The organism is Streptomyces violaceoruber (assembly GCF_033406955.1).
Lineage (GTDB): Bacteria > Actinomycetota > Actinomycetes > Streptomycetales > Streptomycetaceae > Streptomyces > Streptomyces violaceoruber.
Genome location: NZ_CP137734.1, coordinates 3757464 through 3869728, shown reverse-complemented (window position 1 = coordinate 3869728; position 112265 = coordinate 3757464). Strand labels below are relative to the sequence as shown.

At 72.9% G+C, this 112265-nt stretch carries 103 protein-coding genes, 3 pseudogenes and 1 riboswitch (2 of these 107 cut by a window edge); of the genes and pseudogenes, 50 read left to right on the top strand and 56 right to left on the bottom strand.

The features are described from left to right. The 10 genes from R2E43_RS17165 to R2E43_RS17120 form a co-directional block, all read right to left on the bottom strand. On the bottom strand, positions 1-450 hold the start of the coding sequence (locus tag R2E43_RS17165; RefSeq protein ID WP_003974731.1) for a putative baseplate assembly protein. It extends 1509 nt beyond the left edge of the window; the window shows 450 of its 1959 coding nt (coding positions 1-450); its start codon is at positions 448-450; the stop codon falls past the left edge of the window. Continuing rightward, positions 450-902 (bottom strand): GPW/gp25 family protein, encoded by a 453-nt coding sequence (locus tag R2E43_RS17160; protein ID WP_003974730.1) that lies wholly within the window; start codon positions 900-902, stop codon positions 450-452. The genes R2E43_RS17165 and R2E43_RS17160 overlap by 1 nt, the downstream gene beginning before the upstream one ends. Before the next feature lie 34 nt (positions 903-936). Further along, positions 937-2871, bottom strand: a complete 1935-nt coding sequence (locus R2E43_RS17155; protein ID WP_016326832.1) for a VgrG-related protein — start codon at positions 2869-2871, stop codon at positions 937-939. Continuing rightward, positions 2871-3593 (bottom strand): CIS tube protein, encoded by a 723-nt coding sequence (locus tag R2E43_RS17150; protein ID WP_003974728.1) that lies wholly within the window; start codon positions 3591-3593, stop codon positions 2871-2873. The genes R2E43_RS17155 and R2E43_RS17150 overlap by 1 nt, the downstream gene beginning before the upstream one ends. Positions 3594-3621: 28 nt before the next feature. Beyond that, positions 3622-4044 carry a phage tail protein gene (locus tag R2E43_RS17145; protein WP_003974727.1) on the bottom strand — a complete coding sequence of 141 codons (423 nt, stop codon included), beginning with the start codon at positions 4042-4044 and terminating at the stop codon, positions 3622-3624. 90 nt (positions 4045-4134) lie between these two features. After that, positions 4135-4983 (bottom strand): flagellar biosynthesis protein FlhF, encoded by an 849-nt coding sequence (locus tag R2E43_RS17140; protein WP_332056333.1) that lies wholly within the window; start codon positions 4981-4983, stop codon positions 4135-4137. A 3291-nt stretch (positions 4984-8274) separates the two neighbouring features. Continuing rightward, complete coding sequence (locus R2E43_RS17135) at positions 8275-8433, bottom strand: DUF6760 family protein (protein ID WP_007450918.1); 159 nt, start codon at positions 8431-8433, stop codon at positions 8275-8277. Then, positions 8430-8963, bottom strand: coding sequence for a hypothetical protein (locus R2E43_RS17130; RefSeq protein ID WP_003974724.1), 534 nt, complete (start codon positions 8961-8963; stop codon positions 8430-8432). The genes R2E43_RS17135 and R2E43_RS17130 overlap by 4 nt, the downstream gene beginning before the upstream one ends. Continuing rightward, a complete protein-coding gene (locus tag R2E43_RS17125; RefSeq protein ID WP_003974723.1) occupies positions 8963-9412 on the bottom strand; it encodes a phage tail protein in 450 nt (149 codons plus the stop codon). Before R2E43_RS17125 ends, R2E43_RS17130 begins: the two co-directional genes overlap by 1 nt. 52 nt (positions 9413-9464) lie before the next feature. Further along, positions 9465-11069, bottom strand: coding sequence for a phage tail sheath subtilisin-like domain-containing protein (locus R2E43_RS17120; RefSeq protein ID WP_003974722.1), 1605 nt, complete (start codon positions 11067-11069; stop codon positions 9465-9467). Positions 11070-11398: 329 nt separating this feature from the next. On the opposite strand from R2E43_RS17120, the gene R2E43_RS17115 reads away from it, so the two are divergent. From R2E43_RS17115 to R2E43_RS17100, 4 genes are all read left to right on the top strand, one after another. Then, the gene (locus R2E43_RS17115; protein WP_332056332.1) at positions 11399-14269 is read left to right on the top strand and encodes a hypothetical protein; all 2871 of its coding nucleotides are present in this window, start codon (positions 11399-11401) and stop codon (positions 14267-14269) included. 134 nt (positions 14270-14403) lie between these two features. Next, on the top strand, positions 14404-15135 hold the full coding sequence (locus R2E43_RS17110) for an eCIS core domain-containing protein (protein WP_016326837.1): 732 nt from the start codon (positions 14404-14406) through the stop codon (positions 15133-15135). 90 nt (positions 15136-15225) lie between these two features. Continuing rightward, on the top strand, positions 15226-16668 hold the full coding sequence (locus tag R2E43_RS17105) for an RICIN domain-containing protein (protein ID WP_011029535.1): 1443 nt from the start codon (positions 15226-15228) through the stop codon (positions 16666-16668). 98 nt (positions 16669-16766) lie between these two features. After that, complete coding sequence (locus R2E43_RS17100) at positions 16767-18224, top strand: RICIN domain-containing protein (protein ID WP_011029536.1); 1458 nt, start codon at positions 16767-16769, stop codon at positions 18222-18224. Positions 18225-18248: 24 nt separating this feature from the next. Here the strand turns inward: R2E43_RS17100 and R2E43_RS17095 are convergent, their stop codons facing one another. From R2E43_RS17095 to R2E43_RS17085, 3 genes are all read right to left on the bottom strand, one after another. Next, complete coding sequence (locus R2E43_RS17095; RefSeq protein ID WP_030867063.1) at positions 18249-20327, bottom strand: ATP-binding protein; 2079 nt, start codon at positions 20325-20327, stop codon at positions 18249-18251. A 5-nt stretch (positions 20328-20332) separates the two neighbouring features. Beyond that, the gene (locus tag R2E43_RS17090; protein WP_003974715.1) at positions 20333-21010 is read right to left on the bottom strand and encodes a DUF4255 domain-containing protein; all 678 of its coding nucleotides are present in this window, start codon (positions 21008-21010) and stop codon (positions 20333-20335) included. 193 nt (positions 21011-21203) lie between these two features. Next, positions 21204-21863, bottom strand: coding sequence for a helix-turn-helix transcriptional regulator (locus tag R2E43_RS17085; protein WP_011029539.1), 660 nt, complete (start codon positions 21861-21863; stop codon positions 21204-21206). A 360-nt stretch (positions 21864-22223) separates the two neighbouring features. Here R2E43_RS17085 and R2E43_RS17080 point away from each other — a divergent pair, with 360 nt between their 5' ends. Then, on the top strand, positions 22224-26123 hold the full coding sequence (locus R2E43_RS17080) for a helix-turn-helix transcriptional regulator (RefSeq protein WP_332056331.1): 3900 nt from the start codon (positions 22224-22226) through the stop codon (positions 26121-26123). Between the two features lie 25 nt (positions 26124-26148). Here R2E43_RS17080 and R2E43_RS17075 read toward each other — a convergent pair whose 3' ends face one another. From R2E43_RS17075 to R2E43_RS17060, 4 genes are all read right to left on the bottom strand, one after another. After that, positions 26149-27030 carry an aminoglycoside phosphotransferase family protein gene (locus tag R2E43_RS17075; RefSeq protein ID WP_332056330.1) on the bottom strand — a complete coding sequence of 294 codons (882 nt, stop codon included), beginning with the start codon at positions 27028-27030 and terminating at the stop codon, positions 26149-26151. Positions 27031-27079: 49 nt separating this feature from the next. Continuing rightward, positions 27080-28591, bottom strand: a complete 1512-nt coding sequence (locus tag R2E43_RS17070) for an MFS transporter (protein ID WP_011029543.1) — start codon at positions 28589-28591, stop codon at positions 27080-27082. A gap of 79 nt (positions 28592-28670) precedes the next feature. Next, positions 28671-29651 (bottom strand): zinc-binding dehydrogenase, encoded by a 981-nt coding sequence (locus R2E43_RS17065; protein ID WP_003974709.1) that lies wholly within the window; start codon positions 29649-29651, stop codon positions 28671-28673. Between the two features lie 51 nt (positions 29652-29702). Beyond that, positions 29703-30863, bottom strand: coding sequence for an NAD(P)-binding protein (locus R2E43_RS17060; protein ID WP_030867080.1), 1161 nt, complete (start codon positions 30861-30863; stop codon positions 29703-29705). Between the two features lie 164 nt (positions 30864-31027). Between R2E43_RS17060 and R2E43_RS17055 the strand changes: the two genes are divergently transcribed. Continuing rightward, positions 31028-31732, top strand: coding sequence for a pentapeptide repeat-containing protein (locus tag R2E43_RS17055; RefSeq protein ID WP_332056329.1), 705 nt, complete (start codon positions 31028-31030; stop codon positions 31730-31732). 11 nt (positions 31733-31743) lie between these two features. Here the strand turns inward: R2E43_RS17055 and R2E43_RS17050 are convergent, their stop codons facing one another. Beyond that, positions 31744-32244 (bottom strand): hypothetical protein, encoded by a 501-nt coding sequence (locus R2E43_RS17050; protein WP_003974706.1) that lies wholly within the window; start codon positions 32242-32244, stop codon positions 31744-31746. A gap of 182 nt (positions 32245-32426) precedes the next feature. Further along, a complete protein-coding gene (locus tag R2E43_RS17045) occupies positions 32427-33026 on the bottom strand; it encodes a TetR family transcriptional regulator (RefSeq protein ID WP_011029545.1) in 600 nt (199 codons plus the stop codon). 115 nt (positions 33027-33141) lie between these two features. Between R2E43_RS17045 and R2E43_RS17040 the strand changes: the two genes are divergently transcribed. Continuing rightward, the gene (locus tag R2E43_RS17040; RefSeq protein ID WP_003974704.1) at positions 33142-34278 is read left to right on the top strand and encodes an NAD(P)-dependent alcohol dehydrogenase; all 1137 of its coding nucleotides are present in this window, start codon (positions 33142-33144) and stop codon (positions 34276-34278) included. Between the two features lie 9 nt (positions 34279-34287). After that, a complete protein-coding gene (locus tag R2E43_RS17035) occupies positions 34288-35259 on the top strand; it encodes a GNAT family N-acetyltransferase (protein ID WP_003974703.1) in 972 nt (323 codons plus the stop codon). Positions 35260-35283: 24 nt separating this feature from the next. On the opposite strand, the gene R2E43_RS17030 is transcribed toward R2E43_RS17035, so the two are convergent. Both R2E43_RS17030 and R2E43_RS17025 read right to left on the bottom strand, forming a co-directional pair. Continuing rightward, positions 35284-36705 carry a M1 family metallopeptidase gene (locus tag R2E43_RS17030; protein WP_191849979.1) on the bottom strand — a complete coding sequence of 474 codons (1422 nt, stop codon included), beginning with the start codon at positions 36703-36705 and terminating at the stop codon, positions 35284-35286. Positions 36706-36786: 81 nt separating this feature from the next. Continuing rightward, complete coding sequence (locus R2E43_RS17025; RefSeq protein ID WP_003974701.1) at positions 36787-37356, bottom strand: GlcG/HbpS family heme-binding protein; 570 nt, start codon at positions 37354-37356, stop codon at positions 36787-36789. A gap of 250 nt (positions 37357-37606) precedes the next feature. On the opposite strand from R2E43_RS17025, the gene R2E43_RS17020 reads away from it, so the two are divergent. Both R2E43_RS17020 and R2E43_RS17015 read left to right on the top strand, forming a co-directional pair. After that, positions 37607-38893 carry a sensor histidine kinase gene (locus R2E43_RS17020; RefSeq protein ID WP_011029547.1) on the top strand — a complete coding sequence of 429 codons (1287 nt, stop codon included), beginning with the start codon at positions 37607-37609 and terminating at the stop codon, positions 38891-38893. Continuing rightward, positions 38890-39561 carry a response regulator gene (locus R2E43_RS17015; protein WP_011029548.1) on the top strand — a complete coding sequence of 224 codons (672 nt, stop codon included), beginning with the start codon at positions 38890-38892 and terminating at the stop codon, positions 39559-39561. Before R2E43_RS17020 ends, R2E43_RS17015 begins: the two co-directional genes overlap by 4 nt. 100 nt (positions 39562-39661) lie before the next feature. Here R2E43_RS17015 and R2E43_RS17010 read toward each other — a convergent pair whose 3' ends face one another. Continuing rightward, positions 39662-40237: a TerD family protein gene (locus tag R2E43_RS17010; RefSeq protein ID WP_003974698.1), complete on the bottom strand. Its 576-nt coding sequence runs from the start codon at positions 40235-40237 to the stop codon at positions 39662-39664. A 157-nt stretch (positions 40238-40394) separates the two neighbouring features. Here R2E43_RS17010 and arfB point away from each other — a divergent pair, with 157 nt between their 5' ends. Beyond that, a complete protein-coding gene (gene arfB / locus R2E43_RS17005; protein ID WP_003974697.1) occupies positions 40395-40832 on the top strand; it encodes an alternative ribosome rescue aminoacyl-tRNA hydrolase ArfB in 438 nt (145 codons plus the stop codon). An 18-nt stretch (positions 40833-40850) separates the two neighbouring features. On the opposite strand, the gene R2E43_RS17000 is transcribed toward arfB, so the two are convergent. Together R2E43_RS17000 and R2E43_RS16995 are read right to left on the bottom strand one after the other, a co-directional pair. Then, entirely contained in the window at positions 40851-41321 is a 471-nt protein-coding gene (locus R2E43_RS17000) for a GNAT family N-acetyltransferase (protein ID WP_011029549.1), read from the bottom strand. Positions 41322-41371: 50 nt separating this feature from the next. Continuing rightward, positions 41372-41980, bottom strand: coding sequence for a flavin reductase family protein (locus R2E43_RS16995; protein ID WP_093456648.1), 609 nt, complete (start codon positions 41978-41980; stop codon positions 41372-41374). A 335-nt stretch (positions 41981-42315) separates the two neighbouring features. Between R2E43_RS16995 and cdgB the strand changes: the two genes are divergently transcribed. Then, positions 42316-43977, top strand: a complete 1662-nt coding sequence (cdgB, locus tag R2E43_RS16990) for a diguanylate cyclase CdgB (protein ID WP_016326851.1) — start codon at positions 42316-42318, stop codon at positions 43975-43977. Positions 43978-44097: 120 nt separating this feature from the next. Next, a complete protein-coding gene (locus tag R2E43_RS16985; protein WP_003974693.1) occupies positions 44098-45072 on the top strand; it encodes a CBM35 domain-containing protein in 975 nt (324 codons plus the stop codon). 50 nt (positions 45073-45122) lie between these two features. Here R2E43_RS16985 and R2E43_RS16980 read toward each other — a convergent pair whose 3' ends face one another. The 3 genes from R2E43_RS16980 to R2E43_RS16970 form a co-directional block, all read right to left on the bottom strand. After that, positions 45123-46055 carry a 1-phosphofructokinase family hexose kinase gene (locus R2E43_RS16980; protein WP_332057121.1) on the bottom strand — a complete coding sequence of 311 codons (933 nt, stop codon included), beginning with the start codon at positions 46053-46055 and terminating at the stop codon, positions 45123-45125. A 122-nt stretch (positions 46056-46177) separates the two neighbouring features. Beyond that, entirely contained in the window at positions 46178-47323 is a 1146-nt protein-coding gene (gene nagA, locus R2E43_RS16975; protein WP_003974690.1) for an N-acetylglucosamine-6-phosphate deacetylase, read from the bottom strand. Further along, complete coding sequence (locus tag R2E43_RS16970; protein ID WP_078653174.1) at positions 47323-48315, bottom strand: ROK family protein; 993 nt, start codon at positions 48313-48315, stop codon at positions 47323-47325. The genes nagA and R2E43_RS16970 overlap by 1 nt, the downstream gene beginning before the upstream one ends. Before the next feature lie 108 nt (positions 48316-48423). Here R2E43_RS16970 and R2E43_RS16965 point away from each other — a divergent pair, with 108 nt between their 5' ends. From R2E43_RS16965 to R2E43_RS16950, 4 genes are all read left to right on the top strand, one after another. Further along, positions 48424-49689 carry an extracellular solute-binding protein gene (locus R2E43_RS16965; protein WP_136207383.1) on the top strand — a complete coding sequence of 422 codons (1266 nt, stop codon included), beginning with the start codon at positions 48424-48426 and terminating at the stop codon, positions 49687-49689. Positions 49690-49725: 36 nt separating this feature from the next. Further along, positions 49726-49959 carry a DUF3263 domain-containing protein gene (locus R2E43_RS16960; protein ID WP_030867104.1) on the top strand — a complete coding sequence of 78 codons (234 nt, stop codon included), beginning with the start codon at positions 49726-49728 and terminating at the stop codon, positions 49957-49959. A gap of 372 nt (positions 49960-50331) precedes the next feature. After that, entirely contained in the window at positions 50332-51204 is an 873-nt protein-coding gene (otsB, locus tag R2E43_RS16955; protein ID WP_011029558.1) for a trehalose-phosphatase, read from the top strand. Between the two features lie 139 nt (positions 51205-51343). Next, on the top strand, positions 51344-51826 hold the full coding sequence (locus R2E43_RS16950) for a hypothetical protein (RefSeq protein ID WP_093456651.1): 483 nt from the start codon (positions 51344-51346) through the stop codon (positions 51824-51826). A gap of 6 nt (positions 51827-51832) precedes the next feature. On the opposite strand, the gene R2E43_RS16945 is transcribed toward R2E43_RS16950, so the two are convergent. Further along, on the bottom strand, positions 51833-53221 hold the full coding sequence (locus R2E43_RS16945; RefSeq protein ID WP_038534557.1) for an alpha,alpha-trehalose-phosphate synthase (UDP-forming): 1389 nt from the start codon (positions 53219-53221) through the stop codon (positions 51833-51835). 146 nt (positions 53222-53367) lie between these two features. Between R2E43_RS16945 and R2E43_RS16940 the strand changes: the two genes are divergently transcribed. Further along, the gene (locus R2E43_RS16940) at positions 53368-54069 is read left to right on the top strand and encodes a hypothetical protein (protein ID WP_332056328.1); all 702 of its coding nucleotides are present in this window, start codon (positions 53368-53370) and stop codon (positions 54067-54069) included. A 23-nt stretch (positions 54070-54092) separates the two neighbouring features. On the opposite strand, the gene R2E43_RS16935 is transcribed toward R2E43_RS16940, so the two are convergent. Continuing rightward, positions 54093-55037 carry a glucosyl-3-phosphoglycerate synthase gene (locus tag R2E43_RS16935; RefSeq protein WP_332056327.1) on the bottom strand — a complete coding sequence of 315 codons (945 nt, stop codon included), beginning with the start codon at positions 55035-55037 and terminating at the stop codon, positions 54093-54095. Between the two features lie 152 nt (positions 55038-55189). Next, positions 55190-55337, top strand: a riboswitch (SAM riboswitch). Between the two features lie 17 nt (positions 55338-55354). Here R2E43_RS16935 and thrC point away from each other — a divergent pair. The 7 genes from thrC (at position 55355) to R2E43_RS16900 (ending at position 62793) form a co-directional block, all read left to right on the top strand. Further along, positions 55355-56647 (top strand): threonine synthase, encoded by a 1293-nt coding sequence (thrC, locus tag R2E43_RS16930; protein WP_161270150.1) that lies wholly within the window; start codon positions 55355-55357, stop codon positions 56645-56647. Then, positions 56644-56919 (top strand): MoaD/ThiS family protein, encoded by a 276-nt coding sequence (locus tag R2E43_RS16925; RefSeq protein WP_003974680.1) that lies wholly within the window; start codon positions 56644-56646, stop codon positions 56917-56919. The genes thrC and R2E43_RS16925 overlap by 4 nt, the downstream gene beginning before the upstream one ends. A gap of 418 nt (positions 56920-57337) precedes the next feature. After that, a complete protein-coding gene (locus R2E43_RS16920; RefSeq protein WP_004929928.1) occupies positions 57338-57541 on the top strand; it encodes a cold-shock protein in 204 nt (67 codons plus the stop codon). A gap of 327 nt (positions 57542-57868) precedes the next feature. After that, entirely contained in the window at positions 57869-59494 is a 1626-nt protein-coding gene (gene groL / locus R2E43_RS16915) for a chaperonin GroEL (RefSeq protein ID WP_003974678.1), read from the top strand. Between the two features lie 249 nt (positions 59495-59743). Beyond that, positions 59744-60874, top strand: a complete 1131-nt coding sequence (locus tag R2E43_RS16910) for an NADH:flavin oxidoreductase (protein WP_030867124.1) — start codon at positions 59744-59746, stop codon at positions 60872-60874. Between the two features lie 33 nt (positions 60875-60907). Beyond that, a complete protein-coding gene (locus R2E43_RS16905; RefSeq protein ID WP_332056326.1) occupies positions 60908-62449 on the top strand; it encodes a carboxylesterase/lipase family protein in 1542 nt (513 codons plus the stop codon). Then, positions 62446-62793 (top strand): hypothetical protein, encoded by a 348-nt coding sequence (locus tag R2E43_RS16900; RefSeq protein WP_003974675.1) that lies wholly within the window; start codon positions 62446-62448, stop codon positions 62791-62793. The genes R2E43_RS16905 and R2E43_RS16900 overlap by 4 nt, the downstream gene beginning before the upstream one ends. Here the strand turns inward: R2E43_RS16900 and R2E43_RS16895 are convergent. Both R2E43_RS16895 and R2E43_RS16890 read right to left on the bottom strand, forming a co-directional pair. Next, the gene (locus R2E43_RS16895; protein WP_191849962.1) at positions 62756-62968 is read right to left on the bottom strand and encodes a DUF397 domain-containing protein; all 213 of its coding nucleotides are present in this window, start codon (positions 62966-62968) and stop codon (positions 62756-62758) included. The two genes, R2E43_RS16900 and R2E43_RS16895, sit on opposite strands and share 38 nt — an antisense overlap. Further along, the gene (locus R2E43_RS16890; RefSeq protein WP_191849960.1) at positions 62949-63791 is read right to left on the bottom strand and encodes a helix-turn-helix domain-containing protein; all 843 of its coding nucleotides are present in this window, start codon (positions 63789-63791) and stop codon (positions 62949-62951) included. The genes R2E43_RS16895 and R2E43_RS16890 overlap by 20 nt, the downstream gene beginning before the upstream one ends. 118 nt (positions 63792-63909) lie before the next feature. Here R2E43_RS16890 and R2E43_RS16885 point away from each other — a divergent pair, with 118 nt between their 5' ends. Beyond that, positions 63910-64299, top strand: a complete 390-nt coding sequence (locus tag R2E43_RS16885) for a hypothetical protein (RefSeq protein WP_003974672.1) — start codon at positions 63910-63912, stop codon at positions 64297-64299. 10 nt (positions 64300-64309) lie between these two features. On the opposite strand, the gene R2E43_RS16880 is transcribed toward R2E43_RS16885, so the two are convergent. Next, on the bottom strand, positions 64310-64918 hold the full coding sequence (locus R2E43_RS16880; protein WP_003974671.1) for a TetR/AcrR family transcriptional regulator: 609 nt from the start codon (positions 64916-64918) through the stop codon (positions 64310-64312). Positions 64919-65012: 94 nt separating this feature from the next. Here R2E43_RS16880 and R2E43_RS16875 point away from each other — a divergent pair, with 94 nt between their 5' ends. Then, a complete protein-coding gene (locus R2E43_RS16875; protein WP_003974670.1) occupies positions 65013-65762 on the top strand; it encodes an SDR family NAD(P)-dependent oxidoreductase in 750 nt (249 codons plus the stop codon). A gap of 13 nt (positions 65763-65775) precedes the next feature. Here R2E43_RS16875 and R2E43_RS16870 read toward each other — a convergent pair whose 3' ends face one another. The 4 genes from R2E43_RS16870 to R2E43_RS16855 all read right to left on the bottom strand — a co-directional run bounded on the left by R2E43_RS16870 (position 65776) and on the right by R2E43_RS16855 (position 69022). Continuing rightward, entirely contained in the window at positions 65776-66369 is a 594-nt protein-coding gene (locus R2E43_RS16870) for a TetR/AcrR family transcriptional regulator (protein ID WP_003974669.1), read from the bottom strand. A 1-nt stretch (position 66370) separates the two neighbouring features. Next, on the bottom strand, positions 66371-66940 hold the full coding sequence (locus R2E43_RS16865; RefSeq protein WP_030867136.1) for a hypothetical protein: 570 nt from the start codon (positions 66938-66940) through the stop codon (positions 66371-66373). 67 nt (positions 66941-67007) lie between these two features. Further along, entirely contained in the window at positions 67008-67943 is a 936-nt protein-coding gene (gene murQ, locus R2E43_RS16860) for an N-acetylmuramic acid 6-phosphate etherase (RefSeq protein ID WP_003974667.1), read from the bottom strand. Between the two features lie 98 nt (positions 67944-68041). Next, positions 68042-69022 (bottom strand): MurR/RpiR family transcriptional regulator, encoded by a 981-nt coding sequence (locus tag R2E43_RS16855; RefSeq protein ID WP_381975055.1) that lies wholly within the window; start codon positions 69020-69022, stop codon positions 68042-68044. Between the two features lie 55 nt (positions 69023-69077). Here R2E43_RS16855 and R2E43_RS16850 point away from each other — a divergent pair, with 55 nt between their 5' ends. Further along, positions 69078-69458, top strand: a complete 381-nt coding sequence (locus tag R2E43_RS16850; protein ID WP_003974665.1) for a hypothetical protein — start codon at positions 69078-69080, stop codon at positions 69456-69458. 10 nt (positions 69459-69468) lie between these two features. Further along, the gene (locus tag R2E43_RS16845; protein WP_003974664.1) at positions 69469-69765 is read left to right on the top strand and encodes a DUF4031 domain-containing protein; all 297 of its coding nucleotides are present in this window, start codon (positions 69469-69471) and stop codon (positions 69763-69765) included. On the opposite strand, the gene R2E43_RS16840 is transcribed toward R2E43_RS16845, so the two are convergent. Then, entirely contained in the window at positions 69747-70844 is a 1098-nt protein-coding gene (locus tag R2E43_RS16840; RefSeq protein ID WP_191849953.1) for a GNAT family N-acetyltransferase, read from the bottom strand. The two genes, R2E43_RS16845 and R2E43_RS16840, sit on opposite strands and share 19 nt — an antisense overlap. Positions 70845-70854: 10 nt before the next feature. Next, a complete protein-coding gene (locus tag R2E43_RS16835; protein ID WP_003974662.1) occupies positions 70855-71541 on the bottom strand; it encodes an HD domain-containing protein in 687 nt (228 codons plus the stop codon). A 100-nt stretch (positions 71542-71641) separates the two neighbouring features. On the opposite strand from R2E43_RS16835, the gene R2E43_RS16830 reads away from it, so the two are divergent. The 3 genes from R2E43_RS16830 to R2E43_RS16820 all read left to right on the top strand — a co-directional run bounded on the left by R2E43_RS16830 (position 71642) and on the right by R2E43_RS16820 (position 73760). Further along, a complete protein-coding gene (locus R2E43_RS16830; RefSeq protein WP_106518233.1) occupies positions 71642-72292 on the top strand; it encodes a TetR/AcrR family transcriptional regulator in 651 nt (216 codons plus the stop codon). Positions 72293-72302: 10 nt separating this feature from the next. Further along, positions 72303-72986 carry a maleylpyruvate isomerase family mycothiol-dependent enzyme gene (locus tag R2E43_RS16825; RefSeq protein ID WP_011029573.1) on the top strand — a complete coding sequence of 228 codons (684 nt, stop codon included), beginning with the start codon at positions 72303-72305 and terminating at the stop codon, positions 72984-72986. A gap of 84 nt (positions 72987-73070) precedes the next feature. Beyond that, positions 73071-73760 (top strand): copper homeostasis protein CutC, encoded by a 690-nt coding sequence (locus R2E43_RS16820; RefSeq protein ID WP_011029574.1) that lies wholly within the window; start codon positions 73071-73073, stop codon positions 73758-73760. Positions 73761-73920: 160 nt separating this feature from the next. Here R2E43_RS16820 and R2E43_RS16815 read toward each other — a convergent pair whose 3' ends face one another. Continuing rightward, on the bottom strand, positions 73921-75966 hold the full coding sequence (locus R2E43_RS16815) for a HelD family protein (protein WP_003974658.1): 2046 nt from the start codon (positions 75964-75966) through the stop codon (positions 73921-73923). 304 nt (positions 75967-76270) lie between these two features. Between R2E43_RS16815 and R2E43_RS16810 the strand changes: the two genes are divergently transcribed. Then, the gene (locus R2E43_RS16810) at positions 76271-76456 is read left to right on the top strand and encodes a hypothetical protein (RefSeq protein ID WP_003974657.1); all 186 of its coding nucleotides are present in this window, start codon (positions 76271-76273) and stop codon (positions 76454-76456) included. A 3-nt stretch (positions 76457-76459) separates the two neighbouring features. Here the strand turns inward: R2E43_RS16810 and R2E43_RS16805 are convergent, their stop codons facing one another. From R2E43_RS16805 to R2E43_RS16795, 3 genes are all read right to left on the bottom strand, one after another. Beyond that, on the bottom strand, positions 76460-78097 hold the full coding sequence (locus tag R2E43_RS16805) for a DNA repair helicase XPB (protein ID WP_016326866.1): 1638 nt from the start codon (positions 78095-78097) through the stop codon (positions 76460-76462). Positions 78098-78175: 78 nt separating this feature from the next. Continuing rightward, positions 78176-78358 (bottom strand): hypothetical protein, encoded by a 183-nt coding sequence (locus R2E43_RS16800; protein ID WP_003974655.1) that lies wholly within the window; start codon positions 78356-78358, stop codon positions 78176-78178. 397 nt (positions 78359-78755) lie between these two features. Further along, on the bottom strand, positions 78756-81359 hold the full coding sequence (locus R2E43_RS16795) for a helicase-associated domain-containing protein (RefSeq protein ID WP_003974654.1): 2604 nt from the start codon (positions 81357-81359) through the stop codon (positions 78756-78758). 49 nt (positions 81360-81408) lie between these two features. On the opposite strand from R2E43_RS16795, the gene R2E43_RS16790 reads away from it, so the two are divergent. After that, positions 81409-82509 carry a ribonuclease H family protein gene (locus R2E43_RS16790; RefSeq protein ID WP_319124718.1) on the top strand — a complete coding sequence of 367 codons (1101 nt, stop codon included), beginning with the start codon at positions 81409-81411 and terminating at the stop codon, positions 82507-82509. An 856-nt stretch (positions 82510-83365) separates the two neighbouring features. Next, positions 83366-84028 (top strand): HAD family hydrolase, encoded by a 663-nt coding sequence (locus tag R2E43_RS16785; RefSeq protein WP_003974652.1) that lies wholly within the window; start codon positions 83366-83368, stop codon positions 84026-84028. Here R2E43_RS16785 and R2E43_RS16780 read toward each other — a convergent pair. Next, positions 83977-84255: a hypothetical protein gene (locus tag R2E43_RS16780; protein ID WP_003974651.1), complete on the bottom strand. Its 279-nt coding sequence runs from the start codon at positions 84253-84255 to the stop codon at positions 83977-83979. The two genes, R2E43_RS16785 and R2E43_RS16780, sit on opposite strands and share 52 nt — an antisense overlap. Before the next feature lie 175 nt (positions 84256-84430). On the opposite strand from R2E43_RS16780, the gene R2E43_RS16775 reads away from it, so the two are divergent. Next, the gene (locus R2E43_RS16775; RefSeq protein ID WP_003974650.1) at positions 84431-84814 is read left to right on the top strand and encodes a cold-shock protein; all 384 of its coding nucleotides are present in this window, start codon (positions 84431-84433) and stop codon (positions 84812-84814) included. A 19-nt stretch (positions 84815-84833) separates the two neighbouring features. On the opposite strand, the gene R2E43_RS16770 is transcribed toward R2E43_RS16775, so the two are convergent. From R2E43_RS16770 to R2E43_RS16755, 4 genes are read right to left on the bottom strand one after another with little or no spacing between them, the layout of a single operon-like run. Further along, complete coding sequence (locus R2E43_RS16770) at positions 84834-85682, bottom strand: 1,4-dihydroxy-6-naphthoate synthase (protein ID WP_003974649.1); 849 nt, start codon at positions 85680-85682, stop codon at positions 84834-84836. Next, positions 85672-86379, bottom strand: a complete 708-nt coding sequence (locus tag R2E43_RS16765) for a futalosine hydrolase (RefSeq protein ID WP_093456661.1) — start codon at positions 86377-86379, stop codon at positions 85672-85674. The genes R2E43_RS16770 and R2E43_RS16765 overlap by 11 nt, the downstream gene beginning before the upstream one ends. Before the next feature lie 15 nt (positions 86380-86394). Further along, a complete protein-coding gene (locus tag R2E43_RS16760; RefSeq protein WP_173668749.1) occupies positions 86395-86904 on the bottom strand; it encodes a DUF2771 domain-containing protein in 510 nt (169 codons plus the stop codon). A gap of 58 nt (positions 86905-86962) precedes the next feature. Further along, the gene (locus R2E43_RS16755) at positions 86963-88354 is read right to left on the bottom strand and encodes an MFS transporter (protein ID WP_332056325.1); all 1392 of its coding nucleotides are present in this window, start codon (positions 88352-88354) and stop codon (positions 86963-86965) included. A gap of 333 nt (positions 88355-88687) precedes the next feature. On the opposite strand from R2E43_RS16755, the gene R2E43_RS16750 reads away from it, so the two are divergent. Both R2E43_RS16750 and R2E43_RS16745 read left to right on the top strand, forming a co-directional pair. Continuing rightward, positions 88688-89614 (top strand): DUF3027 domain-containing protein, encoded by a 927-nt coding sequence (locus tag R2E43_RS16750; RefSeq protein WP_003974645.1) that lies wholly within the window; start codon positions 88688-88690, stop codon positions 89612-89614. A 152-nt stretch (positions 89615-89766) separates the two neighbouring features. Then, the gene (locus R2E43_RS16745; protein WP_332056324.1) at positions 89767-92895 is read left to right on the top strand and encodes a sacsin N-terminal ATP-binding-like domain-containing protein; all 3129 of its coding nucleotides are present in this window, start codon (positions 89767-89769) and stop codon (positions 92893-92895) included. Between the two features lie 122 nt (positions 92896-93017). Here R2E43_RS16745 and R2E43_RS16740 read toward each other — a convergent pair whose 3' ends face one another. Both R2E43_RS16740 and R2E43_RS16735 read right to left on the bottom strand, forming a co-directional pair. Then, complete coding sequence (locus tag R2E43_RS16740) at positions 93018-95426, bottom strand: HAD-IC family P-type ATPase (protein WP_332056323.1); 2409 nt, start codon at positions 95424-95426, stop codon at positions 93018-93020. A gap of 99 nt (positions 95427-95525) precedes the next feature. Next, positions 95526-95786, bottom strand: a complete 261-nt coding sequence (locus R2E43_RS16735; protein ID WP_003974642.1) for a DUF2530 domain-containing protein — start codon at positions 95784-95786, stop codon at positions 95526-95528. A gap of 203 nt (positions 95787-95989) precedes the next feature. Here R2E43_RS16735 and R2E43_RS16730 point away from each other — a divergent pair, with 203 nt between their 5' ends. Next, positions 95990-97447, top strand: a complete 1458-nt coding sequence (locus R2E43_RS16730) for an NCS2 family permease (RefSeq protein WP_003974641.1) — start codon at positions 95990-95992, stop codon at positions 97445-97447. A gap of 31 nt (positions 97448-97478) precedes the next feature. On the opposite strand, the gene R2E43_RS16725 is transcribed toward R2E43_RS16730, so the two are convergent. After that, positions 97479-97667: a hypothetical protein gene (locus tag R2E43_RS16725; RefSeq protein ID WP_003974640.1), complete on the bottom strand. Its 189-nt coding sequence runs from the start codon at positions 97665-97667 to the stop codon at positions 97479-97481. 150 nt (positions 97668-97817) lie between these two features. On the opposite strand from R2E43_RS16725, the gene R2E43_RS16720 reads away from it, so the two are divergent. Genes R2E43_RS16720 through thpR form a run of 3 tightly spaced genes read left to right on the top strand, consistent with a single transcriptional unit; the run spans position 97818 to position 100284 of the window. Beyond that, complete coding sequence (locus R2E43_RS16720) at positions 97818-98255, top strand: MarR family winged helix-turn-helix transcriptional regulator (protein WP_003974639.1); 438 nt, start codon at positions 97818-97820, stop codon at positions 98253-98255. A gap of 27 nt (positions 98256-98282) precedes the next feature. Continuing rightward, entirely contained in the window at positions 98283-99662 is a 1380-nt protein-coding gene (locus R2E43_RS16715) for an MFS transporter (RefSeq protein WP_003974638.1), read from the top strand. Positions 99663-99711: 49 nt separating this feature from the next. After that, positions 99712-100284 (top strand): RNA 2',3'-cyclic phosphodiesterase, encoded by a 573-nt coding sequence (gene thpR / locus R2E43_RS16710; RefSeq protein ID WP_319124707.1) that lies wholly within the window; start codon positions 99712-99714, stop codon positions 100282-100284. A gap of 141 nt (positions 100285-100425) precedes the next feature. Here thpR and R2E43_RS16705 read toward each other — a convergent pair. After that, positions 100426-101277, bottom strand: a pseudogene (locus R2E43_RS16705) (aldo/keto reductase); the annotation flags it as partial. 78 nt (positions 101278-101355) lie between these two features. Here R2E43_RS16705 and R2E43_RS16700 point away from each other — a divergent pair. The 3 genes from R2E43_RS16700 to R2E43_RS16690 all read left to right on the top strand — a co-directional run bounded on the left by R2E43_RS16700 (position 101356) and on the right by R2E43_RS16690 (position 105378). Next, positions 101356-103005: a recombinase family protein gene (locus R2E43_RS16700; protein WP_319124705.1), complete on the top strand. Its 1650-nt coding sequence runs from the start codon at positions 101356-101358 to the stop codon at positions 103003-103005. Between the two features lie 878 nt (positions 103006-103883). Then, positions 103884-104393, top strand: coding sequence for a DinB family protein (locus tag R2E43_RS16695; protein ID WP_003974633.1), 510 nt, complete (start codon positions 103884-103886; stop codon positions 104391-104393). Positions 104394-104446: 53 nt separating this feature from the next. Beyond that, a protein-coding gene (locus R2E43_RS16690; RefSeq protein WP_408649106.1) for an IS5 family transposase occupies positions 104447-105378 on the top strand; the annotation gives its coding sequence in 2 pieces (ribosomal slippage) (positions 104447-104779 and positions 104782-105378; 930 coding nt in all). A gap of 16 nt (positions 105379-105394) precedes the next feature. Here R2E43_RS16690 and R2E43_RS16685 read toward each other — a convergent pair. Both R2E43_RS16685 and R2E43_RS16680 read right to left on the bottom strand, forming a co-directional pair. Next, positions 105395-105658 (bottom strand): hypothetical protein, encoded by a 264-nt coding sequence (locus tag R2E43_RS16685; protein ID WP_332055754.1) that lies wholly within the window; start codon positions 105656-105658, stop codon positions 105395-105397. Between the two features lie 76 nt (positions 105659-105734). Continuing rightward, positions 105735-106856, bottom strand: a pseudogene (locus R2E43_RS16680) (IS630 family transposase). A 484-nt stretch (positions 106857-107340) separates the two neighbouring features. Between R2E43_RS16680 and R2E43_RS16675 the strand changes: the two are divergent. From R2E43_RS16675 to R2E43_RS16665, 3 genes are all read left to right on the top strand, one after another. Further along, positions 107341-107922 (top strand): hypothetical protein, encoded by a 582-nt coding sequence (locus R2E43_RS16675; RefSeq protein ID WP_332056322.1) that lies wholly within the window; start codon positions 107341-107343, stop codon positions 107920-107922. A gap of 109 nt (positions 107923-108031) precedes the next feature. Continuing rightward, a complete protein-coding gene (locus tag R2E43_RS16670; RefSeq protein WP_003974630.1) occupies positions 108032-108616 on the top strand; it encodes a recombinase family protein in 585 nt (194 codons plus the stop codon). Between the two features lie 56 nt (positions 108617-108672). Then, positions 108673-109665 (top strand): aldo/keto reductase, encoded by a 993-nt coding sequence (locus tag R2E43_RS16665; RefSeq protein ID WP_003974629.1) that lies wholly within the window; start codon positions 108673-108675, stop codon positions 109663-109665. Positions 109666-109808: 143 nt separating this feature from the next. Here the strand turns inward: R2E43_RS16665 and R2E43_RS16660 are convergent. Together R2E43_RS16660 and R2E43_RS16655 are read right to left on the bottom strand one after the other, a co-directional pair. Further along, positions 109809-109961 (bottom strand): annotated as a pseudogene (locus tag R2E43_RS16660) (aldo/keto reductase); the annotation flags it as partial. A 47-nt stretch (positions 109962-110008) separates the two neighbouring features. Further along, positions 110009-110602: a Uma2 family endonuclease gene (locus R2E43_RS16655; RefSeq protein ID WP_198653119.1), complete on the bottom strand. Its 594-nt coding sequence runs from the start codon at positions 110600-110602 to the stop codon at positions 110009-110011. A 90-nt stretch (positions 110603-110692) separates the two neighbouring features. On the opposite strand from R2E43_RS16655, the gene R2E43_RS16650 reads away from it, so the two are divergent. Then, a complete protein-coding gene (locus tag R2E43_RS16650) occupies positions 110693-111472 on the top strand; it encodes an aminoglycoside adenylyltransferase family protein (RefSeq protein WP_106518281.1) in 780 nt (259 codons plus the stop codon). Here R2E43_RS16650 and R2E43_RS16645 read toward each other — a convergent pair. After that, complete coding sequence (locus tag R2E43_RS16645) at positions 111445-112134, bottom strand: GDSL-type esterase/lipase family protein (RefSeq protein ID WP_003974625.1); 690 nt, start codon at positions 112132-112134, stop codon at positions 111445-111447. The two genes, R2E43_RS16650 and R2E43_RS16645, sit on opposite strands and share 28 nt — an antisense overlap. 112 nt (positions 112135-112246) lie before the next feature. Between R2E43_RS16645 and R2E43_RS16640 the strand changes: the two genes are divergently transcribed. Next, on the top strand, positions 112247-112265 hold the start of the coding sequence (locus R2E43_RS16640; RefSeq protein WP_332056321.1) for a YncE family protein. Its footprint extends 971 nt past the window's final position; only the first 19 of its 990 coding nucleotides appear in the window; it begins with the start codon at positions 112247-112249; its stop codon lies beyond the right edge, outside the window.

Here is a 112265-nt window from a genome sequence, read left to right as displayed (position 1 = left end):
CGTGGTGCGGTCGCTGACGGCCTCGCCGCTGACCTGCGTCACCAGGCGGCCCATCGTGCACGGGACGATCCGCAGGTCCTGCTCGGTGGCGAACACGACGGCCTCGTCGCGTTCGGTGCGCAGGGTGGCGACCTCGGTGCCGACCGGGACGAGGATCGCGTCCTCCTGCGGCGCGGACAGCCAGAAGGTCACGTCCGTGCGCGCGGCCGACGGCGGGAACAGCGTGATGCCGACCAGGTCCAGGAAGGCGAGGTGGTTCTTGTCCGGGACCCGGTTGAGCCGGTAGACGATCTGGTCGGCCATGTGGGCCACCGTCTCGACGAGCGTGACACCGGGGTCCGAGACGTTGTGGTCGGTCCACTCCGGGGCGCGCTGCTGGATGTAGCGCTTGGCATCGTCGACGAACTGCTGGAAGCGGCGGTCGTCGAGGTTGGGAGAGGGCAGGGGCATCAGCGGTCGCTTTCGGGAGAGCCCGGGAGGCCGGCCGGCGCGTCGGGGAGGTCGGGCTCGTCGTGGGAGGGGATGACGTAGAACGGGAAGACGAGGCTGCGCGGGTTGTTGGTGCCGCGGATCGAGTAACGGACGTCGATGAAGAGGACGTTCTGTTCCTCGCCGGTGGTGACGTCGACGTCGTGGACCTCGATGCGTGGTTCCCAGCGGTCCAGGGTGACATACACCTCGTGCTGGATGCGGCCGGCCGTCTGCTCGTTGACGGGCGCGAAGACGAGGTCGTGGATGGCGCAGCCGAACTCCGGGCGCATCGGCCGCTCCCCGGGCGCGGTGGCGAGGATGAGCCGCATGGCCTCCTCCACCTCCTGCTCGCCGCTGACGAGGGCGATCCCGCCGGTCGGCCCGATGCGCAGGGGGAACGACCAGCCGGAGCCGACGAACTGTTCGGCCATCAGGGAGCAACCTGCCTTCCTCGGAAACGCTTCGTCACAGGCCCGGCACGGGGATCGTCGCGACCTTGAAGATGGGGGTCTTGACCTCGAAGGTCGCGCCGATGACCCGCGTCATGACGGAGTTGATCTGCACGTTGACGGTGCCGGAGATGGTCGTCGCGGCCCCGGCGCTCAGCGTCGCGGCGCCGCCCGCCCCCAGGTTCAGGGCGCCTCCCGCGTTGACTCCGACCAGGCCCCCGCTGCGCATGTTGATCGTGCTGCCGCCCTGGATGCTGAGGGGGCCGCCGCTCTTGATGGTCAGGGAGCGTCTGGCGCTCAGCGACAGGTCGGTGCCCGCGTCCACCGACACCGAGCGGCTGCCGGTGATGCTGACGGAGCCCTTGCTGTCGACGGTGATCTCGGTCTTGGTGCGGTCGAGGTTGATGGTCAGCTTGTCGTTGCCGCTGGCGATCCGCACGCCCTGCTTGCGCCCGCCGGTGCGCTGGCTGAGCAGGTCGACCCGGTTGCCCTGGCGGTCGGACAGGGTGTGCCGCACGGCCTTCTTCTTCAGGCCGTCGTGCAGCGGCACGTCGCTCTTGGTCGGCACGTCCCGGCCGTTGTAGAGGCCGCCGATCACGAACGGGTGGTCCAGCGCCCCCCGGTCGAAGGCGACCAGCACCTCGTCGCCGACGTCCATCGGGAAGATGCCGCCGCCCGCCACGCCGCCCATCTGGACGCTGCGCGCCCAGTCGCTGACGTAGGTGTCGTCCAGCCACGGGAACTGCAGCTTGACCCTGCCCTGCTTGAGGGGGTCCTGCACGTCGGTGACGATGGCGTTGGCGACGCTGGGCAGCCGGGTGGCGCTCGCCGGGTCCGAGCCGCCGCCGCCGCCCGAGGCGAGCCCGTACAGGGAACGCCACTGGCGTCCGCTGACCGTGATCCAGGACTCGTAGGCGACGCCGTCGCCGAAGTGGTGGCGTACGGAGGTGACGGTGTACTTGCCCTCGAAGGGGGTGCCGACGTCCGAGAGCGCGACGGGGACGCCGGGCCGCAGGTCGGGGTGGCCGTTGGCGGCGACCTCCAACTCGGAGAAGGAGGCGGTGACGTCGGAGGCCAGGGCCTTCGCGGCGTTCTGCACCTCGTCCTGCTTGTCGTACGGGTTGGCGGTCTCGACGAGTTTGCCGGGCTTGAACTTGCCGGCGGCCGTGCCGGGCGTCCACTTGATGCTGATGCCGGGGTCGGTGGTGGCCGGCGCTATTTCGGTGATCTTCTTCTTGGTAGTGACGTTCCAGCCGCGCGACTCGACCTTGCCGATCTGGTCGGCGGCGGTGACGGCGGCCCGCAGCCGCAGGATGTCGTGGCCGGCCTGGAGGACGAAGGCGCTCTGGTCGCCGTCCGTGTTCGGCGAGGGAGCCCCGGCCGACGGCTTGGGCGTGACGAACCGGAACTTCCCCTTGGAGTCCAGGTACATGATCATCTTGTTCTCGTCGGCGAGCCGGGCGAGGAAGTCCCAGTCGGTGACGTTGGGCTGGGCGATGAACGCGTAGGTGCCCTTGGTCGGCTGGATGCGGCCGACGGAGACGCCGTCCATCTGGACGAGCTTGCGGGCGATGTCGGAGGCCTTCTGGTTGCGGTACGCGGCCACGCGGCGCTGGCGCATCAGCCGGTGCCCGTAGTCGTAGCCGCGGATGACGGTGAAACTGCCGGTGCCGTCGTAGTCGGTCTCCAGGCCGGTGACCTCACCGGTCAGCAGCGGGTTGTTCTTGCCCTGCCCGTCGGCGATCGGCGTGATGACCACCTTGGTGCCGAACTGCACGTTCAGGTCGCCGAGGAGCCGGTGGTAGGGGTCGCGGAAGGTGAGCCGGAAGGCCGCCGGCACGTTGACGCCCTGGTCGACCCAGCCGTCGGTGAGCATCGGGGCGATGGTGTCGGGCAGCTTGGCGCCACCGATCTTCACCTCGACGATGCTGGAGAAGGAGGGACGCACCATCAGTGAGGCACCTCCTCGGTGGCCGGCAGGATGAGTTCGGTACCGGTCGGCAGGTGGGACGGGTCGTCGATGCCGTTGGCCTCGGCGATCACCCGCCACGCGTTGGCGCTGCCGTACTCGCTCCAGGCCAGCGACTGGAGCGAGTCCCCCGCGACGACCCGGTGCACGCGCTGGGCGGTGAGGGCGCCGGAGGTCGGGTTCTGGTTCGGGGTGGGGCCGGGAATCTCCACCAGGCCCATCTGGCAGGTGGCGCGGATGGGGACGCCGGCGGTGCCGAAGAGCGTGTACTGGGTCTCGATGGAGGCGACGTAGGCGTTGAACCGGGCCGTGGAGAACGAGCCCCACTCGAAGATCACCCAGGGCGGTGACGGCTGCTTGGCGGCCAGGCTCTTGGCGGTGACCTCGCAGCAGATCAGCAGCGACTCGACCTTCTTCATCACGGTGTTGCCGCCGGGCTTCATGGAGGAGTCCAGGAAGATCTCCAGGGTCATCTCCCGCGGCTCGGCGCCCATGAACTGCGGCTTCGCGGCCTTCCGCACGGCCGCCGTCGGGGTCGCCTTCCACTGGGAGCGCTGACTGATCGAGAGCTGCGCCGGGTTGAACTCGAACGGGAACCGCTTGATCAGCCCACCGGGCGAGGTGGACTTGCCGGTGGGCGGCTCGTGGATGGCGAGGTTGGCGCGTACGAGGCTCTTGCCGGCGCCCTTGCTGCTCTTGGCCATGGTTCTTCCTCTCTGCTCCGCGGCGCCGTCAGTCCGTGAACCCGTGGTGGGCTATCTCCAGGACCTCGTTGGCCACGGACGCGCTGCCGGGGTCGAGGCTGGGGCCCTGCCAGCTGACGGGCAGGACGTCGATCAGCCCCCAGCGGGCGACCAGCGACCCGTCCGCGCGCAGGGCGGAGATCTGCGCGGTGGGCCGCTGGATGCCGGTCTGCACGGACGAGATCCACTTGGCGACCTTCGCCGTGTCCGGGGTGAGGGGGCGGGTCAGCCGGATGTTGGAGTAGGTGACGCGGGTGGGCAGCTGCCAGACGAAGCCGTTGTTGCCGCCCTCCTGGCGCTGTTCCACCTCCACCTGGGTCGACAGGCCCTCGCACCCGTTGAAGTAGCCGAGGCTCTCGCCGTCGATGGCGAGGCTGAACCAGATGGAAGAGCCCGGGTCCTTACGGGTCATCGGGGGTCGACCTTTCTTGTCGGGGAGCGGTGGCGGCGGGCTTGGCCCTCGGTGCGGTCCGGCCGTCCGGCGGGGCCGGTGCGGGTCCGGTCAGCGCGGGTCGCGCAGTCTGCCGATCCGTTCGCGGTCCATACGCAGTTCGGTGCGGACGAGACGGGTGACGCGGCCGATGATCCGGTGCACCAGTTCGTCGAGCTGGAAGTCGGTGAGTTGACGCGGGTCGAACCCGCCCTCGGGGACCGCCGTGTACGCGGGCGGGGGACCGTCGGGGGGCGGTGCGCCCGCGCCCGCCTCGTACGGCGGCGGGGGGTCGCTGTACGGGGGCGGCGGTTCGTCCGGGCCGGGCCGGGACGGCGGGGGGTCCAGCCGGGTCAGGTTGTCCACCACGGTGGCGGCCGTGGCGGAGGCCAGGGCGGCGGTGGTGTGTCCGGCGCGGCGGGAACGGCGGAAGGAGAACCGCTGGACCGGCGGCATGTCGCCGGACACGGCGCCGGGCGGTGCCGTGTCCGGCGTGGTGTCCGCGGGCCCCGCCTGCGTGGCGACGGGCATCTCGGGCCGGGCCGCCGACGGCCGGGGCGGTGTCAGCGGGGCCACCGGGAGCGGGGCTCCGGTGGCGGCGCCGGGGGACACGGGCTTGCGCAGGGGTACGGCCTTGGCGGGCGCGCGCTGGACGACGGGAGGCGCCGCCCCGCCGCCACCGGGCAGCGCCGGGGGCGTGAGGTGCGGCGCCGCCGGGGCCGCTTCCGTGGCCGCTGCCGCGAAGGGCGGGACGGCGGACGTGGCCAGGGCGGCGAAGGGCGGTGTGGCGGATGTGGCGGGCGGGGTCAGGGCCGTGAAGGGCGGTGTGGCGGATGTGGCGGCGGCCGTGGTCGTGGCCGTGAAGGGCGGTGTCGTGGGCGCGAAGGCCTGGGCGGTGGCCCGCTGTACGGGCGGGGGCACGTGACCTCCGGTCGTGGAGGGCGCGGGAGCCGGGGACCGCGTGGTGAGCGACGTGGTGTCGGGCGGGGGCGCGGAGAGGGGCGCGCCGAGCGGAGAACGACGCGCGGGCGCCCCGGCCGGGGCGGCCGGGGCGGCCGGGGACGTCGGTGTCGGAGCCGGTGTCGGTGTCGGAGCCGGTGCGTCCGTCGGTGCCGGCGTCACGGCCGGACGGACGGCGCCGACCGGGCCGGACGAGGTGGGCGCGCCGAGCCCCGGACGCCGCCCGGCCGCGCTGCGCTGCACGGGGGTCGCCGGGGCTGTCGTCCTGCCGGTCTCCGGCCGGGACAGCGGTACGGCGGGCGTGGGCGCGGTACGGGTCCCGGGTGCGGTGGGCGAGGCGGGTGCGGTGACCGTGGGGGCGGGGCCCGGGTCGGTCGGTGCCGACGGCTTGGCCGGTGCCGCCGGGGCGGCGGAGGGCGGCGCGATCGGGTCGTCCGTGCGCCGCTCCGACGCCCGCTGGACCGGCGGTAGTGGTGCGCCGCCCGGTTGTGCCGAGGACGGCCGCGCGGGCGGCGACGGCTGGGCGGCCGACGCCCGGCGCTGGACGGGCGGCCGGACGGCCGGGGCGGCGGGAACGCCGGGTGCGGTCGCCGAGGGGCGCCCGCCTCCGGTGGCGTCGCCGGTGCCGGTGGGGCGTGCGCCGGACGGCGCCGCCGTGTCGCCGCCGGACTCGGCGGCCGGGGTGGTCCGGGCCGCGGCCTGCCGGGTCGGCGCCCCGGCCGTGGGCCCGTCGGCCGGTGCCGCGGCTCGCTGGACCGGGGGACCGACGGGGGTGGCTCCGGCCGACGGCGAGGGTGCCGCCGGGCCGCCGGTGGGCGGGGCGCCGCTGCCGGCCGCCGGGGTGGCGGCGGACCGGGAATCCGCCCGGCGCACCGGGGCCTGCCCCTGCGCCGCGTCCGAGGTGGTGCCGGACGCGGGCGGGGCCGTCCGCCCATGGGCGTCGGACCCCGGCTCGGGCTGTGCCGCGGCCCGTTGCACCGGGGCACCGGGCGTGGTCTGCGGCGAACCGGTCCGGCGGTCACCGGCGGACGCGGGGCGGTCCGGCTGCCCGGCGGCTCGCCGGGTGGCGGGTGCGGCGTCGCCCGCCGGGGGAGTCGTGCCGCCGTCGGTGCGGCGTACGGCACGCTGCACCGGCGGCGCCCCGGCCGTGGCTCCGCTGCCCGCCGGTGCGGACGCCGGGCTGTCGCCGGGGCGTACGGCGGGCCGCCGTGCCGGGGCGGCGGACGCGGGGCCGCTGCCCGCGGCGTCGGTCGGCGCGGGGCCGGACGGCCGTGCCGCGGCGCGCTGGACCGGCGGGGTGCCGGGTGCGGAGCCGCTGTTCGCCGGAGCGGGCGTCGACGGGTCGCCGCCGCTGGACGGTCGTGCGGTGGCCCGTTGGGCGGGCGGGGCGGTGGACGTGGAGCTGTCGCCCGGTGCGGTGGCTGCCGGATCGCCGCCGCCGGGCTGTGCCGGGGAGCCGGTCGGGCGTGCGGTGGCGCGCTGGACCGGGGGCGTGCCGGGTGCGGTGGCGCTGTCGGCCGGTGCGGGGGTCGAGGGGGTGCTGTTGCCGGACGGCCGTGCGGTGGCCCGCTGGACGGGCGGTGTGCCGGGCGTGGTGCTGCCGGTCGGTGCGGTGGTCGCCGGGTTGCTGCCGGGCTGTGCGGTGCCGCGTCCGGCCGGGGCGTCGGTTGGCGCGGGGCCGGACGGCCGTACGGCGGTGCGCTGGACCGGCGGCGTACCGGGTGCGGAGCCGCTGTGCGCCGGAGCCGGGCTCGACGGGGCGCCGCTGGACGGTCGTGCGGTGGCCCGTTGGACGGGCGGCGTGCCGGACGCGGAGCCGCTGTTCGCCGGTGCGGGGGTCGAGGGGGTGCTGCTGCCGACCGGGCGTGCGGTGGCGCGCTGGACCGGGGGCGCACCCGGTGCGGTGCCGCTGTCGGCCGGTGCGGGGGTCGAGGGGGTGCTGCTGCCGGACGGCCGTGCGGCAGCCCGCTGGACGGGCGGTGTGCCGGGCGTGGTGCTGCCGGTCGGTGCGGTGGCCGCCGGGTTGCTGTCGCCGCGCTGTGCGGTGCCGCGTCCGGCCGGGGCGTCGGTTGGCGCGGGGCCGGACGGCCGTACGGCGGTGCGCTGGACCGGCGGGGTGCCGGGTGCGGTGCCGCTGTGCGCCGGAGCCGGGCTCGACGGGGCGCCGCCGTCGGGCCGCCGTACCGGGGACGCCGGTGCCGTCGCGTCGCCGGACGCGCCGGGGGCCGGTGCGGTCCCGGGAGCGGACTCCGCCCGCTGGACGGGTGCCCCGGTCGGTGCGGGCGCCGGGGTGACGGAACCGTGGGCCGGGGCGGCGCTCGCCGGTGCCGGGCCGGGGTCCGGGGCGGCGCTCGCCGCCGGTGCCGAGCCGGGGTCCGCTCGGTCGGCGTCCGCCGACGAGGGCGCCGTGCCGGACGACGCCGGGGCGGCTCCCGTGGTCCGGCGGCTCGCCGGCAACGCCCGGCGCTGCACGGCCGGCGATCCGGACGGGGCCCTGGTGAGCGACTGGCGCGGACGCGGGGCTGCGGGCGGCGCGGGTACCGGGGTCACCCGGACCCCGCGGGAGGCCGGGGCCGGTGCGCTCGCGGGCACGGCGGGCGAGGCCGGCGCGGCGGAACGCGCCCGCTGGACCGGCGTGGCCGCGGGCGCGGTCGGCGACGTGTTCGCCGTCGGGGCCGCCGACGGCCTGGGGCCCGCCGCAGACGTACCCGACGCACCACCGCGCGCCCTCGGGGCGGAGCCCGTGGGCGCGGTCGGCGCGGTGGCCGCGGCCGGTGCGTCCGCCGGTATCGCGCGCAGCGGCGCGACCGGCATCCGCTGCACCGGCAGAGGGCCGGCCGGGCGGGCCAGCGGCGTGGACGAGGTCTGCCGGGCCGACGCGTCGAAGGCGCCGGACAGCAGACTGTCGCCGGCCGCCGGGTCGAGTACCCCCGGGGACGGCGCCCGGGTGAACGACGGGTCCTGCCACGTCGGAAGGCGGCCGCCGAAAGCCGCGTCCGCCACCCCCGTGCGGTCCGCTCCCGTGGCGCGCTGGATCGGCGGCAGGCCCGTCCAGGCCGCGACGGCCACGGGCGCGGGTCCGGGCGCGGATGCCGCACGTTCGCCCGCGCCCGGGTCCGGACGCGAGCCGGTGTCCGCGGGCGGACCCGTCTCCGCGGGCGAGTCCGCCGCCGATGCCGCGGTCCCGCCCCCGTTCCCGTTTCCCTCGCCGCCGTCGCGACGGCCCCGCAGCCGGTCCAGGAGTCCCACCGATCAGCCCTCCGCCGTGCCTCGCGTCACGAGGGACGCGATCTGGTCCGTGTACCGGCGGCGGTCCTGGTGTTCCAGGTCCAGGATCGCCTCCAGGCTCCAGTGGAAGTGGTAGGCGACGTACGCGATCTCCTCGTGCAGCCGGTCGGTCGCGTACGTCACGATTCCCCCAGGCGGCTCCCGCCGAGTTCCACCTCGAAGGGCTCCGAGCAGTGCGGGCACTCCACGGCCGCCCGGGTGTGCCCCTCCGCGTTGATCTGGCGGTAGAAGTCCTGGAGGAACGCCAGGTCGGAGGCGAACATGTTCTCCACGACGCCGTCGTGCACCATCGCCAGCGTGCCCAGCCGGGTGATGACCCGGCCGAGCAGCACCACCGACAGGTACGCCGGGTTCTCCTGCACCCGCACGTCGCGCAGCGGGATCAGCTCGTCCCGTGCCGTCGACAGGCGCATCACACCGTCCCGGTGCACCGTGCCCGACTCGTCGACGTACCCGCGCGGCAGCTCGAAGGGGAACTCGGTCTGCATCTGCTGCCTCGGGGCGGTGTCGACGGGGGGCCCGGCGGGAGGGCCGGCCGGAGAACCGGCCGGCGCCTCCGTCGGCGCGGCGGCGGGAGCCGAACGGGGGAAGTCCGCTCCCGCCGCCGCGGTCTGGGGTGCCGCGGCGGGTGCCTTGGCGGTGCTACGGCGCATTACTCGACGACCAGTTCTTCGAACACGATGGTGATGGTCTCGGTGAGCGCGTTGGTGTCACCCGCCTTCAGGGTGCCCGCCACGACCTTGCTGCACCAGGCGTTGCGCAGGTTCCAGCGCTTGACCGGGTTGTCCTCGTAGTCCATCACGATGATCGTGGCGTTCTTGCGGGCGGTGGCCATCCGGCCCGCCATGGAGTCGTTGATCCACTGGGTGAACACCGACGACTGGCTCATACCGCGTTCGACCTGGACCGAGCCGTCCTTGGCCACACCCGGCATCAGGGTGACGTTGTTGCGGCCGGTCGTGCCCTGGTTCTGCTGGTACCTGATGACGTCCTGCTCGATCTGCAGGTTGGAGACCGAGTTGAGGTACTCGACCATCACACCGTCGATCTGGATGCCGAAATTCGGTGCGACGAGTACGTCTTCGGGTTTGGGGAGAGACATGAGTTCGCAGTCCTTCTAGAGGATGTGGGACAAGGGCGGGGGCGCGATCCGCCTACTCGTCCAGTTCGCCGCCGCCGCTGGAGAACTGGGCGAGCCGGAAGATGACGAACTCGGCGGGCTTGACCGGCGCGATGCCGATCTCGCAGACGACCCGGCCGAGGTCGACGGACTCCGGCGGGTTGGTCTCCTCGTCGCACTTGACGTAGTAGGCCTGGTCGGGGCTCTGGCCGAAGAGGGCGCCGTTGCGCCACTCGTTGACCAGGAACGCGGAGACGTTGCGGCGGATGCGGGCCCAGAGGTTGTGGTCGTTCGGCTCGAACACCACCCACTGGGTGCCGATCAGGATCGACTCCTCCAGGTAGTTGAAGTACCTGCGGATGTTCAGGTAGCGCCACGCCGGGTCGGAGGAGAGGGTGCGGGCACCCCAGACGCGGATGCCGCGGCCCGGGAAGGAGCGGATGCAGTTGACGCCGATCGGGTTGAGCAGGTCCTGCTCACCGCGGGTGATCTGCAGCTCCAGGTCGACGGCGCCGCGGACCACCTCGTTGGCGGGGGCCTTGTGCACACCGCGCTCGGAGTCGTTGCGGGCCCAGATGCCGGCGACGTGACCGCTCGGCGGGACCAGGCGGGACTGGCCGGTGGCCGGGTCGAACGACTTGATCCAGGGGTAGTACAGGGCGGCGTACTTGGAGTCGTAGCCGGCCGTCTCCTGGCGCCAGACGCGGATCTGGCGGGCGTTCTGGTTCGGCGGCGGGTCGATGATCGCGACGCGGTCGCCCATCAGCTCGCAGTGGGCTATCAGGCCGAGCTGGACGGCCTTGACGGCCTCCAGGTCGATCGCGCCGCGCTGGTAGGCGGCCATCAGGTCGGGCACCGCGACCATGGAGATCTCGTCGATCGCCTCCAGGCCGCCGAAGCCGGTGCGGTCCGAGGAGTCGCCGAGGTACTGGGCGGGGCCGGGGTGCGCGCTCTCGGCCTGCCCGGCCGGAACGGCGGGGGCGGCGGACGGCGGCGCCGGCAGCGTCAGGCTCTGGTTCTCCGGCCGGACCAGCTGCGCGGACGGCGCGGCCTCGGTCACGGTGATGAGCTTGGAGCGCTCCTTGACCTGCGTGACGACGTAGGAGCGGTTGCCCTTCTTGGCGCTCACGTCGAAGGTCTCGACCGGCTTGTCGCCGTCCTTGACGATCAGCTTGAAGCGCTCGGCGGGGCCCTCGCCCTCGGGGTCGGCGACCTCGACGGTCAGCGGGCCGCTCTGGCCGGCCGCGGTGGCCGTCACGGCGAAGGTGCCGAGCTGCTTGGGCTCGGCGGCCGGCAGCGCCTTGGCGGTGCTGCCGGTGACGGCCGCGGGGGCGGCGGCGCCGTTGACCGAGCCGTCGGCGGCGGCGTCCTCGGCCGAGCCGCCGACGCGGACAACGTAGGCGGCCGAGCCGCCGTTGTTGAAGAACCCGTAGACGGAGTGCGCGAGGTAGTACCCGCCGGTGAAGTCACCGAAGGCCGCGACGTACTGCGTCCAGTTGGTCACCAGCGTGGGCTCGTTCAGCGGGCCGGTCGGGGCGAGACCGACGAAGGCCGCCACCGACGTGCCCACTCCCTCGATCGGGCGCGAGCCGCTGGCCACCTCCTCGACGTAGACGCCGGGCGACAGGTAGGACGGCATGCTCTGCTCTCCTCGGGGTACGAGACAGGACGCCCCTCAGCCTCACGCGCGCGTTGCCGATGCCGAAACGTCCCCGGGTGCCGGAGCGGGGGCATGTTCCTTGCCCCTGGTCGTGCCCGTTGGGGCAGACTCCCGCCGCATCCCGGCACTTCCCCCCGAAGACCCCTGGCGGACGCCCGGCGTTTCTGATTCAACGTCTTGTGTCGACTGTCAGTTCGCCAGAATGTCATCTTGCGATCAAGCCCCGTTTCGGGGCGCCCCGTCCCGCCGCACCGGGGCGCTGCCCCGCGAAGAGGGGACGGTGACGGCGTGTCAGGAGGGGACCGTCCGTGTCGGACCGCTTGAACCAGACGCACAGGCACCGCCCGGGCGGGGCCGCTCCGGCTCCGGCCCGCCCGCAGGCACGGCAGTCGCCGCCGCTGGCCTCGTTGCAGGCCGCGGCGGGGAACCGGGCCGTGGCCTCGGCGATCCAGCGCGCGGCCGGTACCGCACAGCTCTCCAAGGCCCCGGCACCGGAACGGGCGACGACCTCGTCGACGCCGGACGACCTGCAGATCACACCGGTGACGGAGCCCGAGCAGCAGGCGGCCGTGGACGAGGTGGCGGAGCAGAAGAAGAAGGTCTCGGACGCCTCGGGGGCACGGGCGGACGCCGTGGCCGAGGTGCGGAACCTGACCGGGACGGCGATCGAGGCCCGCAAGAAGGAGTCGGACGCCCGGGACAAGGCGGAGGCGCTCGAGCGGGAAGTCGGGGACGCGAAGCGGGGAGAGCGGAGTTCGCTCGAGAAGGCGCGAGAGTCCACGAGCGAGGCGAACGCGGCGACGAAGAGGCAGCGGAGCTCCCTCGAGGAGGCCGGGAGGCACGGCGAGACCGAGAAAGAGAAGGGCGCGGCGGCCGAAGAAGCCCGCAAGCAGGCGGATGGGTTCAAGAAAGAGGCCGAGGCCGCCGAGCAGAGGCGGAAGGACGCCGCGGACTTGGTGGCCCAGCTCTCGGCAACGATCGAGCAGGCCCGGAAAAGTCAGGCGGAAGCCGAGGCAAGGGTGCGTCGGTTCTCGCGCCGGGCGGAGGAGGCCGCGGCGCAGCTGAAGGCCGCCGACGAGACGGCGCGCACGGCGGGGGACGTCGAGGACAAGGCGCAGGAGCAGGCGGCCGAGGCCGAGGTCGAGGCGGAGTCCGAGGAGCAGTTCGCGGCGGCCATGAGGAAGCGGACCGTCGAACTGGCCACGGCGCTGAAGGAGGTGAAGGCGGCCAAGGAAGCGGCGAAGCGGAGGAACGAAGAGGCCGAGGGAGCCGGTGCCTCGCAGAAGGAGGCGGAGGAAGGCCAGGAGGAGGCCGCCCGGCTCCGGGACGAGGCCAACGAGAGCGCGAGGGAATCCGCGGAACTGGCGAAGAAGCTGGACCGCGAGGCCAAGGCGGCGACGGAGGCACGCGAAACCGCCGAGCAGGCGGCGGCCGGCCACGGGAGAACCGCGAAGGACGCACAGGACAAGGCCGAGAAGGCCCAGGCCGAAGCGGCCGGGTACGCGAAGACCGCGGGGGAGAAGCAGACGGAGCACGACGCCGCCCTCGCCGCGTTGACCCGCCTTGGGCGGGAGGCCGCCGGCGCCCGGCAGCGCGCGGCGGCCGCGGCGCAGGGGCAGCTGCGTCACGGGACGGCCGAGGACACGGCGAGGACGGAACTGGCCGCGGCGAAGGAGACCGAGAAGAAGGCCGCGGAGGAGAAGGCGGCCGAGGAGAAGGCGGCCGAGGAGAAGGCGGCCAAGGAGAAGGCGGCCAAGGAGAAGGAACCGGCCGGCGCCGAGAAGACGGACGGGTCCTCGCGCAACGGTGTCGCGCGCGCGGCCGACGGTGTCGGGCACGGGGCCAAGAAGGCCTCCGCCAAGACCAAGCCGTGGGCCGACGTCCCCGACACCGTGGTTCTCCGCGGCAGTGCGCCGCCCGGGGCGACGGTCCAGTCGGCATCGATGAAGCACGGGGACCACGGGACGGCGCACGACACTGTGATCCAGCAGAGCGTCGAGAACCCGATCAACCTCGTCAGCGACGTGACCGGAACCGTGAACGACATCGCGGCGATCAAGGAAGCCGCCGGCAAGCGGAACGAATCGGGCCCGGCTTCCCATGCGCACCGAAAGAACTACGTGGGCAAGCCCCTCGGTCTGGCGAGCAGCTCCCAGATGGCCGCCAACGACGTCCTGAAGATCGCCAACACCGGCACGAAGGCCGCCGGAGACCTGGCGGGGACGGCCGCGCTCGCAGACGCCGGCGGTGCCCTCACCATCTCGTTCTCGGCCATCCACGTGGGCCGCGACAGCAGGGTCATCAAGAACACCCACGCCCAGCGCAAGAAGCTGAAGGACCACTTCAACGACGTGGCCGCGAAGCGCGACCGAAAGCTCCAGGACGTACTGAACGACCTGGGGAGGGCCGGCGTCGGCCTGGCCGAGAGGGTGTCCGGACTCGGGGACTCGGAGGACGGCCTGAAGGCCGTCGAGGACCAGCAGGCCCGCGTCGAGAACCTCCGGACGGAGGTGCGGGAGCACATGGCCGCCGCACGCGAGTACGTGGTGCACAAGAAGAAGTGGAAACTGGGGCACCGCTTCGCCAACCTGACGGGCAACCTCGCGCGCATCGCAGCAGGCGCCGTGGCGATCGCCGCAGCCACGGGTGCGGTCACCGGCGGTGTCGCTCCTGGCGTCGCGGGCGGTCTGACGGCGGGGTTCCTGGGCGGTCTCGCCCTCAAGAAGAGCGTGAAGAAGGCCAACAAGCGCTACATCTCGGTACGGCAGCCGGACCGCTACGCCCGCACCACGTCGGCGCAGGAGGGAACCGAGGAGGTCAAGGAGCCCGAGACGTCCGAGACGTCCGAGACGCCGAGGATGTCCAAGGACGGTACGAGCCGGCGAGGCAGGAGGCGTGACGCCTGGAAGGAGGCGGTCACGGTGACACACTCCATCAAGCAGGGGAAGCGGCAGCTCAGGGCGCAGGAGATCTACGCGGTCGCCGCCGGACCGGCCGTGCCGGTGGGCAAGGACGTTCCCCAGGACATCCGGGACGAGGCACGTGAGTTCCTCAAGGAGCTCAAGTGCGGTCCGGACGACCACAACCAGAAGGAAGCGGAGTGGCTGGCGTCGCTCAACGACCCCGAGAAGCAGACGGAGTGGGAAGAGGCGATCGCCAAACAGCTCGGCTCGCTCTGAGCGCCGTGTGCCCCGGGGCGTGTCCGGACACGACCCCGGGGGCCGTTGCCCCCGGTGTTGCCCGCGCAGACCTGTCGGCGGCGGGAAAGCTCCGGTAGGGCTAAGGGTCACACGTCCGCTGTCGAAGGGAGCGCATGGTGCGCGCGCACGAGGAAGCCGCCGACCAGCAGGCCGCCCGGGGCGGCCGCGCTCCGCACCGGGCCGCGCCCGCGCCCACCACCGGAGTGCGCGGAGCGCCGATGACCCCGGCGACCGCCCTGGCGCTCCAGAGCACCGCGGGCAACGCCGCCGTCCAGCGCGTCGTCGCCCGGGATGCGCACCAGCACGGCCCCGGCTGCGGGCACACCGTCCAGCGTCGCATCGACCCGGACGCGCACCAGCACGGCGCGGGATGCGGGCACGACGGGATCGACGACCGGAGCCCCGAGGGGCAGCACCAGCTCCTGCAGGAGGCCAAGGAGTCGCCCAGCTCGACGCTCCCCGGCTCCTTCCTCGACAAGGCGGTGCCGTTCTACGACAATCCCGCCCTCGCCGGCGCCCGCATGCACACGGGCCCGGTCGCCCAGCGCGCGACGGCGGCGATGGGGGCCGAGGCCATGACGATCGGCATGGACGTGTTCCTCGGCCCGTCCGCCATCGGCAACGAGGAGATCCTCGCCCACGAGGCCAGCCACCTCGACAAGAACAGCCGGGGAATCACGGAGACGGGCAGCGGGAGTGGCGGCAGCCCCGCCGTCACCGACCCGGGCCAGGGTTCCGAGGTCGCGGCCGTGAACGACGGAGCGGCCTTCAAGGCCGGGCACACCACCGCCCCGTCCCTCGTCGCCCAGCGATCGGTCGCGGACCAGGTGGAGGACGCGGAGTAGTCCCGGGCGCCGCACGAACGGCCCTTTGGGGCAACGCCTTCTGCCCCGCCAGGTCCTGACGAAGTGCCGGACCGGCCGTAGCGTCGGCGTGTGAGCCTGTGGACTTCGCTGGAGCCCGCGTCCGCGACTGTGGACCCCGGCAGTAGTACGCGTGTGCGCCTGAGGGTGCGTAATACCGGTGACGTGGTGGATGAGTACCGGTTCGAGCCAGTGGGGGATGTGGCTCCCTGGACGACGGTGGAGCCGCAGACGCTGCGGTTGTATCCGGGTACCACGGGGACGGTGGAGCTGACGTTCGCTCCTCCCCGCACCTCCGACGCGGTGGCGGGGCCGAATCCGTATGCGGTGCGGATTCTTCCGACGGAGCATCCGGATGCGGTGACGGTTCCGGAGGGGAACCTGACGATCACGGCGTTCACCGAGGTGCGGGCCGAGTTGGTGCCGCCGACGGTGAAGGGCCGGTTCCGGGGCCGGCCGCGGCTCGCGGTGGACAACCTGGGCAATACGAAGGTGACGGCGTCGATCGCGGGCAGTGATCATGGTGATCATCTGTCGTACGAGGTGCGGCCGGGGAATGTGCAGATCGAGCCGGGTCGTGCGGCGTTCGTGGAGACGACGCTGAAGCCGAAGCGGATCATCTGGTTCGGTGCGAAGGAGGAGCGGCCGTACACGCTGGCCGTGCGCCGGTCCGGGGTTGATCCGACGGAGATCGAGGGGACGTATGTCCAGCGCGGGTTTCTGCCGCGTTGGCTGGCGACGTTCTTCGGGATCTTCCTGGCGTTGGCGATCGCGTTCGTGATGATCTGGATCGCGTACAAGCCGCAGGTCCGTACGAGTGCGACGGAGCAGACCGAGCAGGCGGGTGTGGCGCTGGCGCCCAGTCCGAGCGCGACTCCGGAGACGCTCCCCAGCAGTGCCGAGTCCGCCCCCGAGGCGGAGCCCGAGCAGCCGGCCTCCGAGAAGCCCGAGAACGACGGCGCCGGTGACGGCGGTGGAGGCGACGGCGGCGACAAGGGCGGCGGCGGGGAGTCCAAGAAGCCCGCCAAGCCGGACGTGGTCCCCGCCATGAACGTCATGCTGCGCAACGCCACCACCCATATGTGCGCCGACATCCCCGGACGGGACAAGGGCAAGATCAACGGAATCGTCCAGCAGGCCAACTGCCACGAAGAGGGCGACAACGAGTTCTGGAACCTCGAGGTCAAGTACGAGAACGGCGGTCCCAACGGGGCCAAGCTCTTCCAGATCCGGAACGTCACGGACCAGCTGTGCATGGACCTCGGTGAATACGGTGCTCGCCCGGAGGGAACGGGGGTCGCCGAGTTCCACTGCAACGGCACCAAGGCGGACAACCAGCTGTGGTGGATCGACAAGCAGGCGAGCGGCGACTACTGGATCCGCAACTTCGCCAGTGCCCACAAGTGCCTGAACGTGAAGGGCCAGAACGGTGGCACCGAGACTCCGCTGAACATCGCCACCTGCACCAACACCGACGACCAGGAGTGGGAGATCATCCACCCGTCGAAGGACTGACGCCGGGTCCGAAAAGTCGTACGATCAGGTACCTCGGGGCAGCGAGTACTGCCCCGAGTGCCGCTGACCGCTGGGGAGTTCACCCGTAGCGTCGGCGTGTGAGCCTGTGGACTTCCCTGGAGCCCGCGTCCGCGACTGTGGACCCCGGCAGTAGTACGCGTGTGCGCCTGAGGGTGCGTAATACCGGTGACGTGGTGGATGAGTACCGGTTCGAGCCAGTGGGGGATGTGGCTCCCTGGACGACGGTGGAGCCGCAGACGCTGCGGTTGTATCCGGGGACGACGGGGACGGTGGAGCTGACGTTCGCTCCTCCCCGTACGTCTGATGCGGTGGCGGGGCCGAATCCGTATGCGGTGCGGATTCTTCCGACGGAGCATCCGGATGCGGTGACGGTTCCGGAGGGGAACCTGACGATCACGGCGTTCACCGAGGTGCGGGCCGAGTTGGTGCCGCCGACGGTGAAGGGCCGGTTCCGGGGCCGGCCGCGGCTCGCCGTGGACAACCTGGGCAATACGAAGGTGACGGCGTCGATCGCGGGCAGTGATCATGGTGATCATCTGTCGTACGAGGTGCGGCCGGGGAATGTGCAGATCGAGCCGGGTCGTGCGGCGTTCGTGGAGACGACGCTGAAGCCGAAGCGGATCATCTGGTTCGGTGCGAAGGAGGAGCGGCCGTACACGCTGGCCGTGCGGCGGTCCGGGGTTGATCCGACGGAGATCGAGGGGACCTATGTCCAGCGCGGGTTCCTGCCGCGTTGGCTGGCGACGTTCTTCGGGATCTTCCTGGCGTTGGCGATCGCGTTCGTGATGATCTGGATCGCGTACAAGCCGCAGGTCCGTACGAGTGCGACGGAGCAGACCGAGCAGGCGGGTGTGGCGCTGGCGCCCAGTCCGAGCGCGACTCCGGAGACGCTCCCCAGCAGTGCCGAGTCCGCGCCCGTCGAGCAGCCGCAGGTGCAGCAGCCGCCGGGCACCCAGGAGCCGGAGAAGGACAAGGGCGACGGCGACGGCGGCGACAAGGGCGGCGGCGGGGAGGCCAAGAAGCCCGCCAAGCCGGCCGCGAAGCCGGTGGTTCCCGCCCAGAACATCCTGCTGCGGAACACCACCAGCCACATGTGCGCCGAACTCCCCGGACGGGAGAAGGGCGAGCTCGACGGACCCGTCCAGCAGGCCGTCTGCGACGACACCGACGGGGACAACCAGATCTGGAACCTCGAGGTGAAGTACGCGAAGGCCGGTCCCGGCGGGACGGACCTCTTCCAGATCCGGAACATCAAGGACCAGTACTGCATGGACCTGCCCTACCACGGTGCCGTTGCCGTGGGGACGCCCGTCACCGAGTTCAAGTGCGACAGCACCAGCGCGACCGACAACCAGTTCTGGTGGGTCGACAAGCAGGAGAGCGGGGCCTACTGGATCCGCAACTTCTCCAGCAACCAGAAGTGCCTCGGCGTCGAGGGCGCGAACGGCGGCGCCCTCTTCTCCAAGATGGTGCTCGACAACTGCAGCAACGTCGACGACCAGGAGTGGGAGATCATCCACCCGAAGAAGGGCTGACGGCCGGAGGGGGCCCGGCGGCCGTCACCAGCCGCCTTCCCCCGGTACCAGCCTCCCGGCCTTGCGGTACTCGCGGCGGGCGCCCTCCAGGAGGTCGTCCGCCGTCACCATGTCGTCGCGCCCGGCGGCCAGGTACGCGGCCGTGACGACCGCGCTGCGGATCGAGCCGCCGGCCAGCTCGAAGTCCCGTGCCAGCACGCCCGGGTCGATGCCGTCGGAGGACGGGACCCGCGACAGGCTGTGCCGCCACAGCGCCAGGCGCTGCTCGACGTCCGGGAACGGGAAGTCGACGACCAGGTCGAGGCGCCGGGTGAACGCCTCGTCGATGTTGGCGCGCAGGTTGGTGGTGAGCAGGGCGATGCCGTCGAAGGACTCCAGCCGCTGGAGCAGGTAGGCGCTCTCCATGTTGGCGTACTTGTCGTGGGCGTCCTTGACCTCGGAGCGCTTGCCGAAGACGGCGTCGGCCTCGTCGAAGAGGAGCACGGCGTCCGTGCGGTCGGCCTCCGTGAAGATCCGCTCCAGGTTCTTCTCGGTCTCGCCGACGTACTTGTCGACGACCGACGACAACTGGACCACGTACAGGTCGAGGCCCAGGTCGGCGGCGACCACCTCGGCCGACAGCGTCTTGCCGGTGCCGGACTCGCCCGCGAACAGGCCGAGGACGCCCCGGCCGCGGCCGCCGCCCGCGCTGAGCCGCCACTCGCCGAGGACCCGGTCGCGGTGGCGGGCGCGCAGGGCCAGCTCGCGGAGCTGGACCAGGGGTTTGTGGGGCAGTACCAGGTCCTGCCAGTCCACGTCCGGCCGGATCCGGCGAGCGTGGCTCTCCAGCCCGGAGGCCGACTGACGCCGGGCGGCGAGCCGGACGTGCTCGGCCGCGACCGGGGTGCCGTCGAAGGCGGCGAGGGCCTGGGCGGTGTGCGCGGCCCGCTGGATGCGGTCGCCGCCGAGCCGGTACGGGGCGACGGCCGTGGCCAGGTCGAAGCCGTCGGCGTCGGCTCCCAGCGCGGCCCGCCAGACGGCCACACCGCCGGCCCGGCGGCCCGGGGCGTCCAGGACGAGCGGGTCGGCCGGGGCCCAGTGGGGGTCGTAGGGGCGCGGGTCCGTCATGAGTACGGTCACGTCGGTCGCGGCGGTCAGCGCCCGCACGAACGGGCCCGGCTTCTCGGGCAGGCCGGACACCACGATCGCCCGGCCGCCGAGGCGGGCCTCGCGCAGCAGCTCGGGTACGTGGTCCTCGGGGGCGGTGCAGCGCAACGCGTCGACACCCGCGGCGTCCAGGACGGTGGCGAGGGCCGCCAGGCCGTCGCCCTCGCGTGGTTCCCGCAGGTAGGCGGTGAGCGGGCCGTCCTTCAGCCTGGCGGCCAGGCGCCGGACGAAGACGTCGGTGTCGCCGCCTGCGGCGGGCAGCGGGCCCGGCATCGGGAGCAGCAGGCCGAGGAGCGCGGCGTCCGGGGTGTCGTCGCCGAGGAGGTGGCCGACGAGCCGGTCCGGGATGCGCAGCGAACGGGTCAGGAAGGGACGCTCGGGTTCCTCGACCTCCAGCAGGCCCAGGGCGCGCAGCGGGGCCGAGGCGTGGAAGCGGGCCCGGGCCGTGACCACGTGCGCGGGCACCCCGCACAGATCGAGGGCGAGGCCCACGGTGGCGCGGCGGCGGCTCACGTCGTTGTTGAGGTAGCCGTAGAGCGGCTCGAAGGTGCGGTCGACGTCCGGGGCGAGGGCGACGAGCAGGGCGCTTGTGTCCAGCTCGGTCAGCCCTGCCTGCTCGGCCAGCCGGGCCAGCCGGTCCCCGAGGCCGGCCGGAGCGTGGGCGGGGACGGGCTCCCCGGGCCCACCCGCGCCCGCGGGCTCGCCGTCGGCGTCGGCGGACGGCCAGGTGCGCAGCAGGTGGTGGACGGCCTCGTCGGGCAGGTACAGGCCGCGCAGCGGATCGTCGGCCGTGGGGTCGTCGGCGGTGCGGTGCTCGACCAGCGCCGCCACCCGCTCCCGCAGGACTTCGAGCCGGGCGAGCAGCGCCCGGCCGGAATCGCCGGGCGGGGCGCCGGCCGGGGTGCCGGTGGTGGAGGCGGGGGCGGGGGCGGGAGCGCGGGTGTCGGCGGTCGTCACGGTCGTCACTGTCGTTTCGTGCGGCCGTCCGTCACGGCCTTGCGGGCCGCGCGGGCCGCCGCCACCTGGTGCGGCCGGTGCGAGCGGCCCTCGGACATCGGCGGGTCGCCCTCGACGCCGCCGATCCGGACCGTCGCGCCCTCGGTGACCGGGGGCCCGGCGTCGTACTCGGGGTAGGCCGGGAAGGGCGCGGTCACCACCAGGTCGAGGGACGGCTTCAGCTCGCCGCCCAGGGCGGACCAGATCTCGGCGAGGGAACGGGACTCGGTCTGGACACCGGCCACCGTCATCGGCACCGGCAGATTCATCGCGCCGAGCGCGCCGGGGAGTTCGTGGGGCGGCAGCTGCTCGCGGGGCAGCAGCGTCGCCAGTACGGCGGACAGCAGCCGGTGTTCGTCCTGCGGGGTCTTCGTCCAGGCGGTCACCAGGTACGACAGCCGGAACCAGCGGGGCGGCTGGCGGCGCTTGACGACGATGTCGTCCTGGTCGCGCACCGCCACCTGGCCGCGGTGCCGACGGCCCACGTCCTCGCGGATGTCGTACAAGTAGGCGTTGACCACGGGCGCGTTGCGCCGGGCCGCCCAGTCACGGGTGGGTGCCTCGAAGGCCACGTCGATGCCCGAGTCCGTCAACGCCCCTCCCTTGAGGAGGGCCTTGAGGACCTCGTCCACCTCGTGGATCACGCTAGCGCTCCCGCTCTGCCCGCACTCGAGTCCGCGCGGCCCGCCCGCTGCCGCCGGTCACCGGTGGCTGTCACCGATGCTCTCACCGATCGTTCCTCCGGGCCGTCCTGCCCGCACGCGCCCCGGGGACGACGGACGGGCAGGATGCGGTGCCCGTGCGGACCGACGGGTCCGCTCTCGATTGCCCGTTCGGTCAGATGTAGCCTTCCCTGAGGGCATAGGCCACGGCGTGGGCGCGGTTGCGCAGATGAAGCCGCGTGGTGAGTCCGTGCATCACGTTCTTGACGGTGCGTTCGGAGTAGGACAACTTGCCGGCGATCTCTCCGGTGTCGAGACCCTCGGCGACCAGCCGCAGGACGTCCACCTCTCGGGGTGCGAGGCCCAGCGAGGGGGCGCCGGGGCGACCCGCCGCGCCTCGGTGCAGCGTGCCCACCTGGCTGATGAGCCGGCCCAGCAGGTCGGCCGGCAGGTCGCCGTCGCCGCGCGAGGCGGCCAGTACGGCCTGCACCAGGCGGTGGGCGGTGGCCTCGTGCCGCCAGACGATGGCGCCGACGCCGCACTCGACCACGTCGAGCAGTTCGCTCTCGCGGATCGCACCGATCACGAGTACGGCGCGCGCGCCCTCGCTGCGCACGATCCGGCGCAGCCGGGTGAGCGCCGCGTCGTCGAGCGCGTCCTCGATGAGCAGGGCCACCGTGCCGGGCCCCGACTCCTCGCGCAGGTCGATCTCCGGGTGCCGGCGCAACTGGCTGACCGCGCCCTCGCGGCTGATCGGGTCCGGAGCGGACACCGCCACCGGGACCCGCCGGTCGGTGACGCCGACCGCTTTGCCCGGACCGTGCGCGGACGCCACGGATGTCGCGGATGTGATGGATGTGGTGGTGTTCCGGGGTGAGTTGAGCAACCGTTTCCCCCCTGTTCACGTGCCCGCACTCCGGCACAGGCCGGTAGCGGATGTGCGGGTTCCACACTTATGGGACTGCTGGGACTTCGCAATCGTGGAGCACCACGAGGCACACCACGAGACCAGCGTGCCGACCGCGGCAGGCGGCCGTCGCGCGGGCGTCCCGGCAGGCCGGAGGGGTCCCGCACGGTCGCGGGGGCCCGTGGCGGCGGCCGCGGACCACCGTGACCCGCGCCACTTCGCACCACCGTTCACCGCAGTCGTTCGTCTGACACACCGGGGGAGCACCATCCACCACAGGAGGCACCGATGACCGGACCGCTCCGTGAACGCGACGACGCCCACGCGCTGTTGTCCGCCGAGATCGAGCGCGCCCGGGCCGGCAGCGGCCGCCTCGTCCTGCTGCGCGGCGCCAGCGGCACCGGACGCACCGCCGTACTGGAGACCGCCGCCCGGCACGCCGAGGACCGCGGCCTGCGGGTGCTGCGGGTGCGCTGCTCGCCCGAGGACACCTCGGTGCCCTTCGCCATGGTCCTCCACCTCCTCGGGCCGGTACCGGAGTTCACGGACACGGCGCCCGGCGGCGACGACCGGGGCAGCGCGGCCCGGCTGTGGCGGCTGCTGCGCTCCTACGCGGCCGAGGGACCGGTGCTGCTGGCCGTCGACGACGTCCACCTCGCCGACGACTCCTCGCGCCGCTGGCTGACAGAGGCGGCCCGGCACGTCGACCGATTACCGGTACTGCTGGTCGCCACCGAGCGCAGCCAGTACGACGTCGACCCGCGGCCCGCCGGACTCACCCAGGCGCTGTCGCCGTCCCTGGTGCGCACCCACACTCTCGCCCCGCTCAGCGACTCGGCGGCGGCCGCGCTGGTCCGCGAGGCCTTCCCGGACGCGTCCGCGCGCTGGACCGAGGAGTGCGTACGGGCCGGTGCGGGCAGCCCGCTGCTCCTGCACGCCCTGCTGGACGACCTCGGCGGCACCCCGCACCCCGACGGCGTCCCGCCGGTGCCGGACAGCTGCGCCGCGCTGTACCCCGGGTCCTACCCGGCCGCCGTCTCCTGGTGGCTGAACAGCGCGGGCCCCGCGACGGCCGACGTGGCGCGCTGCCTGGCGGCCCTGGAACAGGCCTGGCCCACGGGCCCGCCGGACCACCGGGCCGCCCTCCGGCATGCCCTCCCACGCCAGCGGGCGGCTGCCCCGGGTGCCGCGTACCGGCAGGCCCCGCCGTCGGACGGCGTGTACCGGGAGGCGTCGCCGTTGGCCGGTGGGTACGGGCAGGCGTCGCCGTGGGACGGCGCGGACCGGCCGGCGTCGTCGGATGCCGCGTACCCGCGGGCGTCTGCGCCGGGTGCCGCGTACCGGCAGGCCCCGCCGTCGGACGGTGCGTACGGGCAGGCCCCGCTGTCGGCCGGTGGGTACGGTCAGGCGTCGCCGTGGCACGGCGCGGACCGGCAGGCCTCGCTGTCGGACGGCGCGGACCGGCCGGCGTCGTCGGATGCCGCGTACCCGCGGGCGTCTGCGCCGGGTGCCGCGTACCCGCAGGCCCCGCCGTCGGACGGTGCGTACGGGCAGACCCAGTTGTCGGCCGGTGGGTACGGTCAGGCGTCGCCGTGGCACGGCGCGGACCGGCAGGCCTCGCTGTCGGACAGCGCGGACCGGCAGGCTTCGCCGTTCGGTACCGCGGACCGGCAGGCGTCTGCGCCGGATGCCGCGTATGGGCAGGCCCCGTCGTCGGACGGCGTGTACGGGCAGGCCCCGCTGTCGGACGGTGCGTACGGGCAAGCCCCACTGTCGGACGGCGCGTACGGGCAGGCCCCGCTGGACGGCGTGTACGGGCAGGCCCCGCCGTCGGACGCTGCGTACCCTCAGGGCTCGGTGGTCGGCGCCGTGCGTCGGCACACCCATGAGACGCCGACGGCGCGGACACGTCGGCCCCGGGACATCGCGCCGGGCTGCCGGGACGTGTGGAGCGCGGACCCCGGCGGCGGCGCGGATCCGCGGTCACCGCTGCCCGGCGGTCCCGGTCCCGGCGCGGAGCTGCCGGAGCACGGCCCCTATCCGCACCCCGACGAGCTCGCCGGACCCGCCGACGGGGTGCCGTACCCGGTCCACGGGCCGTACGACGGGCCGTACGACGGACGAACCGAGTCCGCGCCCCGCGCCGCCTACGGCCGCACCGGACCGCCCGCCCACGCGCCGCACCGGACGACGCTGTGGCGCACCCCGTCCCCGCCCCCGGCGCAGGGGTCGGCCGGGGACCCGGTCGACGTGCTCGCCGAGGCGGCCGGGGCCGACCCCGCGCGGATCGAGGGCTGGCTCGCCGCCATGACGCGGCTCGGTCTGCTGCGCCCCGACGAGGGCGGCCGCCCCCGCTACGCGCACCCGTTGCTGCGCGACGCCGTACTGACCGGCTGGCCCCGGCCGCGCCGCGAGGCCGTGCACCGGTCGGCGGCGGAGGCGATGCTGCGCCGCGGCGACCGTGTCGAGGCGGTCGCCCGGCATCTGCTGCGCACCCCGGCCGTCGGGCTGTCCTGGGCGCTGCGCGTCCTGCGCGACGCCGTGACCGTCGCCGTGCACGACGCCCGGCCCGCCGACGCCGTCGGCTATCTGCGCCGGGCGCTGGACGAGCCGGTGTCCGACGATCTCAGGCAGCGGCTGCTGACCGAACTGGGCTCCCTGGAGTACGCGTCGGCCGACACCCCGGCCGCCATCGCCCGGCTCGCCGAGGCCCAGCACCTGCCGGCCGAGCCGCGCAACCGGGTGCGTACGGCCGTCGCCCTCGGCACCGCCCTGGCGGGACGCGGCGAGATCCGGACGGCGATGGAGGTGCTGCGCCGCACCGAGGGCCGGCTGTCCGGCCACCCGGGCCTGGCCCGCACCGTGCAGACCGCCACCGCGCTGCTGTCCGACGAGGACCTGGCGACCCGGCAGGAGGTGTACCGGTGGCTGTCCGAGACCGGCCGGCACTCCCCGGAGCTGGTCGGCACCGCGGGGCAGGCCCTGCTGGTGCGGTACGCGGCGACGGCCGCGCTGATCTCCGCCGACGAGGCGATGGCCCGGGTGCGGGACCTGCTCGCCCAGCCCACCGACCCGCTGGCCGAACCCTTCCTCCTCGGCACGGCCGCCGCCGTCGCCCAGTGGGCCGACGAACTCGACGAGGCCGAACGGCTGGTGGAACGCGGCCTGGCCGGACAGCACCCCGCCCTGCTGCACCCGATGCAGCACGCGCTGCTCAACACCCGCGCCGACATCGTTGCCTCCCGCGGCGACCACGCCCGGCTGCTCGCCCTCGCCGCCGACCGCGGGCCAGGACCCGGCTCCGGACCCACCAACCGGGACGCCCACGCCCTGATGGCCCTGGTGCACACCGGCCGCACCGACGAGGCCCTGCACTACGCCGACCGGTTCGACCTGCGCGAGGTGCCGGAGAACTGGGAGCTGAACCGCTACCTGTACGCGCGGGGCGTGCTGCGCGCCGCCACCGGCGACCCGGCGGGCGCCCTGCACGACTTCCTGGAGTGCGGGCGCCGCCAGGCGGCCCGGGAGGTGATCAGCCCGGTCGTCACCCCGTGGCGGACCGCCGTCGCCGAATGCCGGCTGGCGCTGGGCGGCGGCCCCGAGGCGCTGGCCCTGGCGACGGAGGAACTGCGGCTGGCCCGGGTGTGGAACACCCCGCGCACCGTGGGCCGCGCCCTGCGCGTGCTGGGCACCGCCACCGGCGGGCGCCGCGGCCTGGAACTGGCCGAGGAGGCCGTACGGACCCTGCGGGACGCGCCCGCCGACACCGACATGGAGCTGATCCCCGCGCTGCTCGCCCAGGGCCGCCAGCTCCTGGGCGCGGGCGAGCGCGGACGCGCCCGGGCCCGGCTGCGCGAGGCGGCGGAACTGGCCGAACGCAAGGGCGCCCTGCGCTGGCTCACCCTGGCCGGGCAGGCCCTGCGCGAGGGCGGCGCCCGCGGCCCGGTGGCGTCCCGCACCGGCGCCGACGCCCTGACCGGCAGCGAGCGCCGGATCGCCGAACTGGCCGCCGACGGCCGCACCAACACCGAGATCGCCGACCTGCTGCACCTCGCCCGGCGCACCGTGGAGACCCACCTGACCAGTACCTACCGCAAGCTGCGGATACGGCGCAGGACGGAGCTGCCGGCCGCCCTGGAGCGCGGCGGGCGCCGGGAACGGGAGCCGCGCCCCGACGCCCGGTGCTGAGGACCGCCGGTGACCCGCGCGGTCCTCACAGGTCGCGCAGCAGCCGCCCGATCTCCATCTGCTCCGTCTCCAGCGGGTCGCCGTCCTCGACGTTCCACAGGCTGTTCTGGAGCACGCGGCCGAGGGACCAGGCGCGGGCCCGCTCCCGGTCGAGCCCGAGGACGTCGGTCATGGCGTCGAAACGCCACCTGGTCTCGCCCGGGTCGTAGCGGTTGTCCAGGGCGGGCAGCAGGTCGAACCCCGGGTCGCCGGCCAGCGGCTTGGGGTCGATGGCGATCCAGGGGGCGCGGTCCGCGGCGAGGACGTTCTCGTAGTGCAGGTCCCAGTGCAGCAGCCGGTCGCCCGGCTCGTCGACGACCTCCCGCACGGCGGCGGCGCAGTCGGCGACCAGCCGCCGGTCGGCCGGGTCGGGAATGCGCTCCAGGGTTCCGGGCGTCCGCTCCAGCATGCCGCGCGCGATGTCGCCGAGACGGCGCACGCCGGGTGGTGCGGGGGTCGCGGTGAGGTGCGCGAGGAGGCGGGCGATGACCAGGACGGCCTCGCGGGAGTCCGCGACGTGGCTGAGCATGCGGCCGGCGTCCAGACGCTCCAGGAGCATCGTGCCGGTGGCCGGGTCGTGGTCGAGCAGCCGCACCGCGCCGTCCCCGTCCCACACCCGCAGGGCGAGGGGCTCGCCCTCGGTCTCGGCGTCGAGGATCTGGAGCTTCAGCACGGCCCCGGTGCCGTCGCGGCGCGCGACCGGCAGGACCAGCGCCGCCCACCCGTGCATCGACGGCCCGTCGAGCCGCAGCTCCCACCGCTCCAGGAACCCGGCCGCCAGCGCGGGCAGCCCCTCGACGAAGGCCCGCCCGGCCGCCCCGTTGTACTTCGCCTGCGCGGTCGCGAGTCCCTCGGGCACATCGATCACAGCACCGGACGCTACCGGCGGGCGCCCGCGCGGTCACCCGGATTTCCGCTCACCTGACCGGCTCCGGCGCCGGACGTTCGGCCGGGGTGCCGTGCTTCGGCGCCTTGGCCGTCACCATCACCCCCGCGACCACGCCCGCCAGCAGCATGACCCCGGCCGCCACCCAGATGGCGACCGTGTAGCCGTGCACGATGCCCTCCCGCACGATCAGGTCCCGCTGCGCGGGGTCGGTCAGATGCGCGGCGATCCACGACGCGCTGGTGCTGGTCGCGATGGTGTTGAGCAGCGCCGTGCCGATCGAGCCGCCCACCTGCTGCGAGGTGTTGACCGTCGCCGAGGTCACGCCGGAGTCCTTCGGGGCGACCCCGGCGGTGGCCGTGGAGAACACCGGCATGAAGGTCAGACCCATGCCGAGGCCCATCAGGAGCAGCGCCGGGAGGATCTCGGCGACGTACTCCGAGTGCACGGTCATCCGCGTGAGGATCACCATGCCGCCGGAGGCGAGGAGCATCCCCGGGACCATCAGCATGCGCGGGCCCACGTGCGGCAGCAGCCGGGCCGAGATCTGGGTGGAGCCCACCACGATCGCGGCGGTCAGCGGCAGGAACGCCAAGCCGGTGCGCACGGGGGAGTAGCCGAGGATGACCTGGAGGTAGTAGGTCATGAACAGGAACAGCCCGAACATGCCGATGACCGCCAGCATCATCGTCAGGAAGCAGCCCGCGCGGTTGCGTTCCCGGATGACGTGCAGCGGCAGCAGGGGCGTCGGCGCCCGGGTCTGCCACCACACGAAGGCGGCCAGGAGGACCACGGCCAGGCCGAACAGGGCCAGCACCAGCGGGTCGGTCCAGCCGCGGGGCTGGGCCTCGCTGAAGCCGTAGACGAGGGCGACGAGACCGCCGCAGCCGAGGACCACGCCGGGCACGTCGAGCCGGGCGTCGGCGTGGCCGGGGCGGTCGTGCAGCAGGGCGAACGCGCCGATCACGGCGACGACGGCGATGGGGATGTTGACGTACAGGCACCAGCGCCAGTTCAGGTACTCGGTGAGCACGCCGCCGACGATGAAGCCGATCGCGGAGCCGCTGCCGGCCAGCGCGCCGTAGATGCCGAAGGCCTTGCCGCGTTCCCGAGGGTCGGTGAACGTGGTCGTCAGCAGGGACAGCGCGGACGGCGCGAGGACGGCGGCGAAGACGCCCTGGAGGGCGCGGGCGCCGAAGAGCATCGCCGAGGTGGTGGCGGCGCCGCCGATCGCGGAGGCGGCGGCGAAGCCGATCAGCCCGATGACGAAGGTGCGTTTGCGCCCCACCAGGTCCGCGACCCGCCCGCCGAGCAGCAGCAGGCCGCCGAAGGCGAGGGTGTAGGCGGTGATCACCCACTGGCGGTTGGCGTCGGACATGTCCAGGTCGCGCTGTGCCGAGGGCAGGGCGATGTTCACGATCGTCGCGTCGAGGACGACCATCAGCTGGGCCAGGGCGATCACCACCAGTGCCCACCAGCGATGCGCATCGGCCTCCGCGGGCGCGGCGGGTCCGCCTGTCCGACCTGTCCGGGAGCCACTCATTTCGCCAGAACACCACGATTCGGGACGGGTCGCATCCCGTTGCCCGAGCCGCCGGGCGGATCGGTGCGCCGGCCGCCGGTCATGGTTCGAGGACCACCTTCCCGGTGGTCCCCCGGTTTTCCAGGGCGCGGTGCGCGGCGGCGGCTTCGGCGAGCGGGAAGCGGTGCACGGCCGGCACGAGCCGGCCCTCGGCGGCCTCGGCGAGGGCGCGCAGTTCGAGGGTGCGTACGGGGTTGGCGCCGCCGGCCCGCTCCATCATGACCGGGCCGAGGACCTGCTGGGAGACGCCGTCGACGACGTACGGGGTGCCGTCGTGCAGGCCCTTGCCCGACCAGCCGAAGACCAGATGGCGGCCGCCGGGACCGAGCAGGGCGACCGCCTCGCGGGCGACGTCCCCGCCGACGCCGTCGAAGACGACCGTGGCCTCCCCGCCGCCCAGGTGGGCGCGGACCTTCGCCGGCCACTGGGGGTCCAGGTAGTCGACGGCGAGATCGGCGCCGTTCGCGGCGACGAGCGCGGTCTTGTCCGGACCGCCCGCGAGGCCGACCACCGTGGCGCCGGCGTTCTTCGCGTACTGCACCAGCAGCGTGCCGATGCCGCCCGCGGCGGCCGGGACCACGGCCACCGAGCCGGGCCCGAGGTCGGCGAACTGGAGGATGCCCATCGCCGTACGCCCCGTGCCGATCATGGCGACGGCCTCGGCGAAGTCCAGGTTCGCGGGAATCTCGTGGACGCGGGCGAGGTCCGTGACGGCGAGTGCGGCGTAGCCCCCCGGTGCGAAGCCGAGGTGGGCGACGACGCGCCTGCCCAGCCAGCTCTCCGGCGCGCCCTCCCCGAGGGCGTCGACGAGGCCGGCGACCTCGCGGCCGGGGATCGTGGGCAGCTCCGGAAGCGTGGGCGAGGGCCCCTGGACGCCCTCGCGCAGGGCGGTGTCCAGGAGATGGACGCCCGCCGCGCGGACGGCGACCCGGACCTGGCCGGGGCCGGGCGCCGGGTCCTCGACCTCCTCCAGGACGAGGTTTCCGGCCGGGCCGAAGGAGTGCAGTCGGATGGCGTGCATGGCGGACCCCCAGGGTGAGGAGCGGAGCTGTTCCCGGCCCACTCAACGACCTCAAGCCTGCTTGAGGTCAAGCTCGCGCCGCCCGAGGGCGAGGGATACCGCCGTCAGGGCGCTGTTGAAGGAGACCTCGGAGAGCAGACCGGGCGAGGCGACCTGGTCACCGGCGAGGTAGACGCCGTCGCCGCGGTCGACGGCCGGCCGGTCGCGCCAGGTGGTTCCGGGCAGGTCGACGGCGCCGGTACGGCCGTTCGCGACCGCCTCGCGCCGCCAGGTCAGCCGCTCGCGCCAGCCGGGGAAGCCCAGGTCGAGCAGGTGCTCGGCGCGTGCGGTGCCGTCCGCCTTCGACTCGTGCGGCGCGATGGGGATCTGCCCCTGGATCAGCTGCTCGCCCGCCGGCGCGAGCGTGCGGTCCTGCGCGGTGAACCGTTCGATCCACCCCGGCGCGTCCAGGTCGGAGACGGCGAAGGCGTCGCCGCGCCGGGTCCGTACGGCCAGGTCGACCAGGGTGGTGCGGCCGCTCGGCCAGGTCAGCGCGGGGTCGTCCAGCAGCCGGCGGGCCGCGTCGAGGGACGTGGCGACGATGACGGGGGCGTCGGTGGGCAGCGTGTCCACGCGGGACAGCGTCTCCATCCGCACCCCGAGGTTCCAGGCCAGGGCGGCCATCCGGTCCACCACCCCGGCCCAGCCGCCGCGCGGGTAGTGCGCCTCGGGCGGCAGCTTGGCGGCCCGGCGCAGCCGCTCCTGCACGAAGGCCGCGGACAGCGACCCCGGATCGTGGTGGAAGAGGGCGACCGCGCAGTAGTGGGCGGCGGCCCGGGCCCCCTCCTCACCCGCGATCCCGGTCGCCCAGGTCAGGAAGTCGACGTCGACCGGCGCCGGCCCCACCCCGCGGCGCAGCAGTTTCAGCATGGCGAACGGCGGGGTGCGGCGCAGCGCCCCCTTGTGCCGCAGCCGCAGCCGGGCCGCCTCCAGCGGCGGGATGGGCGCGAGCGGACCGATCAGGTCGCGCCGGCGCAGCCAGGCCCAGTGCGGGCCGCCGTTGTAGAGGGCGTGCGGGCCGTCATTGGTCCGGTAGGGGCCGTCGGCCGTCCGGGCCCGCCCGCCGAGCGTGTGGTGGGCCTCGTGGACGGTGACCTCGGCGCCCGCCTCGGCGGCGGTGATGGCCGCGGTCAGTCCGGCGAAGCCGCCGCCGATGACGGTGATGCGATGCATGGCTCGGGTTCTCCCTCGGTTCGGGGTCGCGGTCGGGTCGCCTGGCACGGCGCCTGTCTGCCCGTACGACGGCCGAGGGGGCGCCGGATGTGACATCCGGCCGGAAGAAGGGAGATTTCCGCAGGCCGGAGAGGGATGTCAGTGGCGGGGTGCAGCATGTCCCCATGGCGAGGAGAGCGGCGGGAACGGCGGGCGGGCGCGGCACGGCGACGGTACGGGCGGCGAGACGCCCGGAGCTGCGCCTGCCGCCGCTCACGCCGTACGAGGACGACGGCGGCCTGGAGCCGGACGGGGACTACGACGCGCTGGACTTCCGGGAGACGGACCTGACCGGTCAGGACGGCGCGGGCGCCCGTTTCATGGACTGCGCGCTGACCGGCTGCGCGCTGGACGAGGCGTCACTGCGCGCCGCCCGGCTGCTCGACACGCGCCTCACCGGCGTCCGGGGTGTCGGCACGAACCTCGCGGAGGCGACGCTGCGCGACGTGGAGCTGCTCGACGCCCGCCTCGGCGGCACCCAGCTGCACGGCGCCGTCCTGGAGCGGGTCCTGATCCGCGGCGGCAAGATCGACTATCTCAATCTGCGCCGGGCCCGCCTCAAGGACGTCGTCTTCGAGAGCTGCGTGCTGGTCGAGCCGGACTTCGGGGGCGCCCGTCTGGAGCGGGTCGAGTTCGTGGACTGCGCCCTGAAGCAGGCGGACCTCAGCGCGGCCACCCTCGTCGACGTCGACCTGCGCGGCGCCGCCCCACTGGACCTGTCCCGCGGCGTGGACCGCCTCTCGGGCGCGGTGATCAGCCCCACCCAACTCCTCGACCTGGCCCCGGTCCTGGCGGCGGAGCTGGGGGTGCGGGTGCTGGGGGAGGAGTAGCCCCGCGGGGCCTACGGGATCCGGGGGAAGCGGGCCTGGAGGGACCAGACGGCCGGGTTGTCCGCGAGGTCCTCGTGGAGGTCGGTGAGGTCGGCGAGCAGGTCGTGGAGGAAGTCCCGGGCCTCGCGGCGCAGTTCGGTGTGGGAGAAGGAGAGCGGGGGCTCGTCCGCCGGGAGCCACTCCGCCTCGATGTCGACCCAGCCGAAGCGGCGCTCGAAGAGCAGGCGGTCGGTGGACTCGGTGAAGTCCAGCTCCGCCCGCTGCGGCCGGGCCGCCCGGGAGCCCGCCGGGTCCCGGTCGACCTGCTCGACGATGTCGCACAGCGCCCAGGCGAAGTCGAGCACCGGCACCCATCCCCAGGCTGTGGACAGCTCCCGGTCCGCCTTGGTGTCGGCGAGATACACGTCCCCGCAGAACAGGTCGTGGCGCAGTGCGTGGACGTCCGCGCGCCGGTAGTCCGTCTGCGGCGGGTCCGGGAAGCGGGTGGAGAGGGCGTAGCCGATGTCGAGCACGCAGGTGATGGTGTCACGGACGGGGGCGCGGAGACGGACGGGTCCGCGCCCGCGAGCACGGCCGCGGGCCGTGACGGGGCCGACTGCGCCGCGAGTACCGGCTTTTCCACCCGCCCCCCGTCTCACCGGGCTCCAGAGGACCGGGCCGCAGAGGGCGGCCGAGTGGCCGGGGCCCGCCGGCGTCAGTCCGGTGCCGTGGCGCGGCGGACCGCGTCGCGGAGCAGGGCGCGGCGGCGTTCGTGCACGTCGTCGGGCTCGTCGGCGGTCGCCGCGTAGACGTTGCTGACCGGTGACCAGGCCATGGACATGGCGATGACGAGGGCCAGCACGTCGAACGGGTCCCCCGGCCGCACCCGGCCCGCCGCCTGCGCCTCGGCGACGGCCCGCAGCTTGGCGTCGTCGCGGCGGTCGGCGTCGTCGACCAGGTGCCCCGCCGGACGCCGCTCCAGCCGCGCCCAGGTGGCCAGCCGGATCAGGTCGGGGCGGCACAGGTACTCGTCGTAGAGGCGCACGGCCCAGTCCGCGAGATCGTCGGCGTCGATCGGCACGACGTTCACGATGCGGTCCAGCGAGCCGAAGAAGATCGCGTCGAACAGCCCGTCCTTGCTGCCGAAGTACGCGTAGAGCTGGGCCTTGTTGGTGCGGGCGGCGGCCACGATCCGCTCGACGCGCGCCCCGGCGATCCCGTGCTCGGCGAACTCCCGGGTCGCGACGTCCAGGATGCGCCGGTGGGTGGCGGCGCCGCGGGAGGTCAGGGGCTGGTCGGGGGTGCGGTCGGGCATCTCCGCAGAATATCCCACGCTCAAACAGAACAGTTGGTTTGCCTGCTGGCGCAGGGGCGCCTAGGCTCGCCCAAAAAATAGACCGAACAGTCTGTCTAAGAAGTCGGAGAGAGCCATGAGGACCACCGTGGGCTGGCAGGCGACCGGGCCGACGCTGCGCCGCGCACCGCTGGAACGGCGCGACCTGCGCCCCGACGACCTCGCCGTCCGGGTCGACTACTGCGGCGTCTGCCACACGGACCTGCACGCCGTCCGGGCCGGGGCCGCCGACGGCAGCGGCCCGCGGCCCCTCGTACCGGGGCACGAGTTCACGGGCGTGGTGACCGAGACCGGCACCGCCGTCACCCGCTTCCGGCCCGGAGACCCGGTCGCGGTCGGCAACATCGTCGACTCCTGCGGCACCTGCGCCATGTGCCGGATCGGCCAGGAGAACTTCTGCCACTCCTTCCCCACCCTGACCTACGGCGGCACCGACCGCCGCGACGGATCGACCACCCTCGGCGGCTACTCCCGTGAGTACGTGCTCGGCGAACGGTTCGCGTACGCCCTCCCGGCCGCTCTGGACCCGGCCGCCGCCGCCCCGCTCCTGTGCGCCGGGATCACCGTCTGGGAGCCCCTGCGCGCCCTCGGCGCCGGACCCGGCACCCGCGTCGCCGTGGCCGGTCTCGGCGGCCTCGGCCACCTCGCCGTGAAACTCGCGGTCGCGCTCGGCGCCGACACCTCGGTGATCAGCCGGTCGCCGGACAAGGCCGAGGACGCGCGCAGACTGGGCGCGCGTGAACTCGTCGTCTCGACGGACCCCGAGCGGTTGGCCGCCGCCCGCGAGCGGTTCGACATCGTCGTGGACACCGTCTCCGCCCCGCACGACCTCGGCGCCTACCTCCGCCTGGTCGCGCTGGACGGCACGCTCAGCCACCTCGGGCACCTCGGACCGGTCACCGTGGAGACCCTCGACCTGCTCATCGGCCGCAAGAAACTCAGCTCCGCGGGCAGCGGCGGCCGGAAGGGCACCGCCGAGATGCTGGCCTTCTGCGCCGAGCACGGCATCACCGCCGACATCGAACTCCTCCCCTCCGCCCGCGTGAACGAGGCCCTCGACCGCCTGGACCGGGGCGACGTCCGCCACCGCTTCGTCCTCGACCTCTCCGACCTCGACCACTCCGGACTCCCCGACCTCGGCCTCTCCGACCCCTCCGACCCCGACCTCCGCGGCCCGGATCGGTCCGGGCCGCAGGACCCGGCGGCCGGATAGGTTGCCGGGGTGATCCTCACCCCGCTCGCCCTCACCCCCGACCACGACATCCCGGGCCCCGTGCTCACCGAACTGACCGCCCTCTACGCCTCCCACCGCGCCTTCCACGCGCTCAGCGGCGACTTCCCCGACCCGGAGGACATCCGTCCGGAGCAGGTCGCGACCGCGCTCGCCGACGAACTGGCGCGGCCCGGCGCCGAGGTGCTGCTGGCCAGGGACGCGGGCCGGCTGGTCGGGGTCGCGGTGACGCTCGCCCGGCACCCCGACCCGTCCGACCCGGACCCCTGGATCGGGCTGCTGATGGTGGACGCGGGGCTGACCCGGCAGGGCCACGGCAGTCGGCTCGTCTCCCTCGTCGAGGACCGTTTCCGCGCCGCGGGCCGCACCGCCGTACGGCTCGCCGTCCTCGACGGCAACACCGACGCGCTCTCCTTCTGGACGGCCCTCGGCTACCGGGTCCTGGACCACCGCCGCGACCTCGGGGCCGAGCGCCCCTGCACCGTGCTGCGCAGGGAGTTGGCGAGCGACAAGCCGCGCACCCCGCGCCGCGCCGCCCGCGTCGCCGTGCTCGACCCCGAGGGCGCCGTCTTCCTCCTGCGCTACGACAACGTCGAGGTCGGCGTGCACTGGGCGATGCCCGGCGGCGGCCTGGAGGCGGATGAGAACCCCCGCGAGGGCGCCCTGCGCGAGGTGCGCGAGGAGACCGGCTGGACCGACCTGGAACCGGGCCCGCTGCTCTGCACCTGGGAACACGACTTCACCCACCTGAGCGTCGGCCCCGTCCGCCAGTACGAGCACATCTACGTCGCCCAGGGGCCCCGCCGGGAGCCCACCGGCCCCCACCTGGCCGCCGCGCACGCCGCGGACGGCATCCTCACCTGGCGCTGGTGGAGCCGGGCCGAACTCGCCGAGGCGCCCGAGCCGCTCTGGCCGCCGGACCTGGCCCTGCTGCTGGAGACGTTCGGGGGCCGCGAGGGGTGAGGCGGCGGTGGACGAGCGGGCGGCTCACGGCGCGTCCGGCCGGCCGTCCCCGCGCAGCCAGTCCGCCCAGATCTCCGAGAAGTCCTCGTCCGGCGCCGACCTCTCCACGTACGCCGTGAAGTCCTCGGTGTCCGCGTTGCCGTGGCGGTGGGCGGCGGCCCAGCCGTGCAGCAACTCCCGGAAGGCGTCGTCGCCGACCGTCTCGCGGATCTTGTGCAGGACCATCGCGCCCCGCTGGTAGACGGGGCTGTCGGAGATGTGCGCGGCGTCGGGCGGGTCCGCGGGCGGGAACGCCCAGATCGAGTCGTTCGCGTCCTCGTCGTCGTAGTACGTGCCGTCGTAGAGCGCCTCGAAGGTCTCCTGCGCGGTGTCGCCGTCGTGGTCCTCCTCCCACAGCCACTCCGCGTAGGTGGCGAAGCCCTCGTTGAGCCACATGTCCCGCCAGGTCTTCGGGCTGACGGAGTTCCCGTACCACTGGTGGGCGAGTTCGTGGACGAGCAGGACGGTGTCGGGGGTGCCGGGGAAGTAGGGCCGGTTCTGGGTCTCCAGGGCGTACCCGGCGTCCTCGTCGCGGTCGACGATCGCGCCGGTGGAGGAGAAGGGATAGGGGCCGAAGTTCTCCCCGGCCCAGTTCATGATCTCGGGGATCCGCTTCAGGACCTTCCGGCTCGCGTCGGCCTGCGTCGGGTCGACGGCCGTGTACACCGGCAGACCGTCGTCCGTGGTGGAACGGGCGGTCTCCCACTCACCGACGGCGACGGTGACGACATGGCTCGCCATCGGCTCGGCGGTGTGCCAGGTGAACGTCGTACGGCCGCCCCGGGTCCGCTCGTCCCGCAACTCGCCGTTGGAGACCACGCCGAGGCCCTCGGGCACGGTCATCGCGAGGTCGTACGTCGCCTTGTCGGAGGGGTGGTGGCTGCCGGGGAACCAGGCCATCGAGCCCGTCGGCTCGCCCAGCCCGACCGCGCCGTCGGCGGTGGGCAGCCAGCCCTCCTCGGAGTCGTCGGGATCGGTGATGGTCTCCGGCTCGCCGGAGTACCGGACGGTCACCCGGAACGTCTCCCCGTCGTTCAGCTCCTCGGCCGGGCGGACCGTCAGTTCCTGTCCGGCCCGGTTGAACCGGGCGTCCCGGCCCTCGACCGTGACCTCCTCCACGTCCAGGCCCTTGAGGTCGAGGTCGAAGGCCGACAGGTCGCGGGTCGCACGGGCGGTGATCGTCGCGGTGCCGGTGAGGTGCCCGGCGCCGGAGCCGGCATCGGCGTCGGGGGCGTAGTCCAGCCTCAGGTCGTAGTGACCGATGTCGTAGCCCCCGTTGCCCGCCTTGGGGAAGTACGGGTCGCGCACGCCCGAGCCGCCGGGAGTGCCCTCGACCGCGCCGCCGCCACTGCACGCCGCGAGGGCGACGACGGTGGCGGCGGCTACGAGCAGACGGGGGGTGCGCACCTCGTGATCCTATGGGGTGTTTCACGTGAAACGCCCGCCGGGAGCGGCTGTTGGGACCGGAGGCGGCGGGCCGGGCGGTACCTAGCGCAGCGCCGCCGCCCCGGCCCGGGCGAACTTCTCGTCCAGGGTGCCGGACGGGGCGCCCGCGACTCCGATACCGGCGATCGGCGCCTTGTCCGCGGTGACCGGGACGCCGCCGCCCAGGAACAGCGTGCCCGGGATGTCCTTCAGGTTCGGGGCGTTCTCCAGGCGGCCCTCCAGCTCGCTGGTCGGGGCGTTCCAGGAGACGGCCGTGTACGCCTTCTTCTCGGCCGACGCGTAGGACTGCGGACCGGCGCCGTCGCCGCGCATGGTGAGGATCGTGTTGCCGTTGCGGTCGACGACCGCGACCGTGATCCGCTGGCCCTCCTTCTTGGCGGCCTTCAGCGCGGCCTGCGCGGCCTCGGTGGCGGCGTCGATCGTCAGATGGGTGGAGGTGGTGGTGTCGCGCTTGCCGGCCGCGGCGGCCGGGGCGGCCGAGACCGCGGAGTCCTGGGCCGCTTCGGGGGCGGAGGCGTTCGCGGCCACCGTGCCGAAGGTGCCGGCGGCGACGGCGGCGAGCACGGCACCGCCGGTGGCGATGCGGGCACGGCGGGAGAGGGTCTTCTTCATGGCGGTCTGCTCCTGCGGGTGAGGCGGTCGGCTTCGTGCTCTCCACTCTCCGGCCCGCACCGGGGGCGCACGGTCGCCGTTCCGGTTGCTCGTGGGCGACGGAACGGGCGACGGAGGGGTCGTCCGATCGGTTGACCCGCGGGGCATCCAAAGAGGGCACCATGGGAGTGTTCGTGCAGCTCAGCGGTCTTCTGCGGCACGTTGTAAAACAGCGGAGCGGGCGCGACGGGCGAGAGGAGGCGGGTGCCGGATGCCGAAGCCGTACGACTCCTACGCCTCGAACACCTCGGGTGACACGGCCGACGCGGACCGCCGGTGGCTCGGCGCCGTGATGCACGTGGCGTTCTTCCTGCTGCTCGGCGGTGCCCTCGCCCGCTTCCTGCTGCGCCACCCCGGAGAGCCCCGCACCCCGTGGATCCTCGCGCTGTCCCTCACCCTCGCGGTGCTGCACCTGCTCGGGCCGGTCCTGAGCGGCCCCGGGCCGTCCGGTCCCGGCACCCCGGCCGCCCGGCGACGGCTGGTCCGGCTGGGCCTCGTGGTCGTGGTGTGGATGGTGCTCGTCGTCCTCGCACCCAGCTTCTCCTGGTGTGCGGTGCCCCTCTTCTACACCGGACTGCGCACTCTGCCCACCCGGGCGGCGCTGGTGCTGGTCACCGTCCTGACGGTGCTCGTCGTCGCCGCGCAGTTCCGTCTCGCCGGGGGGTTCGACCCCAACCTGCTGCTCGCCCCGCCCGCCGTCGCCGCGATCGCCGCGGCCGTGTTCCTGCACACCGAACGGCAGGCGGCCCGGCAGCGCGCCCTGATCGACGACCTGATCCGCACCCGCCGCGAACTCGCCGCCTCCGAACGCCGCGAGGGCACCCTCGCGGAGCGCCAGCGGCTGTCGATGGAGATCCACGACAGTCTCGCCCAGGGCCTGTCCAGCCAGCGGATGCTGCTTCAGGCCGCCGAGCGGGTCTGGGAGTCGGACCAGGACAAGGCCCGCGCCCATGTCCGGGGCGCCGCCTCCGTCGCCGAGCACAACCTGGCCGAGGCCCGCCGCTTCGTCCACGACCTGGCCCCGGCCGACCTCGCCCGCGGCGGCGGCCTGGAGGCGGCGCTGCGGGCCCTGGCCGCCCGGGAGTCCGGCGACCACCTCACCGTCCGCGTCCACGTCGACGACGGGACCCGCGTGCCGCCGCTGCCCGACCGCGTCCAGTCGGCCCTGCTGCGCATCGCCCAGGGCGCCCTGGCCAACGTCCGGGAGCACGCGGGCGCGTCCACCGCCGCGCTCAGCCTCACCCTCCTCGACGACGAGGTCGTCCTGGACGTCACCGACGACGGACACGGCTTCGACCCCGCCGGGCCGTCCGACGCCCCCGCCGGGACGCGCGGGCACGGGCTGCCGGCCATGCACGCCCGCCTGCGCCAGCTCGGCGGCACCCTGACCGTCGAGTCCGCGCCCGGCGAGGGCACCGCCCTGTCCGCCGCGATCCCCCTGGACCCGCCCCGAACCGACCCGGCAGATCCGGCCGGCCCGCAGGAGGCCCCCCGATGACCGACCCCGCCGCCCGCCGCCCGGCCTCCGCCCCCGTGCGCATCCTGGTCTGCGACGACCACGTCGTCGTACGCGCCGGGCTGCTCGCCCTGCTCGACAGCGCCCCCGGCATCGAGGTGGTCGGCGAGGCGGGCACCGGCGAGGAGGCGCTCGCGCTCGCCGCACGGCTGACGCCGGACGTCGTCCTGATGGACCTTCAGCTCGGTGCGGGCATCGACGGCGTGGAGACCACCCGCCGCCTCACGGCCGCCACCGGAGCCGAACCCGCCCGGACACCGCACGTCCTGGTCCTGACCACCTACGACACCGACGCCGACATCACCCGCGCCATCGAGGCGGGCGCGACCGGATACCTGTTGAAGGCCGAACGCCCCGAGGAGCTGTTCGCGGCCATCCACGCCGCCGCCCAGGGCCGTACGGCACTGTCCGGGCCGGTCGCCGGCCGGGTCATGGCCAACCTGCGCAAGCCGCGCCCCGCCCTCACCGACCGCGAGCGCGACATCCTGGCCCAGCTCGCCACCGGGCTCGGCAACCGGGAGATCGCCCGCGCCCTGTTCATCAGCGAGGCCACGGTGAAGACGCATCTGCGCCGCATCTACGACAAGCTCGGCGTCGACACCCGGGCCGGCGCGGTCGCCGTGGCCAAGGAGCAGCGCCTGCTGCCGTGACGCCCCGACCCGACCCGGTCCGCCCGTCCGACGGAACGCCGAAGGCCCCCCGGCCGGACGTCCGGGGGGCCTTCGTACGGAACCGACGGGCGGGTGAACCTCAGACGTTCACGCCGAAGTCCTGGGCGATGCCCGTCAGGCCCGAGGCGTAGCCCTGGCCGACGGCGCGGAACTTCCACTCGGCGCCGTTGCGGTACAGCTCGCCGAAGACCATGGCGGTCTCGGTGGCCGCGTCCTCGGACAGGTCGTAGCGGGCGATCTCGGCGCCGCCGGCCTGGTTGAGGATGCGGATGTAGGCGTTGCGCACCTGGCCGAAGTTCTGCGAGCGGTTCTCGGCGTCGTAGATCGAGACCGGGAAGACGATCTTCTCGATGTCGGCCGGCAGACCCGCCAGGTTGACGTTGATCGCCTCGTCGTCGCCGGCGCCCTCGCCGGTGCGGTTGTCACCGGTGTGGACGATCGTGTTGTCCGGCGTCTGCTTGTTGTTGAAGAAGACGAAGTGGGCGTCGGAGTAGACCTTGCCCTGCGTGTTGACCGCGATCGCGGAGGCGTCGAGGTCGAAGTCGGTGCCGGTGGTGGTGCGGACGTCCCAGCCGAGCCCCACGGTGACTTCGGTCAGGCCCGGAGCCTCCTTGGTGAGCGAGACGTTGCCACCCTTGGACAGGCTTACAGCCATTGTTGGGAGTCCCTTCCCTCGTTTACGTACGGCAAGAAAGCTACAGCTACCACCATGAACGTCGAGAGGGGTCCACAAGGTTCCGCCTCTCTTTACTTTCTTTACCAAGAGCGGGATCACGATATTCGAGTGACGCGGGCCGCCCGCGGACGGGAACATGGAGGGCATGTCCGGTCCCCATGTCATCCGCGGCTCCGTCTCCCTGCCCGAGGCCGAGCTGGTCTGGCGTTTCTCGCGCTCGTCGGGGCCCGGCGGGCAGCACGTCAACACCACGGACACGGCGGTGGAGCTGCGCTTCGACCTGGCGCGGACCGAGGCCCTGCCCGAGGTGTGGAAGCAGCGGGCACTGGAGCGGCTGGCCGGGCGCCTGTCCGACGGGGTCGTCACCGTCCGCGCCTCCGAGCACCGCTCCCAGTGGCGCAACCGGGAGACCGCCGCCGTCCGCCTGGCCGCCCTCCTCGCCGAGGCCACCGCGCCCCCGCCCCGGCCCCGCAGGCCGACCCGCATACCGCGCGGCATCAACGAACGCCGGCTGCGGGAGAAGAAGCAGCGCTCGGACACCAAGCGCGGGCGCTCCGCGCGGGGCTGGGACTGACCGGGAAGGACCCGCGTCTCAGTCCAGCTCCAGCACGCCGACCGTCTCCTCCTCGGACTTCTCCCCGTTCGGACGGAAGCCGAGGCCCAGGTAGAAGTTCTCGGGTCCGTGCTCGCCGGGGTGCCAGGTGACGAAGCACTCCGTGCCGCCGCGGCGCCGTATCTCGGCGGCCACCGCCCGCACGGCGAAGCGGCCGTATCCCCGGCCCTGCTCCTCCGCCGCGATGTTCAGCCGCCACAGGCCGGAGCGCAGCGCGCTGCCGTCGTCGTACCAGTCGACGCCGAAGAAGCCCATGAGGAAGCCGACCGGACGCTCGCCGTCGAGGATCAGGCGCGGCCAGGCCTTCCCGGGGTGGACGTAGGCCTCGGCGAGGGACTTCACCACCGGGTCGACGGCGAACTCCTGCTCGGGGCGCACCCGGATGGCGAGGGCGGCCTCGATGTTCGCGGGCGTGATCGGCTCCAGTCGGGGCCCGGTGCTGGTCGTCATGCGCGCACCCTATTAGGGCCTGTCCGGCGGCTCGGGTCGCGGGAAGGCGCTCAGCCCAGCTGCCGGTACCGGCCCCGGAAGTAGGTCAGCGGGCCGCCGTCCGCGCTCGGCAGGGTGGCGGTCAGGACCCGGCCGATCACCAGCGTGTGGTCGCCGGCCGGCACCCGCTGTTCGGTGCGGCACTCCAGGGTCGCCAGGGCGCCGCCGGCCAGGGGCGCCCCGGTCGCCTCCCCCCGCGCGTACGGGATGTCCGCGAACAGGAGGCGGTCGCTGACGCGGCCCTTCATCGCGAAGCGGCCCGCGATGTGCCGCTGGCTCTCGGAGAGGACCGACACGGCCCACAGGGGCTGTTCGTCCAGCAGGTCGTCCATGCGGGAGCCCTCGCGCAGGCTGACCAGGACCAGCGGCGGGTCCAGGGACACCGACATGAAGGCGGTGGCCGTCATCCCGACGTCCTCGCCGCGCGGCGCCAGCGGGTCGTCCGGGTCCAGCGGCGGCTCCTGCGCGGTCACCAGGACCACGCCCGAGGCCAGCCGGGACATGGCGGCACGGAACTCCTCGTTGCTCACCCCCTCAGCATGCCCGGAGGCGGGCGACGGCAACGGGGACGCGGGGGCCGCGAGGGACCCGGGATACGTGAGAGGCGGAGTATTCGGCACTCCGTCACGCTAATCTCCGGGGCGTGGGCCGGACATCGGGCCCCGGTCCGAACCGGGACCTAGGACCACCGGAGGAGGCGGGGGAGGAGACGTGTCCATACCCCACAAACTTTGCGTTCGGTAAAGGCGCGAGGAAGCCGCAGAAAGCCCGGAAACCCCACGCAATTGTTCATGTTTCGTTGTGACTTGAGTCACAAGGGGCGGTAATTGTTGACCCTGTGTACCGAGTGGGCAGCGCGCTGTGATTCAGTGGCGGGGAACCTGCAAGGGCACCATCAGTAAAGGCGCCGAAGAGAACCCTTGATTCACTGCGAGGTCTCGGGGGGAGGGCGAGCATGGAGACCGACTCGGAGCCCTATGTCCGCCTTGCGTCCCTGCGTCAGCTGCACCAGGCCATGGCCGACATGAACAAGGCCCGCAGCCTGGCCGACACCCTGCAGGCCGTCGCGGACGGCGTCGTCCAGGCCCTCAACTACGAGCTGGCGTGCGTCAACCTGGTCGGCCCCGACGGCGACCTCGTCGTCGCCGCCTTCGCGGGCAACCCGGCCGCCGAGGCGCTCATCACCGGCCGTTCGGGCTCCCGGGAGTCCTGGGACCGGCGCCTGGGCATGGGCGAGCAGTGGGGCGACCTGATCTTCATACCCCACACCGAGGGCTGGGTCCTCGACGACGACGACGTCCCGCAGTGGTACACCGACGGGCCCGCGCCCCGCTTCGAGGACGAGTGGCACCCCTCGGACCGGCTCTTCGCCCCGATGTACGCGCCGGGCCCCCAGGGCGGCGGCAACAGCGGCGAGCTGATCGGCGTCCTGTCCGTGGACCGGCCGCGCAACGGCCGCCGTCCCGGCGCCTGGGGCCGCGAGGCTTTGCAGATGTACGCGTTCCAGGCCGCCATCGCGATCAGCAACGCCCGGCTCCGCTCCAACATGCAGCGCGCCCTGGTCCGCCTGGAGCGCGACCAGCAGGCGCTCAGGGCCAGCGAGGAGAGCTTCCGGCAGGCCTTCGAGTACGCCCCCTCCGGCATGGCCATCGCCGAGATGGGCGGCGACCAGCACGGCCGCATCCTGCGCACCAACGACGCCCTGTGCCGGCTGCTGGGCCGCCGGGCCTCCTCGATGCGCCGCTACGCCTTCTCCGACCTCGTGCACCCCGAGGACATCGGCACCCTGCTGCGCACCTCCGCCGAGGGCGGCCGGGCCGAGCTGCGCCTGGGCCGCCGCGACGGCACCTACGTCTGGGTCTCGCTGCGCAACAGCGTCGTCGCCGACGCCGCCGACGGACCGCGCTTCCTGCTCACCCACGTCGAGGACATAGAGGAGCGCAAGCGGCGCGAGCTGCACCTCGCCCACCGCGCCTCCCACGACTCCCTGACCGGCCTGCCGAACAGCGCCGAGCTGCGCTCCCGGCTGGCCGCCCGGCTCTGCCAGCGCCCGCAGTCGTCGCACGCGGTGGCCGACGCCATGGACGCCGCCTACGGGAACTCCGCCGTGTTCGACTCCGGCGGCCACACCTTCGACTTCTCCGTCGCCGCCGAGCCGTACGGCGCCTTCGACCACCACGTGCACGCCGTGGCCCCCGAGGACGGGCGCGACGACGGCACCAAGGGGCTCGCGGTCCTCTTCTGCGACCTGGACGGCTTCAAGTCGATCAACGACCGGTTCGGGCACAACGCGGGCGACGCCGTCCTCATCGAGGTCGCCCGGCGGCTCAGCGGCGGCGTCCGCGACGGCGACACCGTGGCCCGGCTCGGCGGCGACGAGTTCGTGATCCTCGCCAACGGGCTCGGCCGGGCCGACGCCCAGGACCTCGCCGTACGGCTGCGGGGCGAGATCATCCAGCCGATCCGGGCCGAGGGCCGGGCCGTCCGCGTGGGCGCCAGCTTCGGCATCGGCTGGGCCCACTGCGGCATGACGGCGGACGAGGTGCTCAAGTCCGCCGACGAACGGATGTACGTCGAGAAACGATCTCGTCCCAAACAGCACCGCCGCGCCGGATGATCACCAGGTCAGCACGTTGATGCGGTCCGAGTCACCCGTTTGGGTCAGTGGAAGCGGGTAGGCTCGCTTTCTCACCCACCCGTACCGCACCACGCACGCATCTGGTTAGGAGACCTAGGGATGACGCCCGGCAACAACGGCGCGAGCACGCCCGAGGACGACGACCCCTTCGGCTACCTCTACGCCGACGGGCAGGCCAACGGGGCCCAGCCGCCGTCCGGTGGCTACGGCTACCCGAACTCCGTCAACCGGGTGCGTCCCGTCGGCACACGGCAGTACGGGGCACCGCAGGGCCAGGGCGCCCAGACCGCCGCCTACGGCCAGGCCGCCCCGCCCCAGCAGGGCGCCTACGGCCAGCCGCAGGGTGCGTACGGGCAGCCGAACGCGCACTACGCCGCGCCGGAGACCTTCCCCGGCGGCGGCGGTCCCGGGGGCCCGCAGCAGTCGTCGGGGCGCGGCGGGGGCGGCGGACGCCGCGGCCCGAACACCAAGGGCCTGCTGATCGGCGCGGTGGCGGTCGTCGCCGCCGTGGTCATCGGCATCGCCGTGGCCATGACGAGCAGCGGCTCCGACGACGACAAGGGCGGCAACGAGGCGGGCGGCGACCCGGCCCCCAGCCAGTCCGCGAGCACCGAGCCCAGCCCGTCGGCGAGCGAGGGCGCCGAGGACGAGGTGGAGCTGCCCACGACCGACGCGAAGGCCCTGCGGCTGTCGCCCGGCATGGGGACCGCCTCCGACTTCGAGGGCGCGGAGTCCGACGGCGGCGTCTACGTCACGGGCTTCAACCAGGTCGGCGCGAAGGTCACCTGGACCGTCGACGGCATCGAGAAGGCCGGCGGCTACCGGCTGAACGTGCGCTACGGCATCCCGGGCAAGGACGCCGACGCGACCCTGGTCATCAACGGCAAGGCCTCCGCTCGCCCGCTGAACATGAAGAACTTCGGCGGCACGCCCGAGGGCGACTGGGAAAAGGGCTGGCAGACCACCTGGGCCAACGTGAACCTGGCCAAGGGCACCAACACGATCGAGCTGGCGTGCAACGACGGCAACAAGTGCGACCTCGTCCTCGACAAGCTCTCGCTCTCGTCCGAGTGACCGGTCGGCCCGCGTAACCGCACCCGGGGCCCGCACCCGGGTGCCCGCACTCAGGCCGCGCCCGCCTCCGCCGTCACCGCGACGCCGTGCCCGAGCAGCTCCTCGTACGCCGTCCGGTCGAACTCGCCCGCCACCGGCGCCAGCACCGTCGCCGCCGACAGGGCGACCGCCCGGGCCAGCCGGTCCGGCCAGGGCAGGTGCTCCACCAGGCCGGAGAGCAGGCCGGCGACCGCGGAGTCGCCCGCTCCGGTCGGGTTGCCGCGCACGTGGGCCGGCGGGGCGGCACGCCAGCGGCCCTCCGGGGTCACCGCGAGCAGCCCCTCGGGGCCGAGCGAGGCGATGACCGAGCGGGCACCGCGGCGCCGGGCGGCCTGCGCGGCCCGCTGCGGCTCGTGCGAGCCGGTCAGCTCGGCCAGTTCGTCGGCGTTCGGCTTGATCAGGTCCGGGCGGGCGGCCAGCCCCCGGCGCAGCGGCTCCCCGCTGGTGTCCAGGAGCACCGGTACGCCCGCGGCCCGCGCGACCCGCACCAGCCCGGCGTAGGCGCCCACCGGGACGCCCGGCGGCAGGCTGCCGCACAGCGCCACCGCGGCCACGCCGGCCAGCAGGTCCTCGTACGCCTCCTGGAAGGCGTTCCACTCGGCGGGCGCCACGGCCGGGCCCGGCTCGTTGAGCTGGGTGGTGTCGCCGGTGCGCTCGTCGACCACGGCGATGGTGCGCCGCGTCGCCCCCGCGACCGGGACCAGTGCGTCGGTCACCCCGGGGACGCAGGTCAGCCCCTCGCGCACGACGCCCCCGGTGGTGCCGCCCGCGAAGCCGGTGACCGTGACGTCGTGGCCGAGGGCCGCCAGCACGCGGGCCACGTTCAGCCCCTTGCCGCCGGGCCGCTCGGTCACCTCGGTCACCCGGTGCGAGGCGTGCGGCCTCAAGGCCGGCACGCGGTAGGTGATGTCGAGCGCGGTGTTGAGAGTGACGGTGAGGATCACCGTGCCGACCTCCCCCGATCGTCTGCGGCTGGGTGTGCCCGCGGAGCCGTGCTCCACGACACGATCATGCCAAACGGGAGGCGGTCGGCCCAGCCCCCGGCCCCGGAGCGGACTCGGCCGGATCAGCCCAGGTGGGGATCGACCACCCATTCGCCCCGGCGCATCACGCCCACCAGGTCGAAGGCGTCGTCCAGGACGACCAGGTCGGCGTCCTTGCCGGGCTCCAGCGAGCCGATCCGGTCGTCGAGACCGAGGAGCCGCGCCGGGTTGGCGGAGATCGCGGCGACGACGTCCCCGACGGGCAGCCGGTCCACCGTCACCGCCCGCTTGAAGGCGCGGTCCAGGGTGAGCGTGGAGCCCGCGATCGAGCCGCCCTCCACCAGCCGGGCCACGCCGTCCGCGACCTCGACCTCCAGCGGGCCGAGCAGGTAGTGGCCGTCGCCGAAGCCCGCCGCGTCCATCGCGTCGGTGATGAAGGCGACCCGGTCGGCACCCGCGTGGTGGAAGGCCAGCTGGAGCGCGGCCGGATGCAGGTGCGTGCCGTCGTTGATCAGCTCGACGGTGATCCGCTCGTCCTCGAGGAGCGCCGTGATCGGACCCGGCGCACGGTGACCGACCGGCGGCATCGCGTTGAAGAGGTGCGTGGCGACGGTGGCGCCCGCGTCGATGGCCTGCACGGTCTGCTCGTACGTCGCGTCGGTGTGCCCGACGGCCGCGATCACGCCGTGCTCGACCAGCAGCCGTACGGAGTCCAGGCCGCCCGGCAGCTCGGTCGCCAGCGTCATCATCTTCGCGTGCCCGTGCGCCGCGTCGACCAGCTTGCGCACCTCGGCCGGGTCCGGGTCGCGCAGCAGCTGCTCGTCGTGCGCGCCCTTGCGGCACGGCGAGATGAACGGCCCCTCGAAGTGGATGCCAACGATGTCGCCCTGCTGCGCCAGCTCGGCGAGCATCCCGGCGTGCCGGGCCAGGAAGTCCAGATCGCCGGTGACGGCGGAGGCGACCACCGTGGTGGTGCCGTGCCGGCGGTGGGTCTCGACGCCGGCCAGGATCTCCTCGGCGGTGCCGCCGGCGAAGGAGGCTCCGCCGCCGCCGTGGTTGTGGATGTCGACGAAGCCGGGGACCACCCAGTGGCCCGCCAGGTCGACGGTCTCGGCCTGCGGGGGAGCCGTGTCCGCGATCCGCGCGCCGTCGACGATCACGCGGCCGTCGTCCACGGTCCCGGTGGGCAGTACCACCCGGGCACCGGCGAGAACCTTGCTTGGGGCCATCAGGTGGTTACCTCCGGGGGAGTCGCGGCCGTGGCGGCCGTGGAAGCTGTGGAAGACGGAGCAGACGGAGCAGCGGTGTCGAGCAGGTCCCAGGCCATCAGCCCGGCACCCAGGCAACCGGCGGTGTCCCCGAGTGCGGCGGGGACGATCTCCGGCAGTTTCTGGAAGGTGACGCGCCGCCGGACCGCGTCCCGCAGCGGTGTGAACAAGGTTTCCCCCGCCTCGGCGAGGCCGCCACCGATGATCAGCACGCGTGGGTCCAGCAGGGTGAGCGCGGTGACCAGCCCGTCGGCGAGCGCGTCCACGGCGTCCTGCCACACGGCGAGCGCGCGGGCGTCCCCCGACTCGACGGCCTTGGCGCAGTCGGCCGCGTCCGCCCCGGGGTCGCCGCAGGCCTGGGCCCACGCCTGGCTGACCGCGGACGCGGAGGCGAAGCGCTCCAGGCAGCCGCGCTGACCGCACGGACAGGCGATGCCGCCGGGGCGCACGACGACGTGGCCGATCTCGCCCGCGAAGCCGTGGGCGCCCGCCTCGACCCGGCCGTCGATGCCGATGGCGCCCGCGATCCCGGTGCCCAGCGGCACGAACAGGAACCGGTCGGCGCCCCGGCCGGCCCCGATCCGGCCCTCGGCGAGACCGCCGGTGCGCACGTCGTGGCCGAGGGCGACCGGAATGGAGCCGAGCCGTTCGCCGAGCAGCGTCCGCAGCGGCACGTCGCGCCAGCCGAGGTTGGCCGCGTACACGGCGACGCCGCGCTCGGCGTCGACGATGCCGGGGACGGCGACGCCGGCGGCGCGGGCCGGCTCGCCGAACCGGTCCGCGCCGTAGGCGCGCAGCTCGGCGGCGAAGTCCAGGATGCCCGCGACGACCGCCTCGGGTCCCCGCTCGCGGCCGGTCGCCCGGCGCGCCTGGTGCAGCAGCTCGCCCCCAGGCCCCGCCAGGGCGGCCTTCATCCCGGTGCCGCCCACATCGAGGGCGATGACATGTCTCACGGGGACAGTGTGGCCCGTACACCCGGGAGAGGTCTAGTCCACTGCGGTGGTGTAGACCTTAATCCGGTAAGCGAACGCGCGAACGAGCAGTCAGGGTTGGGGAACAGGGTGCAGCGGCGTAGGACAGGAACGATCGCGGTGGTGTCCGCACTGGGCATGACGGCGGTCCTCGGCGGCTGCGGTCTCACCGGCGACTCCGACGGGGTGACCCTGAAGCTCGTCGCCGCCGACTACGGCGACAGCAAGGACAACAGCTCCCGGAAGTACTGGGACGAGCTGGTCGAGTCCTACGAGGCCAAGAACCCCGACGTGCAGGTCGACGTCACCGTCTACTCCTGGAACGACGTCGACCGCAAGGTCCGCGAGATGGTCGAGGCGGGCGAGGCGCCCGACATGGCGCAGATCGGCGCCTACTCCGACTACGCGGACAAGGAACTGCTCTACCGGGCCGACGACGTGCTCTCCATCCCGGTCCAGGCCGACTTCGTCTCCCAGCTGGCCGCCGCCGGCCAGGTCAACGGCGTGCAGTACGGCCTGCCCTTCGCCGCCTCCACCCGCGTGCTCTTCTACAACAAGACCCTCTTCGACAAGGCCGGGGTCCAGCCGCCCAAGTCCTGGGACGACCTCGCCGAGGCCGCCGAGGCGCTTGAGGAGAAGGGCGTGAAGTACCCGTACGCCCTGCCGCTGGGCGCCGAGGAGGCGCAGGCCGAGACGATGCAGTGGATGCTCAGCGGCGAGGGCGGCTACACCGACGACGTCGGCACCTATTCCGTCGACTCCCCGCAGAACGTCACCACCTTCACCTGGCTGCGGGACGAGCTGGTCGGCAAGGGCCTCACCGGCCCCGTCGCCCCCGGCAAGCTCAACCGCGCCGACGCCTTCGCCGCCTTCGCGGCCGGCGACGTGGGCATGCTCAACGGGCACCCCTCGCTGATGAAGATGGCGTCCGACAAGGGCGTGAAGTACGGCATGGTGACCACCCCCGGCATCGACGGCGAGAGCAAGAACACCCTCGGGGTCTCCGACTGGATGACGGCCTTCAAGAAGAACGGCCACCGGGACGAGATCGGCGACTTCCTCGACTTCGTCTACAGCGAGGAGAACGTCCTCGACTTCTCCCGCGAGTACGACCTGCTGCCGGTGACCACCTCCGCCTCCCGGACCATGAGCACCGCGCCGGAGGACGAGAACCTCAAGCCGTTCCTGGACGAGCTGCTGCTCTCCGAGCTGTACCCGGTCGGCAAGACCTCCTGGGCCTCGGTCAGCGCGGACGTCAAGAAGCGCATCGGCCAGGCGGTCGCCACGGGCGCCAGCCCCAAGGAGGTCCTCGGCCAGATCCAGGCGACGGCGATGAAGGCGGGCAGCGCGGAGTAGCGGCCGCTGTCGGCGGTGGGCGTTACGGTGCCGTACATGGAACCGGGAGAGCTGGCCGAGCGGGAGCGGAGCATCCTCGCGCTGGAACGCCGGGGCTTCACCGGCCCCGGCGCCAAGGAGCGCGCCATCCGCGAGGAGCTGGGCCTGGCCCCCGTCCGCTACTACCAGCTCCTCAACGCCCTCCTCGACGACCCCCGCGCCCTGGCGGCCGACCCGGTGACGGTCAACCGCCTGCGCCGCGTACGGCAGTCGCGCCGCACTGAGCGCTGAGACCGCCCCGGCCCGCGCGAATCGCCGCGACCGCCCGCCCCGGCGTGGTCCCCGCACCGGACGCGTCACCGTGCCCGGGTGGGCCGGGGGCTCCGGCCCGGGAGGGGCCGTCCCGGGGCGACAAACCCGGCGACGCGGGCACGCCGGGAGCCGGTCGGCGGGGTCCCGCATTCCGGTCCGCGCGAAGCGCCGGGACCGCCCGCCCCGGCGGCGTCGCCGCACCGGACGCGTCACCGTGCCCGGGTGGGCCGGGGGCTCCGGCCCGGGAGGGGCCGCCCCGGACGACGGACCCGGCGGCGCGGGCACGCCGGTCGGCGGGGTGGGGCCCGCGGGCGACGCGTGAGTCCGGCCCCGGGGGGATAGGTTCGCGGTATGGGCAGCCACCAGGACTCCACCCGAGACGACTCCCCACAGCCCCTGCCGACGCCCGCGACGGCGGCCGGACGCGAAGGGCTCGACGCCCTCCTCGCCGACCCCGGCCGCGCGGTGGTCGCGCTTGACTTCGACGGCACGCTCGCCCCGATCGTGCCCGACCCCGACCGGGCCCGTGCCCACCCGGACGCCGTGCCGGCGCTCGCGGCCCTGGCCCCGAAGGTCGCCTCGATCGCGGTGATCACCGGGCGCCCCGCCGAGGTCGCCGTCCACCACGGCGGCTTCGCGGACGTCCCCGGCCTCGACCGCCTCGTGGTCCTCGGCCACTACGGTGCCGAGCGCTGGGACGCCGCCACCGGCACCCTGACCACGCCGGAACCGCACCCCGGCGTCGCCGCCGTCCGCGCCGAGCTGCCGGCCCTGCTGGAGCGGTCCGGTCCGGCGGCGCGGGGCACCTGGACGGAGGACAAGGGCCACGCGGTCGCCGTCCACACCCGCCGCGCCCCCGACCCGCAGGCCGCCTTCGACGCCCTGCGCGCCCCGCTCACCGGCCTGGCCTCCCGGCACGGCCTGATCGTCGAGCCGGGCCGCATGGTCCTGGAACTGCGCCCACCCGGCATGGACAAGGGCGCGGCGCTGCGGTCGTACGTCCACTCCCTCGACGCCGCCTCCGTCCTCTTCGCCGGCGACGACCTCGGGGACCTCCCGGCCTACGCGGCCGTCGACGTCCTGCGCACCGAGGGCACTCCGGGGCTGCTGGTCTGCAGCGGCAGCGACGAGGTGACGGAACTGAGGAAGCGCGCGGACGTCGAGGTGCCCGGCCCCGCCGGAGTGGTGGCCCTGCTGGCGGCCCTCGCGCACCGGCTGGCCTGAGACAACGTCACGGACGGTTCCCCCGCCTGTCACAGGCGTGTCCGGACACCGGGGACGGGGCAACCCGGTCCGCCGCCCCCGCTGTCTTGCACGGCGTAAAGCCTGCTCAGTGAGGCCCACGACCGTGGAGGAACCCGCCATGTCCGCTCGGAAGACCCCGATGCTCGCCCTCGCCGCCGTGGCCCTCGGCCTGGCACTGACCGCCTGCGGCGCCGGCGGCGACGGCGGGAACGGCGGTACCGACGACGGCGCCGCCCCCGCCGCGACCGCGACCGCGACGAGCACCGCACAGCCCCCCACCGCGGACGACGGGACCGCCACCGGCGGCGCGTCCTCGCAGCCCCCGGCGGAGTCGAAGCCGGACCAGGGGGCGGGGGAGAAGTGCACGGACCGGCTGGACTACGCCGGTGACCCGCGGTCGAACGCCGAGATCAACTCCATCGGCGCGGACACCGGCACCTGCCCCGAGCCGCAGCCGGGCACCCCGTCCTCCGGCACCCCGAAGGAAGACGGGGCCACGTGCACGGACCAGGTGAACTACGCCGGTGACCCGCGGCCGAACGCCGAGATCAACTCCATCGGCGAGGAGACCGGCACCTGCCCGCCGGTCCAGGACAAGTAGCCCGCGTCAGCCCCGCAGCGCCTCCAGCTGCTCCAGGAACCACCGGGCCGGGGGCAGCGCGGTGCCGGCGGCCGCCAGCCGCTTCGAGCGCTCGGCCCGGTCCCCCGCCGGCAGGCCGAGCGCCGCGTGCAGCGCGTCCGCCGTGCCCACCACGTCGTACGGGTTGACCACCACCGCGTCCTCGCCCAGCTCCTCGTACGCGCCCGCCTCCCGCGACAGCACCAGCGCGCACCCCGCGTCGGAGACGACCGGCACCTCCTTCGCGACCAGGTTCATCCCGTCCCGGACGGGGTTGACGAGCGCCACGTCCGCCAGCCGGTACGCCGCCAGCGACCGCGCGAAGTCGTCCTTGAGATTCAGCACGACCGGCGTCCACCCCGGCGTGCCGAACTCCTCGTTGACCGCGTTCGCGACCCGCTCCACCTCGGCCGTGTACTCCCGGTACACGGCGAGGTCCTGCCGCGAGGGGTAGGCGAACGCGACGTGCACGACCCGCTCGCGCCACTCCGGCCGCCCGGCCAGCAGCTCCCGGTAGGCCAGCAGACCGCGCACGATGTTCTTGGACAGCTCGGTGCGGTCCACCCGCACGATGGTGCGGCGGCCCTCCCCGATCTGCTCCCGCAGCTCCGCCATCCGCTCCTCGACGTCGGCCTCGTGCGAGCGCTTCCGCAGGAAGTCCCCGTCGGCGCCGAGCCCGTGCACGCCGATCTCCGTGCCGCCGAGCCCGCCCACCACGGCGTCGCAGCAGGCGGTGAACGCGTCGGCCCAGCGCCGGGTGAGGAAGCCGAGCCGGTCGGCGCCCAGCATCCCGCGCAGCACCTGCTCGGCGATGTCGTCCGGCAGCAGCCGGAAGTAGTCGAGCGGGGCCCAGGGCGTGTGCGAGAAGTGGCCGATGCGCAGATCCGGACGCAGCTCGCGCAGCATCCCGGGCACCAGCGTCAGGTGGTAGTCCTGCACGATCGCGACCGCGCCCTCGGCCGCCTCCTCGGCCAGCGCCTCGGCGAAGGCCCGGTTGTACGCCTCGTAGGAGGCCCACTGCCGCCGGAACTCCGCGTCGAAGACCGGTTCCAGGGGCGTCTGGTAGAGCATGTGGTGCACGAACCACAGCACCGAGTTGGCGATCCCGTTGTACGCGTCCGCGTGCACGTCGGCCGGCACGTCCAGCATCCGTACGCCGTCCTCGCCGACCCCGCGCCGCACCGCCTCGCGGTCCCCGTCGGACAGCGCCGAGCACACCCACAGCGCCCCCGCGTCGGGCCCGATGGCCGACAGTCCCGACACGAGCCCGCCACCGCCCCGTTTGGCGTGCAGTGACCCGTCCTCCCGCACCTCGTACGAGACCGGCCCCCGGTTGGAGGCGACCAGCACCTGAGCAGCACCGAAGCTTGAAGCCATACGCCTCAACCTAGCCCGGCCCCTCGCACCTCAAACGTGTCCCCGTGTCACCCCGACGGCGATTCGGTCACGGAGCTTGTGCGGGAAGTGTGAACGGGTTGAGGATATGCGGTGCACATTTCAACTTTCTGGGGGGTGGGCGCACCATGCCCATACGCACACGGCACCGGCGCACGAGCAGACTCGCGGGCACGGCGGCACTGATCGCGGCCTCCGCGCTGGCCCTGGCCGGCTGCGGGGACGGCGACGCGAGCACCACCGCGGACGAGGCCCCCGCGAGGGCCACCGCCTCCGCCACCGGCACGGCCACGCCGAGCGGCAGCCCCACTCCCGAGGCGTCCCCCAGCACCGAGACCCCGACTCCGACTCCCACCCCCACCGCCGTCACGCTGCCGGACCTCACCGGCGGCAGCATCGGGGCGGCCGTCAGCGCCGCCGAGAAGGCGCACGTCGGCTACACCGTGCGCCTCCAGGGCAGCGGGCAGCGGGCCTCCTCCTGGGGCAGCGGCGAGAAGATCTGCGAGCAGAGCGGCGGCTCCGGCGCCGTGACCTTCACCGTCCCCCGCGACGGCCGCGACTGCGCCGGGCGCCTGCTGCACACGCCGGAGCCGGCCCCCGAGCCGTCGAAGACCCGGGACAGCGGCACCGACGGAACCAGCGGCGGCACCGGGGGCGGCGGTACCGGCGCCTGCGAGCTGATGAGCCCCGCGGGCAACTGCTACGCCGACGGCCAGTTCTGCGCCAAGAAGCACCGGGGCCTGAGCACCCACGGCCGCGGCGGCGAGTACCTGACCTGTGAGCCGGACTCCGGCGGCAGGTGGCGCTGGTCGGACGGCGTCCCCGGCTGAGCCCCGTGCGCCGTTTCCGGGGCCTAGGCCACCTTCCGGGCCGCGTACTCGGCGATCTCCGTCATCGGCGGCCGTTCCTCGGTGTCCACGGCGTAGGTGCGCGGCTCGAAGCCGTCGACGCCCCGCTCGAACTGGGTGAGGGCCGGGCGCACCAGGTGGCCGCGGGCCAGCCGGAGCTGGGCGGTGCGGTAGATCGCCGCGGCCATCCGGCCCAGCGCCCGCCCGTCCTGGTGGCGGTGGACGCGGACGCCGACGTCGACCTGCGCGAGCGCGTCCAGGCCCACCAGGTGCAGGGCGTCGACCAGCATGCCCAGCTCGACGCCGTAGCCGACCGGGAAGGGGAGCCGTTCCAGCAGCGAGCGGCGGGCCGCGTACTCCCCGCCCAGCGGCTGGACGAAGCCGGCCAGCTGCGGCCAGTGCATGTTGAGCAGCGGGCGGGCCATCAGCTCCGTGACCCGGCCGCCCTGCCCGGCCGCCCCGGCCAGCGGGCGGTCGTACATGGCCTTGACGAGGTGCACGTCCGGATCGGTCAGCAGCGGGCCCACGATCCCGGAGACGAAGTCGGCGGAGAACTGGCGCAGGTCCGCGTCGACGAAGCAGACGATGTCCCCGCCGGTGACCAGCAGCGAACGCCACAGCACCTCGCCCTTGCCGGGCACGGCGGGGATGCGGGGCAGGATCGCGTCCCGGTGGACGACGCGCGCGCCGGCCGCCGCGGCCACCTCGGACGTGCGGTCGCTCGACCCGGAGTCCACGACCACGATCTCGTCGACGAGCGGGACCCCGAGCACCAGCTCCCGCCGGATCACCGAGACGATGTCGCCGACCGTCGCCTCCTCGTCCAGCGCGGGCAGCACCACGCTGACCGACTGCCCGGTGGCGTGCTTGGCGGACAGAAGGTGCTGGACCGGCCGGTCCGCGGCCGGCCAGGAGCGTGCGTCCAGCCAGCGCTCGACTTCTTCCAGCACGTCCCGTGGTCTCCTTCGTGATCCTTTGTGATCCATCTCGCGGTACGGACGACTATCTCAACCGTCCTGGCCTTCGGTTACAGTCTTGAACAACGCGCGGGACCATCGCATGCCGGGGTCGCCGCGTGCACCACCGCGAAACAACTTCATACCGCTCATCCAGAGGGGCAGAGGGATACGGCCCGATGAAGCCCCGGCAACCCTCCAGTCGGTTCTTGTCACACGGACGTGGCGAGGCTCCCGGCTAGGGAAGGTGCCAAATCCGTCTCACGGCGAGATGCGTCGTGAGGAAGATGAGGAGAAAGGGCCTCGCCTCCATGGCTGTGCAGACTGCCGAAACCTCCACGAACCCCACCGACGCCGCCGTCGACCTCGGCCCCGCCACCGCGCTGAGCTGCCGGGAGTGCGGCCACCGGGTCCCGCTCGGACCGGTCTTCGCCTGCGAAGAGTGTTTCGGCCCCCTCGAGATCGCCTACGACTTCTCGGACTACGACGCCGAAGAGCTGCGCAAGCGGATCGAAGCCGGCCCCGCGAACATCTGGCGCTACGCCCCCCTGCTGCCCGTCCCGGCCGACGTCGCGACCAAGCCGAACATCAACCCCGGCTGGACCAAGCTCGTCCAGGCCGACAACCTCGCCCGCGAGCTGGGCGTCACCGGCGGCCTGTACGTCAAGGACGACTCCGGCAACCCCACGCACTCCTTCAAGGACCGCGTCGTCGCCCAGGCCATCGAGGCCGCCCGCGCCTTCGGCTTCACCACCCTGTCCTGCTCCTCCACCGGCAACCTCGCCGGTGCCGTCGGCGCCGCCGCCGCCCGGGCCGGCTTCCGCTCCTGCGTGTTCATCCCGCACGACCTGGAGCAGGGCAAGGTCGTCATGGCCGCCGTCTACGGCGGTGAGCTGGTCGGCATCGAGGGCAACTACGACGACGTGAACCGCTTCTGCTCCGAGCTGATCGGCGACCCGGCCGGCGAGGGCTGGGGCTTCGTCAACGTCAACCTGCGGCCGTACTACGCCGAGGGTTCCAAGACCCTCGCCTACGAGATCTGCGAGCAGCTCGGCTGGCGGCTGCCCGACCAGATCGTCGTGCCGATCGCCTCCGGCTCCCAGCTGACGAAGATCGACAAAGGGCTCAAGGAGCTGATCGAGCTGGGTCTGGTCGAGGACCGGCCGTACAAGATCTTCGGCGCGCAGGCCGAGGGCTGCTCGCCGGTCTCCACGGCGTACAAGGCCGGGCACGACGTGGTCCGCCCGCAGAAGCCGAACACCATCGCCAAGTCGCTGGCCATCGGCAACCCCGCCGACGGCCCCTACGTCCTCGACATCGCCCGCCGCACCGGCGGCGCCGTGGAGGACGTGACCGACGAGCAGGTCGTGGACGCGATCAAGCTGCTCGCCCGTACCGAGGGCATCTTCGCGGAGACGGCGGGCGGCGTGACGGTCGGCGTCACCAGGAAGCTGATCGAGAACGGCGTCCTCGACCCCTCGCTCACCACCGTCGTCCTGAACACCGGCGACGGCCTGAAGACCCTCGACGCGGTGGCCGGCACCGGTCTCACCGCCACCATCCGCCCGAACCTGGACTCCTTCCGAGAGGCTGGCCTCGCATGAGCGTGACCGTTCGCATCCCGACCATCCTGCGCACCTACACCGGCGGCAAGGCCGAGGTGAGCGCCGACGGGGCCAACCTCGGGGAGGTCATCTCCGACCTGGAGAAGAACCACACCGGCATCGCCGCCCGCGTCCTGGACGACCAGGGCAAGCTGCGCCGCTTCGTCAACGTGTACGTCAACGACGACGACGTCCGCTTCGAGCAGGGCCTTCAGACGGCCACCCCGGACGGCGCGGGCGTCTCGATCATCCCGGCGGTCGCCGGCGGCTGATTCGCCGCGGATACACCTGGTAGTGCGTATTGCCCTCTCCGTGAGAGAAACGGAGGGGGCAATTCCATGTGGTTGAGCGCGGTAGAGTTGGGGAACGCGCTCCCGATCAACACAACGGGAACCGTTAATTCCTGCCGCCCGCCCGACAAGAAGCAGCCAAAGTGCGAGCGTATTTCGCGGCTTTTGTTCCCTTTGCGTGACCCGACTTGACCCGAATTCAGGCGAATTCTCGCCACATTCCGGACCGGGCGCGTCCAGATTTCTCGTCCGATTGACCTGTTGCAGACGGCAGTTGGACAGATACATTCAGCCGCGGTCGACGCGTTCCGGCGCACGCCCCCAGTCGTGAGGGGGCGAGGTCTGACCCGGGTCCGCGAAGTGCGGATCTGTGCAAGGGCCAGTAATAGGGGAGTTAGGCATGGCTCAGGGCACCGTCAAGTGGTTCAACGCGGAGAAGGGGTACGGCTTCATCGCGGTCGACGGTGGTGCGGATGTTTTCGTCCACTACAGCGCGATTCAGATGGACGGCTACCGCACCCTCGAAGAAGGCCAGCGGGTCGAGTTCGAGATCTCGCAGGGTCAGAAGGGCCCGCAGGCCGACATGGTTCGCCTCAGCGCCTGAGACGCGCGGCCACCGCAGCACCCGGTCTTCATCCGAAGGGCCCGTACCTCCAGGGGTACGGGCCCTTCGGCCTGCCCGGACGCCCGTCGTCCCGCTGTTCGCGGGTGGCTGACCGGACGGCCCGATCCCCGAGAGGCGCTTGCACTCGACCATGCCGAGTGCTAATCATTGGCGTTAGCACTCTGAAGGTGAGAGTGACAACGAAGGACCGGGTCGGTGAGGCCCGCAGGCCGGGTGGGGAAGGAACCACAAGGCCGGCGAGCCGTCCGTCGCGGGCGCGGGCGCGGTCCGAAGGAATCACCCCCAGTCCTGGAGGGACCACTTCACATGGCCAAGATCATCGCGTTCGACGAGGAGGCGCGGCGCGGCCTCGAGCGCGGCATGAACCAGCTCGCGGACGCCGTCAAGGTGACGCTCGGCCCCAAGGGCCGCAACGTCGTCCTCGAGAAGAAGTGGGGCGCCCCCACGATCACCAACGATGGTGTCTCCATCGCCAAGGAGATCGAGCTCGAGGACCCGTACGAGAAGATCGGCGCCGAGCTGGTCAAGGAAGTCGCCAAGAAGACGGACGACGTCGCCGGTGACGGTACGACCACCGCGACCGTTCTCGCCCAGGCCCTGGTCAAGGAAGGCCTGCGCAACGTCGCGGCCGGCGCCAACCCGATGGCCCTGAAGCGCGGTATCGAGAAGGCCGTCGAGGCCGTCTCCGCCGCCCTGCTCGAGCAGGCCAAGGACGTCGAGACCAAGGAGCAGATCGCCTCCACGGCCTCGATCTCCGCCGCCGACACCCAGATCGGCGAGCTCATCGCCGAGGCCATGGACAAGGTCGGCAAGGAAGGCGTCATCACCGTCGAGGAGTCCCAGACCTTCGGTCTGGAGCTGGAGCTCACCGAGGGTATGCGCTTCGACAAGGGCTACATCTCGGCGTACTTCGCCACCGACATGGAGCGTATGGAGGCGTCGCTCGACGACCCGTACATCCTGATCGCCAACTCCAAGATCGGCAACGTCAAGGACCTGCTGCCGCTCCTGGAGAAGGTCATGCAGTCGGGCAAGCCGCTGCTGATCATCGCCGAGGACGTCGAGGGCGAGGCCCTGTCGACCCTGGTCGTCAACAAGATCCGCGGCACCTTCAAGTCCGTCGCCGTCAAGGCTCCGGGCTTCGGCGACCGCCGCAAGGCCATGCTCGGCGACATCGCCATCCTCACGGGCGGCGAGGTCATCTCCGAGGAGGTCGGCCTCAAGCTCGAGAACGCCACGCTGGACCTGCTGGGCAGCGCGCGCAAGGTCGTCATCACCAAGGACGAGACCACGATCGTGGACGGCGCCGGTTCGGCCGACCAGGTTCAGGGCCGCGTCAACCAGATCCGCGCCGAGATCGAGAACAGCGACTCGGACTACGACCGCGAGAAGCTCCAGGAGCGCCTGGCGAAGCTGGCCGGCGGCGTGGCCGTCATCAAGGCCGGTGCCGCCACCGAGGTCGAGCTCAAGGAGCGCAAGCACCGCATCGAGGACGCCGTTCGCAACGCGAAGGCGGCCGTCGAGGAGGGCATCGTCGCCGGTGGTGGCGTGGCCCTGCTCCAGGCCTCCCAGGTCTTCGAGAAGCTGGAGCTGACGGGTGACGAGGCGACCGGCGCCAACGCCGTGAAGCTCGCCCTGGAGGCCCCGCTGAAGCAGATCGCCGTCAACGGCGGTCTCGAGGGCGGCGTCGTCGTGGAGAAGGTCCGCAACCTGACCGTCGGCCACGGCCTGAACGCCGCCACCGGTGAGTACGTCGACATGATCGCCGAAGGCATCATCGACCCGGCGAAGGTGACCCGCTCTGCCCTGCAGAACGCCGCCTCCATCGCCGCGCTGTTCCTCACCACCGAGGCCGTCATCGCCGACAAGCCCGAGAAGGCCGCTCCGGCGGGCGCCCCGGGCGGCATGCCGGGCGGTGACATGGACTTCTGATCGACCGGCTCCGGTTGATCGATCGTCCCGTACGGACCGAGGGCGGCACTCCCCGCGAGGGGGGTGCCGCCCTCGGGCGTGTCCGGCCCCCGCCCGCCCCTCGCCCCCGTCCGCCCCCGCCCTTCCGCTATGGCCCGGGTCACATCGGGGCGCCGGGCGGAATGGTCCGGCCGGGCGGGCCCGTTCCCGTTGGAGTGCGATGAATGCGCGCGCACATACCGACCGGTACCCCATCCCAGGAGCCCCCACGTGACCGTCACCCCCGCCGAGGCCGCCACCCGCGCCGCCCAACTGCTCGCCCGCCCGGCCACGATCAACGGCCTCACCGTGCCCAACCGCATCGCGATGGCGCCGATGACCCGGATGTTCTCCCCGGGCGGCGTCCCCGGCGAGGACGTGGTGTCGTACTACTCCCGTCGTGCCGCCGCCGGAGTCGGACTGATCGTCACCGAGGGCACCTACGTCGGCCACGACTCGGCCGGGCAGAGCGACCGCGTGCCGCGCTTCCACGGCGAGGAGCAGCTCGCCGGGTGGGCGAAGGTCGCCGAGGCGGTGCACGCGGCGGGCGGCACGATCGTGCCGCAGCTGTGGCACATCGGCATGGTCCGCAAGGCCGGGGAGCAGCCCTTCCCGGACGCCCCCGCCGTCGGCCCGTCCGGCCTGCGCATCGGCGAGGACGAGCCGACCGGCAGGGCGATGACCCAGCGCGACCTGGACGACGTCATCGGCGCCTTCGCCGAGTCGGCCGCGGCCGCCGAGCGCATCGGCTTCGACGGCGTGGAGATCCACGGCGCCCACGGCTACCTCGTCGACCAGTTCCTGTGGTCCGGCACCAACCGCCGCACCGACGCCTACGGCGGCGACCCCGTGGCCCGGACCAGGTTCGCCGCCGAGATCGTGGCCGCCGTACGGGAGACCGTCTCCGCGGACTTCCCCGTGATCTTCCGCTACTCCCAGTGGAAGCAGGAGGCCTACGACGCCCGCCTCGCCGAGACCCCGGAAGAGCTGGAGGCCATCCTCACCCCGCTCGCCTCGGCCGGTGTCGACGCCTTCCACGCCTCCACCCGCCGCTACTGGCTGCCCGAGTTCGAGGACTCGGACCTCAACCTCGCCGGCTGGACCAAGAAGCTCACCGGCAGGACCGCCATCACCGTCGGCTCGGTCGGTCTCGACGGCGACTTCAACAGGGCCTTCCAGGGCGAGGGCGCCCCCGTCGGCAGCCTCGACAACCTCCTCGACCGCCTGGAGCGGGACGAGTTCGACCTGGTCGCCGTCGGCCGCGCGCTGCTCCACGACCCGCGGTGGGCCCAGAAGGTCCTCGACGGCCGCTTCGACGAACTCGCCCCGTACGACGCGGCATCGCTGAAGACCCTCAGCTGAGCGCGGTGCGCACCACGGCGTAGGGTCCGGAGGATGACGATCCCTGGACCTGCCGAGTCAGTGGAACCCGTGGTGCGCACCCCCTCCGGCGCGGTGCGCGGCCGGACCGAGGACGGGCTGACCGTCTTCCGCGGCATCCCCTTCGCCCAGCCCCCGGTGGGGGACGCCCGCTTCGCCGCCCCGCGCCGCCCCCGCCCCTGGGACGGCGTACGCGACGCATACGATTTCGGCCCGCCGCCCCCGCAGGACCTCGGCGCCGCGGGCACCGCCGGCCCCCCGGACGTCCCCGGGGGCGACGACTGGCTGACGGTCAACGTCTGGACCCCCGCCCCCGACCCGGCCGCCCACCGCCCGGTCATGGTCTGGATCCACGGCGGCGCCTACAAGATGGGCCATTCCGGCAGCCCCGCCTACGACGCCCGCCGCATAGCCGCCGACGGCGACCTCGTCGTCGTCACCCTCAACTACCGCCTCGGCATGGAGGGCTTCGCCCACATCGAGGGCGCCCCCGCCAACCGGGGCCTGCTCGACCAGATCGCGGCGCTGGCCTGGGTGCAGGACAACATCGCCGCGTTCGGCGGCGACCCCGACCAGGTCACGATCTTCGGCGAGTCGGCGGGCGCCGGTTCCGTGGCCGCCCTGCTCGCCATGCCCCGCGCGGCCGGACTCTTCCGGCGGGCCGTCGCCCAGAGCGTGCCGGGCACGTTCTTCTCCGCCGCCCTCGCCGCCGACATCGGCACCGCCCTCGCCGCCGAGCTGGGCCTGCGCCCGACCGTCGAAGACCTCTCCGAGATCACTCCGGACCAGCTCGTCAAGGCGGGCCAGGCCCTCGCCCCGAAGATGCCGGGCAACGTCTCCCGCTGGGGCCAGGCGGCGCCCACGGTGACCCCGTACGCGCCCGTCGTGGACGGCGAGTTCCTCCCCGTCACGCCGTGGCAGGCGCTGACGTCCGGCGCGGCGCGGGACGTGGACCTGCTGGTCGGCCACAACCGCGACGAGAACCGGCTGTTCACCGCCATGGCGGGCAAGCTCGGTCAGATCGGCGAGGACCGCGCGAGCGCCGCGCTGCGCCTGTACGCGCCGGGCGGCGAGGCCGCCTACCGCGCCGCGTTCCCGGATGCGTCGGCCAACGACCTCTACGAACGCGTCCAGACCGACTGGCTGTTCGCGATGCCGTCCCTGCACTTGGCCGAGGCCCACCTCGCGGGCGGCGGCCGGTCCCACGTCTACGAACTCACCTGGCCCGCCCCCGCCTTCGACGGCGCCCTGGGCGCCTGCCACGCCCTGGACATCCCGCTCCTCTTCGGCACCTTCCAGGAGAGCCTCGCACTGCTCCAGTTCGGCGGCGCGGAGCCGTCCGAGGAGGCGCTGGCCCTGTCCGCCCGCTTCCGCTCCTCCTGGACGGCGTTCGCCCGCACCGGCGACCCGGGCTGGCCCGCGTACGACACGGGGCAGCGCCTGGCGCGGGTCTTCGACGCCGAGTCGGCCGTCGCGCCGTACCCGGAGGAGACCTCCCGACGCCTGTGGGAGGGCTACGAGTTCGCGCCGCTGCCGCTGGTGGACCCGAAGGCGTGACCTTCCGAGGACTCCTGCTGGGCCTGTTCGCCGTCCCGGTCGTCGTCGGCGGGTACTTCCTCACCGAGGCGGCGACCGCCGACGGCACCCCGCAGTGCGACGGCATCATCGAGGAGTACGGGGACGCGGAGCGCTCGGGGCCCATGAAGCCGGGGGAGACGTGCGACCTGTACGACTTCACCGACGGCCGCTCGGCGGGCACGCGGACGTACGAGCAGCAGAGGAAGGCGCAGGAGGAAGGGGCGGCGGACGGCTACCGGACCGGGGGCTGGTGGCTGGCGTACGGCGTGGCCGGGCTGACCGTGGTCACCGTCCACCTGGGCCTGAAACGCCGCCGCGCCTGAGACTCTCGACGAACGCGGTCCAGGCGTCGGCCCGGAAGGAGAGTTCCGGGCCGTAGGGGTTCTTGGAATCGCGGACGGGGACAGCGGCCGGGTGACCCGTCGCTATTTCGACGCAGTCGGCGCCGTCGCCTCCGCTGTAGCTGGAGCTGTGCCATTTACGGGTGTGGTTCTCCATGCTCGTAATCCTGCGCCACCGACTCGATCAGTACCAAGGACTCCCGGGGGGAGAGTGCGCCAGCCCTGACTAGGTCGAACGTCAACTCATGCCGTGTGACGGTCGGGGGATCGTCTGTCAGGTGTCCCATGCCGACGCCCTCGACGTACGCGAAGGGAGCGGAATCGGAGAAGTACATGAGCTTGATGCCGCTCACCAGGGATCCGACCTCGCCGGCGCTGAATGGCAGGACCTGCATGATGATCCGGTGGCGGCGGACGAGGGCGGCGATGTGGCGCAGGGCTTCTGCCATCACCTGTGGGCTGCTCACCTTGCGCCGCAGGGCGGCTTCGTCGAGCACCGTCCACAACATGGGGGTTGTTGGATGGTCGAGGAGCCGACCGCGTGCGATGCGATCTGCTACTGATTCGTCGACCTTCTCTTTCGGCGCCGTCGGCTCGTAAGCGCGGAACAGCGCCCGTGCGTAGCCCGACGATTGCAGCAGTCCGGGGATTAGCGTCGGTGTGTACTGCTTGATCGAGACAGCACGGGACTCGGCTTCCACTGCCTCGGCGAAGTGGGTCGGGTAGCTGGACTTGGCGGAAACTCCGCAGTTGCGCCGGAAGAAATCCTCCGTGCCCAGGACGTCGTCCAGCAGGCGGGCGTACTCCGGCTGCATCCGGCGCGTGCCGGACTCCAGTTGGCCGATGAAGGAGCCGCTGACGAACAGCCGCGCGCCCAGTTCCTCCTGGCTCAGGCCGGACTTCTCGCGGGCGTGGCGCAGCTCGGCGCCGAGGAGGGCGCGCGGGGACGAGGACGGGTCGAGGTCTTTCGGTCCTGGCATGGTGAAGGAACTCCCGGTCGCACAGCAGGGGTTGTTGGAGCGCCCTGTATGGCCAGGTTAGGGGCGGGGTGGACACGCTGTGTCGTGAATCACGAACTCAGCGTGGAGGTGAGGAAGGGTGCGGTCGACCGAAGAAGTCGTCGAGTCCCTGCGGCAGGCCCTCGTGGGCGCCGGTGTCGTGCTGCCGTCCCTGTGCGTCGATCCGGTGACCGGCGCGAGTGACGAGCCGTTCGCCCTGGTCGACCTGGGGCGGTGCAACGTACGGGTCGCGGAGCGGCTGGCGTCGGTGGTGCGGGGCGAGCGGCCGGCCGTCGGCACGCATGCCGTGGACGAGCGGGACGGGCGCGTGGGGGAGGTGATGGGCCATGTGGGCGGCAGTGTGCGGTTGCGGCCGGTCGCGGGGGGCCGGGAGTGGGACTGTCCGCGGGCGTCGGTGGCGGTGGCCCGGCCGGAGGAGGTGCTGAAGGCGCGGCTGCGCAGGACGAACCACGAGAGCGTACGGCCCTGAGGGACGGGCGTCAGGCGGGTGGCCAGGTGCGCAGGGCCGTCTCGGCCACCCGCTGGAGGTCTTCCCGGGTGGCGCCGCCGGTGGCCTGCACGGAGATGCCGTTGGCGAACGTCATGAGGTACCGGGCGATGTGCAGGGGGTCCGTGTCGGGCGGCAGGTCGCCGTCGTCGACGGCCTGCCGAAACCGGTCGCGGAGTTGGGCGACGCCCCCTTCGCGCCAGTCGGCGAGCAGGTCACGGGCGGAGCGTCCGGTCTCGCCGGCGGCGAGTGAGCCCTGGACGCCCAGGCAGCCGGACGGGCAGTCGGGGCGGGTGCTGACCTGGACGGCACCCTTCAGGAACGCGGTCGCCACCTCGCGGGCGGTCGGTTCCCGCAGGGCGCGGGCGACATAGGAGGCGGGGCCCTCCTCGTAGCGTTCGAGCGCCTTGCGGAACAGGTCCTCCTTGTTGCCGAAGGCCGCGTACATGCTGGTGCGGGTGATGCCCATGGCGCCGGTCAGGTCGGTGAGGCTGGCGCCCTCGTAGCCCTGCTCCCAGAAGACCCGCATGGCCTTCTCCAGCGCCTCGTCGGCGTCGAAGCCTCTCGGCCGGCCGATCGACCCCTTCTGTCGCGTCTCCATGGCTCCAGTCTACGCCTTCCGTATCGATCGGTACGGATGTGCTACGGTCGCTTTCAGTACCGATCGGTACCGAATATCGAGAAGGGTGCTCACCATGGGACAGCTCGAAGGCAGGACGGCCGTCGTCACCGGCGGCGGTACGGGGATCGGCCTGGCCAGCGCGGTGCGGCTGGCGGACGAGGGCGCGCACGTGTTCATCACCGGGCGGCGCAAGGAGGCCCTGGACAAGGCCGTGGAGATCATCGGAGCGGGGCGGGTCACGGCGGTGGCCGGTGACGTCTCGGACCCGGCCGACCTGGACCGGCTCTACGAAGCGGTCCGCGCCCGCGGCCGGGGGCTCGACGTGGTCTTCGCCAACGCGGCGACCGCCTCGCTGGTGCCGCTGGAGGAGATCACCGAGGAGCGGTTCGAGGAGATCTTCGGCGTCAACGTGCGCGGCACGCTCTTCACCGTGCAGAAGGCGCTGCCGCTGCTCAACGACGGTGCCTCGGTGATCCTCAACGCCTCCACCGCCGCCGACAACGGCGCCGAGGCGTTCAGTCTGTACGCCGCCTCCAAGGCCGCCGTCCGGACCTTCGCGCGGGGCTGGGCCAACGAACTCAAGGGCCGTGGCGTCCGGGTCAACGCGATCTCCCCGGGCCCGGTCGACACCCCCGGGATCACCAACCTCTTCGGTGAGTCGAACGCGCCCACCGTCCACACGAAGCTCGCCGGGGACACCGCGATCGGCCGGATGGGGCGCCCCGAGGAGGTCGCCGCGGTGGTGGCCTTCCTGGCCTCGGACCAGAGCAGCTTCGTCCTCGGCGCCAACTGGTACGTCGACGGCGGCGAGAACCAGATCTGACCCGGCGGCGGGATCAGTCCCGGTCCGGTCCGTCCGGCACCACGATGCGTTCGACCGCCGCCGTCACCAGCCGGTCCCGCTCCTCCTCCGTGAACACGTCCGGCAGCGTGAGCTGTTCGACGATCAGCCAGTTCAGGGCGAGGATGAGCAGCTTGACGGCCATGGCGTCACCGGGGAGGCCGGACGCCTCGTGGTAGGCCACGTTGGCGGCGACGTCCTCGCGGACGCGCTCGGTCAGCACCGCGCGCAGACCGGGGCGCCGGGTGGCCTCCAGGCGCAGCTCCAGCAGGGCGAGGTAGCCGGTGCGGAACGAGGCGACGCGGTCGACCAGTTCGCGCATCAACTGGACGTAGGTGTCCCGGTCGCGGCCGGCGGTGCGCTGGCGGGCGATCGTCTCCTCGTCGGGGCGCAGCCGCTCGTAGACGCGGGCGCCCGCCTGGGTGAGCAGGTCGTCGCGGTTGGCGAAGTAGTTGGACGCGGTGCCGGGCGGTACGGCTGCCTCCGTGTCCACCGCCCGGAAGGTCAGCCCCCGGGCGCCCTGCGCGGCCAGCACCTCGATCGCCGCGTCGACGAGGGCCGCCCGGCGCTGGTCGTTCCGTCTCACCACGTCAGATGCCGCCCATCGGCTCGATGTCCACCCGTACCGGCGTGCCCCACACCCGCAGCACCTCGTAGTCCGTGAACTCGTGGACCAGCCGGTAGGCCATCGCGGCGTGCGGCCCGCGCAGCTGGGCCGCGATGTACAGCTCGGCCTCGCGGCGATCGCGGCGCGGGGTGCCGCACAGCTGCCACGCCTGGCCGGTCCACTGCTCGGGCAGCCAGCGCTGCTGGGGTTGCGGCCGGTCGCCCCGTACGCCGTAGCGGGACTGGACCGGCTCGGCGGGCCGGGCCGGGAGCGGTCCGCCGCTGTACTCGGCGCGGCGGGCCGTGCGGCGGCGGGTCTCGCACAGCAGGCACAGGTCGGGGGCGGCACTGTCGACCGGCCCGTTCGGGTGCTCCGGGCAGCGGGTGCTGGGGGCCGCCGTGGTGACGCTCTCCTCCAGCTGGTCCAGCGCACGCTTCAGGTCCGCGCGGACCTCGTGCAGCTTGGCCTCCGGGGTGTCGGCGGTCAGGGCCTCGCCGTGCTCACCGAGGAGGCGCAGGGCGCGGCCCAGGGCGGTCAGCTGGGCGTGGTTCATGTCCTTCAGAATCGCACACGGCGCGGACCGCCCCGGGCCCCCGGCCGACCGGAGGCGGCGCGGCCGGTCAGCCGAGCGCCGCCGCCAGCGCCGCCCGCAGGTGACCGCCGGACTCCGCCAGCAGCCGGGCGGCCGTCGGGCCGTCCACGTCGGCCAGCAGGACCAGGATCGCGTCCTTGACCTCGCCGTCGGTCGCCGTCAGGGCCCGCTCGATGTCGTCGTCGGCGGCGCCGGTGGCGAGGGCGACGATGCGGCGCGAGCGGGCCCGCAGCTTCTCGTTGGAGGCGCGCACGTCCACCATCAGGTTCCCGTACGTCTTGCCGAGCCGGATCATCGTGATCGTCGACAGCATGTTCAGGACCAGCTTCTGCGCCGTGCCCGCCTTCAGCCGCGTCGAGCCGGTGAGCAGCTCCGGCCCGGTGACCACCTCGATGCCGTGCTCGGCCGCGGCGGCCAGGGCGCTGTCCCGGTTGCAGGCGAGGCCGACGGTCAGGGCGCCGAGCGAGCGCGCGTACTCGACGGCGCCCACCGCGTACGGGGTGCGGCCGGAGGCGGAGACGCCGACCACCGTGTCGTCGGCGGTCAGCGCGAGGGCGTCCAGGTCGGCGCGGGCCAGCTCGGGGGAGTCCTCGGCGCCCTCGATGGAGGTGACCATGGCGTCCGGGCCGCCCGCGATCAGGCCGACCACCTGCCCGGGGCCGGTGTTGAAGGTGGGCGGGCACTCGGAGGCGTCCAGCACGCCCAGGCGTCCGGCCGTACCGGCGCCCGCGTAGATCAGCCGCCCGCCGCGCGCCATCCGGACGGCCACGGCGTCGATGGCGGCGGCGATCTCCGGCAGCCGCTCGGCGACGGCGGCGGGCACGGTGGCGTCCTCGCCGTTCATCAGCCGCGCGATGTCCAGCGTCGGCAACTGATCGATCTCGGCCAGCTCCGGCCGGAACGCCTCGGTGGTCAACGTCTCCAACTGCGAACGCAGATCGGGGTGATGGGGGGTGGAGGTCATGAAGATACGGCCCTTTTCAACTTGCGATGCCTGTACTAACCCAGGGGCGCGGGGAACTGCGCGATCAACCACGACGGACCCGCAGCCGCCCGCAAAGCTCAAGCCCTACGGTCCCCCGCAACCCCGCGGAGCGCCCCGTGCCGATGCGCCAACGCCTCGTAGGACGCCGCCAAGGCCGGCGCGGCCGACTCGTACGTCCGCTGCGCCACCCCCACGAAGAGGCAGTCCACGACCAGCAGCTGGCTGGTCCGGGACGACATGGCCGCCGGCCGCAGCTCGCTCTCCCGGGCGGTGGACGTGGTCAGCACGTGGTCGGCGTACTGGGTGACGGGACTGTCGGGGCGGCCGGTGATGGCGATGGTCGTCGCGCCCCGTTCGAAGGCGACCCGGAGCGGTTCGATGACGTCGCCCGTGGAGCCGGAGTGCGTGATCGCCAGGGCCACGTCCCCGGCGCGCAACTGCACCGCGTTGGTGACGGCGAGGTGCGGATCGCCCGGGGCGTGGGCTATGAGCCCTATGCGCAGCATCTTCTGGGTGAGGTCCTGGGCGACCAGGTTGGACGCGCCGATGCCGTACACGTCGGTGCGCCGGGCGGCGGTCAGTGCGGCGACGGCCGCGCCGAGCTGCACGGTGTCCAGACCGGCGGCCGTGTCCGCGAGGGTCTGCTGCTCGTCGTAGGCCAGCTTGGCGACCACGTCGGCGATCGGGTCGTCGACCGCGATGTCCGTCGTGATGGCGGGCGCGCGGCCGGACTGCTGCTGGGCGGCCAGCCCGGCGAGCGCGAGGCGCAGGTCGCGGTAGCCGGGGTAGCCGAGCAGCCGGGCGGTGCGTACGACGGTCGCCTCGCTGGTGCCGGTCAGCTCGGCCAGGCCGGTGACCGTGAGGGCCGCGCAGCCGGCCGGGTCGCCCGCGACGGCCTCGGCGACCCGCTGCATGGAACGGGTCATCGACGGCCCCAGGGTGCGGACCTTGGCCGCGAGGGCGGCGGGCGCGGGCGGCGCGGGTGGCGCGCTCCCGCCGCCGGTGGCACGGCGGCCCCCGGAAGCGTTCACGAAAGTTTCCTTCACTTCATCGGTCACTCATGAAAGATATTTTCGTTTCGGTCCGCGGGTCAAGAGTGCGCACAATGGGTGCATGAACCCCATCAGCCCCCTGGAGCAGGCACTGCATGCCGCACGCGCCCTCGTGCTCGCCGACCTGGTGGCGGGCGAGGTCGCCGAACCGGACGTCGTCTCGCTGGTCGAGGAGTCCGTCGTGCAGCGGCGCTGGTGGGTCGAGCAGTGGCCCGAGGGCGTGGAGTTCGTGGCCGGCCTGGTCGCACAGGACGTGCAGGACGCGCTGCTGGAGCGGTACGGCCGCTGGCCGCTGTGCCCGGTGTGCGGCTCCGGCGACCCGCACGCGCTGGACGTCGAGCCCGAGCTGGGTCCCGACCCGCACTGGGTGTGCGGCAAGGCGGGCGTGAAGGTCGCGGCGGTCGGCTCGCTGGGCGCGGCCACCGGCGGAGCCCCCTCGTGAGGACGCCGGGATGACCCTCTACATCGACCCGCCGACCTGGCCGGGCCACGGACGCCTCTGGTCCCACCTGGTGAGCGACGTCTCCTACGCCGAACTGCACGCCTTCGCCGACGCCCTGGGCGTGCCGCGCCGCGCCTTCGAGCGCGACCACTACGACCTGCCCGCCCACCGGTACGCCGACGCGGTGTCCGCCGGCGCGCTGGAGGTCAGCAGCCGCGAGGTGGTGCGGCTGCTGCACGGGGCGGGCCTGCGCCGCCGCAAGGGGGCCGCCCGTACCGCCCCGGGTGCTCAGCCGCGCAGCTCGTAGGCGAACTGCCCGGCGCCCTCACCGGCCTCGCCGCCCTCGGCGGAGTCCCCGGCGACCCGGGTGAACCCGGCGCGGACGATGACCGCCTGCGACGCCGTGTTCTCCGGATCCGTCGTGGCGCGCACGGACGTCACCGTCTCCCGCCCCAGGGCCCACGCTGACAGCGCGCGCAGTCCCTCGGTCGCGTAGCCGTTGCCCCGGGCCGCCTCGACGAGGTCGTAGCCGATCTCCACCCGGCCCTTCTCGTCCGGCACCCCGTGGAAGCCGATGCCGCCGACCGCGCGCCCGTCCTCGCGCCGGACGAGGGCGAAGACCCCCCACGCCGGGCGGTGGACCCCCGTCTCGTAGGCCTTGACCAGCATTCCGGCGGCGTCCCGGGTGCCCTGGAAGGGCCCGCCGTCGATCCATGCGAAGCCGCCGTCGCCGCCCGCGGCGAGGTCGGCCGCGGCGGCGGGCGTGACGCCCTGGAGGGTGAGCCGCTCGGCCGGGATCACCAGGTTGTTGCGCCAGCGCCACTCGGTGACCGGGGCGCGTCCGGGCAGGTCGCCGCGGCCCGTGGCCCACAGCAGGGTGCGCCAGGGGTCGGTGTCGGGCCGGACGTGCGGGAAGAGCCGGGCGAGGAGGTCCGCGCACCGCTCGGCGGGCGGTGCGTAGGTCAGTCCGAGGCCCTCGGCGATGTCGTGCGTGTGCAGGAACACCTCGGTGATCGCCATCGCGGCGAAGCCCTCGCGGTCCGCGCTGCGGAAGGGGTACGGGTGGAAGGCCCGGACCTCGCGCGGGGTGGCGCGGAGGGTGGCGGCGAGCAGCACGCCGGTGGTCTCGGCGACCTGGAGCACGCCCTCGTTGCCGGTGCCCTCGTCGAAGGTGATCTCGAAGGGGACCCACCCCTCGGTGGCCCGTCCGGCCAGCTGACCCGCGTAGGTGACGAGGATGCCCGCGACGTGCTCCGCCGTGTACCGGCAGTCCCACTCCGACCGCCCGGCCCGCACCGACTCCCAGTCCCGGTCCGTCGCCGTCCGCAGCAGCGCCACGGCGCCCGCGACGGCCTCTTCCACCTGTTCCCCGCCCAGTGTCCGCATGCCGGGCAGGCTAGACGTCCGGGGTGTCCGGCAGCGACAGCATTTCCAGCTCGCCGGTCAGGTTGTGGCGGGCGGTGGCCTCCCACTCCCGCCGTCCGTACGGGGTGTGGAACAGGCTGGGCAGGTCGAGGAGTTGGCGCAGGATCGCGGCGCGGCCCTCGCGGAAGGCCTCGTTCGGCACGAAGTGGTACTCCTCGCGGACGGCCGCCGTGTACGCCGCGTACGCCGACGGCGGCGAGGCGAGGACCGCCAGGTCGGCGTCGCACAGCACCTGGCCGTCGCGGTCGTCGCCGGCCGGGGCGTGCGTGACGGTGAGCCGCACCAGCCGGGCCACCTCGGCGGTCTTCGCCGCCGGAACCCCGGCCTCGGGCAGTGCGCGCTCGGCGAGCCGGGCCGAGCGCTCCTCGTTCTCCGACCGGTCGGGCTGGTAGACGGCGTCGTGGAACCACGCGGCGAGGCGGACGACGGCCACGTCGTCGGCGTGCTCCGCCAGGACGTCGACGCGGTCCAGGACCGCGGTGAGGTGCGCGAGGGTGTGGTACCGCCGCTGGGGCTCCTGCCACCGGGCGAGCAGGTTGTCGGCGTACGGCGCGGGGTCGGGACCGGAACCCGGACCGGCGCCGGCGGTGGCACCGGGGGCGGTGGCACCCGCCAGGGCGTGGGCGAAACGGGAGCGCAGGGCGTCGAGGTCGGCCATGGACGCATTCTCCCAGATAATGTTCGTGATAACTTCTAACTGAAGTGCCCGCGTTCCCGGCGGGCGGGCCGGGCGGAACTCGAAAGGCGGCGGGCGGACCATGCCGGAGGCGCGCACCAGCACCCCGCGCGAGCGGTACCGCACCCAGGTGCGCGCGGAGATCAAGGACCACGCGTGGGAGCAGATCGCCACGGCCGGGGCCTCCGCGCTCTCCCTCAACGCGATCGCCAAGCGGATGGGCATGAGCGGCCCCGCGCTCTACCGCTACTTCGACGGCCGCGACGAGCTGATCACCGAACTCATCCGGGACGCCTACCGCAGCCAGGCCGACAGCCTCCGCGCCGCCGCCGCGTCCGGCGCCGACCTGGCCGGTCTCGCGCACGCCCTGCGCGCCTGGGCCCTCGACGACCCGCAGCGCTACTTCCTCATCTTCGGCACCCCCGTCCCCGGCTACCGGGCGCCCGACGACATCACCGAGATCGCCGCCGGGACCATGGCGGTCATCGTCGACGCCTGTGCCGCACTGCCTCCGTCGGACGGCACCGACGGGGCGTTCGACGCCCACCTCGACACGCACCGGCAGTGGGCGGGCGACCGCCCGGCGCCGTCCTCCGCGCTCCACCGCGCCCTGTCCTTCTGGTCCCGGCTGCACGGCGTCCTCTCCCTGGAACTCGCCGGCCAGTTCACCGGCATGGGCTTCGACTCCGCTCTTCTCTTCGAGGCCGAACTGAAGGACCTGCTGGGCCCCTAACGTGGAGTCCATGACGACTCCCGCAGACCTGCACGACGTACGCGACCCCGAGCTGCCCGGCCGGCTGCTGATGCTCGAACGCGACGAACTGGTACCCCTGCTGCGCTCCCGCGCGGACGCGGACTTCGCCCTGCCGGTGGCCGCGTGTCCGGGCTGGACCGTGCGCGACGTGCTGGCGCACTGCTCCAGCGCCCTGATCCGGGTGGTGGACAAACGTTTCGAGAAGGGCGTCTTCTCACCCGAGTGCAACGACCGCGACATCGCCGAACGGGCCGACTGGAGCAACGCCCGGATCGTCGACGAACTGGAGCGCGGCATGACCGAGGCGGGCCCGGTGATCGCCCGGTCGGACGGCAGGCTGGACGCCGTCGCACTGGGCGAGTGGGTGCACGCCGGCGACGTACGGGTGACCTTCGGCGAGCCGGGGGCGTACGCGGGGCGCGGCCTGGCGGAGGCGCTCGCGCTGCTCGGCACGGTCACCCGGGCGCGCGGTCACGTGCCGCTCCACGCAGACCTGGACGACCTCGACGAGCCGCTGAAGCTGGGCGAGGCGAGCGGTGAGCGGCCGCCGGGCCGGTACATCGGCGACGGTCCCACCCTCCTGCGGCTCTACGCGGGCCGCCCCCTGGACGGCGCGGCGGCCTACGAGCTGGCCGGGGTGGAGGCGGCGGAGCTGAACATCTTCGGCGACTGAGCGGCGGCGCGGGCACCCCGGCCTGCTGTCGGGGCGTAGTCTTGGATTGGACTAGACCTGTAGCAGGCCGACGAATGGGGTCCCATGAGCAAGCGTGCAGTCCTGGAGGTGATCGCCCTCGACGCCGAGGACGCGGTCGCCGCCCAGGCCGGAGGCGCGGATCGCCTCGAACTGGTCACCGACATGGCGGCCGACGGACTCACCCCGTCGGCCGCGACCGTCGCCGCGATCCGTGCCGCCGTCGACATCGACGTACGGGTGATGCTGCGGCTCGCGGACGGGTTCGCCGCCGGTGACGTCGAGCGGCTGACGCGCGTCGCCCGCGACATGCGGGAGGCCGGGGCCACGCAGTTCGTGCTGGGATTCCTCGACGCGCAGGGCGACGTGGACCTCGGGGCGGTGGAGCGGATCGCCGAGGTGCTGGACGGGTGCCGGTGGACGTTCCACCGGGCGATCGACCGGGCCGCGAGCCGGGACGCGCTGCGCAAGCAGCTCGCGGACTTCCCGGGCCTGGACACGTATCTGACGGCCGGGGCGGCCGGTGGCGTGGACGACGGCCTGAGCGTGCTGCTGGCGGAGGCGCGGCGGCGCGGCGAGCCGGGGTACGAGCAGCAGTTGCTGGTGGGCGGCGGTCTGCGGCTCGACCACGTGCCGGGACTGCTGGACGCGGGGATCGACGGCTTCCACATCGGCGGCGCCGCGCGGCCCGCGGGGTGGGCGGGGCCGGTGTCGGCGGACGCGGTTTCCCAGTGGCGGCGGGTGCTTGGACACTGAGCGTTCGGCTGGTCCCGTGAGCCTGCGCCGGTGTGTCGGGGGGAGGGAGGGAGCGCAGCCCGGCGTGGCGGGGTGCCTCCCCCAGTGCCTGAACGGCCTGGGAGGTACCCCCACCGCCCACCCGTGCCGCCCCGGCGGCACGACTGCCCGCAGCCAAGGGTCAGGCCAGCTGCTGCGGCAGCCCCGTCGCGTGGGTCACGATCAGGCCCGACACCGCTCGGGTCAGCGCCACGTACAGCCGGCGCAGTCCCGTCCGTTCGTCCGGCTCGCCGTCGACCACGGCCTGCGGCTCGTCCAGGACCACGTAGTCGTACTCCAGGCCCTTGGCCAAGGAGGCCGGGACCAGGGTCAGGCGGGTGGTGCGGGTGGTCTCCTCGCCGGGGCCGACGTGGCCGATCCCGGCCGCCGCCAGCGCCGCCGCCAGCTCCGGCACCCGCGCGTCGGCGGCGATCAGGCCGACCGAGCCCTCCCGCTCCAGCAGCTCACGGCAGGCCGCCACCACGTCGGCCGTCCCGCCCGGGGCCGTACGGATGTCGAAGAAGCCCGGGTTCTCGCGGATCGACGCGACCGGCGTCAGACCCGGCGCGATGTGCGGCAGCAGCCGGGACGCGTACGCGATGACGTCCGTCGGCACACGGAAACCGGCCGTCAGCTCCTCGACCACCGCCTCGGCCTTGCCCAGATGCCCCAGCGCCTGGGCCCAGCTCCGGGTCGCCCACGGCGTGGTGCCCTGCGCCAGGTCGCCCAGGACGGTCGCCGAACCGGTGGTGCAGCGCCGGCCCACCGCGCGGTACTGCATCGGGGACAGGTCCTGCGCCTCGTCGAGGACCACGTGCCCCAGGGAGTGGGTGCGCTCGATCAGGTCGGTCGCCTCGTCGATCAGCACGGCGTCGGCGGGTGACCATGGGGCGGACTTCACCGAGCGGGCCGGCTTCACCCACAGCACCGCCTTCTGCTCGTCCTCGGTGAGGATCCCCTCGGCGTGCTCGGCGAGGAAGTCCGCGTCGGCGAGCAGACGCAGGACCAGTCTGGCGGGGTCGACCTGCGGCCAGACCGACTTCACCAGCGCCTTCACGGCCGCGTTGCGCGCCACCGCGTTCTGCACCCGGTCGTCCGGTGCCTCGCCGGCCCGCTCCATCTGCACCAGCACGGCGTGCGCGATCCGCTGCGGCAGCGCCTCGCGGGCGGCGCCGTAGCGGATGTCACGGGCGAGCAGCTCGCGGACGATCTCCTCCAGCTCGTACACCGGCACCCGCCAGCGGCGCGAGCCGCGCACCACGACGACGCCCTCGGTGGGCGGGACGACGTGGGAGTACAGGGCCCGGCGCAGCACCTCCGCCATCCGCGCGTCGCCCTTGATCACCGCCGTCGCCGCCTCGTCCGTGCCGCGCACCTCGACGTGGGCCACCAGGTCGTCGACGGTCGCCTGGCGGACCGTCAGCTCGCCGAGTGCCGGGAGGACCTGCTCGATGTAGTGCAGGAAGGACCGGTTCGGACCGATGACCAGCGTGCCGGTGCGGGCCAGGCGCTCGCGGTGCGCGTACAGGAGGTAGGCCACCCGGTGCAGGCCGACGGCGGTCTTGCCGGTGCCCGGGCCGCCCTGCACGCAGACCGAGCCGGCCAGCCCGGCGCGCACGATCTCGTCCTGCTCGGGCTGGATGGTCGCCACGATGTCCCGCATCGGTCCGACGCGGGGCCGCTCGATCTCCTGCTGGAGCAGCCTGCTGGTGGTCGCCGCCTCGGCCGGGTCGAGCAGGTGCTCGTCCTCGTACGCGGTCAGGTCGCCGCCGGTGTAGCCGAAGCGGCGGCGCAGCGAGACGTCCTGCGGGTCCTTCTTCGAGGCCCGGTAGAACGGCTGCGAGACCGGTGCCCGCCAGTCGATCACCATCGGGTCGCCGTCCGCGTCGTGCACGTGCCGCCGCCCGACGTAGAAGCGCTCCCCGTCCCCGCCCTCCGCCTGCTCGGCCCCCGGGGCGTGCAGGTAGTCGAGCCGGCCGAAGAACAGGGGGGTCTCGCTGAGGTCCGCGAGTGCCTTGATGCGCTGCTCGATCTGGCTCTCCAGGACGGCGGCGTTGACCCAGTTCGCCGTCACGTCGGTGATGTCGAGGGACTCGACGTCCTCGCGCATGGCGCGCAGCGCGGACCGGGACGCGGCGAGGTGGGAGCGCTCTTTGGAGAGGGGGTCGTCGTGGCCGGGCGTGGACAAGGGGGTGCCTCCGGATGACCTGCGGTGCGGTGGGCGCGCTGTCGGCGCGCGACGGACCGTCCGGTTTCCGTCCGGACGGCGGCACTCCGTGGGGAGGCGGGCAAGAGCGGAGATTCTAAGGCAGCGCGGGCGGCACGGGCCAACCGTTTTTCACCCTCCCGGGGGCCGGCCCGTGGCCCGACCCCTAGGGGATCACGTCATCCGCGCTGGGGGATGCGCTCCCTCCAGGGTCGTAGCCGAGGCGTGCGGGGATTGGGTCCCCAGACCGATGCCGGTCGGGGGCTGGCGGTCGCACCATGGAGACATGAGCGCAGCAACCATCTCCCCCGCCCCGGCACCGGGCCGCGCGTCCGGTGCCACGCCCGTGGCCGGCAGCCACCGGCACCGGCTCGGTGACACCCTGCGCGCGGTCAGGGTGTTCGCGGGCGCCGCCTTCGACGTGGTCGTCCTCGGCGAGTACGGCGAGGAGGCCGGCGTCCGCCGTCACTGAACGTCAGCCGAGGACCTCGTCCGCGTCCATGATCCGGTAGGCGTAGCCCTGTTCCGCCAGGAAGCGCTGGCGGTGGGCGGCGAAGTCCTGGTCGAGGGTGTCGCGGGCGACGACCGAGTAGAAGTGCGCCTGGTGGCCGTCGGCCTTCGGCCGCAGCACCCGGCCCAGGCGCTGGGCCTCCTCCTGCCGCGAGCCGAACGTGCCCGACACCTGGATGGCGACCGTCGCCTCCGGCAGGTCGATCGAGAAGTTCGCGACCTTCGACACGACGAGGACACTGATCTCGCCCTGCCGGAAGGACTCGAAGAGCTTCTCCCGCTGGGCGTTGGACGTCTCGCCCTTGATGACCGGCGCGCCCAGGTGCTCGCCCAGCTCGTCGAGCTGGTCGATGTACTGGCCGATGACGAGGATCTGCTGCCCGGCGAACCGCCGCACGATCGCCTCCGTCACCTTCCGCTTGGTGTCGGTCGTCGCGCAGAAGCGGTACTTCTCCTCCGTCTCGGCGGTGGCGTACGCGAGCCGCTCCGAGTCGGTGAGGTTGACCCGGACCTCCACGCAGTCGGCGGGCGCGATGTAGCCCTGCGCCTCGATCTCCTTCCACGGCGCGTCGAACCGCTTCGGCCCGATCAGCGAGAAGACGTCCGACTCGCGGCCGTCCTCGCGGACGAGGGTCGCGGTCAGACCGAGCCGCCGCCGGGCCTGGAGGTCGGCGGTGAACTTGAAGACCGGCGCCGGCAGCAGGTGCACCTCGTCGTAGACGATCAGCCCCCAGTCCCGGGAGTCGAACAGCTCCAGGTGCGGGTAGACGCCCTTCCGCCGGGTGGTCAGCACCTGGTACGTGGCGATGGTGACCGGCCGGATCTCCTTGCGGGTGCCGCTGTACTCGCCGATCTCGTCCTCGGTCAGCGAGGTGCGCTTGACCAGCTCGTGCTTCCACTGTCGGGCGGAGACGGTGTTGGTGACCAGGATCAGCGTCGTCGACTTGGCCTGCGCCATCGCGCCCGCCCCGACCAGCGTCTTGCCCGCGCCGCAGGGGAGCACGACGACACCGCTGCCGCCGTGCCAGAAGTTCTCCACCGCCTGCTTCTGGTACGGGCGCAGCGCCCACCCGTCCTCGGCCAGCTCGATCGGGTGCGCCTCGCCGTCGACGTACCCGGCGAGGTCCTCGGCCGGCCAGCCCAGCTTGAGCAGCGTCTGCTTGATCTGCCCGCGCTCGGAGGGGTGCACGGCCACCGTGTCGGCGTCGATGCGGGTGCCGACCAGCGGCGCGATCCGCTTCGACTTCAGCACCTCCTCCAGCACCGGCCGGTCGGTGGTGGTCAGGACCAGGCCGTGCGCCGGGTGCTTGGAGAGGGTGAGGCGGCCGTAGCGGTCCATCGTCTCGGCGATGTCGACCAGCAGCGCGTGCGGCACGGGGTAGCGGCTGTACTCGACGAGCGCGTCCACGACCTGCTCGGCGTCGTGGCCCGCCGCCCGCGCGTTCCACAGGCCCAGCGGGGTGACCCGGTAGGTGTGGATGTGCTCCGGAGCCCGCTCCAGTTCCGCGAACGGCGCGATGGCCCGACGGCAGTCGCCGGCCTGCTCGTGGTCGACTTCGAGGAGCAGGGTCTTGTCGGACTGGACGATCAGCGGACCATTCACGGGCGGCACCCTTTCGCGTGCGTACGGCCGGACGACGGCTCGGCCAAACGTCAAGTGTGCCTGATCGCGGGACCGGGCCTACGGGAGCGCGATGTTGATGTTGTTGACGAGCGGGCCCTCCAGCGCGGCGGCCTTCGGGGCGAGGGCGCCGAACAGCGCCGCGGCGGTGATCAGGGCGGCGACGGAGACGGCGACGGCGGATCGGGCAGTGGTCCGGTCGGCGGACCGGTCCGGACCGGGGGTGGGGGTCTTGCCGCGCATGGGAGGCCTTTCGGGATTCTCGGGGTTCTCGGGGGACGGCGGGCCGGGCCCGGAAGGGCGAGGGGCCCGGCCCGCCGCCGGGGGACGCGGTGGGCGGACGGTCAGAGGGTGAGGCCCCCACCGAGGTCGATGCCGACGGCGGCGGCCTCGGCGGCGAACGCCGCGAGCAGGGCAGCGGTGGAGGTCAGGACGGTGGCGGCACGGCGAACGGCAGTACGCATCGGGTTCTTCCTTTCGGTTGGTTTGCGGGGCACCCGGTGGCTGCCCGACCGCCCGTGACCCGATGCGGAATATGAAAAAAGCTCCCTCGCAGGTGCGAATCACCCGGCGTGGCGTGCATGAACCACCGCGTACACCCGAAAGTGCGCCGCGCGTCGCACGCGGGAGCCGGTCCGGATCAGCCCGCGTCGTCGGCCAGCTCGGCCACGCCCGTGACCCGGTGCAGCGGGTAGGTGCGCACCTCGTCCGCCGTGTGGTCGTACGCCGTGACGAAACCGCCCTCGACCCGGATCGGCGCGATCACGCGCTGGCTGGCCGCGCCCTCGGCGTTCACGTAGCCGATCCACAGCGCCTCGCCGGTCAGGACCGCCGCCTGCATCGTGGCCAGCGTCTCGGCGGCACCCGTGCGGGGCAGCGAGCCGCCCGGCATGCCGCCCTCGCCGCCGCCCTCGCCGTCCCCGGGGCCCGGCTTGCGCGGGGTCGTGGAGGCCAGGTCACCGGCGCGCACGGCCCGGATCGCCGCCGCCAGGAGCGTGTCGTCGGGCGCCGGCGGACCGTCCGGGACCGGCTCAGGCGCCGCCCGCGGCGGGGTGCGGTGCGAGTCGGCGCGGGCGATCAGCACGTCGCCCGCGGCGGACTCGGCGGCCGGCGCGAACCCGATCGCGCGCAGCCCGTCGAGCAGCGCCGCCGGGTCGGCCTGCGCGGCCAGCACGGTGGGCGCCAGGCGGCGCAGGCCCAGACCGGCGGCCCGCTTGTCGGCGAGGATCTCGTCCAGCGTCGCGTCGTCGTCGCAGCGCACGTACGCCGAGGCCGCGCCGACCCGCAGCCGCCCGTGCCGCCGGGCCACGTCGTCGATCAGGTACGTCAGGGGCTGCGGCACCGGCGTACGGGAGTGCCGGGCGAGGAACGCGTGCAGGTCGGCGGCGCTCTGCCCGGCGTCCAGCGCACGGCGCACCGAGCCCGGCGTGAACCGGTAGACGGTCGCCCCGCCCTTGGACTCCACGTCCGCCAGCACTCCCAGCACGTCGGCCAGCCCGCGCTCCAGCGGCCCCGGCGCCACCGCCGTCAGGTCGGCCTGGAGCAGCACGTGGTCCAGCGGTTCGGGGAAGAGCGGGGCGAGCAGCCGGGCGGCGGTCGCGGTGGCCGCGGCCCGTTCGGCGGGGGTCGGGGGAGCGGTCACCGGGGGCGTGCGGTGGTGGTGGACGGGGAGCTTGTCGCCCGGACCCCCGGGGCCCGCCGTGTCGTTGGCCGTCGCCGGACGGGGGGCCTCGGGCGCGCCGATCAGGGCCCGCCCCGGTGCCGCGAGGGCGCCGCGCCCGGTGACACCCAGCAGCTCGGCCTCGGACAGCGTCCACCGGGCGATCCGGCTGCGCAGGTCGTCCTCCCTCGCCGCACCGGCCCCGGTCGCCCGCTGCTGCTGCGGGCCGCGCAGCGGGCGCTCCCAGCGCAGCCGGGCCAGCACCGACTCCGCGACCGGCGAGGCACCCTCGGGCAGCCCCGCGAGCAGGGCCAGCACCCGGTGCCGCACCTCCGGCGCCGCCGAACGGTCCAGGTTCGGGCCCAGCGCCGAGAGCGTGCGGTCCTTCGCGTCCCGGCCGCCGACCACGCCCGGCGTCCGGGTCGCGGTCAGCCACGTCCCCGCCAGCCGCGCCCAGCGCTCGGCGGGCGGCAGCTCGCGCCACTCGTCGTACGCCGGGGTCGCCGCGTACCGCTCCTCCGCCTCTCCGTCGGAGGCGATCAGACCGGCCCCGTAGGCCAGTTCGACCCAGAACGCGGCGACCGGCTCGGGGACGTCCAGGGCGACGGCCGTCCGCTTCAGGTCGCGCACGCTCAGGCCGCCCGCCCGCAGCACCGTCGGACCGCCCTCGTCCCACTCCTTCAGCAGCTCGTCGACGGTCGCCAGCGCCGCCAGCGCCTGGCCGGCCGCGGTGGCGTCCACAACCTGTGGACGGTGCGTCGCGGCCGCCTCCACCTGCGGTGGCACCGGCTCGGGCGCGCGGTGCGCCCGGCCCGCGCGCAGGTGCAGGGCGACCTCCCGGGGGAGTACGACCGTGCCGGGCGCGGTCGGCAGCAGCAGACCGCGGTCGAGGAGCGCGCGCAGGTGGGCGGCCGGGTCGTGGGTGACCTGGCCGTACGGCGGCCCCCACACGAGGCGGTCCAGCACCTCCCGGGACTCCCAGGGCAGTTCCGCCAGGAGCGCGGCCATCCGCCGCCGGTCGGCGAACAGGCGCCCGAGCGCGGACACGGCGGAGACCGCGTCGTGGGTCGAGGGCAGGCCGACGGCGGCCAGGATGTCCTGGATCCGGCCCGGGGACATCCCCGCCGTCGCCTCCCGCACGGTCGGGCCGAGCCCCGTCGGGGACGGATGCTGCGGTGAGGGCGCGAGCAGCTCGCGGGCGGTGCGCACCAGCCGCAGCCGGTCGTCGGCGCCCCACACCAGCGCCTGTTCGCGCAGCAGGGCGGCGGCCCGGGGCAGCGCGGCCGCGACCGCCGGGTCCTGCTCGTCGCCGCCCATCAGGGCGAGCAGCTCGCCGTAGGACGCCGGGTCCGGCGCCACGGCCAGCGCCTCGGCCGTCTGCAGCGCGAACCGGTCCAGCCGCTCCAGCGCCCGCACGACGGAGGCGCGGGTACCGGCGCGGGTGGCGAGCTGGGTGAGGTCGGTCGGCACGGGGGTGATGAGGTCGGGACGGCTGCGCAGGAGGGCGGCCAGCGAGACGTCGTCCCGGACGCGGAGCGCCTCCGCGAGGGACCGGGGGGCCGCGGACTTCTCCTCGGTGCTCATCCGGTCCACGTTAGCGGGTGGGTCGGACGGCGGGGGTGCGCGTGCGCCGGTGCGGTGCCGTCGGCCGGGCGGGGGAAGATTCGGTACCGTCGTCCGACGGGGTACGACAGGGCACGACGGAGTACCGCAACGCACCGCCCCGGAGGGGAACGTGGGGATCGAGAGCGACCAGGTCGTCTTCGAGTATCTGAGCCGCGTCGGCGACGTGGCCCAGCAGCGGCAGCTGCCGTCCGCCACCCGGATGCGGCTGGTGTCGGAGCTGCGCAACGAGATCGACCGGCACCGGGCGAAGACCACCGTGGACAGCCCCGCCGCGGTCCGCCGCATCCTGGACCGGCTCGGCGATCCCGCCGACATCGTCACCGCGGCGGGCGGTGCGAGCGGCGTACGGCAGCAGGCGGCACCGTCGCCCACCGCCGTGCCCGAGCAACGGGACACCGGTCCCCGCGACGCCGCGCGGCGCAAGGGCCGGCGGAGCCCCGCGCCCGAAACCCCGGCCGCGCCTCCCGCCGCCTCCCCGCCCCACCTGGCGAGCGCCCGGGAACTGGGGGACGTCGGCGACGGACAGCCGGACTGGTGGCGCGTCGACGACGGCCCCTTCGCCGGTGGGGGTCTCGGCGACAGCGTGCCCGGGTTCGTCGGCGGCGTCGAGATCCCGGAGCTGCTGAGGAAGCCGCCGGGCGCGGTCGACGAGGAGCGGAGGACGGAGCCCACCGCACCGCAGACCCCGGTGGAGGAGGCCGAGGAGCCGGCCGCCGGGGCCGTCGGGAAGCGGGCGGCCCGCCGCCTGCCCCGCCTGTGGCCCGAGGGCGGCTGGAACAACCCGCTCCTGCTGCTCGCCGCGGCCCTCCTGACCGTCGGCGCCGTGCTCGGCAGCCTGATCCCCCTCGGCCTGGGCTGGCTGATCGCCTACCTCTCCCGCCGGCTCACCCCGGCCCAGTCGAAGTGGGCCGTCCTCGGCCTGCCCGGCACGGTCGCCGCCGCGGGCGTCGTCTGGCTGTGGGGCCGCACCGAGGGCCGCTGGGGCGACCCGGTCGCCGAGGGCCACATGAACGACGCGATCGCCGAGACCTGGCCCTGGGTCCTGCGCACCGCCGCCGTGGCCACCGCCCTCTACCTCCTCTGGCGGTCCCGCCGCCCCCACGGCTGACCACGAGGGTGCCGCCGACGCTGCGGCAACGCGCGGCAGAGCACGGCGGACGGGGCAGGCGGCCGTTCCCGGGGGCCCGCCCCGGACCGGGGACGGCGGACCGGGGTCGGGGCGCACTCGTTGCACGGCGCGGGTCGATTCGCCCGTGGTCGTACCGGGTGCCCGCTGCTGGCGGGGCTGCGGCTACGCGGGGCTGAGCGCGGCGGGCGGTGCGAGGCGGCCGTTTCCGGGGTCCGCCCCGGTCCGCGGACGGCGGACCGGGGTCGGGGCGCACTCGTTGCACGGCGCGGGTCGATTCGCCCGTGGTCGTACCGGGTGCCCGCTGCTGGCGGGGCTGCGGCTACGCGGGGCTGAGCGCGGCGGGCGGTGCGAGGCGGCCGTTCCCGGGGTCCGCTCCGGTCCGGGGACGCCGGACCGGGGACGGCGGACCGGGGTCGGGGCGCACTCGTTGCACGGCGCGGGTCGATTCGCCCCCGGTCGTACCGGGTGCCCGCTGTTGCCGGGGCTGCGGCTACGCGGGGCTGAGCACGGCGGGCGGTGCGAGGCGGCCGTTCCCGGGGTCCGCCCCGGTCCGCGGAGGCCGGACCGGGGCCTGAGCGCACTCGTTGCACGGCGCGGGTCGATTCGCCCCCGGTCGCACCGGGCGCCCGCTGCTGCCGGGGCTGCGGCTACGCGGGGCTGAGCACGGCGGGCGGTGCGACGCGGCCGTTCCCGGGGCCCGCCCCGGTCCGCGGAGGCCGGTCCACGGAGGCCGGACCGGGGTCGGGGCGCACTCGTTGCACGGCGAGCGTCGGTTCGTTCGCGGTCGTACCGGGTGCCCGCGGGCAGGCGTCGGGGGCCCGGCACAATGGGGGCCATGGCCTCCACCACCCGCCCCGCGCCCACCGTCGGCTTCGACCTCGACATGACGCTGATCGACTCACGGCCCGGCATCCGCGCCTGCTACGTCGAGCTGAGCGCCCGCACCGGGACGTACGTGGACGCCGACCTGGCCGTCACCCGGCTCGGGCCGCCGCTGGCCGAGGAGCTGGCGAACTGGTTCCCGGCCGAGGAGATCGAGGCCGTCGCCGACCTCTACCGGGAGATCTACCCGGCGTACGCGATCGAGCCCACGCTCGCGCTGCCCGGCGCCCGCGAGGCGGTGACCGCCGTGCGCGGGGCCGGCGGGCGGGCGGTCGTCGTCACCGCCAAGTACGAGCCGAACGCGAAGCTGCACCTGGCGCACCTCGGCATCGAGCCGGACGCCGTGATCGGCGGCCTGTGGGCCGAGCAGAAGGCCGTGGCACTGCGCGAGCACGAGGCGGACGTCTACGTCGGCGACCACGTCGGCGACGTCCGCGGAGCCCGCGCCGCCGGTGCCCGCTCCGTGGCCGTGGCCAGCGGGCCGTGCGACGCCGGGGAACTGCGCGCGGCGGGCGCCGACGTGGTCCTCGCCGACCTCACCGCGTTCCCGGAGTGGCTCGCGGCCTACCGGGACGGCGAGGGCGACGCCGAGGGGCTCGACGCGGCCCGCGCCTGACGCCGCCCGGCGGCGATCGACCGGAGCACCCCGGCACCGGCGACCAGGAAGCCCACCCCCATCAGCATGCTCAGCCCGAACATGTAGGTGGGGAAGGGCGTCGTGTCCAGCAGCAGCGGGGCCACCGTGACCAGAGTGGCCAGGGCGCCGACGAAGAAGACGATCGCACCGGCGCGGATCAGCCGGTCGCCGGGCGCGGCGGAATTCGTTTGGGTTTGTTCACGCACCCGACCAGGGTAGTTCCCAGGCCTGGAGAACAGCCGGGGGACGTCTTGTCACCCGTCTGGAGACCATTAGCCTTGGTACCGGCGGGTCCGGACGACCCGCCCAAGTGCTATCAAGAGCCGTTTCCGAGCATGTTTCCGAGCAGTTTTCCCGACGAGTACGAGGACGAGGACAGACGTGCCTACCGGCAAGGTCAAGTGGTTCAACAGCGAGAAGGGCTTCGGCTTTCTCTCCCGCGACGACGGCGGTGACGTCTTCGTCCATTCCTCGGTCCTCCCCGCCGGAGTCGAGAGCCTGAAGCCGGGACAGCGCGTCGAGTTCGGTGTCGTCGCCGGGCAGCGGGGCGACCAGGCACTGTCGCTCGCCCTGCTCGACCCGGCCCCCTCGGTCGCGGCCGCGCAGCGCAAGAAGCCGGACGAGCTGGCTTCCATCGTGCAGGACCTGACGACCCTCCTGGAGAACATCACGCCGATGCTGGAGCGCGGCCGCTACCCCGAGAAGACGGCCGGCAAGAAGATCGCCGGGCTGCTCCGCGCGGTCGCGGACCAGCTCGACGTCTGATCTCCTCGCCCCGGCCGTCCTACGGGAACGCCAGCGCGTCCGGGCCGAGGGCCGGTACGAGTCCCTCGGCCGCCGCGCGGGTCAGCAGGCCCCGGATCGCCGCGTAGCCGTCCTCGCCGAGGTCGGCGGTGAACTCGTTGACGTACAGCCCGATGTGCTGGTCGGCGACGGCCGGGTCCATCTCCTGCGCGTGCTCCATGACGTAGGGCCGGGACGCCTCCGGGTCGTCCCAGGCCGCGCGGACCGAGGCGCGCACCGCGTCCGCGAGCCGGGTCAGCGCCGGCGCGCCCAGCGAGCGCCTCGCGATGATCGCGCCGAGCGGGATCGGCAGCCCGGTGGTGTGCTCCCAGTGCTCGCCCATGTCGGCGAGCTTGTGCAGCCCGTAGTTCTGGTACGTGAAGCGGGCCTCGTGGATCACCAGGCCCGCGTCGACCTTCCCGTCCCGCACGGCCGGCATGATCTCGTGGAACGGCATGACGACGATCTCGCCCACCCCGCCGGGCACGGTGTCCGCCGCCCACAGCCGGAACAGCAGGTAGGCCGTCGACGTCTCGCTGGGCACCGCCACCGTGCGCCCGCGCAGGTCCGCGTCCGCCTCCCGGGTCAGCACCAGCGGGCCGCAGCCCCGGCCCAGCGCGCCGCCGCAGGGCAGCAGGGCCCAGTCGTCGAGGACGTAGGGCAGCACGGCGTACGACACCTTGAGCACGTCCAGCTCGCCGCGCTCGGCCATGCCGTTGGTGATGTCGATGTCCGCGAAGGTCACGTCGAGGGCGGGGGCGCCCGGAACGCGGCCGTGGGCGAGGGCGTCGAAGACGAAGGTGTCGTTCGGGCAGGGGGAGTACGCGATCTGCAGGGTGTCAGCGCTCATGCGGTTTCCAACTCTCAAGGACGGGTGCGAGCTTCCCGACGGCGTCCGTCAGGGCCGCGAGCGCCTCGCCGATGCGCCAGGCGGCGCGGTCGCGCGGTCCGACCGGATTGGAGACCGCGCGCAGTTCCAGCACCGGAACGCCGTGCGCGGCGGCGGCCTCGGCGACGCCGAAGCCCTCCATCGCCTCGGCCAGGGCGCCCGGGTGGCGCTCGCGCAGCAGCGCGGCGCGGGCCGCGGTGCCGGTGACGGTGGACCCGGTCAGCACGGTGCCGGGCCGGGCCCCGGTCGCCTCGGCGGCGGCGCGGACCAGAGGGCCCGGCGGCAGGTGGGTGACGGTGCCGAAGCCGAGGTCGGTGACCGGCAGGAAGCCGTCGGCGGTCTCGGCGCCCAGGTCGGCGGCGGTGATCGCGTCGGCGACGACCAGGGAGCCGACGGGCGCCTCGGGCGCGAAGCCGCCGCCGATACCGGCCGAGACGACCAGGTCGTAGGGCCTGCCGTCGAGGGCGGCCGCGGTCAGGGCGGCGGCCGTGGAGGCGGCGGCGCGGGCCGGGCCCACCCCGGCGGCCAGCAGGTCCCAGCCGTCCGGCAGCCGGTGGAGGGTGATCCCGGGGCGGGACACCTCCGTGCCCGGCGCCGGGAACGCCCGAGCCACCGCGTCCCGTTCGACGGAGACCGCGGTGGCCACGAGGAGGTGCACGGAGGACGTGGGCGGTCAGTCCTTCTTCAGCTCGAAGACCCACACACCGGTGATGTTCTGGCTGTCGTCCTTGCCGTCCCGGACCGCGACGGCGACGTTCGTCGAGTCGCCCTGGGCGCCGTACTGGGCGTTGAAGAACACGCTGCCCGGCACGGTGCGGTAGGTCTTGTCGCTGTCCTCGACGAGCTGCTGACCGTTCATCAGGATCGTCCAGTGCTTGTCGGCGATGTCCGGGTCGACGCCGAACCGCACGGTCTCGTCCTGGTCGACGGTGATGGACTTCGCGTCCTTGTCCTTCAGGCACTTGTTGATCTCGTCGGGGGAAAGGTTCTTGCCCTTTCCGCCGCAGGTGGCCTCGGAGCTGACCGAGTCACTGCCGACCGTGATCGTCGCGATCGGGGTCGGCTCGTCACAGGCCGACAGCAGGAGAAGTCCGGCGGACACGGCGCCGACAGCGGCGACGGCGCGGCGGCGTCGCACAACGCGGTGTCCGATAGCGGCGGTGCCGCGGGGCAACGTGGTCATGGCGGAAGGCTATACGGCGCCTGAGCCCCGCCCCCCACCTGGGTACGGCGTGGCGTGGTCACGCCACTCTCGGCCGAGTCCGTCCCCCGTGCCGCGCGGAGTCGAGCAGCCCCCGCACGGTCGTCAGCCACCCGGCGGCGATGATCGCGGCGGCCACCGACAGGCCCAGCGTGCCGTTGAGCGGCAGCACGATGCCGACCGCGCCGCCGAGCACCCAGGAGACCTGGAGCAGCGTCTCCGAGCGCGCGAACGCGGACGTGCGCACCTGCTCCGGCACGTCCCGCTGGATCAGCGCGTCCAGGGACAGCTTGGCCAGCGCCTGCGCGAACCCGGCGACCGCCGCCAGACACGCCACCAGGAAGGCGCTGAAGAACACCGCGGCGACCACCGCCGCGCCCAGCACGATCACGACCACCGTCACGATGATCACCTCCGGCGCCCGGGACCGCAGCCACGCCCCGACGGCCGTGCCCAGCGCGTTGCCCGCACCGGCCGCGACGCCCACGATCCCGAGCGACACCGCCGCGCTCTGGCCGGTCATCGGGTGCACCCGCAGCAGGAACGCCAGGAAGAAGATCAGGAAGCCGGTCAGGCAGCGGATGGCGGCGTTGGCGGCCAGCGCGTGGGTCACCGCCGGGCCCACCGTGCGCAGGCCGGGGCGCTTGCTCCGCCCCCGCAGCGGTCCCGGCAGGTGTGCCTCGTCCGCGGCGAGCAGCGCCCGGTCCTCGCCGCGCGCCGAGTCCACCTTCCGCGGCAGCGTGAACGACAGCACGGTGCCCGCGACGAAGATCACGAAGGCCCCGTACAGCGGCCACCGCGGCCCCAGCTGCTGGAGGCCCGCACCGATCGGCGCGGCCGCACCGGTGGCCAGCAGCCCGCACAGCGTGACCCGCGAGTTCGCCTTCACCAGCGAGACCCGGGGCGGCAGCAGCCGCGGCACCACGGCGCTCCTGACCACGCCGTACGCCTTCGAGGCGACCAGTACGCCGAGCGCGGCCGGGTACAGCTCGATGCCGCCGGTGACGACCGCGCCGGACAGCACCAGCGCGAGCACCGCGCGGGCGCCCATCGCGGTCGCCATCGCCGCGCGGCGGCCGTGCGGCAGCCGGTCCAGGAGCGGGCCGATCACCGGCGCGAGCAGCGTGAACGGCGCCATGGTGATGGCGAGGTACAGCGCGACCCGCCCGCGTGCCTCGTCGGTGGGGACGGAGAAGAACACGGTGGAGGCGAGCGCGACGGTGATCATGACGTCACCGGCGCCGTTCACCCCGTGCAGCTCGATCAGCTTGCCGAGGCCCGACTCGCCCGCGCCGTGCGCGTGCGTCGCCCGCCGGATGCCGCGCGCGGTACCGGTCACCGGCAGGCGCAGGGCGCGGCCGACCGCACGGAACCGGGAGCCGGGACCGCGCCACCGGCTCCCGCGCTTGAACTCCGTCCGTGCGGCTGCCACCCCGTCATAGTGCCCCGTCGGAGGCGGCTGTAGCGTCGATACGGCACGGATGGCGGTGATCGAGTCGGGTGCGACCCGCCCGGGAACGCGTGGCCGTACCCCGCCGAAATTCCCGTCGGTGTAGGCCCAGGGCACATGAGCAGGTAGCGTGCGTAGCGCGCCGTGGCGAACGTTCTCGGCCGCGCGCCTTACGGCCATCCCGCAGAATGGATGACGTAGGTGCGCCCGAGCGCGATCGGGCGCGGACGTCGACGCGGTCCACAGGTCCGCTCCGTCCGCCCCTCGCACACAGCGGTGCACTCGTGAGACGGCGTATGGAGAGAAGCGATACCTGTGAGCGCAGCGACAACGCGAAGCCGCACCCCTGACCGCCTGTGCGCCGAGGCCGTCGACCTCGCCCGGGCCGCCGCCGAGGAGGCCGCCGCACCAGGCGTCGTCGGCGAGCACGAGGGCCTGGTGTCCGAGGGCGACCGGGTCGTCACCCACTACTTCGCCTGCAAGGAGCTGGGCTACCGGGGCTGGCGCTGGGCCGTGACGGTGGCCCGCGCCTCCCGCGCCAAGATCGTCACGGTGGACGAGGCGGTGCTGCTGCCCGGCCCCGACGCGCTCCTCGCCCCCGAGTGGGTGCCGTGGAGCGAGCGGCTGCGCCCCGGCGACATGGGCCCCGGCGACCTGCTGCCCACCGACGCGGAGGACCTGCGCCTGGAGCCCGGCTGGACCGGCGAGGACGAGCCGCCGCCGAACTCCGCCGTCTCGCACGAGATGGCCGACCTGGTCGAGGCCGAGGACGCCGAGGTGACCGCCGGGCCGCCCGCCGAGCTGTCGGCCGTCCCGGCCCGCGGCACGATCTCGGCGGTCGCCGAGGAGCTGGGCCTGCGCCGCACCCGGGTGCTGTCCCGGTACGGGCTGCACGTCGCCGCCGACCGCTGGGAGGAGGGCTACGGCCCCAAGACCGCGATGGCCCAGGCGGCTCCCGCCTCCTGCGTCAGCTGCGGCTTCCTCGCCCGCATCGGCGGCTCGCTCGGGCAGGCCTTCGGCGTGTGCGCCAACGAGTTCTCCCCGGCCGACGGGCACGTCGTGTCGCTGGCCTACGGGTGCGGCGGGCACTCCGAGGCCGCGGTGATGCCGAAGCCGCCGCGGGTGGCTCCGCCGGTGATCGACGAGACGCGGGTGGACCCCTTCCCGCTGCGGCCGGCCGCGGACTCGGGGTCGGTCCCGGTGACCGAGGACCAGGCGGTGGCGGAGCTGGGGCACTCGTAGCGCGGGTGCGTTCTTCGGCGCGGGTGCGTCGTGGCCGAGGTCCCTGGGGGCTGCGCCCCCAGACCCCGCTTCGGCCTTGACGGCCTAGTCCTCAGACGCCGGACGGGCTGGTTGGGCGGTACCTTCGTGGTCCGTCGATGAGGAGAGTCACCGTGAGCATGTTCGTACGGCCTGCCGCCGAAGGTGCCGATCCGTTCGGTACGGCACGGCTGCGGCGCGGGGTGCTGGACGCCTGGGCGACGAGCCCCGCCCGGTTCCGTGAGGACGCCAACGCGGAGGAGGACCTCGTCCTCGGCGGCTACCGCGACCGACTGGTCGTCGAACTCGCGCAGAACGCCGCCGACGCCGCCGCACGGGCCGGCGTGCCCGGCCGGCTCCGGCTCACCCTGCGCGACGGCGTCCTGGTCGCCGCCAACACCGGCGCCCCGCTCGACGCGACCGGCGTCGAGTCGCTGTCCACCCTGCGCGCCTCCGCCAAGCGGGACGCGGTGGACGGCTCGGTCGGCCGGTTCGGGGTCGGCTTCGCCGCCGTCCTGGCCGTGACCGACGAGCCCGCCGTGGTCGGCCGGCACGGCGGGGTGCGCTGGTCCCTGGCCGAGGCCCGCGACCTGGCCGCCGACACCGCCCGGCACAGCCCCGGCCTGGGTGACGAAATCCGGCGGCGCGACGGGCACGTACCACTGCTGCGGCTGCCGTTCCCCGCCGAGGGCACCGCCCCCGGCCCCTACGACACGGCGGTCATCCTCCCGCTGCGCGACACGGCCGCCGCCGACCTCGCCGAACGCCTCCTGCACGGCGTGGACGACGCCCTGCTGCTCGCCCTGCCGGGCCTGGCGGAGGTCGTGATCGAGGCGGGCGACGAGGTACGCACCCTCTCCCGCCGCGCCGAGGACGCCCTGACCGTCGTGGAGGACTCCCGGCAGGGCGTCACCCGCTGGCGCACCGCCGCCGCGCACGGCCCCCTCACCCCCGCCCTCCTCGCCGACCGGCCGGTGGAGGAACGGCTGCGCCCGCACTGGTCCGTGACCTGGGCGGTGCCCGTCGACGCCGACGGCGCTCCCGGCCGCCCCCGCACCAGCCCCGTCGTGCACGCCCCGACCCCCAGCGACGAGCCCCTCGGCGTGCCCGCCCTGCTCATCGCGTCCTTCCCGCTGGACTCCACCCGCCGGCACACCGCGCCGGGACCGCTGACCGACTTCCTGACCGAACGGGCCGCCGACGCCTACGCCGGGCTGCTCGCCGACTGGCGGCCGGTCACCGCCGGCCTCGTCGACCTGGTGCCGGGCGCGCTGGGCCGGGGCGAACTGGACGGCGCGCTGCGCCAGGCGATCCTCGACCGGCTGCCGCGCACGTCGTTCCTGCCGCCCGCCCTCCCCTCCGGGGGCGAGGACGCGGAGGACGACCTTCCGGAGTCCCTGCGGCCGCGCGACGCCGAGGTGGTGGAGGGCGCGGGCGCCGACACCGTGCGGGTGCTGGCCGAGGTGCTGCCGACCCTGCTGCCCGCCGGTCTGGAACGCCGCGCCGAACTGCGCACCCTGGGCGTGGCCCGGGTGCCGCTGACGGACGCCGTCGACCGGCTGGCGGGCCTGGAGAAGGCGCCGGGCTGGTGGCGCAGCCTCTACGACAGCCTCGCCGGGGTCGACCCGGACCGGCTGTCCGGGCTGCCCGTGCCCCTTGCGGACGGGCGGACGACCATCGGGCCCCGGCAGGTGCTGCTGCCCTCCCCGGACGCCGCCTCCCTCGACCCGGACGTCCTCACCCGCCTCGGTCTCAAGGTCGCCCACCCCGACGCCGCGCACCCGCTCCTGGAGAAGCTCGGCGCCCTCCCGGCCACCCCGCGCGCCGTGCTCACCACCCCGCAGGTGAGGGCCGCCGTCGCCGCCTCCCTGGACGACGAGGGCGGCGTCAACTGGGAGGAGGACGCCCTCGACGCCGAGGAGCTGGCCGACACCGTCCTCGGCCTGGTCCGCGACGCCGGACTCGACCCGGGCGACGAGCCCTGGCTGGGCGCCCTCGCCCTGCCCGACGAGGACGGCGAGCTCTCCCCGGCGGGCGAACTCGTCTTCCCCGGCGGCCCGTTCGCCCGGGTCATGCGGGAGGACGAACTGGCCGCCGTGGACGCGGAACTCGCCGAGAAGTGGGGGCCGGACCCGCTGGCCGCCTGCGGCGTGCTCGTCACCTTCGCCCTCGTTCGCGCCACCGACGTCGTCCTGGACCCCGACGAACTGGAGCCCCGAGAAGGGGACTTCGCCGAGCCCGACGACGCGGGACTGCTCGACGCCGTGGACGTGTGGAGCGAGGACGTCCTCGACCGCTTCCCGGACACCCCCGTCCCGCCGGTCGCCACCGAGATCGTCGCCGTGCGCGACCTCGACCTCGTGGACGACGACCACTGGCCCGAGGCCCTCGCCCTGCTGTCCCGGCCGCCGCTGCGCGACGCGCTGGTCCAGCCCGTGCGCGTCCTGCTGCCCGACGGCACCCACGAGGTCGTACGGCCCTACACCGCGTGGTGGCTGCGCGGGCACCCGGTGCTCGGCGGACGCCGCCCGGCCGGCCTGCGCGCGGCGGGCGGCGACCCGCTGCTGCGGGGCCTGTACGACGAGGCCGACGCGACCGGCTTCGAGGACGAGCAGGTACTGCGGGCCCTCGGCGTCCGCACCTCGGTCGCCGCCCTCCTCGACGAGCCCGGCGGCGCGGCCGAACTCCTGGACCGCCTCGCCGACCCGGACCGCCCGGTCACGGCCGCCCAACTGCACGCCCTCTACGGCGCGCTGGCCGAGCTGGACCCCGAGCGGGTCACCCTGCCGGACGAGGTGCGGGCCGTGGTCGACGGCGAGGTGCGCGTGGTGGACGCCGCCGACGCCGTCGTGGTCGACTCGCCCGACCTGCTGCCCTTCACCTCCGGCATGCCGCTGCTGCCGGTCCGGCCGGCCCGCGCCGCCGAACTGGCCGAGCTGTTCCAGGTGCGGCGGCTGAGCGAGTCCGTCACCGGCCGCGTCGACTCCGAGGGCACCGAGCACGACGTACCGGAGCCGGTGCGGGTGCTGCTCGGGGCGCGGACCCCGGCGTCGTACGTGGAGCACGGGGAACTGCTCGTCGACGGCGTGGAGATCGACTGGCGCCTCACCGAGGACGGCACGCTCCACGCGGCGACGCTGGAGGGCGTGGCCGCCGGCCTCGCCTGGTCGGCGGGCCAGTGGCCCCGCCGCTTCGAGGTGGCAGCACTGCTGGAGGACGAGTCGAGGACGGACGAGCTGGCAAGGGACCGCTGGTTCGACTGAGGAACGGCACGTCTCGACCGGGGGTCGGGCGGCGCCGTCAGGGGCGCGGGGCTGTGTTCGACATGCGGCTCCGCCGCGTGGGCGCGACCGGCCACAACGGCGCCGCGGCACACAACGAACCGTCATACGGGAAACCGCCGGTCCACCCACCTCCAGGTGAGCTCCAGAACGGCTGCCCCTGCCACCGCGATGCCGACGGCAGTCCACGGCATCGTCACCCCCACCAGCTTCAGCGCGAAGAAGTCCTGCAGCCACGGCACCGCCAGCACCACCACGAAGCCCAGCCCCATCGCCGCCACCAGCAGCACCCGCCACCACGTGTACGGCCTGGCGATGATCGCCAGCACCCACATCGAGATCAGGAACAGCGTCAGCGTCGCCGCGCTGGTCTCGGCGTCCAGCGCGCCGGGGCCGGTGTAGTGCTGCCGGGCGACGAGATACGTCACGAAGGTCGCCGCCCCCGCCACCACCCCGCCCGGGATCGCGTACCGCATCACGCGCCGGACGAAGTGGGGCCTGGCCCGTTCCCTGTTCGGGGCGAGGGCCAGGAAGAAGGCCGGGACGCCGATGGTGAGCGTCGAGAGCAGGGTGAGGTGGCGGGGCAGGAACGGGTACTCCACCTGCGAGCAGACCACCAGGATCGCGAGCAGCACCGAGTACACGGTCTTGACCAGGAACAGCGTCGCCACGCGCGTGATGTTGCCGATGACGCGGCGGCCCTCGGCCACCACCGACGGCAGCGTGGCGAAGCTGTTGTTGAGCAGCACGATCTGCGCGACCGCCCGGGTCGCCTCCGAGCCGGAGCCCATCGCCACGCCGATGTCGGCGTCCTTGAGCGCGAGGACGTCGTTGACGCCGTCGCCGGTCATCGCGACGGTGTGGCCGCGTGACTGGAGGGCGGCCACCATGTCCCGCTTCTGCTGCGGGGTGACCCGGCCGAACACCGTGCCCTCGTCCAGGGCACCCGCCATCTCCTCCCGCTCGGCGGGCAGCCGGCGCGCGTCGACGGTGGCGCCGGACAGCCCGAGCTTGGCGGCCACCGCGCCGACCGACACCGCGTTGTCGCCGGAGATGACCTTGGCGCGCACGTCCTGGTCGGCGAAGTAGCGCAGGGTGTCGGCGGCGTCCGGGCGCAGCCGCTGCTCCAGCACCACCAGGGCGGTGGGCTCGACGCCCTCGGCGACCTCGGGGTCGTCCAGGTCGCGGGCGGCGCGGGCGAGCAGCAGTACGCGCAGGCCCTGTTCGTTGAGCCGGCCGGTCTCGGCGAGCGCCGGGTCGTCCTCGGGCAGCAGCACGTCCGGGGCGCCCAGCAGCCACGTCCCGGCGGCGCCGTCGCCCTCGTCGAAGGTGGCGCCGCTGTACTTGCGGGCGGAGGAGAAGGGCAGCGACCGCGTGTTCCGCCACGCCCCGGCGGACCCGTCGTCCGGGTAGGTGTCGATGATCGCCTGGAGGGAGGCGTTGGGGCGCGGGTCGGACGCGCCGAGGGCGCCGAGCACGGCGCGGACGTACGCCTCGTCGGCGCCGTCGAGGACGCGCAGGTCGGTGACGTCCATGCCGCCCTCGGTGAGGGTGCCGGTCTTGTCCAGGCAGACGGTGTCGACGCGGGCCAGGCCCTCGATGGCGGGCAGCTCCTGGACGAGGCACTGCTTGCGGCCGAGCCGGACGACGCCGATCGCGAAGGCGACGGAGGTGAGCAGGACCAGGCCCTCGGGGACCATGGGCACGATGCCGCCGACCGTGCGGGCGATCGAGTCGTCCAGGTCGTTGTCCTTGGCGAGCAGCTGGCTGAGGATCAGGCCGATCGCGGTCGGGACCATCATCCAGGTGACGTACTTGAGGATCGTGGAGATGCCGGAGCGCAGCTCGGACTGGACCAGCGTGAAGCGGGAGGCCTCCTCGGCGAGCTGCGCCGCGTACGCCTCGCGGCCGACCTTGGTGGCCCGGAAGGCGCCGCCGCCCGCGACCACGAAGCTGCCCGACATGACCTGGTCGCCCGGCTGTTTGACCACCGGGTCGGCCTCGCCGGTCAGCAGGGACTCGTCGATCTCCAGCCCGTCGGCCTCGACGCACACCCCGTCGACCACGGCCTTGTCGCCGGGACCGATCTCGATGACGTCGTCCAGCACGATCTCGGACGTGCTGATCCCGACGGGCTTCCCGTCCCGGCGCACCGTCGGGCGGACCTCGCCGATCAGGGCCAGGGAGTCGAGGGTCTTCTTCGCCCGCCACTCCTGGATGATGCCGATGCCGGTGTTGGCGAGGATCACGAAGCCGAACAGGCTGTCCTGGATCGGCGCGACGAACAGCATGATCACCCAGAGCACGCCGATGATCGCGTTGAACCGGGTGAAGACGTTGGCGCGGACGATGTCGGCCAGGGAACGGCTGCTGCGCACCGGCACGTCGTTGACCTGGCCGCGGCCGATCCGTTCGGCGACCCCGGCCGCCGTGAGCCCGGTCGCGGGCGAAGGGGCGTCAACGGCGTGCGCGGGATGCTCCGGGTCGAGTCTGTCCGCGTCGAGATGCGTCATGGATCCGACGGTACGTGCGGACCTACGGCTTCACCCATCGAGTGCGGCGAAGATCCGACCTGGGGACGAGACGGGCGGGTGCGGTGTGCTGCCCCGGTACTAGTCCTCGGCGCCGGCGGCCGTGTCCCGCCTGATCGCGGCGTCGCGCCCCCGGACGTACCAGATGCCGATCAGGCCGAGGCCCGCGCCGGCCAGGCAGGTCCACACCCACCAGGTGTGCCCGTGGTCGTCGAACCAGCCGTAGAAGGGCAGCTGCACCAGGAAGAGGACGAACCAGAGGATGGTGCCGCCGACGATGGTCGGAACCACGGGGCCCTCCAGGGGCTCCGGCGCCTCGTGCGTGGGTGTCCACTTCGTCATGCGTACAGCTTACGAGGAGCGTGCGAACGGGTTGACGGCGCGGCGCCACACGGTGATTCCAAGGGTCTACGCGCGGAGATAGCGATCACGGGCTCATACGTTCATACTGAACCCGTTTGTCTCTGACCGCTTTCATTCGTAGAAAACACCAATAGGAACACCGACAAGGCCGTGGGGGAACCTGTTGGTGATGAGGTCCCCGCATGTCCACCTCGGCCTCCGCCAAGGTCCCCCCGTCCCCCGAGTCGCCGGAAGACCGGCGGCCCCCGCAGAACGGCCTCGACCGCTACTTCAAGATCTCCGAGCGCGGCAGCACCCTGCCCCGTGAGATCCGCGGCGGCTTCGCCACCTTCTTCGCGATGGCCTACATCATCGTGCTGAACCCGATCATCCTGGGCAGCGCGAAGGACATGTACGGCCACCAGCTCGACAACGGCCAGCTGGTCACCGCGACCGCGCTGACGGCGGCGTTCACCACGCTCCTGATGGGCGTCATCGGCAACGTGCCGATCGCGCTCGCCGCCGGTCTCGGCGTGAACTCCGTCGTCGCGCTCCAGCTCGCCCCGCGGATGTCCTGGCCGGACGCCATGGGCATGGTGGTGCTGGCCGGTTTCGTCGTCATGCTGCTGGTCGCCACCGGGCTGCGCGAGCGCGTGATGAACGCCGTGCCCTACAGCCTGCGCAAGGCCATCGCCATCGGCATCGGCCTGTTCATCATGATCATCGGGCTCGTCGACTCCGGCTTCATCACCCGGATGCCGGACGCCGCCCAGACCACGGTCCCGATCCAGCTCGGCACCGGCGGGCACCTCACCGGCTGGCCGGTCCTGGTCTTCGTCCTCGGCGTGCTGCTGACCCTGGCGCTGATCGTCCGCAAGACCCCGGGCGCCATCCTCATCTCGATCGTGGTGATGACCGGCGTCGCGTTGATCATCAACGCCGTCGCCGACATCCCGTCCTGGGGCCTGACCACGCCCGAGTGGCCCGGCAACCCCGTCGCCACACCCGACTTCGGGCTGGTCGGCGAGGTCAGCCTGTTCGGCGGGTTCGAGAAGGTCGGCGTCCTGACCGGCGTGCTGTTCGTCTTCACCGTGCTGCTGTCGTGCTTCTTCGACGCGATGGGCACGATCATGGGCATCAGCGACGAGGCGAAGCTGACCGACGGCGAGGGCCAGATGCCGGGCATCAACAAGGTCCTGTTCGTCGACGGCGTCGCGGTCGCCGTGGGCGGTGCCAGCTCCGCCTCCGCCACCACCTGCTTCGTGGAGTCCACGGCGGGCGTCGGCGAGGGCGCGCGCACCGGCTTCGCCAACATCGTCACCGGCACGCTGTTCGCCCTGGCGCTGTTCCTCACGCCGGTCGCCACCATGGTCCCGTCGCAGGCGGCGACCCCTGCGCTGATCGCGGTGGGCTTCCTGATCCTGGCCGGTTCGATCAAGGAGATCGACTGGTCGGACTTCACGGTGGCGATCCCGGCCTTCGTGACCATGCTGATGATGCCGTTCACCTACTCGATCACCAACGGCATCGGGATGGGCTTCATCACCTTCTCGGTGCTGCGCCTGGCGGCCGGCCGGGGCCGCGAGGTGCCGGTGGCGATGCACGTGGTGTCGGCGGTCTTCGCCTTCTACTACCTGATGCCGGCCCTGGGCCTGACCTGATCCCCGGGGAAGGCGGGCCGGGCCTCCCGGCTCACGGCACTCCGTAGAACCGTTCCGTCTCCTCCACGGCGGACTGGAACCGCTCGTCGAAGTCGTCTCGAATGAGCGTCCGGACGACATAGTCCTGGACGCTCATTCCTCTTTTGGCCGCATGGTCCCGGAGCCGGTCGAGCAGCTCCCCGTCTATCCGCAGGCTGAGCACGCTGGTCCCCATGAGCACGAGGGTCGCCCCGGCCGGCCGGGTGATGCCTCCATTTCCGGAAACGACTCACTCGTACGGGTGAACTGCGGGTTTCAGTGGCAGGTGTCACGGGCACTGGGGCGGAAGTGCGTTGGTATTTCGCCAGACTAATGAGTTACGCTAAGGAACATGCCGGACCTCAAGCATGGCGACGACGCCGCCGCCGTGAACTCCCTGCGCTCCGCCGTGATGCGGTTGTCCCGTCGGCTCAAGCACCAGCGGGTCGACGAGTCGCTCAGCCCCACCGAGATGTCGGTGCTGGGCACCCTGTCGAACTGCGGCAGCGCGACCCCGGGCGAGCTGGCCCGCAAGGAACACGTCCAGCCGCCCTCGATGACCCGCATCGTGGCGCTGCTCGAGGCCAAGGGCCTGGTCAGGCTGGAGCCGCACCCCGAGGACCGGCGCCAGAAGGTCGTGACGCAGACCGAGCAGGCCGTGGTGATGCTCGAGGAGAGCCGCCGCAAGCGGAACGCGTTCCTGGCCACGCTGGTCGAGGGCCTCGACGAGGACGAGTGGGCGAAACTGCGCGCCGCCGCCCCCGTGCTGGAGAAGCTCGCACACAAGTAAGCAGTTCTCGCAAGGAGGCGAACCCTTTTGAGTACGGGATCCGGAGCAGCTTCCGCCCCCGCACCTGACGGCCCCGACACCCCGACCACCCCCGACGGTCCGACGGGCCCCGCCGCCCCTCGCAGAACGTCGATGTTCGCCTCCCTGAAGGTCAGGAACTACCGCCTGTTCTTCATGGGCCAGGTCGTCTCCAACATCGGCACCTGGATGCAGCGCATCGCCCAGGACTGGCTGGTGCTCAGCCTCACCGGCTCCTCGGCCGCCGTCGGCATCACCACCGCCCTGCAGTTCCTGCCGATGCTGCTCTTCGGCCTCTACGGCGGCGTCCTCGTCGACCGCCTGCCCAAGCGGCCCACGCTGCTCGTCACCCAGACCGCGATGGCCCTGACCGCGCTCGCCCTCGCCGCCCTCACCCTGAGCGGACACGTCCAGGTCTGGCACGTCTACGTCGCCGCCTTCGCGATGGGCCTGGCCACCGTCATGGACAACCCGGCCCGCCAGACCTTCGTCTCCGAGCTGGTCGGCCGCGACCAGCTGCAGAACGCCGTCAGCATGAACTCGGCCAACTTCCAGTCGGCCCGCCTGGTCGGCCCGGCCGTCGCCGGTCTGATGATCACCGGCGTGGGCACCGGCTGGGCGTTCCTCGCCAACGGCCTGTCCTTCGTCGCGCCGCTCACCTGCCTGCTGCTGATGCGCGCCCGCGAACTGCACGCCGGCCGGCCCACCCCGCGCGGCAAGGGCCAGCTCCGCGAGGGCCTGCGCTACGTCGCCGGCCGCCCCGAGCTGATCTGGACGATCACCCTGGTCGGGTTCATCGGCACCTTCGGCTTCAACTTCCCGGTCTTCCTGTCCGCCTTCGCCGACGACGTCTTCGACGCGGGCGCCGGGGCGTACAGCCTCTTCAACACCCTCATGGCCGTCGGCTCGCTGGCCGGCGCCCTGCTCGCCGCCCGGCGCGGCACCGCCCGGCTGCGTGTCCTGATCGCGGCGGCCCTCGGCTTCGGCGCCCTGGAGATCGTGGCCTCGACGGCGCCCGAGCTGTGGCTCTTCGCGCTGCTCATGGTCCCCATCGGCGTCTTCAGCATGACGGTGAACGTCACCGCCAACACCAGCATCCAGATGTCGACCGACCCGGCCATGCGGGGCCGCGTGATGGCCCTGTACATGATGGTCTTCCTCGGCGGCTCCCCGGTCGGCGCCCCGATCGTCGGCTGGGTCACCGACACCTACGGCGCCCGGGTCGGCTTCGCCGCGGGCGGTGCGGTGGCCGCCACCGCCGCCCTCGTCATAGGCCTGGTCCTGGCCCGCGTCGGCAACCTGCGCCTGTCGGTCGGCTGGCACCGCGGCCACCCGCAGGTCCGGTTCGTGCCGCGGGAACGGCAGGAGGCACTGGCACCGGCAGCGTAGGGGTGGGGAACCCGGGGCCCGGACGGCGGGGCTCTGCCAGGCTGGTCCCATGAGACTGTTCGCCGCCGTACTGCCGCCCGAGGACGTCACCGCCGCCCTCGCCGCGGAGGTGGCCGTGCTGCGGAGCCTGCCCGGCGCCGAGGGGCTGCGCTGGACCGGCCGTCCGGGCTGGCACCTCACCCTCGCCTTCTACGGCGAGGTCGACGACGAACTCGTCCCCGAGCTGTCGGCCCGCCTGGCGCGCGCGGCCCACCGCACCGCGCCCTTCGAACTGGCGCTGCGCGGCGGTGGCCAGTTCGGCCGCGGCCGGGCGCTGTGGGCGGGTGCGGAGGGCGGCCTGGCGACCCTGCGGCTGCTGGCCGGCCGCGCCGAGGCCGCGGGGCGCAGGGCGGGCGTCGCGACGGGCGAGCACCGCCGCTACCAGCCCCACCTGACCCTGGCCCGCAGCAGACAGGCGTGCGACGTCCGCCCCTACGTCGAGGCGCTGGCCGGCTTCACCGGCCCCACCTGGACCGTGACCGACCTGGCGCTGGTCCGCAGCCACCTGCCGGAGTCGGGCGTGCCCGGCGAGCAGCCTCGTTACGAGGCGGTCGCGCGCAGCCCGCTCGGCTCCTCCGGTTAGGCTCGGGGACGTGGACCCGAAGACCCGAAACCGGATCATGGCCGGTGTGCTCGTACTGATGCTCGTGGTGGTGGCGTTGGCGGCGGCCCTCGGCTGACCGGCCGGGGCGGCGGCCGCCGCCCCGTTCAGCACCTCACCGCGCTACCAGGCGAAGGCCTCCGGAGAGGGCCCCGGCCCCGGGAAGACCTCGTCGAGCCCGGCCAGCAGCTCCCGCGACAGCTCCAGCTCCACGGCCCGCAGGGCCGACGCGAGCTGCTCGGCGGTGCGCGGGCCCACGATGGGGCCGGTCACGCCGGGCCTGGTCAGCAGCCACGCCAGCGCGGCCTCGCCCGGCTCGACGCCGTGCTTGTCGAGCAGGTCCTCGTACGCCTGGATCTGCGCCCGCTTCGCCGGGTCGGCCAGCGCGTCGGCCGCCCGTCCGGAGGCCCGGCGACCGCCCTGGACCTCCTTCTTGATGACCCCGCCGAGCAGCCCGCCGTGCAGCGGCGACCACGGGATGACGCCGAGGCCGTACTCCTGCGCGGCCGGGATCACCTCCATCTCGGCGCGGCGCTCGGCCAGGTTGTACAGGCACTGCTCGCTGACCAGGCCGATGGTGCCGCCGCGCCGGGCGGCGGTCTCGTTGGCCTGCGCGATCTTGTACCCGGGGAAGTTCGACGACCCCGCGTACAGCACCTTGCCCTGCTGGACCAGGGTGTCGATCGCCTGCCAGATCTCGTCGAAGCCGGTGGCGCGGTCGATGTGGTGGAACTGGTAGAGGTCGATGTGGTCGGTCTGGAGCCGCTTGAGGCTGGCATCGACCGCACGCCGAATGTTCACGGCGGACAGCTTGTCGTGGTTGGGCCACGCCTCGCCGTCGGCGCCCATGTTGCCGTACACCTTGGTGGCGATGACGGTCCTGTCGCGCCGGTCGCCGCCCTGGGCGAACCAGTTGCCGAGGATCTCCTCGGTACGGCCCTTGTTCTCGCCCCAGCCGTACACATTGGCGGTGTTCAATGATCAATTTTGACGCCGTGATTCTGACTGCATAGGGTGATCATCCGGTTACCGGTGGGGAGAGGGTGAACGAGCATGGCGAGAGTTCTGGGCGTGGTTCGTCTGTCGAGGGTGTCGGACGAGACCACATCGCCGGAGCGTCAGCGTCGGTCCATCCAGCGATGGGTCGATCAGGAGGGGCACGTCGTTGTGGGGTGGGTCGAGGACATCGACGTTTCCGGCGGGATTGAGCCGTGGAAACGTCCGGAGTTCGGCAAGTGGCTTCCCTCGACCATCGGGAAGGAGGTCAGCGCGATCGAGCACCGGATCGCGGCGGAGGAGTCGCGCGCCGACGAGTACGACATCATCTGCGCACTGAAGATCGACCGCCTCTCGCGGCGCGTGCTCCACGTGCACACCCTCCTGGAGTGGTGCGAGAAGAACGGTAAGGAGGTCGCGACCGTTGAGGACGGGATCAACCTCAACACGCAGATGGGGAAGCTCCTCCTCAGCCTGATCGCGTCCTTCGCGGAAGGGGAGCTCGAAGCCATCAAGGCGCGGGCCAAGTCCTCGTACAACCACCTGGTGAAGGAGGGCCGCTGGCGTGGCGGCCGCACTTCGTACGGCTACCGCGAGGAGAAGCAGGAGACCGGCGACGGGTGGAAGCTCGTCCCTGACGACTACGGGACCGACACGGCCGGGACACTCCGTGAGATCGTCCGCCGTCTCATCGCGGGCGAGTCGGCGAACAGCATCGCGCAGTGGCTCAACGAGGACGTGTCGAAGACCCCGACGTCACTCGACGCTCAGATGATCCGCAGCGGCAAAACCCCGAAGGGGAGCCGCTGGACCGCCGCGAACACGGCCAAGGTCGTGCGCTCCCGCTGCATCCTGGGGCAAATGGAGGTATCCGAGGAGATGATGGTCGAGGGGAGGAAGACAACACGACGCCGGGTCGTCCGGGACGCGGACGGCCAGCCGCTCCAGCGTGCGGAGCCTCTGATCACGCATGAGGAGTGGGAGCTGGCCAACAAGAAGCTGGACGAGAACACCAGCAAGCGCAACGGCAACCGCAAGGGTGGGTCGCCCTTGCTCCGGGTCGCGTTCTGCACATGTGGGGAGCCGGCATATCTCGGCCCTGGCCGTAACTGGCCCTACTACCGCTGCGCCTCTCGTACCACGCACAAGCCGTGTCCGACCGGAAGCAAGGGCATCGCGGCGCACACGCTGGAGGACGCCGTGGGAAAGGCGTTCCTCCTCGCTGCCGGGGACGTCGAGATCGTCCGGAAGGTCTTCCGGCCGGGCGTGGACTACACGCGCGACATCGAAGAAGTGAACCGCGCCCTGTCGGACCTGAGGGAGGACCGCGAGGCGGGCCTCTACTCCAGTGAGCTGGGCAAGCAGGAGTACCGGGAGGCTTACAAGAGGTTGGACGCGCGACGTGAACAGCTCATCGCGCAGCCCACGCGCCCGGACACGTGGGAAGAGATCCCGACAGGAGAGACCTACCGGGAACGGTGGAGCACGTTGTCGACCCAGCACGAAAAGGGCAGGGAGCTACGCGCCGCAGGGGTCAAGGCCGTCATCCATGCCGAGCCGATTCCCGGGATGACCGCCGCGCAGCTCATGGCTCCCGATGGCCATGACGGGATGTGGCAACACCCAGTCGGGAGAGTTCAGGTTCTGATCCCGATGGACTTCAAGCAGCGTCTGCGCAACATGGCGGCGGTTCACAGCGAAGGCTGACCGGCAACTGCAGGTGGCGAGGAGGGCCCTGTGTCGGGGCCCTCCTGCGCGTTTGTAGGATGCCCGGCAGGTCGCCGCCGTCGCTCCCGACCGCACGAGACCGAGTCCAGGCCCGAAGGCTTGGGCGTCCACCTGTGAAAGAGAGACCGCGCCATCCGTGCACGGTCCACCCCCGCGAAGAAAGGGAGGCACATGTCCCGCCATCCGGCGGGGGGCTGGCGCACGCGTGTGCGCCTCACAGGAAGGGGCCACACCCGGTGGCTATCAGCTTCGGCCATGACCGCCCGTGGGGCGGTGTCTCTCAGCACGAGTACCTGCGCATGGCGCAGAACCCTACGCACCAGCTCGCCTACCGCGTCCACTTCGCCGCCATCGGATGGGCAGACCGGCACGGACACGCGGGCTTCGCCCCCGGTCGGCTGGCTGCACTCGCTGGGCAAGGAAGGTAAGCCACTGTCCGACCAGAGCACTCGCAGCGCGGTGGCCCGCGCCAAGGAGCTGGACCTTGTGTCGCCCCGTTCCGGGGCCGCTTGCCTCATGCTCCCTCCCCACCTGTTCCAGAAGGGCAAGGGTGCGCCAGTTCCCTGCCGTCTCCACCAGGACCGGTAAGTACACGCTGTCCGTGTAGTCAGAGCACGCCTCGCGTGTACCCAAACAGCATCCGAACTGCGGGAACGTTCGCGTCCTCTCTTATCTACTTGGCCCAAGTGCAGTCGAGCTTCTGTCGAGGTCGGCCGAAGGAAGCGATCTGCTTCAAGGCGAGGGCAAGTAGGGGCGCGGCAGCGCCCCCTAGTGCTCTGACCGGGAAGGTTGACCGGGTTGGCAGCTCCTATGCGCTCGGCCAGGTGTTGTCGTACCCCCCGTGTAGGGTCCGCCCGATGAACGCAGAACTCGAGTCCCTCAAGGGCGCCCTGGACCATCAGCGCAAGCACGTCGTCGGGATCCTCGAAGGGCTCTCGGAGGAGGAGCTGCGGCGGCCGGTGCTGCCCAGTGGCTGGAGTTGCCTGGCATTGGTGCGCCATCTCACCCTGGATGTCGAACGCTTCTGGTTCCCTGGTGTGATCGCGGGCGAGCCGGATGTGGTCGGACAGCTCACGGCGGGTGCGGAGGCGCACTGGTACACACCCGAAAAGATGAGCGTCGAGGAGGTCTTCGCCGACTACCGGTCGGCCATCGCGCGGGCGGACATCGTGCTCGCCGGCAGCACGCCTGAACAAGAGCCTGCCGCTTGGCCCGTGGAGATCTGGCCGACCTGGCGGTTGCCGGACGTGCGGCACATCCTGATCCACGTAGTCACTGAAGTCGCCTGCCACAGCGGTCACTTGGACGCGGTGCGTGAACTGATTGACGGTACCACCTGGCTCGGCGGCAACCCTTACGCCGGCTAGGACTTGTCCGGCCGATCATGTGACTACTTCGTCCACAGGTCGTTGATGCGGACATGGGGCGGGGAGATCTGACGGATGCCGAGTGGGAACGGCTGCTGCCCTTCCTGCCGGTGAGTAACGGTCGTTGCGGCCGGTGGCGGGATCACCGTCAGGTGATCGACGGGATTCTGCACCGGGTGCGGACCGGCGTTCAGTGGCGGGACCTGCCCGAGCGGTTCGGCCCGTGGAAAACCGTCTACGAACGCCACCGGCTGTGGTCAGCCGACGGCACCTGGGAACGTCTGCTGCAGCAGGTCCAGGCTGCAGCAGACGCGGCAGGTGAAATCGACTGGGACATCTCGGTGGACTCCACCATCGTCCGAGCCCATCAGCACGCGGCCGGCGCCCGCACCGATCCGCCCCCTGCGCCCGCCTCAAAGGGGGACGACGAGGTGGAACACCAGGACGAGACGCCGTGGCAGAGCCTCGTCGGCCGCCTGGTGGAGGTGGTGCTGGAAGTGAGGGCTTGGGTCGTTCGCGGGGCGGGTTCACCAGCAAGGTCCATCTGAGCGCGGACGGCCGCTGCCGTCCGCTCTCTCTGGTCATCACTCCAGGTCAAAGGGCCGACTGCACCCAGTTCAAGCCGGTCTTGGAGAAGATCCGCGTCCCCAAACTCGGCCCGGGCAGGCCACGCAAGAAGCCGGACAGCCTCGCCGCGGACAAGGCATACAGCAACGGGCCGTGTCGCGAGTACCTGCGGCGCCGGGGCATCCGGCACACGATCCCGGAGAAGACCGACAGCCATGCGGCCCGTCTGCGCAAGGGTTCACGCGGTGGGCGGCCACCGGGCTTCGACGAGGAGCGGTACAAAAAGCGAAACACCGTCGAACGGACTATCAACCGTTTGAAGCAGTCCCGAGCTGTCGCTACCCGTTACGACAAGCGCGGTTACGTCTACCTTGGCACCGCGACAGCGGCAGCCGTGGCGATCTGGCTCCGGACCTGAAGATCCGGGACGCAGCTCAAAGAACGCCCTCGGCTGGCCTCTGGTGCCCACACGGCACCTGGCCTCCGTTCTTGTCGAAGACCTCGGCATCGTCGCCAGAGTTCACCCAGACCGTGATGCCCTGACCATGCACGACCACATTGAACGGCGACTCCTCCGCCTCCGTCTTCGTCACCACCGTGAACTCCTCGCCCGGACGCATCCAGTGATCGGTTCCCCATGGCTCGACCCACAGGCAGAGCCTGCTGCTGGTCTCGTTGCTCACGCTCGTCTTCGACACGCTCGCACCCTAACCAGCAACATGATCGGCCGGACAAGTCCTAGTGCGGTGACCGGATGAGGTTCGCCGGGGTTCTTCAGGTTTCGGCGGCGCGGGGGCGTCCGCCCCAGCGGATGCCTTTCTCGCTGCGGATGCGGGCGCGTTCGCGTCGCTGGGCGGCGAGGATGTCGCGGTGACGGGCGTTGGCGTTGCGCCAGCGCAGGTAGGCGTGCAGGGCCCGGGTCTGCGCGGTGTGGTTGCGGTGGTTGGAGTTGCCGACGGTGAACTGCCGCAACGGCCCGAAGTGCGCCTCGATCGGGTTGGCCCAGGACGCGTAGGTCGGGGTGAAGCGCAGCTCGACCCGGTTCTTCTTCGCTCAGCGCCTGATGGTGTCGCCCCTGTGGGCGGACAAGTTGTCCAGGATCACGTAGATCGGTGCGCCGTCCTGACGGGCCGCGCGGATTGACCTCAGCGCGGCCAGAGTATTCGCGGCACCCTTCTTCCTGCGGTTGACGCCCCACAAGGTGTCGTCGCCGACCGACCAGCAGCCATGAAAGTACCGGATGCCGTGGGTGCGGTGGTACGTCGCGGGATGCCGCTCGGGTCGACTTTGCTCAGCCCAGCACGATCCGGCCGTGGGCCGGATCCCGAGCGGCCCGAACTCGTCGAACGCGAACACCCGGTCAGGGAAGTGCTCCAGCACTTCCTCGATCCGGTCCAGCTTGGCATCGCGCTCCGGGTCAGGCGACTCCTTCCACGTCTTGGTCCGCTGGAAGGTGATCCCGCGGCGGGCAAGCAGGCATCGCAACGCCTCGCGTCCAATCTTGATCACGTGGCCATGCACCCTCCGCAGGTAGGCAGCGAGTTTGCGAATGGACCAGCGGGTGAAGGGCTGGCCGAGCCTTGCCGGGCGAGTGGTGGCCGTCGCCACGACGTAGTCTCCGTCGTCACCACTGAGCAGGCGGGGACGGCCTCCCGCCCACCGAGGATCCAGACAGGCCAGACCGATCTCGTTGAACCGGTGGATCACATTGCGGACGGTGTCCTCGTCGGCCTGCACCAGCTTCGCGATCACGGGCACCCCGTTCCCGCCGGCCGAACTTAGTACCATCATCGAACGCCGATAGCGCACCGAGTTGGTGCTGCCCCGGCGAACGATCTGCTGCAGCTCATACCCTTCCTGGTCGGTCAATCTGCGCACGTGGACAGGCTCAGCCACCACACCCCCTTCCCGGTCAGAGCACTAGGGAGGGACAACGGCGCAGAGCAAGGGGCGGCCTACCGGCCGCCACAGTCGCAGTGCTCAACGACAGTGCGGCCCCGGAGGGGGCCGACCGTGGCAGCCTGCGGGAGGGCAGACGGCCCCTGTAACCATGGCGGAATCTTGGCTGCTATGACATGGCGGTCTGGCTTGCCCCCTTCGGGGGTCATGCCCCCACCCCCTGCCCCTGCCGTCACGTCTGCCTGCCATCGACAGGCGGGCGCACGCCTGGTCTTGCCGGTCGAACACCGGGCAGGCCGTGAGACGGGCGCGAAGCGCCTTGCTGTGGACGAAGGGGCAAGTGTCTGAAGGGGCGCGTGCCTGTACGCACTTCTTTCGTCCCCGCCGCACCAGGGTCTTCTGGCCCAGGGAAATACCAGGTTGATTCAGCTTCACCCGGGATGCTCCAGTTGGCACCGCACGAAGGGTAGGACCCATCCGTATGACAGACCCACCACCTGAACGCACCCTCATCTACGCCGCCGATCTGACCGCCGAGGACGTCCGCGCCCTGGAGACGTTCCTCAACGCGCAGTTGGGGCGAGTGTCCGAGGGGATAGGTGAGACCGGCGAGACCTTTTTCGCGATGCGGTCCCTGCTCATCCTGGTCAGCGACTCAGCGGGCTTCCTGCACCAACTCCTCACGGTGGAGCGGCCCGAGCCGTGGCAGCGGGCTGCGATCGTGCGTGAGTGGCAGCGGCTCCGCAGCACTGCCCTCGACTTCAACCACTGCGACGGCTACGACTACGACCGCTGGTGGAAGCAGATACGGCACTACGACGCCGCCGACGAAGCCGCCGAGCTGGAGCGAATCCGCCACTTCGCCACCCTGTATCCCTGGGCGGACGATGAAGCTGACCAGGGCGAGGAGGATGAGCGAGACACTCCGCCCCCTGCCAGTGGAGCCACCCGATCAGAGTGGGCCAGCAGAACTGAAGGCGTACAGACGGGCAAGCGTCCCGACGGGTGCGACAGTCGCCCCACGCGGGCCAGCATGGGCCGTCTCGAAAACCAAGGTTTGTGAGGCGAGATGGCAAGCGTCCCTGAAGGGGGTGTAGCGCTGTTAAAAACCCGTCTCGAAACTCCCGTCCCGAGCTTGACGTATTGAGATGAGTTCTGAGACGGTCCCGGCCGTGACGACGATCACGATCACCGGTCAGCTCATCGGATACGCCCGCGTCTCCACCGATGACCAGGAAGCGCACTTGCAGCGCGACACACTGACGGCCGCAGGCTGCGCCCGGACCTTCGAGGACAAGGCGTCGGGCAAGAACGCCGACCGGCCGGAGCTGCGGTCAGCACTCGACTACGCCCGCGCTGGCGACACCCTGTGCGTGTGGAAGCTCGACCGCTTTGCCCGGTCGCTCATCGACCTTGTGACCATGGTCGACACGCTTCGGGAGCGTGGTATCGGGTTCAAGGTGCTCACGGGTGCACTGGCCAACATCGACCCCGGCACGGCCGATGGCCGTCTCATGCTTCAGGTGGTAGGAGCCATGGCGGAGTTTGAGCGCAGCCTCATCAAGGAGCGCACCCGCGCCGGACTCGATGCAGCCAAGGCGCAGGGGCGTACCGGCGGACGGCCGTCCGTCGTGAACGAGGACGTGCTGACCGTGGCCCGCGCGAGGAAGGCGAAGAGAGAGAGTGTCAGCGCCGTCGCCAAGGCTCTGGGCGTCTCCAGGGCCACGCTGTACCGGCACCTCGCAGACGACTCCTGACGGCGGCACCTGATGTCCTTGCCTGGAGTGGGCTCGAAGCAGTTGGCTTGTGGTCCATGAAGTACACGCAGCTCGGACGCACCGGACTCAAGGTCAGCCGACTCGTTCTCGGCACGATGAACTTCGGTCCGCAGACAGACGAATCAACCAGCCACGACATCATGGACGCCGCTCTCGACGCGGGTCTGAACTTTGTAGACACGGCCAACGTCTATGGGTGGGGTGAGAACAAGGGCCGCACCGAGGAGATCATCGGTACTTGGTTCGCCCAGGGTGGCGGGCGGCGCGACAGGACGGTCCTCGCCACCAAGGTGTACGGGAACATGGCGGGCGACGGGGACGTCTGGCCCAACCACGACAAGCTGTCCGCGGTGAACATCCGCCGGGCCGTCGACGCCTCCCTCAAGCGGCTGCAGACCGACTACATCGACGTCTACCAGTTCCATCACATCGACCGATCGACGCCGTTCGAGGAGATCTGGCAGGCGATCGACGTCCTGGTCCAGCAGGGCAAGATTCTCTACGCCGGGTCGTCCAACTTTCCCGGCTACAAGATCGCGCAGGCCAACGAGATCGCCGCGCGCCGGGGCGGCACCATCGGGCTGGTCAGCGAGCAGTGCCTGTACAACCTGGCCGAGCGCCGCGCCGAGATGGAGGTGATCCCGGCCGCGCGGGACTACGGGCTCGGGGTCATCCCGTGGTCGCCGCTGCACGGCGGTCTGCTGGGCGGCGTGATCAAGAAGGAGGCCACACAGGGGCGCCGGGCGAGCGGCCGCGCTGCCGATGCGCTCAAGGACACCAAGACGCGCGAGCAGATCCAGGCGTACGAGGACCTGCTCGACAAGCACGGCCTGCAGCCCGGCGAGGCGGCGCTGGCCTGGCTGCTCACCCGGCCCGGCGTGACCGGCCCGATTGTCGGCCCCCGCACGCAGGAGCAGCTGGACTCGGCGCTGCGCGCCTTGGAGCTGGAGCTGAGCGAGGAGCTGCTGACGTCTCTGGACGAGATCTTCCCCGGTCCCGGACCGTCTCCCGAAGCCTTCGCATGGTGAGGTAGCGGGTCTGTGGGGGGCCGTTGCCTTCTGCTTGCGTTCGAAGCGAGTTGGAGGCGGCGGCCTCGTCATTTCCACTCGGGATCCGCAGGGGTGTGAGCGTCAGCGATGCGCTGCTGCGCAGCCTGGCGTCAAAGTCACCAGTTGGCGGCGTCGAAGAAGTTGATACCGGCGTCCAGCGCCGCGTCCATGATCGCGTGACTGTCGGCCTCGTCGGTCTGCGGACCGAAGTTCATGGTGCCGAGGACGAGCCGGCTGACCTTGAGTCCCGTGCGTCCGAGCTGCGTGTACTTCATGGTCCCCAAGCCAACGACTTGGAGTGCGCTCCAGGCAAGCGGGGCGCTCAGTCGCGGGGGAAGTCCGCTGTGTCGAGAGTGAGGCCGAGGTGGGTGTGTGTCATGTCTACGACTCCGCCGTACTCGATGGAGGTGTCGGTCACGTAGATGCCGTCCTTGGGCCCGGTGAACAAGCGGCACCTGCGTGCGTAGGGGTCAGCGATGAGATAGACCGGTACCTCCGCGAGGGCATAGGCGGTCTTCTTGGCTTCGTAGTCGTTCCGCGCCGTGCCTCTGGAAATGACTTCGGCGACGAACTCGACATCCCCGTAACGCCACTTGCCGTTGTCGTCCTTCTTCGCCCCACTTTTGATCTTGGCGACGTCTGGACAGAATCCGTTCTCGTAGCCGGGGAAGTCGATGCGGACGTCCGAGAAGATTCTCGCCTGCCGCCGTCCGAAGTGATCTTCCAGAGCCCAGAGGATCTCGAGGATGGTCTGCCAGTGGATGTCCCGCTGTGGTGCCATGTAGACAACCCCCCCGACGATCTCGACCTTGTAACCCTCGGGGACGGGCATCCTCTCGAGTCGCTCGAACATCTTGTCGAGTCGACGCGTGTTGTCGCTCTCGGCCATCGCGATCCTGTCGTCAAGGACGGTCATCGTGGCGCTCCTCCCCGGCTGACCCAAGGACGAGTACAGCCGCGCGGTACAACGATACGCACGGCGACCAGGGCACGGGAGGACGCGCATATGCCAGAGCGGGAGCGGGACCGGGACCGCACCGATCACCTCGTCGACCTCGTCCGGCGGCACCTCGACGAGGACGGCGACGTGCTCGGCGTCTACGCGCACGGCTCGGCCACCCTCGGCGGACTGCGCCCGTACAGCGACCTCGACCTCCTCGTCGTCCTGGGACGTCCGACCACGTACGGGCAACGCGAGCGGCTCACCGGGGAGTTGCTCGGCGTGTCCGGCGGTGAGGGGCGCCCCGTCGAGCTGATCGCCGTCGTGCGGGACGAGGTCCGGCCCTGGCGGTATCCGCCCCGCCGGGAGTACCTGTACGGCGAGTGGCTGCGCGACGCCTACGAGTGCGGGGCCGTCCCGGAGCCGGAGGACGACCCCGACCTGGCCCCGCTCCTGACCATGGTGCTGCGCGCCGCCGCCCCGCTGTACGGCCCGCCGCCCGCGACCCTGCTCGACCCCGTGCCCCACGGCGACCTGCGGCGGGCGATCACCGCCGGGGTGCCGGAGCTGCTGGCCGGGCTGGAGCCGGACACGCGCAACGTGCTGCTCACCCTCGCCCGCGTCTGGAGCACGCTCGTCACCGGTGACATCCGGTCGAAGGACGCGGCGGCGGACTGGGCTCTGGGGCGGCTGCCCGCCTCGTACCGGCCGCCGCTCGCCCACGCGCGCGCCGTCTACCTCGGGCAGGAGACGGAGGACTGGAGCGGCCTGGCGGTGCGGGCGTGCGCCGACCGGCTGGTCCGGGAGATCCGGGCGGCCTACGGGGACGGGGGGCCGGGGGAGTAGGGGCCGCCGAGCCCCCACTCCTCGGCCATCGCCGTCGCGAAGGCCTCCGCGATCCGGTGCTCGCCGCTCTCGTTGGGGTGGGTGCCGTCGTAGGTGTCGGTGTGGAAGTCGTACCCGGGCGGTGGCGGGACGAGCAGCAGCGGGGAGTCCGCGTCGTCGAGGTCGGCGACGGTCTTCACGAGGAGTTCGTTGAAGTGGGCGACCTGCTCGGCGAAGGTCTCGTCGGCGTCCACCCGGATGTTGTGCAGCACCGGCATCACCGCCACGCGCACGCGCGGGTTCGCCGAGCGCGCGTTCGCCACGAAGGCGCGGACGTTGGCGGCGGTCTGCTCGGCGTTGGTGTAGAAGCCGAGGTCGATGAGGCCCAGCGAGACCAGGAGCACGTCCGCGCGGCAGGACCGTACCGTCTGCGCGATCAGCGGGGTCATGTGGTGCCAGCCCTCGCCCCAGCCGGCCAGGTGGGCGCGGGGGAAGCCGGGTTCGGCGTAGGCGCACGACGTGGGGGCGTCCGTCACCCGGTCGTGGAGGGTCTCGCGCGGGCCGACGAAGGTGAAGGGGCGGCCGCAGGAGTCGCGCAGGTGCTGCCACAGCCGGTAGCGCCACGTGTGTTCGCCTGCGCTCCCGATCGTCATGGAGTCGCCGACGAACATGAACCTGAGCATCCGCTCATCATGGACGATCGACCTGGTCGACGCGATGTGAGCCCGACCACGCAGGGTGACCGAGGGGGTGACCGCCGACGTGAACGCCCGCGCGGGATGGCAGGCTTGGCGCATGCGCCGACCCTTCGCCC

What these genes read in the sequence shown, in the direction of transcription:
- R2E43_RS17160 (WP_003974730.1), bottom strand. Translation starts at nt 902, where the DNA reads ATGGCCGAACAGTTCGTCGGCTCCGGCTGGTCGTTCCCCCTGCGCATC.
- R2E43_RS17155 (WP_016326832.1), bottom strand. Translation starts at nt 2,871, where the DNA reads ATGGTGCGTCCCTCCTTCTCCAGCATCGTCGAGGTGAAGATCGGTGGC.
- R2E43_RS17150 (WP_003974728.1), bottom strand. Translation starts at nt 3,593, where the DNA reads ATGGCCAAGAGCAGCAAGGGCGCCGGCAAGAGCCTCGTACGCGCCAAC.
- R2E43_RS17145 (WP_003974727.1), bottom strand. Translation starts at nt 4,044, where the DNA reads ATGACCCGTAAGGACCCGGGCTCTTCCATCTGGTTCAGCCTCGCCATC.
- R2E43_RS17130 (WP_003974724.1), bottom strand. Translation starts at nt 8,963, where the DNA reads ATGCGCCGTAGCACCGCCAAGGCACCCGCCGCGGCACCCCAGACCGCG.
- R2E43_RS17125 (WP_003974723.1), bottom strand. Translation starts at nt 9,412, where the DNA reads ATGTCTCTCCCCAAACCCGAAGACGTACTCGTCGCACCGAATTTCGGC.
- R2E43_RS17120 (WP_003974722.1), bottom strand. Translation starts at nt 11,069, where the DNA reads ATGCCGTCCTACCTGTCGCCCGGCGTCTACGTCGAGGAGGTGGCCAGC.
- R2E43_RS17110 (WP_016326837.1), top strand. Translation starts at nt 14,404, where the DNA reads ATGGTGCGCGCGCACGAGGAAGCCGCCGACCAGCAGGCCGCCCGGGGC.
- R2E43_RS17080 (WP_332056331.1), top strand. Translation starts at nt 22,224, where the DNA reads ATGACCGGACCGCTCCGTGAACGCGACGACGCCCACGCGCTGTTGTCC.
- R2E43_RS17070 (WP_011029543.1), bottom strand. Translation starts at nt 28,591, where the DNA reads ATGAGTGGCTCCCGGACAGGTCGGACAGGCGGACCCGCCGCGCCCGCG.
- R2E43_RS17065 (WP_003974709.1), bottom strand. Translation starts at nt 29,651, where the DNA reads ATGCACGCCATCCGACTGCACTCCTTCGGCCCGGCCGGAAACCTCGTC.
- R2E43_RS17060 (WP_030867080.1), bottom strand. Translation starts at nt 30,863, where the DNA reads ATGCATCGCATCACCGTCATCGGCGGCGGCTTCGCCGGACTGACCGCG.
- R2E43_RS17055 (WP_332056329.1), top strand. Translation starts at nt 31,028, where the DNA reads ATGGCGAGGAGAGCGGCGGGAACGGCGGGCGGGCGCGGCACGGCGACG.
- R2E43_RS17045 (WP_011029545.1), bottom strand. Translation starts at nt 33,026, where the DNA reads ATGCCCGACCGCACCCCCGACCAGCCCCTGACCTCCCGCGGCGCCGCC.
- R2E43_RS17040 (WP_003974704.1), top strand. Translation starts at nt 33,142, where the DNA reads ATGAGGACCACCGTGGGCTGGCAGGCGACCGGGCCGACGCTGCGCCGC.
- R2E43_RS17025 (WP_003974701.1), bottom strand. Translation starts at nt 37,356, where the DNA reads ATGAAGAAGACCCTCTCCCGCCGTGCCCGCATCGCCACCGGCGGTGCC.
- R2E43_RS17020 (WP_011029547.1), top strand. Translation starts at nt 37,607, where the DNA reads ATGCCGAAGCCGTACGACTCCTACGCCTCGAACACCTCGGGTGACACG.
- R2E43_RS17015 (WP_011029548.1), top strand. Translation starts at nt 38,890, where the DNA reads ATGACCGACCCCGCCGCCCGCCGCCCGGCCTCCGCCCCCGTGCGCATC.
- R2E43_RS17010 (WP_003974698.1), bottom strand. Translation starts at nt 40,237, where the DNA reads ATGGCTGTAAGCCTGTCCAAGGGTGGCAACGTCTCGCTCACCAAGGAG.
- arfB (WP_003974697.1), top strand. Translation starts at nt 40,395, where the DNA reads ATGGAGGGCATGTCCGGTCCCCATGTCATCCGCGGCTCCGTCTCCCTG.
- R2E43_RS17000 (WP_011029549.1), bottom strand. Translation starts at nt 41,321, where the DNA reads ATGACGACCAGCACCGGGCCCCGACTGGAGCCGATCACGCCCGCGAAC.
- cdgB (WP_016326851.1), top strand. Translation starts at nt 42,316, where the DNA reads ATGGAGACCGACTCGGAGCCCTATGTCCGCCTTGCGTCCCTGCGTCAG.
- R2E43_RS16985 (WP_003974693.1), top strand. Translation starts at nt 44,098, where the DNA reads ATGACGCCCGGCAACAACGGCGCGAGCACGCCCGAGGACGACGACCCC.
- nagA (WP_003974690.1), bottom strand. Translation starts at nt 47,323, where the DNA reads ATGGCCCCAAGCAAGGTTCTCGCCGGTGCCCGGGTGGTACTGCCCACC.
- R2E43_RS16960 (WP_030867104.1), top strand. Translation starts at nt 49,726, where the DNA reads ATGGAACCGGGAGAGCTGGCCGAGCGGGAGCGGAGCATCCTCGCGCTG.
- otsB (WP_011029558.1), top strand. Translation starts at nt 50,332, where the DNA reads ATGGGCAGCCACCAGGACTCCACCCGAGACGACTCCCCACAGCCCCTG.
- R2E43_RS16950 (WP_093456651.1), top strand. Translation starts at nt 51,344, where the DNA reads ATGTCCGCTCGGAAGACCCCGATGCTCGCCCTCGCCGCCGTGGCCCTC.
- R2E43_RS16945 (WP_038534557.1), bottom strand. Translation starts at nt 53,221, where the DNA reads ATGGCTTCAAGCTTCGGTGCTGCTCAGGTGCTGGTCGCCTCCAACCGG.
- R2E43_RS16940 (WP_332056328.1), top strand. Translation starts at nt 53,368, where the DNA reads ATGCCCATACGCACACGGCACCGGCGCACGAGCAGACTCGCGGGCACG.
- thrC (WP_161270150.1), top strand. Translation starts at nt 55,355, where the DNA reads ATGGCTGTGCAGACTGCCGAAACCTCCACGAACCCCACCGACGCCGCC.
- R2E43_RS16925 (WP_003974680.1), top strand. Translation starts at nt 56,644, where the DNA reads ATGAGCGTGACCGTTCGCATCCCGACCATCCTGCGCACCTACACCGGC.
- R2E43_RS16920 (WP_004929928.1), top strand. Translation starts at nt 57,338, where the DNA reads ATGGCTCAGGGCACCGTCAAGTGGTTCAACGCGGAGAAGGGGTACGGC.
- groL (WP_003974678.1), top strand. Translation starts at nt 57,869, where the DNA reads ATGGCCAAGATCATCGCGTTCGACGAGGAGGCGCGGCGCGGCCTCGAG.
- R2E43_RS16905 (WP_332056326.1), top strand. Translation starts at nt 60,908, where the DNA reads ATGACGATCCCTGGACCTGCCGAGTCAGTGGAACCCGTGGTGCGCACC.
- R2E43_RS16895 (WP_191849962.1), bottom strand. Translation starts at nt 62,968, where the DNA reads ATGGAGAACCACACCCGTAAATGGCACAGCTCCAGCTACAGCGGAGGC.
- R2E43_RS16890 (WP_191849960.1), bottom strand. Translation starts at nt 63,791, where the DNA reads ATGCCAGGACCGAAAGACCTCGACCCGTCCTCGTCCCCGCGCGCCCTC.
- R2E43_RS16880 (WP_003974671.1), bottom strand. Translation starts at nt 64,918, where the DNA reads ATGGAGACGCGACAGAAGGGGTCGATCGGCCGGCCGAGAGGCTTCGAC.
- R2E43_RS16875 (WP_003974670.1), top strand. Translation starts at nt 65,013, where the DNA reads ATGGGACAGCTCGAAGGCAGGACGGCCGTCGTCACCGGCGGCGGTACG.
- R2E43_RS16865 (WP_030867136.1), bottom strand. Translation starts at nt 66,940, where the DNA reads ATGAACCACGCCCAGCTGACCGCCCTGGGCCGCGCCCTGCGCCTCCTC.
- murQ (WP_003974667.1), bottom strand. Translation starts at nt 67,943, where the DNA reads ATGACCTCCACCCCCCATCACCCCGATCTGCGTTCGCAGTTGGAGACG.
- R2E43_RS16850 (WP_003974665.1), top strand. Translation starts at nt 69,078, where the DNA reads ATGAACCCCATCAGCCCCCTGGAGCAGGCACTGCATGCCGCACGCGCC.
- R2E43_RS16845 (WP_003974664.1), top strand. Translation starts at nt 69,469, where the DNA reads ATGACCCTCTACATCGACCCGCCGACCTGGCCGGGCCACGGACGCCTC.
- R2E43_RS16840 (WP_191849953.1), bottom strand. Translation starts at nt 70,844, where the DNA reads ATGCGGACACTGGGCGGGGAACAGGTGGAAGAGGCCGTCGCGGGCGCC.
- R2E43_RS16835 (WP_003974662.1), bottom strand. Translation starts at nt 71,541, where the DNA reads ATGGCCGACCTCGACGCCCTGCGCTCCCGTTTCGCCCACGCCCTGGCG.
- R2E43_RS16830 (WP_106518233.1), top strand. Translation starts at nt 71,642, where the DNA reads ATGCCGGAGGCGCGCACCAGCACCCCGCGCGAGCGGTACCGCACCCAG.
- R2E43_RS16825 (WP_011029573.1), top strand. Translation starts at nt 72,303, where the DNA reads ATGACGACTCCCGCAGACCTGCACGACGTACGCGACCCCGAGCTGCCC.
- R2E43_RS16820 (WP_011029574.1), top strand. Translation starts at nt 73,071, where the DNA reads ATGAGCAAGCGTGCAGTCCTGGAGGTGATCGCCCTCGACGCCGAGGAC.
- R2E43_RS16810 (WP_003974657.1), top strand. Translation starts at nt 76,271, where the DNA reads ATGAGCGCAGCAACCATCTCCCCCGCCCCGGCACCGGGCCGCGCGTCC.
- R2E43_RS16800 (WP_003974655.1), bottom strand. Translation starts at nt 78,358, where the DNA reads ATGCGCGGCAAGACCCCCACCCCCGGTCCGGACCGGTCCGCCGACCGG.
- R2E43_RS16795 (WP_003974654.1), bottom strand. Translation starts at nt 81,359, where the DNA reads ATGAGCACCGAGGAGAAGTCCGCGGCCCCCCGGTCCCTCGCGGAGGCG.
- R2E43_RS16785 (WP_003974652.1), top strand. Translation starts at nt 83,366, where the DNA reads ATGGCCTCCACCACCCGCCCCGCGCCCACCGTCGGCTTCGACCTCGAC.
- R2E43_RS16770 (WP_003974649.1), bottom strand. Translation starts at nt 85,682, where the DNA reads ATGAGCGCTGACACCCTGCAGATCGCGTACTCCCCCTGCCCGAACGAC.
- R2E43_RS16760 (WP_173668749.1), bottom strand. Translation starts at nt 86,904, where the DNA reads ATGACCACGTTGCCCCGCGGCACCGCCGCTATCGGACACCGCGTTGTG.
- R2E43_RS16740 (WP_332056323.1), bottom strand. Translation starts at nt 95,426, where the DNA reads ATGACGCATCTCGACGCGGACAGACTCGACCCGGAGCATCCCGCGCAC.
- R2E43_RS16735 (WP_003974642.1), bottom strand. Translation starts at nt 95,786, where the DNA reads ATGACGAAGTGGACACCCACGCACGAGGCGCCGGAGCCCCTGGAGGGC.
- R2E43_RS16730 (WP_003974641.1), top strand. Translation starts at nt 95,990, where the DNA reads ATGTCCACCTCGGCCTCCGCCAAGGTCCCCCCGTCCCCCGAGTCGCCG.
- R2E43_RS16720 (WP_003974639.1), top strand. Translation starts at nt 97,818, where the DNA reads ATGCCGGACCTCAAGCATGGCGACGACGCCGCCGCCGTGAACTCCCTG.
- thpR (WP_319124707.1), top strand. Translation starts at nt 99,712, where the DNA reads ATGAGACTGTTCGCCGCCGTACTGCCGCCCGAGGACGTCACCGCCGCC.
- R2E43_RS16700 (WP_319124705.1), top strand. Translation starts at nt 101,356, where the DNA reads ATGGCGAGAGTTCTGGGCGTGGTTCGTCTGTCGAGGGTGTCGGACGAG.
- R2E43_RS16695 (WP_003974633.1), top strand. Translation starts at nt 103,884, where the DNA reads ATGAACGCAGAACTCGAGTCCCTCAAGGGCGCCCTGGACCATCAGCGC.
- R2E43_RS16675 (WP_332056322.1), top strand. Translation starts at nt 107,341, where the DNA reads ATGACAGACCCACCACCTGAACGCACCCTCATCTACGCCGCCGATCTG.
- R2E43_RS16665 (WP_003974629.1), top strand. Translation starts at nt 108,673, where the DNA reads ATGAAGTACACGCAGCTCGGACGCACCGGACTCAAGGTCAGCCGACTC.
- R2E43_RS16655 (WP_198653119.1), bottom strand. Translation starts at nt 110,602, where the DNA reads ATGACCGTCCTTGACGACAGGATCGCGATGGCCGAGAGCGACAACACG.
- R2E43_RS16650 (WP_106518281.1), top strand. Translation starts at nt 110,693, where the DNA reads ATGCCAGAGCGGGAGCGGGACCGGGACCGCACCGATCACCTCGTCGAC.
- R2E43_RS16645 (WP_003974625.1), bottom strand. Translation starts at nt 112,134, where the DNA reads ATGCTCAGGTTCATGTTCGTCGGCGACTCCATGACGATCGGGAGCGCA.